107 protein-coding genes, 2 tRNA genes and 1 riboswitch (2 of these 110 cut by a window edge) are annotated in these 113,669 nt (G+C 63.3%); of the genes, 57 read left to right on the top strand and 52 right to left on the bottom strand.

Features of this window, described 5'->3' with window-relative positions; translation table 11 throughout:
• On the bottom strand, positions 1–1,245 hold the 5' portion of the coding sequence (locus tag I9018_RS02700) for a TolC family outer membrane protein (protein WP_068576483.1). 198 nt of this gene lie to the left of the window's left edge; the window shows 1,245 of its 1,443 coding nt (coding positions 1–1,245); it begins with the start codon at positions 1,243–1,245; its stop codon lies beyond the left edge, outside the window.
• A gap of 196 nt (positions 1,246–1,441) precedes the next feature.
• Positions 1,442–1,546: riboswitch (TPP riboswitch) on the top strand.
• A gap of 165 nt (positions 1,547–1,711) precedes the next feature.
• Between I9018_RS02700 and thiC the strand changes: the two genes are divergently transcribed.
• Together thiC and cytX are read left to right on the top strand one after the other, a co-directional pair.
• Complete coding sequence (gene thiC / locus I9018_RS02705; RefSeq protein ID WP_068576481.1) at positions 1,712–3,601, top strand: phosphomethylpyrimidine synthase ThiC; 1,890 nt, start codon at positions 1,712–1,714, stop codon at positions 3,599–3,601.
• A 124-nt stretch (positions 3,602–3,725) separates the two neighbouring features.
• Positions 3,726–5,012, top strand: coding sequence for a putative hydroxymethylpyrimidine transporter CytX (gene cytX / locus I9018_RS02710; protein WP_241108675.1), 1,287 nt, complete (start codon positions 3,726–3,728; stop codon positions 5,010–5,012).
• On the opposite strand, the gene I9018_RS02715 is transcribed toward cytX, so the two are convergent.
• Entirely contained in the window at positions 4,981–5,727 is a 747-nt protein-coding gene (locus I9018_RS02715) for a DUF3298 domain-containing protein (protein WP_124345606.1), read from the bottom strand. The genes cytX and I9018_RS02715 overlap by 32 nt on opposite strands.
• A 226-nt stretch (positions 5,728–5,953) precedes the next feature.
• Here I9018_RS02715 and I9018_RS02720 point away from each other — a divergent pair, with 226 nt between their 5' ends.
• The 9 genes from I9018_RS02720 to I9018_RS02760 all read left to right on the top strand — a co-directional run bounded on the left by I9018_RS02720 (position 5,954) and on the right by I9018_RS02760 (position 15,215).
• Positions 5,954–6,571: an NUDIX domain-containing protein gene (locus I9018_RS02720; RefSeq protein ID WP_068576477.1), complete on the top strand. Its 618-nt coding sequence runs from the start codon at positions 5,954–5,956 to the stop codon at positions 6,569–6,571.
• Positions 6,562–7,014, top strand: coding sequence for a DUF1249 domain-containing protein (locus tag I9018_RS02725; RefSeq protein ID WP_068576476.1), 453 nt, complete (start codon positions 6,562–6,564; stop codon positions 7,012–7,014). Before I9018_RS02720 ends, I9018_RS02725 begins: the two co-directional genes overlap by 10 nt.
• A gap of 118 nt (positions 7,015–7,132) precedes the next feature.
• Positions 7,133–7,948 (top strand): 3',5'-cyclic-AMP phosphodiesterase, encoded by an 816-nt coding sequence (gene cpdA, locus I9018_RS02730; protein WP_241108676.1) that lies wholly within the window; start codon positions 7,133–7,135, stop codon positions 7,946–7,948.
• A gap of 65 nt (positions 7,949–8,013) precedes the next feature.
• A complete protein-coding gene (locus I9018_RS02735) occupies positions 8,014–8,622 on the top strand; it encodes a YqiA/YcfP family alpha/beta fold hydrolase (protein ID WP_068576474.1) in 609 nt (202 codons plus the stop codon).
• A gap of 43 nt (positions 8,623–8,665) precedes the next feature.
• Positions 8,666–10,570, top strand: a complete 1,905-nt coding sequence (parE, locus tag I9018_RS02740; RefSeq protein ID WP_068576472.1) for a DNA topoisomerase IV subunit B — start codon at positions 8,666–8,668, stop codon at positions 10,568–10,570.
• Complete coding sequence (locus I9018_RS02745) at positions 10,570–11,553, top strand: esterase-like activity of phytase family protein (protein ID WP_124345609.1); 984 nt, start codon at positions 10,570–10,572, stop codon at positions 11,551–11,553. The genes parE and I9018_RS02745 overlap by 1 nt, the downstream gene beginning before the upstream one ends.
• A complete protein-coding gene (locus tag I9018_RS02750; protein ID WP_022641349.1) occupies positions 11,550–12,071 on the top strand; it encodes a TIGR02281 family clan AA aspartic protease in 522 nt (173 codons plus the stop codon). The genes I9018_RS02745 and I9018_RS02750 overlap by 4 nt, the downstream gene beginning before the upstream one ends.
• Positions 12,072–12,078: 7 nt before the next feature.
• Positions 12,079–14,337, top strand: coding sequence for a DNA topoisomerase IV subunit A (gene parC, locus I9018_RS02755; protein ID WP_068576468.1), 2,259 nt, complete (start codon positions 12,079–12,081; stop codon positions 14,335–14,337).
• Positions 14,338–14,504: 167 nt separating this feature from the next.
• Positions 14,505–15,215, top strand: coding sequence for an ABC-type transport auxiliary lipoprotein family protein (locus I9018_RS02760; protein WP_068576466.1), 711 nt, complete (start codon positions 14,505–14,507; stop codon positions 15,213–15,215).
• Positions 15,216–15,498: 283 nt separating this feature from the next.
• On the opposite strand, the gene I9018_RS02765 is transcribed toward I9018_RS02760, so the two are convergent.
• A complete protein-coding gene (locus I9018_RS02765; protein WP_241108677.1) occupies positions 15,499–17,028 on the bottom strand; it encodes an AhpA/YtjB family protein in 1,530 nt (509 codons plus the stop codon).
• Between the two features lie 134 nt (positions 17,029–17,162).
• Here I9018_RS02765 and serB point away from each other — a divergent pair, with 134 nt between their 5' ends.
• Positions 17,163–18,377, top strand: a complete 1,215-nt coding sequence (gene serB, locus I9018_RS02770; RefSeq protein ID WP_241108678.1) for a phosphoserine phosphatase SerB — start codon at positions 17,163–17,165, stop codon at positions 18,375–18,377.
• A 74-nt stretch (positions 18,378–18,451) separates the two neighbouring features.
• Here the strand turns inward: serB and asd are convergent, their stop codons facing one another.
• Genes asd through I9018_RS02785 form a run of 3 tightly spaced genes read right to left on the bottom strand, consistent with a single transcriptional unit; the run spans position 18,452 to position 21,728 of the window.
• The gene (gene asd / locus I9018_RS02775; protein ID WP_241108679.1) at positions 18,452–19,312 is read right to left on the bottom strand and encodes an archaetidylserine decarboxylase; all 861 of its coding nucleotides are present in this window, start codon (positions 19,310–19,312) and stop codon (positions 18,452–18,454) included.
• An 18-nt stretch (positions 19,313–19,330) separates the two neighbouring features.
• Positions 19,331–20,146 carry a rhodanese-like domain-containing protein gene (locus I9018_RS02780; protein WP_241108680.1) on the bottom strand — a complete coding sequence of 272 codons (816 nt, stop codon included), beginning with the start codon at positions 20,144–20,146 and terminating at the stop codon, positions 19,331–19,333.
• 43 nt (positions 20,147–20,189) lie between these two features.
• Complete coding sequence (locus I9018_RS02785; protein WP_124345611.1) at positions 20,190–21,728, bottom strand: HDOD domain-containing protein; 1,539 nt, start codon at positions 21,726–21,728, stop codon at positions 20,190–20,192.
• Between the two features lie 166 nt (positions 21,729–21,894).
• Here I9018_RS02785 and motA point away from each other — a divergent pair, with 166 nt between their 5' ends.
• Complete coding sequence (gene motA, locus I9018_RS02790; protein WP_068576455.1) at positions 21,895–22,746, top strand: flagellar motor stator protein MotA; 852 nt, start codon at positions 21,895–21,897, stop codon at positions 22,744–22,746.
• A gap of 3 nt (positions 22,747–22,749) precedes the next feature.
• On the top strand, positions 22,750–23,856 hold the full coding sequence (gene motB / locus I9018_RS02795) for a flagellar motor protein MotB (RefSeq protein WP_241108681.1): 1,107 nt from the start codon (positions 22,750–22,752) through the stop codon (positions 23,854–23,856).
• Between the two features lie 52 nt (positions 23,857–23,908).
• On the opposite strand, the gene rsgA is transcribed toward motB, so the two are convergent.
• On the bottom strand, positions 23,909–24,940 hold the full coding sequence (rsgA, locus tag I9018_RS02800) for a small ribosomal subunit biogenesis GTPase RsgA (RefSeq protein ID WP_068576452.1): 1,032 nt from the start codon (positions 24,938–24,940) through the stop codon (positions 23,909–23,911).
• Positions 24,941–25,048: 108 nt separating this feature from the next.
• Between rsgA and orn the strand changes: the two genes are divergently transcribed.
• Both orn and I9018_RS02810 read left to right on the top strand, forming a co-directional pair.
• Positions 25,049–25,591 carry an oligoribonuclease gene (gene orn, locus I9018_RS02805; RefSeq protein WP_068576449.1) on the top strand — a complete coding sequence of 181 codons (543 nt, stop codon included), beginning with the start codon at positions 25,049–25,051 and terminating at the stop codon, positions 25,589–25,591.
• A gap of 102 nt (positions 25,592–25,693) precedes the next feature.
• Positions 25,694–26,308, top strand: a complete 615-nt coding sequence (locus I9018_RS02810) for a trimeric intracellular cation channel family protein (protein ID WP_169893104.1) — start codon at positions 25,694–25,696, stop codon at positions 26,306–26,308.
• Here the strand turns inward: I9018_RS02810 and queG are convergent.
• Positions 26,290–27,369 (bottom strand): tRNA epoxyqueuosine(34) reductase QueG, encoded by a 1,080-nt coding sequence (queG, locus tag I9018_RS02815; protein WP_068576446.1) that lies wholly within the window; start codon positions 27,367–27,369, stop codon positions 26,290–26,292. The two genes, I9018_RS02810 and queG, sit on opposite strands and share 19 nt — an antisense overlap.
• A gap of 64 nt (positions 27,370–27,433) precedes the next feature.
• On the opposite strand from queG, the gene I9018_RS02820 reads away from it, so the two are divergent.
• The 12 genes from I9018_RS02820 (at position 27,434) to I9018_RS02875 (ending at position 41,778) form a co-directional block, all read left to right on the top strand.
• The gene (locus tag I9018_RS02820) at positions 27,434–28,294 is read left to right on the top strand and encodes an NAD(P)H-hydrate dehydratase (protein WP_241108682.1); all 861 of its coding nucleotides are present in this window, start codon (positions 27,434–27,436) and stop codon (positions 28,292–28,294) included.
• Positions 28,282–28,752 (top strand): tRNA (adenosine(37)-N6)-threonylcarbamoyltransferase complex ATPase subunit type 1 TsaE, encoded by a 471-nt coding sequence (gene tsaE / locus I9018_RS02825; RefSeq protein WP_241108683.1) that lies wholly within the window; start codon positions 28,282–28,284, stop codon positions 28,750–28,752. The genes I9018_RS02820 and tsaE overlap by 13 nt, the downstream gene beginning before the upstream one ends.
• Before the next feature lie 3 nt (positions 28,753–28,755).
• Complete coding sequence (locus I9018_RS02830) at positions 28,756–30,183, top strand: N-acetylmuramoyl-L-alanine amidase (protein ID WP_206600595.1); 1,428 nt, start codon at positions 28,756–28,758, stop codon at positions 30,181–30,183.
• Positions 30,180–32,093, top strand: coding sequence for a DNA mismatch repair endonuclease MutL (mutL, locus tag I9018_RS02835; protein WP_068576438.1), 1,914 nt, complete (start codon positions 30,180–30,182; stop codon positions 32,091–32,093). The genes I9018_RS02830 and mutL overlap by 4 nt, the downstream gene beginning before the upstream one ends.
• On the top strand, positions 32,093–33,064 hold the full coding sequence (gene miaA, locus I9018_RS02840; RefSeq protein ID WP_068576436.1) for a tRNA (adenosine(37)-N6)-dimethylallyltransferase MiaA: 972 nt from the start codon (positions 32,093–32,095) through the stop codon (positions 33,062–33,064). The genes mutL and miaA overlap by 1 nt, the downstream gene beginning before the upstream one ends.
• 94 nt (positions 33,065–33,158) lie before the next feature.
• The gene (gene hfq, locus I9018_RS02845; protein ID WP_007921378.1) at positions 33,159–33,419 is read left to right on the top strand and encodes an RNA chaperone Hfq; all 261 of its coding nucleotides are present in this window, start codon (positions 33,159–33,161) and stop codon (positions 33,417–33,419) included.
• 12 nt (positions 33,420–33,431) lie between these two features.
• Complete coding sequence (gene hflX, locus I9018_RS02850) at positions 33,432–34,733, top strand: ribosome rescue GTPase HflX (protein WP_068576435.1); 1,302 nt, start codon at positions 33,432–33,434, stop codon at positions 34,731–34,733.
• Positions 34,734–34,829: 96 nt separating this feature from the next.
• Positions 34,830–36,008: an FtsH protease activity modulator HflK gene (gene hflK, locus I9018_RS02855; RefSeq protein WP_068576434.1), complete on the top strand. Its 1,179-nt coding sequence runs from the start codon at positions 34,830–34,832 to the stop codon at positions 36,006–36,008.
• The gene (gene hflC / locus I9018_RS02860; RefSeq protein ID WP_068576430.1) at positions 36,008–36,877 is read left to right on the top strand and encodes a protease modulator HflC; all 870 of its coding nucleotides are present in this window, start codon (positions 36,008–36,010) and stop codon (positions 36,875–36,877) included. The genes hflK and hflC overlap by 1 nt, the downstream gene beginning before the upstream one ends.
• Before the next feature lie 292 nt (positions 36,878–37,169).
• Complete coding sequence (locus I9018_RS02865; protein ID WP_068576428.1) at positions 37,170–38,357, top strand: ATP phosphoribosyltransferase regulatory subunit; 1,188 nt, start codon at positions 37,170–37,172, stop codon at positions 38,355–38,357.
• 54 nt (positions 38,358–38,411) lie between these two features.
• Entirely contained in the window at positions 38,412–39,704 is a 1,293-nt protein-coding gene (locus I9018_RS02870; RefSeq protein ID WP_068576425.1) for an adenylosuccinate synthase, read from the top strand.
• A 139-nt stretch (positions 39,705–39,843) separates the two neighbouring features.
• Complete coding sequence (locus I9018_RS02875) at positions 39,844–41,778, top strand: methyl-accepting chemotaxis protein (protein ID WP_241108684.1); 1,935 nt, start codon at positions 39,844–39,846, stop codon at positions 41,776–41,778.
• 50 nt (positions 41,779–41,828) lie between these two features.
• On the opposite strand, the gene I9018_RS02880 is transcribed toward I9018_RS02875, so the two are convergent.
• The 4 genes from I9018_RS02880 to I9018_RS02895 all read right to left on the bottom strand — a co-directional run bounded on the left by I9018_RS02880 (position 41,829) and on the right by I9018_RS02895 (position 44,950).
• Entirely contained in the window at positions 41,829–43,388 is a 1,560-nt protein-coding gene (locus I9018_RS02880; protein ID WP_241108685.1) for an iron ABC transporter permease, read from the bottom strand.
• Positions 43,388–44,413 (bottom strand): extracellular solute-binding protein, encoded by a 1,026-nt coding sequence (locus I9018_RS02885; protein WP_241108686.1) that lies wholly within the window; start codon positions 44,411–44,413, stop codon positions 43,388–43,390. The genes I9018_RS02880 and I9018_RS02885 overlap by 1 nt, the downstream gene beginning before the upstream one ends.
• Positions 44,414–44,594: 181 nt before the next feature.
• Positions 44,595–44,681, bottom strand: a tRNA-Leu gene (locus I9018_RS02890).
• A gap of 182 nt (positions 44,682–44,863) precedes the next feature.
• Positions 44,864–44,950 (bottom strand) — tRNA-Leu (locus I9018_RS02895).
• A gap of 224 nt (positions 44,951–45,174) precedes the next feature.
• On the opposite strand from I9018_RS02895, the gene rnr reads away from it, so the two are divergent.
• From rnr to I9018_RS02945, 10 genes are all read left to right on the top strand, one after another.
• The gene (gene rnr / locus I9018_RS02900; protein WP_068576979.1) at positions 45,175–47,775 is read left to right on the top strand and encodes a ribonuclease R; all 2,601 of its coding nucleotides are present in this window, start codon (positions 45,175–45,177) and stop codon (positions 47,773–47,775) included.
• Positions 47,772–48,527, top strand: a complete 756-nt coding sequence (rlmB, locus tag I9018_RS02905; protein ID WP_241108687.1) for a 23S rRNA (guanosine(2251)-2'-O)-methyltransferase RlmB — start codon at positions 47,772–47,774, stop codon at positions 48,525–48,527. Before rnr ends, rlmB begins: the two co-directional genes overlap by 4 nt.
• Before the next feature lie 241 nt (positions 48,528–48,768).
• A complete protein-coding gene (rpsF, locus tag I9018_RS02910) occupies positions 48,769–49,194 on the top strand; it encodes a 30S ribosomal protein S6 (RefSeq protein ID WP_022641809.1) in 426 nt (141 codons plus the stop codon).
• Positions 49,195–49,222: 28 nt separating this feature from the next.
• Positions 49,223–49,453, top strand: a complete 231-nt coding sequence (gene rpsR / locus I9018_RS02915) for a 30S ribosomal protein S18 (protein WP_002551829.1) — start codon at positions 49,223–49,225, stop codon at positions 49,451–49,453.
• 36 nt (positions 49,454–49,489) lie between these two features.
• The gene (locus I9018_RS02920) at positions 49,490–50,389 is read left to right on the top strand and encodes a hypothetical protein (protein WP_241108688.1); all 900 of its coding nucleotides are present in this window, start codon (positions 49,490–49,492) and stop codon (positions 50,387–50,389) included.
• A gap of 21 nt (positions 50,390–50,410) precedes the next feature.
• A complete protein-coding gene (gene rplI, locus I9018_RS02925; protein ID WP_007921484.1) occupies positions 50,411–50,857 on the top strand; it encodes a 50S ribosomal protein L9 in 447 nt (148 codons plus the stop codon).
• 123 nt (positions 50,858–50,980) lie between these two features.
• Entirely contained in the window at positions 50,981–52,378 is a 1,398-nt protein-coding gene (gene dnaB / locus I9018_RS02930; protein ID WP_068577111.1) for a replicative DNA helicase, read from the top strand.
• A gap of 181 nt (positions 52,379–52,559) precedes the next feature.
• Positions 52,560–54,857, top strand: a complete 2,298-nt coding sequence (locus tag I9018_RS02935; protein ID WP_241108689.1) for a YgiQ family radical SAM protein — start codon at positions 52,560–52,562, stop codon at positions 54,855–54,857.
• A 177-nt stretch (positions 54,858–55,034) separates the two neighbouring features.
• On the top strand, positions 55,035–55,967 hold the full coding sequence (locus I9018_RS02940) for an NAD synthetase (protein ID WP_241108690.1): 933 nt from the start codon (positions 55,035–55,037) through the stop codon (positions 55,965–55,967).
• Positions 55,964–56,425: a hypothetical protein gene (locus tag I9018_RS02945; protein ID WP_241108691.1), complete on the top strand. Its 462-nt coding sequence runs from the start codon at positions 55,964–55,966 to the stop codon at positions 56,423–56,425. Before I9018_RS02940 ends, I9018_RS02945 begins: the two co-directional genes overlap by 4 nt.
• 30 nt (positions 56,426–56,455) lie before the next feature.
• On the opposite strand, the gene I9018_RS02950 is transcribed toward I9018_RS02945, so the two are convergent.
• Positions 56,456–57,043: a TIGR00730 family Rossman fold protein gene (locus tag I9018_RS02950; protein ID WP_124345622.1), complete on the bottom strand. Its 588-nt coding sequence runs from the start codon at positions 57,041–57,043 to the stop codon at positions 56,456–56,458.
• A gap of 350 nt (positions 57,044–57,393) precedes the next feature.
• Here I9018_RS02950 and azu point away from each other — a divergent pair, with 350 nt between their 5' ends.
• Positions 57,394–57,840: an azurin gene (azu, locus tag I9018_RS02955; protein WP_068576988.1), complete on the top strand. Its 447-nt coding sequence runs from the start codon at positions 57,394–57,396 to the stop codon at positions 57,838–57,840.
• A 53-nt stretch (positions 57,841–57,893) separates the two neighbouring features.
• Here the strand turns inward: azu and nadE are convergent, their stop codons facing one another.
• From nadE to I9018_RS02970, 3 genes are all read right to left on the bottom strand, one after another.
• Positions 57,894–58,721: an ammonia-dependent NAD(+) synthetase gene (nadE, locus tag I9018_RS02960; protein WP_241108692.1), complete on the bottom strand. Its 828-nt coding sequence runs from the start codon at positions 58,719–58,721 to the stop codon at positions 57,894–57,896.
• A gap of 3 nt (positions 58,722–58,724) precedes the next feature.
• Positions 58,725–59,939, bottom strand: a complete 1,215-nt coding sequence (gene pncB / locus I9018_RS02965; RefSeq protein ID WP_241108693.1) for a nicotinate phosphoribosyltransferase — start codon at positions 59,937–59,939, stop codon at positions 58,725–58,727.
• A gap of 128 nt (positions 59,940–60,067) precedes the next feature.
• The gene (locus tag I9018_RS02970; RefSeq protein WP_068576994.1) at positions 60,068–60,961 is read right to left on the bottom strand and encodes a LysR family transcriptional regulator; all 894 of its coding nucleotides are present in this window, start codon (positions 60,959–60,961) and stop codon (positions 60,068–60,070) included.
• 170 nt (positions 60,962–61,131) lie between these two features.
• Between I9018_RS02970 and I9018_RS02975 the strand changes: the two genes are divergently transcribed.
• The 9 genes from I9018_RS02975 (at position 61,132) to I9018_RS03015 (ending at position 72,201) form a co-directional block, all read left to right on the top strand.
• Entirely contained in the window at positions 61,132–62,622 is a 1,491-nt protein-coding gene (locus tag I9018_RS02975) for an aldehyde dehydrogenase family protein (protein WP_277398091.1), read from the top strand.
• A 74-nt stretch (positions 62,623–62,696) separates the two neighbouring features.
• Positions 62,697–63,980, top strand: coding sequence for an FAD-binding oxidoreductase (locus I9018_RS02980; RefSeq protein ID WP_241108695.1), 1,284 nt, complete (start codon positions 62,697–62,699; stop codon positions 63,978–63,980).
• A gap of 363 nt (positions 63,981–64,343) precedes the next feature.
• Positions 64,344–65,480, top strand: a complete 1,137-nt coding sequence (locus I9018_RS02985; RefSeq protein ID WP_068577000.1) for an ABC transporter substrate-binding protein — start codon at positions 64,344–64,346, stop codon at positions 65,478–65,480.
• Positions 65,481–65,641: 161 nt separating this feature from the next.
• Positions 65,642–66,556, top strand: coding sequence for a branched-chain amino acid ABC transporter permease (locus I9018_RS02990; RefSeq protein ID WP_058433480.1), 915 nt, complete (start codon positions 65,642–65,644; stop codon positions 66,554–66,556).
• A 2-nt stretch (positions 66,557–66,558) separates the two neighbouring features.
• Positions 66,559–67,854: a high-affinity branched-chain amino acid ABC transporter permease LivM gene (livM, locus tag I9018_RS02995; protein WP_241108696.1), complete on the top strand. Its 1,296-nt coding sequence runs from the start codon at positions 66,559–66,561 to the stop codon at positions 67,852–67,854.
• Positions 67,851–68,723, top strand: coding sequence for an ATP-binding cassette domain-containing protein (locus I9018_RS03000; protein ID WP_068577006.1), 873 nt, complete (start codon positions 67,851–67,853; stop codon positions 68,721–68,723). Before livM ends, I9018_RS03000 begins: the two co-directional genes overlap by 4 nt.
• A complete protein-coding gene (locus I9018_RS03005; RefSeq protein WP_068577007.1) occupies positions 68,720–69,436 on the top strand; it encodes an ABC transporter ATP-binding protein in 717 nt (238 codons plus the stop codon). The genes I9018_RS03000 and I9018_RS03005 overlap by 4 nt, the downstream gene beginning before the upstream one ends.
• A gap of 816 nt (positions 69,437–70,252) precedes the next feature.
• Positions 70,253–71,020 carry an SDR family oxidoreductase gene (locus I9018_RS03010; RefSeq protein ID WP_124345627.1) on the top strand — a complete coding sequence of 256 codons (768 nt, stop codon included), beginning with the start codon at positions 70,253–70,255 and terminating at the stop codon, positions 71,018–71,020.
• 275 nt (positions 71,021–71,295) lie between these two features.
• Positions 71,296–72,201 carry a cation diffusion facilitator family transporter gene (locus I9018_RS03015; RefSeq protein ID WP_068577011.1) on the top strand — a complete coding sequence of 302 codons (906 nt, stop codon included), beginning with the start codon at positions 71,296–71,298 and terminating at the stop codon, positions 72,199–72,201.
• Positions 72,202–72,226: 25 nt separating this feature from the next.
• Here the strand turns inward: I9018_RS03015 and I9018_RS03020 are convergent, their stop codons facing one another.
• The 7 genes from I9018_RS03020 to I9018_RS03050 form a co-directional block, all read right to left on the bottom strand.
• Positions 72,227–73,366, bottom strand: coding sequence for an AGE family epimerase/isomerase (locus I9018_RS03020; RefSeq protein ID WP_241108697.1), 1,140 nt, complete (start codon positions 73,364–73,366; stop codon positions 72,227–72,229).
• A gap of 113 nt (positions 73,367–73,479) precedes the next feature.
• Positions 73,480–74,052, bottom strand: coding sequence for a HupE/UreJ family protein (locus I9018_RS03025; protein WP_241108698.1), 573 nt, complete (start codon positions 74,050–74,052; stop codon positions 73,480–73,482).
• Positions 74,053–74,088: 36 nt separating this feature from the next.
• Positions 74,089–74,703, bottom strand: a complete 615-nt coding sequence (gene ureG, locus I9018_RS03030) for an urease accessory protein UreG (protein ID WP_068577017.1) — start codon at positions 74,701–74,703, stop codon at positions 74,089–74,091.
• A 23-nt stretch (positions 74,704–74,726) separates the two neighbouring features.
• Positions 74,727–75,401 (bottom strand): urease accessory protein UreF, encoded by a 675-nt coding sequence (locus tag I9018_RS03035; protein ID WP_241108699.1) that lies wholly within the window; start codon positions 75,399–75,401, stop codon positions 74,727–74,729.
• Positions 75,398–75,898 (bottom strand): urease accessory protein UreE, encoded by a 501-nt coding sequence (ureE, locus tag I9018_RS03040; RefSeq protein ID WP_241108700.1) that lies wholly within the window; start codon positions 75,896–75,898, stop codon positions 75,398–75,400. Before ureE ends, I9018_RS03035 begins: the two co-directional genes overlap by 4 nt.
• Positions 75,899–76,168: 270 nt before the next feature.
• Positions 76,169–76,813, bottom strand: coding sequence for a TetR family transcriptional regulator (locus I9018_RS03045; protein WP_176719723.1), 645 nt, complete (start codon positions 76,811–76,813; stop codon positions 76,169–76,171).
• Positions 76,814–76,964: 151 nt separating this feature from the next.
• Entirely contained in the window at positions 76,965–77,516 is a 552-nt protein-coding gene (locus I9018_RS03050) for a hypothetical protein (RefSeq protein WP_241108701.1), read from the bottom strand.
• Between the two features lie 384 nt (positions 77,517–77,900).
• Between I9018_RS03050 and I9018_RS03055 the strand changes: the two genes are divergently transcribed.
• Positions 77,901–79,976, top strand: a complete 2,076-nt coding sequence (locus tag I9018_RS03055; protein ID WP_241108702.1) for an AsmA family protein — start codon at positions 77,901–77,903, stop codon at positions 79,974–79,976.
• A gap of 54 nt (positions 79,977–80,030) precedes the next feature.
• Here I9018_RS03055 and I9018_RS03060 read toward each other — a convergent pair whose 3' ends face one another.
• Positions 80,031–80,561: a ferritin-like domain-containing protein gene (locus I9018_RS03060; RefSeq protein WP_068577030.1), complete on the bottom strand. Its 531-nt coding sequence runs from the start codon at positions 80,559–80,561 to the stop codon at positions 80,031–80,033.
• Between the two features lie 123 nt (positions 80,562–80,684).
• Positions 80,685–81,596 (bottom strand): LysR substrate-binding domain-containing protein, encoded by a 912-nt coding sequence (locus I9018_RS03065; RefSeq protein WP_068577032.1) that lies wholly within the window; start codon positions 81,594–81,596, stop codon positions 80,685–80,687.
• Positions 81,597–81,733: 137 nt separating this feature from the next.
• On the opposite strand from I9018_RS03065, the gene I9018_RS03070 reads away from it, so the two are divergent.
• From I9018_RS03070 to I9018_RS03080, 3 genes are all read left to right on the top strand, one after another.
• On the top strand, positions 81,734–82,372 hold the full coding sequence (locus I9018_RS03070; protein WP_068577034.1) for an NAD(P)H-dependent oxidoreductase: 639 nt from the start codon (positions 81,734–81,736) through the stop codon (positions 82,370–82,372).
• 9 nt (positions 82,373–82,381) lie between these two features.
• A complete protein-coding gene (locus I9018_RS03075) occupies positions 82,382–82,687 on the top strand; it encodes a multidrug efflux SMR transporter (protein ID WP_068577036.1) in 306 nt (101 codons plus the stop codon).
• Positions 82,688–82,796: 109 nt separating this feature from the next.
• Positions 82,797–83,687, top strand: a complete 891-nt coding sequence (locus I9018_RS03080) for a triacylglycerol lipase (RefSeq protein ID WP_241108703.1) — start codon at positions 82,797–82,799, stop codon at positions 83,685–83,687.
• Between the two features lie 17 nt (positions 83,688–83,704).
• Here the strand turns inward: I9018_RS03080 and I9018_RS03085 are convergent, their stop codons facing one another.
• Positions 83,705–84,592 carry a DMT family transporter gene (locus I9018_RS03085; RefSeq protein WP_241108704.1) on the bottom strand — a complete coding sequence of 296 codons (888 nt, stop codon included), beginning with the start codon at positions 84,590–84,592 and terminating at the stop codon, positions 83,705–83,707.
• Positions 84,593–84,688: 96 nt separating this feature from the next.
• Here I9018_RS03085 and I9018_RS03090 point away from each other — a divergent pair, with 96 nt between their 5' ends.
• The 3 genes from I9018_RS03090 to I9018_RS03100 all read left to right on the top strand — a co-directional run bounded on the left by I9018_RS03090 (position 84,689) and on the right by I9018_RS03100 (position 87,197).
• Complete coding sequence (locus I9018_RS03090; RefSeq protein ID WP_068577042.1) at positions 84,689–85,477, top strand: helix-turn-helix transcriptional regulator; 789 nt, start codon at positions 84,689–84,691, stop codon at positions 85,475–85,477.
• 71 nt (positions 85,478–85,548) lie between these two features.
• Entirely contained in the window at positions 85,549–85,848 is a 300-nt protein-coding gene (locus tag I9018_RS03095; protein WP_068577044.1) for a PsiF family protein, read from the top strand.
• Between the two features lie 338 nt (positions 85,849–86,186).
• Positions 86,187–87,197: a hypothetical protein gene (locus I9018_RS03100; RefSeq protein WP_241108705.1), complete on the top strand. Its 1,011-nt coding sequence runs from the start codon at positions 86,187–86,189 to the stop codon at positions 87,195–87,197.
• 95 nt (positions 87,198–87,292) lie between these two features.
• Here the strand turns inward: I9018_RS03100 and I9018_RS03105 are convergent, their stop codons facing one another.
• Positions 87,293–88,558, bottom strand: a complete 1,266-nt coding sequence (locus I9018_RS03105) for an Hsp70 family protein (protein WP_241108706.1) — start codon at positions 88,556–88,558, stop codon at positions 87,293–87,295.
• 299 nt (positions 88,559–88,857) lie between these two features.
• Between I9018_RS03105 and I9018_RS03110 the strand changes: the two genes are divergently transcribed.
• Both I9018_RS03110 and I9018_RS03115 read left to right on the top strand, forming a co-directional pair.
• Complete coding sequence (locus I9018_RS03110) at positions 88,858–89,796, top strand: DnaJ C-terminal domain-containing protein (protein ID WP_068577051.1); 939 nt, start codon at positions 88,858–88,860, stop codon at positions 89,794–89,796.
• Between the two features lie 23 nt (positions 89,797–89,819).
• On the top strand, positions 89,820–90,122 hold the full coding sequence (locus I9018_RS03115; RefSeq protein ID WP_068577054.1) for a chaperone modulator CbpM: 303 nt from the start codon (positions 89,820–89,822) through the stop codon (positions 90,120–90,122).
• Positions 90,123–90,280: 158 nt separating this feature from the next.
• Here I9018_RS03115 and ureC read toward each other — a convergent pair whose 3' ends face one another.
• The 25 genes from ureC to I9018_RS03240 all read right to left on the bottom strand — a co-directional run.
• The gene (gene ureC, locus I9018_RS03120) at positions 90,281–91,981 is read right to left on the bottom strand and encodes an urease subunit alpha (RefSeq protein WP_068577057.1); all 1,701 of its coding nucleotides are present in this window, start codon (positions 91,979–91,981) and stop codon (positions 90,281–90,283) included.
• 121 nt (positions 91,982–92,102) lie between these two features.
• Positions 92,103–92,408: an urease subunit beta gene (locus I9018_RS03125; protein WP_068577059.1), complete on the bottom strand. Its 306-nt coding sequence runs from the start codon at positions 92,406–92,408 to the stop codon at positions 92,103–92,105.
• Positions 92,405–92,938, bottom strand: a complete 534-nt coding sequence (locus I9018_RS03130) for a GNAT family N-acetyltransferase (protein WP_241108707.1) — start codon at positions 92,936–92,938, stop codon at positions 92,405–92,407. Before I9018_RS03130 ends, I9018_RS03125 begins: the two co-directional genes overlap by 4 nt.
• Before the next feature lie 7 nt (positions 92,939–92,945).
• A complete protein-coding gene (locus I9018_RS03135) occupies positions 92,946–93,479 on the bottom strand; it encodes a GNAT family N-acetyltransferase (protein WP_241108708.1) in 534 nt (177 codons plus the stop codon).
• 9 nt (positions 93,480–93,488) lie between these two features.
• A complete protein-coding gene (gene ureA / locus I9018_RS03140; RefSeq protein ID WP_185697557.1) occupies positions 93,489–93,791 on the bottom strand; it encodes an urease subunit gamma in 303 nt (100 codons plus the stop codon).
• Positions 93,792–93,834: 43 nt separating this feature from the next.
• Positions 93,835–94,674 (bottom strand): urease accessory protein UreD, encoded by an 840-nt coding sequence (locus I9018_RS03145; RefSeq protein ID WP_241108709.1) that lies wholly within the window; start codon positions 94,672–94,674, stop codon positions 93,835–93,837.
• 30 nt (positions 94,675–94,704) lie between these two features.
• Entirely contained in the window at positions 94,705–95,403 is a 699-nt protein-coding gene (gene urtE / locus I9018_RS03150; protein WP_068577069.1) for an urea ABC transporter ATP-binding subunit UrtE, read from the bottom strand.
• A 164-nt stretch (positions 95,404–95,567) separates the two neighbouring features.
• Positions 95,568–96,428: an urea ABC transporter ATP-binding protein UrtD gene (gene urtD, locus I9018_RS03155; protein WP_124345635.1), complete on the bottom strand. Its 861-nt coding sequence runs from the start codon at positions 96,426–96,428 to the stop codon at positions 95,568–95,570.
• On the bottom strand, positions 96,425–97,504 hold the full coding sequence (gene urtC, locus I9018_RS03160) for an urea ABC transporter permease subunit UrtC (protein WP_068577073.1): 1,080 nt from the start codon (positions 97,502–97,504) through the stop codon (positions 96,425–96,427). Before urtC ends, urtD begins: the two co-directional genes overlap by 4 nt.
• A gap of 129 nt (positions 97,505–97,633) precedes the next feature.
• Complete coding sequence (gene urtB / locus I9018_RS03165; RefSeq protein ID WP_241108710.1) at positions 97,634–99,136, bottom strand: urea ABC transporter permease subunit UrtB; 1,503 nt, start codon at positions 99,134–99,136, stop codon at positions 97,634–97,636.
• 139 nt (positions 99,137–99,275) lie between these two features.
• Positions 99,276–100,541, bottom strand: coding sequence for an urea ABC transporter substrate-binding protein (gene urtA, locus I9018_RS03170; protein ID WP_068577079.1), 1,266 nt, complete (start codon positions 100,539–100,541; stop codon positions 99,276–99,278).
• A 222-nt stretch (positions 100,542–100,763) separates the two neighbouring features.
• A complete protein-coding gene (locus I9018_RS03175; RefSeq protein WP_085595420.1) occupies positions 100,764–101,063 on the bottom strand; it encodes a hypothetical protein in 300 nt (99 codons plus the stop codon).
• A gap of 109 nt (positions 101,064–101,172) precedes the next feature.
• Positions 101,173–102,183, bottom strand: a complete 1,011-nt coding sequence (locus I9018_RS03180) for an iron ABC transporter permease (RefSeq protein WP_085595418.1) — start codon at positions 102,181–102,183, stop codon at positions 101,173–101,175.
• Complete coding sequence (locus tag I9018_RS03185; RefSeq protein ID WP_241108711.1) at positions 102,180–103,139, bottom strand: ABC transporter substrate-binding protein; 960 nt, start codon at positions 103,137–103,139, stop codon at positions 102,180–102,182. The genes I9018_RS03180 and I9018_RS03185 overlap by 4 nt, the downstream gene beginning before the upstream one ends.
• Entirely contained in the window at positions 103,136–103,924 is a 789-nt protein-coding gene (locus I9018_RS03190) for an ABC transporter ATP-binding protein (protein WP_068577086.1), read from the bottom strand. Before I9018_RS03190 ends, I9018_RS03185 begins: the two co-directional genes overlap by 4 nt.
• A 37-nt stretch (positions 103,925–103,961) precedes the next feature.
• Positions 103,962–106,091: a TonB-dependent receptor gene (locus tag I9018_RS03195; protein ID WP_241108712.1), complete on the bottom strand. Its 2,130-nt coding sequence runs from the start codon at positions 106,089–106,091 to the stop codon at positions 103,962–103,964.
• 152 nt (positions 106,092–106,243) lie between these two features.
• Positions 106,244–107,626 carry a PepSY domain-containing protein gene (locus tag I9018_RS03200; protein ID WP_241108713.1) on the bottom strand — a complete coding sequence of 461 codons (1,383 nt, stop codon included), beginning with the start codon at positions 107,624–107,626 and terminating at the stop codon, positions 106,244–106,246.
• A gap of 171 nt (positions 107,627–107,797) precedes the next feature.
• Positions 107,798–109,936 (bottom strand): TonB-dependent copper receptor, encoded by a 2,139-nt coding sequence (locus I9018_RS03205; RefSeq protein WP_241108714.1) that lies wholly within the window; start codon positions 109,934–109,936, stop codon positions 107,798–107,800.
• A gap of 88 nt (positions 109,937–110,024) precedes the next feature.
• The gene (locus I9018_RS03210; protein ID WP_228022251.1) at positions 110,025–110,471 is read right to left on the bottom strand and encodes a DUF2946 domain-containing protein; all 447 of its coding nucleotides are present in this window, start codon (positions 110,469–110,471) and stop codon (positions 110,025–110,027) included.
• A gap of 22 nt (positions 110,472–110,493) precedes the next feature.
• The gene (locus I9018_RS03215; protein WP_176719722.1) at positions 110,494–110,973 is read right to left on the bottom strand and encodes a copper chaperone PCu(A)C; all 480 of its coding nucleotides are present in this window, start codon (positions 110,971–110,973) and stop codon (positions 110,494–110,496) included.
• A gap of 64 nt (positions 110,974–111,037) precedes the next feature.
• Positions 111,038–111,436, bottom strand: coding sequence for a DUF2946 domain-containing protein (locus tag I9018_RS03220; protein ID WP_241108715.1), 399 nt, complete (start codon positions 111,434–111,436; stop codon positions 111,038–111,040).
• Positions 111,437–111,535: 99 nt separating this feature from the next.
• The gene (locus tag I9018_RS03225; protein ID WP_124345642.1) at positions 111,536–111,826 is read right to left on the bottom strand and encodes an addiction module antidote protein; all 291 of its coding nucleotides are present in this window, start codon (positions 111,824–111,826) and stop codon (positions 111,536–111,538) included.
• Between the two features lie 3 nt (positions 111,827–111,829).
• Entirely contained in the window at positions 111,830–112,132 is a 303-nt protein-coding gene (locus tag I9018_RS03230; protein ID WP_241108716.1) for a type II toxin-antitoxin system RelE/ParE family toxin, read from the bottom strand.
• 177 nt (positions 112,133–112,309) lie between these two features.
• Positions 112,310–113,038 (bottom strand): cobalt-precorrin-6A reductase, encoded by a 729-nt coding sequence (locus I9018_RS03235; protein ID WP_241108717.1) that lies wholly within the window; start codon positions 113,036–113,038, stop codon positions 112,310–112,312.
• On the bottom strand, positions 113,035–113,669 hold the 3' portion of the coding sequence (locus I9018_RS03240; RefSeq protein WP_241108718.1) for a cobalt-precorrin-5B (C(1))-methyltransferase. It continues 463 nt past the right edge of the window; only the last 635 of its 1,098 coding nucleotides appear in the window; its start codon lies beyond the right edge, outside the window; the stop codon is at positions 113,035–113,037. Before I9018_RS03240 ends, I9018_RS03235 begins: the two co-directional genes overlap by 4 nt.

The raw sequence follows: 113,669 nt of genomic DNA on the forward strand, positions 1-113,669 counted from the left end.
GTTGTAGAGCTGGCGCTGGGCATCGAGCACGTCGACGATATTGCGCGTGCCTACCTGATAGCCGATTTCCGTGGCTTCCACGGCGCTCTGGTTGGAGATGATCGACTGGCGTCGGGCCTGGACCTGTTCGACGTCGGTATTCACCGCGCGATGCAGGTTGCGGGTGTTCTCCACCACCTGGCGGCGCAGGGACTCGCGCTGCTGCTCGGACTGGCTCAGGCGCGAGTAGGATTCGCGAACCTGGGAGCTGGTCAGGCCACCGCTGTAGATCGGGATGTTCAGTTGCAGGCCGATGGAGCGCTGCTCGACATCGCCGTGGTAGGGCGGGGCGATAGGGTTGGGGTTGGGGTTGCTGAAGCCCAGGGCATCGTTGTCGCCCTTCTTGTACTGCACCACCGCGTCCAGGGTCGGGGCGTGGCCGGCCTTGCGCTGCTTGAGGGTCTCCTCGGCGGCGCTGACTGCGTAGTTGCTGGCCAAAAGGTTGAGGTTCTGCTTGGCGGCGGTGTCGACCCAGGCCTTGGCGTCGTTGGGGACCGGCGCCAGCACCGGCAGAGTGTGGACGATACCCTGGATCGAATTGTATTCACGGTTGGTCAGGGTGATCAGGGCCTCGAAGGCATCGTCCACCTGGCGTTGGGCAACGATGCGGTTGGCCCGGGCGGTGTCGTAGCTGGCCTGGGATTGCAGCACGTCGGTCTTGTCCGACAGGCCGACGTCGAAGCGCTCGTTGGACTGGTCGAGCTGGCGCTTGAACGCGGCTTCCTCGGCCTTGGTCGAGGCCAGGTTGTCCTGGGCCCGCAGTACGGCAAAATAGTTTTCCGCGCTTTGCAGGATCAGGTTCTGCTCAGTGGCCGAGAGTTGCAGTGCGGCTTGCTCGTTGACTTCCTTGGCGGCCTGCAACTGGAACCAGCGGTCGGCGCGAAACAGCGGTTGGGCCAGGGTCGCCCGGTAGACGTTACCGCTGCGGTTGGCGGTCATTGCCGGTTCGTCGAGCTTGGTGCGGGTGTTGTTCAAGTCCGCACCGGCCGACAGGTTCGGCAGCAAGCCGGCGCGGGCCTGTGGCACGACTTCTTTCTGGGCACCGTACTGGGCGCGCGCAGCGGCCAGGTCGGCATTATTGTCCACGGCTTCCTGGTAGACGCTGACCAGGTCGGTCTTGGTGGTGGTCAAAGGCGCTTCAGCTGCCCATGCCATTCCATTGGACGCACAAGACACGGCAATAGCCAGTGAGAGTTTGCGCAGCATTCGGCGATCCCTAGAGTTGATATTATGGAGATAATCCAGGCGCCAAGGCTAAGGTGCGCCCCCCAGAGCGTCAAGGCTCGACGCTGGACATGCAGTGTAGAGGCGCCGCCTTGGTGCAACAATCCGCCGATTACGCCATTCATCATGCTTATCGCACGGGTGTTGGCGTTCTGCCCCGGCTTTGTCTAGACTGGCCCGGTTCTTGTCGGGGTGCCTTGCTATGAGGCTGAGATCGGATAATCCGGATCCCGTTGAACCTGATCAGGTTAAGGCCTGCGTAGGGAACAAGATTTCTCGTCACCCGGCGAGTCCTCTTGTGCTTCGTCCGGGATGTTGTTCGACAATCGAACATTCCTCTTGAGTACCAAGCACTGCACTCACTAGTCGCCTAGACAGGGTGCGTCCGTCCGCTACAGGTTCGCTCCGACAAAATTCCACTGCCTGGATGCTGTCTGGAGAGCCCGTGATGACGACAAAACTAAAAAACGCTAGCAACCTCAGTGAGTCGGCCCAAGTCGACCAACAGTCGGTGCAGCCCTTTACCCGCTCGCAAAAAATCTATGTCCAGGGCTCGCGCCCGGATATTCGGGTGCCCATGCGGGAGATCACCCTGGATGTGACTCCCACCGACTTCGGTGGCGAGATCAACGCGCCGGTGACCGTCTACGACACCTCTGGCCCCTACACCGACCCCAATGTGCTGATCGATGTGCGCAAGGGCCTGGGCGACGTGCGTTCGGCCTGGATCGACGACCGTGCCGACACCGAGCGCCTGGCCGGCCTGTCTTCCGATTTCGGCCAGCAGCGCCTGGCCGATGCCGAGCTGACCAAGCTGCGTTTCGCCCACGTGCGCAACCCGCGCCGGGCCAAGGCCGGGGCCAACGTCAGCCAGATGCACTACGCGCGCCAGGGCATCATCACCGCCGAGATGGAATACGTCGCCATCCGCGAAAACATGAAGCTGCAGGAGGCCCGCGCCGCTGGCCTGCTCAAGCAGCAGCACGCTGGCCACAGCTTCGGCGCCAGCATCCCCAAGGAAATCACCCCTGAGTTCGTGCGCGAGGAAATCGCTCGCGGCCGCGCGATCATCCCGGCCAACATCAACCACGTGGAGCTGGAGCCGATGATCATCGGCCGCAACTTCCTGGTGAAGATCAACGGCAACATCGGCAACAGTGCCCTGGGTTCGTCCATCGAAGAAGAAGTGGCCAAGCTGACCTGGGGCATCCGCTGGGGTTCGGACACGGTCATGGACCTGTCCACCGGCAAGCACATCCATGAAACCCGCGAGTGGATCATCCGCAACTCGCCGGTACCGATCGGCACCGTACCGATCTACCAGGCCCTGGAGAAGGTCAACGGCGTGGCCGAGGACCTGACCTGGGAGCTGTTTCGCGACACCCTGATCGAACAGGCCGAGCAGGGTGTGGACTACTTCACCATCCACGCCGGCGTGCTGCTGCGTTATGTGCCGCTGACCGCCAAGCGGGTCACCGGCATCGTCAGCCGTGGCGGCTCGATCATGGCCAAGTGGTGCCTGGCCCACCACAAGGAGAACTTCCTCTATACCCACTTCGAGGAAATCTGCGAAATCATGAAGGCCTACGACGTCAGCTTCTCCCTGGGAGATGGCCTGCGTCCGGGTTCGATCGCCGATGCCAACGACGAAGCGCAGTTCGGTGAACTGGAAACCCTCGGCGAGCTGACCAAGATCGCCTGGAAACACGACGTACAGTGCATGATCGAAGGTCCTGGCCATGTGCCGATGCAACTGATCAAGGAGAACATGGACAAGCAGCTGGAATGCTGCGACGAGGCGCCGTTCTACACCCTCGGCCCGCTGACTACCGACATCGCCCCAGGCTACGACCACATCACGTCCGGTATCGGTGCCGCGATGATCGGTTGGTTCGGTTGCGCCATGCTCTGCTATGTCACGCCCAAGGAGCACCTGGGCTTGCCGAACAAGGATGACGTCAAGACGGGGATCATCACCTACAAGATCGCCGCCCATGCCGCCGACCTTGCCAAGGGCCACCCGGGCGCGCAGATCCGCGACAACGCGCTGTCCAAGGCGCGCTTCGAGTTCCGCTGGGAAGACCAGTTCAACCTCGGCCTGGACCCGGACACCGCGCGGGCGTTCCATGACGAGACCCTGCCTAAGGACTCGGCCAAGGTCGCGCATTTCTGCTCCATGTGCGGGCCGAAGTTCTGCTCGATGAAGATCACCCAGGAAGTGCGCGAATACGCCGCCAACCAGCGCATCGAGGCGGTGGATGTCGAGGTGGCCAAGGGCATGGCCGAACAGGCCGAGCGCTTCAAGCAGGAAGGCAGCCAGCTGTACAAGAAAGTCTGAGAGGCAGCGGTACGCGGCTAGCGGCAAGTAGCCGGCGAGGGCCCACGGCTCTTGCTTGCCGCTTGCCGCTTGCCGCTTGCCGCTGCTCCTTGCCTTTGTCCCTTTTCCTTTCGAGATCACCGCCTTGAGCAGTCCAGTCAGTACCTACTCTCCCGACCACACGGTAACTGCCGACCAGCGCGTATTGGGCGCCCGGGATCTGTTTTCCCTGTGGTTCTCCCTCGGTATCGGCCTGATGGTGCTGCAAACCGGCGCGCTGCTGGCGCCAGGGTTGGGGCTGGCGCACGGGTTGCTGGCGATCCTGCTCGGCACGGCGGTGGGCGTGCTGCTGTTGGCGGCCGTGGGGGTGATCGGTAGTGATACCGGCCTGTCTGCCATGGCGGCCCTCAGGCTCAGCCTGGGCCGGCATGGCGCCCGGTTACCGGCGTTACTCAATTTGTTGCAACTGGTGGGCTGGGGTTCGTTCGAGATCATCGTCATGCGCGATGCCGCCAGCCTCCTGGGAGCCCGGGCCTTCGGCGAAGGCAGCGCCTGGACCAGTCCAGTGCTCTGGACCCTGTTGTTCGGGGCGCTGGCTACCTTGTTGGCGGTCAGCGGCCCCTTGACCTTCGTTCGCCGGATCCTGCGCAAGTGGGGGATCTGGCTGCTGCTGGCCGCCTGTGTGTGGCTGACCTGGAACCTGTTCGTCCGGGCCGACCTGGCGGCGCTTTGGGCTCGGGCCGGAGATGGCACGATGCCGTTTGCCGTGGGTTTCGACATCGCCATTGCCATGCCGTTGTCCTGGTTGCCGTTGATTGCCGACTACTCGCGATTCGGCAAGAGCGCCAGGCGCGTATTCGCCGGTACTACCCTGGGGTTCTTCATCGGCAATTTCTGGCTGATGGGCCTGGGGGTCGCCTATGCCCTGGCATTCGCTCCCAGTGGCGAGGCCAATGCCTTGCTGCTGGCGCTGGCGGGGGCCGGCCTGGGGATTCCGTTATTGCTGATCTTGCTGGACGAGTCGGAGAACGCCTTTGCCGATATTCATTCGGCGGCCGTTTCCAGCGGTATCTTGTTGCGCCTGAAGGTCGAGCACCTGGCCCTGGCCATCGGCGTGCTGTGCACCCTGATCGCGTGCCTGGCGCCCTTGGCCCAATACCAGAACTTCCTGCTGCTGATCGGTTCGGTATTCGCGCCGCTGTTTGGCGTGGTGCTGGTGGATCACTTCATCGTGCGTCGACGCAGGGCTCCGGAGTCGCTGGTGGCCTTGCGCGGCCCGGCGCTGCTGGCCTGGCTGAGCGCAGTGGTTGCCTATCACCTGCTGGCCAACCTGGCCCCGGAGCTGGGGGCGACCCTGCCGTCGTTGCTGCTGGCAGGGCTAATGCACGGGTTGCTGAGCCTCAGTTACCGTCGGGAAGCAGCTCGGGCTTGAAGATGCCTCGCAGGCGCTCGTAGGGAATCTGCAGTTCGACGTGGCCCAGGGGCGCGGGCGCGATGGCTGCGACGTCGTACTTGAGCGTCACCGAACGGCTGGTCAGGGCCACGTTCGGGGTTTTCTGGAATGGCCAGGCCTTCACGAACTCGGCCTCGCGATCCAGGTGGGTGCTGATCAGCCAGTTGTTGTGAGCCACCCGGGCGGCTTTCCAGAACATGTCTTCCTGGCCTGGCAGCAGGATGTCGCCCAGGCCCAGGGCCTTGTGCTGCTGGCGTGAGTAGTTGATGAAGCCGCGCCCTGGCGTGCCGTTGGTCGTGCCATTGTCCAGGTAGCTGGCCAGTTCGATGATCACCAGGCCGTCATGCTGTTCGCGTACCTTGGATTGCAGGTAGATGCCATGGTGGTCGGCGGCGCTGCGCAGGAACTGCTCGCGATAGGCGCCGAGGCTGGCCGGCAGCGGTGCGTCGGGGCTGGTGCGGGCCATTTGCAGCAGGCGTTTCTCGATGATGGCGTCCAGCTGCGGCTCGGCAGGAAAGTGCACGGTATCGAGGTTGACCAGCGGGCAGTCAGCGCCGCTGCAGCCGGGCTTGAGCTGTTCGGACTTGTCTCGGGTAACTTCCAGCGGGGTCTTGTAGCTTGGTTGGAACAGGCTCTGACAGGCGCCCAGGGTCAGGGCGATGCAGGCCACGGAGGCAATTTTTACAAGCGACATGGGCGTCCTTCATAAACCAGGAGGGGAGGCAAAAGTTACCGGCTTCGACTGTCGGCGGGGCAGTCGGTTCGCCACTAAGCTCAATAGAGGCAATTAGAGTAGGTTTCGCCCCTCGCCGTCTATCCCGCTGAGGCTAAAGGGGCTGCATCGGCAGGCGCGAGCGCGTTAGGATTGCGCGAAGTCGAGGAGGATCCTCGGAGTGAACAGGCTGTACACGAGGATTGTTATGACTGACTTTGCCAACTCCACGCCCAGTGCCGTCCAGATCATCGGGCGTGAAAACTGCCATCAGGGCTTCTATCGGCTCGACCGCTTGCAACTGCGCCATGAGCTGTTCGCCGGTGGCATGGGGCAGGAAATCAACCGTGAGGTCTTCATCCGTCACGATGCGGTCTGCGTACTGCCGTACGACCCGCAACGCGATGAAGTGGTGTTGATCGAACAGTTCCGCGTCGGTGCCATGGGCAAGGCTGCCTCGCCCTGGCTGGTGGAACTGGTGGCGGGATTGATCGACAAGGACGAGCAACCCGAGGCAGTTGCCCGTCGCGAGGCCCAGGAGGAAGCCGGCCTGGACATCTCGGCATTGTGGCCCATGACCCAGTATTTTCCGTCTCCGGGCGGCAGTACCGAGTTCGTCCATTTGTTCCTGGGGCGTTGCGACAGCAGCGCCGCCGGCGGGCTGTACGGCCTGGAGGAAGAGGCCGAGGACATCCGGGTTGTGGTCATGGCCTACGAGGATGCGCAGCAGGCCGTGCGTGACGGGCGGATCTGCAACGCGGCCAGCATCATTGCGCTGCAGTGGCTGGCGCTCAATCGTGTGGAAGTGAGGGGGTTATGGTCGTAAACAAGGCGCGTGATCGCTACCGGGTGGACCTCGCGGGGCTGCAAGCTTCCTGCGAGGCCAACTACGCCCGGCTGATGCGCTTGTTGCCCGACATGCGCAACCAGCCCGAAGCCCGGCGTATCGCGGTGACCCAGGGCGACCAGATGCTTGGTGTATTGGCTCTGGAAGTGGTGTTGGCCTGTCCCTATACCACCACTTTGCAGGTTCGCCAGGAGCACAGCCTGCCCTGGTTGCCGGTGCCGCAGCTGGAAGTGCAGGTCTATCACGACGCCCGCATGGCCGAGGTGGTCAGTGCCGAGCATGCCCGGCGTTTTCGCAGCATTTATCCCTACCCCAATGCCTTCATGCACCAGCCGGATGAAAAGGCCCAGCTGAACGTGTTCCTGGGGGAGTGGCTCAGTCACTGCCTGGCCTGCGGCCATGAGTTCGAAGTCGTGCGCTAGCTCGCCCCGGTACAGGATCAAGATGTGAACTGGGTCCGCTTCGGCAGTTTCCCCCTGGCGACTTCCCCAGCATAATTGCCCCATTCATCCTGCCTTGATCCTGCCCTGGGAGAACGCCTTGCCAAGCGTATCCGCTTCGCCCGCCGACGACTCGGTATTGCTGGTGCAACTGTCGGACAGCCATCTGTTTGCCGAGACGGACGGCGTGCTGTTGGGCATGAACACCGCAGACAGCCTGCAGCGGGTCATCGATCTGGTGCTGGCACAACAGCCGCAGATCGATTTGCTGCTGGCCACTGGCGATCTGTCCCAGGATGGCAGCCTGGAGTCGTACCAGCGCTTTCGCCAGTTGAGCGCGCAGCTCCCGGCGCCGGCTCGCTGGTTGCCCGGCAACCACGATGAACCACACGTCATGCAGTTGGCGACCGGCGATAGCGTGCTGCTGCAGCAGGTGGTGGATATCGGCAACTGGCGCATTACCCTGCTCGATTCCTCCGTGCCCGGTTCGGTGCCGGGGTTTTTGCAGGACGACCAGTTGCAATTGCTGGAGCGTTCATTGCGCGAGGCGCCGCAGCGCCACCACCTGGTGTGCCTGCATCACCATCCGGTATCCATCGATTGTGCCTGGATGGAGCCCATCGGGCTGCGCAACGCCCAGGCCCTGTTCGAGGTCATCGAAGGCCATCCGCAGGTCCGAGCCCTGTTGTGGGGGCATGTGCACCAGGAGATCGACCGGATGCGCGGCGATGTGAGGCTGTTGGCCTCGCCATCCACCTGTATCCAGTTCGAACCCCATAGCGACGATTTCAAGGTCGACGAACGGGCTCCGGGCTACCGCTGGTTGCGGTTGCTGGCCGACGGGCGGCTGGAAACCGGCGTGCAGCGGGTCGAGGGCTACGATTTCACCATCGACTATGGCAGCAACGGTTACTGAAGCGACTTCGTTACCTGGCGCCATCCCTGTAGACTGCGGCTTTTGTCCAGGTACAGGGAGTCCGCATGTCCGGTTCGATCCTTTATATCCACGGTTTCAACAGTGCCCCTGCCTCCACCAAGGCCAGCCAGTTGCGCAGTGTGATGGAGCAACTTGGCCTGGCCGGACAATTGCGTGTACCGGCCCTGCATCATCATCCTCGCCAGGCCATCGGCCAGCTGGAGCAGGCGATCACCGAACTCGGTCGGCCATTGCTGGTCGGCAGCTCGCTCGGCGGCTACTATGCGACACACCTTGCCGAGCGCTATGGTCTGAACGCCTTGCTGATCAACCCAGCGGTCAATCCGCACCGCCTGTTCGACGGTTACCTGGGACCGCAGAAGAACCTGTATACCGATGAAGCCTGGGAGCTGACCCTCGATCACGTGGCGGCCCTGGAAGCATTGGAGGTCGCGCCGCCCAAGGACCCCGAGCGTTATCAGGTATGGCTGCAGACCGGGGATGAGACGCTGGACTATCGTCATGCCCAGGCGTATTACCGCGCTTGCGCCTTGCGTATCCAGGCGGGCGGCGATCATAGTTTCCAAGGTTTTACCGGCCAATTGCCGGCGATATTGAGTTTTGCCGGCATTACTGCCGATCTGTACCAGGCGATCGACTTCACCGCACTGTGAAGCTGAGCCCCATATTTCATTGAACGACTAACGACGAGAACCCATGGCCACTCCCAGCGCTAGCTCCTATAACGCAGACGCCATCGAAGTCCTCTCGGGACTCGACCCGGTGCGCAAACGCCCGGGCATGTACACCGACACCACGCGGCCCAACCACCTGGCCCAGGAAGTCATCGACAACAGTGTCGATGAAGCCTTGGCCGGCCACGCCAAGTCGATACAGGTCATCCTGCACGCCGACCACTCCCTGGAGGTGTCCGACGACGGTCGCGGCATGCCGGTGGACATCCACCCGGAAGAGGGCGTGTCCGGCATCGAGCTGATCCTCACCAAACTCCATGCCGGCGGCAAGTTTTCCAACAAGAACTACCAGTTCTCCGGCGGTTTGCACGGGGTGGGTATTTCCGTGGTCAACGCCCTGTCCAGCCAGGTACGGGTGCGGGTCAAGCGCGATGGCAGCGAGTACCAGATGACTTTCGCCGACGGCTACAAGGCTTCCGAGCTGGAAGTGGTTGGCAGTGTCGGCAAGCGCAACACCGGTACCTCCGTGTTTTTTGCACCGGACCCTAAGTATTTCGACTCGCCGAAGTTCTCTGTCAGCCGCCTCAAGCACGTGCTCAAGGCCAAGGCTGTACTGTGCCCGGGGCTGCTGGTCAGCTTCGAGGACAAGGGCACCGGCGAGAAGGTCGAGTGGCATTACGAAGACGGCCTGCGCTCCTACCTGGTGGATGCCGTCAGTGAGTTCGAGCGCCTGCCGGCCGAGCCGTTCTGCGGCAGCCTGGCGGGCAATAAGGAGGCCGTGGACTGGGCCCTGCTGTGGCTGCCCGAGGGTGGCGACAGTGTCCAGGAAAGCTACGTCAACCTGATTCCCACCGCCCAGGGCGGCACCCACGTCAACGGCTTGCGCCAGGGCTTGCTGGATGCCATGCGCGAGTTCTGCGAGTTCCGCAACCTGTTGCCCCGCGGCCTCAAGCTGGCGCCAGAAGACGTCTGGGAGCGGATCGCCTTCGTCCTGTCGATGAAGATGCAGGACGCGCAGTTCTCCGGCCAGACCAAGGAACGCCTGTCGTCCCGCGAGGCCGCGGCGTTCGTTTCCGGGGTGGTCAAGGACGCCTTCAGCCTGTGGCTCAACGCCAACCCCGAACTGGGCATGCAATTGGCCGAACTGGCCATCAGCAACGCCGGTCGGCGCCTGAAGGCCAGCAAGAAGGTCGAGCGCAAGCGCATCACCCAGGGCCCGGCATTGCCGGGCAAGCTGGCCGATTGTGCCGGGCAGGACCCGATGCGCTCCGAACTGTTCCTGGTGGAAGGTGACTCCGCCGGTGGTTCGGCCAAGCAGGCACGAGACAAGGAGTTCCAGGCGATCCTGCCGCTGCGCGGGAAGATCCTCAACACCTGGGAAGTGGACGGCAGCGAGGTCCTGGCCAGCCAGGAAGTGCACAACATCGCCGTGGCCATTGGTGTCGATCCGGGCGCCGAGGACATGAGCCAGCTGCGCTACGGCAAGATCTGCATCCTCGCCGATGCCGACTCCGACGGCCTGCACATCGCCACCTTGCTCTGCGCCCTGTTCGTCCAGCATTTCCGTCCGCTGGTGGATGCCGGCCACGTCTATGTGGCCATGCCGCCGCTGTACCGCATCGACCTGGGCAAGGAGATCTACTACGCCCTGGACGACGCCGAGCGTGACGGCATCCTCGATCGCCTGGTGGCCGAGAAGAAACGCGGCAAGCCGCAAGTCACCCGATTCAAGGGCCTGGGTGAAATGAACCCGCCGCAACTGCGCGAGACCACCATGGACCCCAACACCCGGCGCCTGGTGCAGTTGACCCTGGACGACGCCGAGGCCACTGCGGAAATCATGGACATGCTGCTGGCCAAGAAACGCGCCAGTGACCGCAAGTCCTGGCTGGAGTCCAAGGGCAACCTGGCCGAGGTGCTGGCCTGATGCACAGAGGTTTTGCCCTGGCCCTGGCGCTATCGGCAACCTCGGTGATGGCCGCGCCGGTCCCCGAGCTGAGCTTGCTGTCCGAGCATCCCGTGGAGGGCATGCGCGGCGGCAACCTGTCTGGACTCGCCCTGTGCGGCCAGGAGCTGTGGACCGTTTCGGACCGCGACGACGACCAGATCTATCGGCTCGATACCCGCGACACCGTCTGGCAGGCCGAGACGGTCAAGCTGGAGGTGCCGCCGGTGCCCGATACCGGGCTGCCCTGGGGGCTGAAGTCGCGCACCTGGGCAGCATCGTTCATTCGTGGTGGTGACCTGGATTTCGAAGGCATTTCCTGCGATGGCGCGGGTAATAAGTATGTGGTCAGCGAGGCCCATGCCTCGGTGCTGCAGGTGCCGGTCCAGGGCGCGCCCAACTGGTTGAAGATCTCTGCGTTGATGGTTCGCGAGGCCCGGGCCAGTGGCATGCTGCTGCACTTCAACGCCTTGTTCGAAGGCCTGGCGGTGAGCCCCGCGGGGGATCGTATCTGGCTGGCGGCCGAGCGTGAGCGGCGTGGCCTGTTGCTGATCAAGCGCGGCCAGACTACCTGGGATTGCGATGGCGGTTGCGTGCTGCTCAGTGAAGCCGGCTCGCAAATGCAGCCTGAGCAGGTGCCCCATGCCAAGGCGGTGACCCGTGACTTCGCCGACCTCTCGCTGTTCGATGGCAAGCTGTTCACCCTGGAGCGCAACGCCTACCAGATCTGCCGTCGGGATGCGCAGAGCGCCAAGGTCGAGCAGTGCTGGTCCTTTGCTGCCGAGGCTCTGGTGGAGTCGCGACGTTATCCTCAGCCCTACGGCCTGGCCGAGGCCCTGGTGGTGGATGCCGAGGGGGCCTGGATCGGCCTGGACAACAACAATGGCGCCCGTGCCGATGGCGAGTCCCGCCCGATCGTCTGGCGCTTTGCCGCGCCGCAAGGCGGCTGGAGTGCCAAGCCGTGAGCCAGCAACCGGGGCGCAGTGCCGGCCGGGTGTTGCTGATCCTGGCCTGGGCGGCGGGGCTGTTCCTGGCCACGCGGTTCTTCGCCGATTGGGAAGCGCGCCAGGAGAACCCCAACACTGTCGTCAGTTCGCAACAACATGAGGGTTACATCGAAGTGAAGCTGGTCGGCAACGGCCAGGGGCATTTCGTTGCCAGCGGCCATATCGACGGCCAGCCGGTGCAATTCATGCTCGATACCGGTGCCACTGAAGTCTCGATCCCTTCCGGGCTGGCCGAGCGCCTGGGCCTGGAACGAGGACTGCCGGTGACCCTGAGCACTGCCAACGGTCGCAGCGAGGGTTACCGGACCCGTATCGAGCGCCTGCAGCTGGGGGATATCACCCTGCACGATGTCCGGGCCCTGGTGGCTCCAGGGCTCGACGGGGACCAGGTCCTGCTGGGCATGAGCGCTTTGAAGAAACTTGAATTTACTCAGCGCGGCGGCACCATGCTGCTGCGCCAGACCACGAACCAATGAGGCCCGCATGAGCGACTCCCTTGATCTCAGCCTGGATGGCGTAGAACGCCGGTCACTGGCTGACTTCACCGAAAATGCCTACCTCAACTACTCCATGTACGTGATCATGGACCGTGCGCTGCCGCATATCGGCGACGGCCTGAAACCGGTACAGCGGCGTATCGTCTACGCCATGAGTGAGCTGGGGCTGGATGCCGATTCCAAGCACAAGAAGTCCGCCCGTACCGTGGGTGACGTGCTCGGCAAGTTCCACCCGCACGGCGACTCCGCCTGCTATGAGGCCATGGTGCTGATGGCCCAGCCGTTCAGCTACCGCTACACGCTGGTGGACGGCCAGGGCAACTGGGGTGCGCCGGACGATCCCAAGTCCTTCGCGGCCATGCGCTACACCGAGGCGCGCCTGTCGCGCTACTCCGAGGTCCTGCTCAGCGAGCTGGGCCAGGGTACCGCGGACTGGGGGCCGAACTTCGACGGCACGCTCCAGGAGCCGCTGGTACTGCCGGCGCGCCTGCCGAACATCCTGCTCAATGGCACCACCGGTATCGCCGTGGGCATGGCCACCGACGTGCCGCCGCATAACCTGCGGGAAGTGGCGTCGGCCTGCGTACGCCTGCTGGACGAACCCAAGGCCACGGTGGAGCAGCTGTGCGAGCACATCCAGGGGCCGGACTATCCCACCGAGGCGGAGATCATCACCCCGCGTGCCGACCTGCTGAAGATCTACGAGACGGGTCGTGGCTCGGTGCGCATGCGCGCCGTGTACCGCGTCGAGGACGGCGACATCGTGGTGTCGGCGCTGCCGCACCAGGTCTCCGGGGCCAAGGTGCTGGAGCAGATCGCCGCGCAGATGCAGGCCAAGAAACTGCCGATGGTGGCTGACCTGCGGGACGAGTCGGACCACGAGAACCCGTGCCGCATCGTGATCATTCCGCGCTCCAACCGGGTCGATCCGGACGAGCTGATGCAGCACCTGTTCGCCACCACCGAGCTGGAATCCACCTACCGGGTCAACGTCAACATCATCGGCCTGGATGGCAAGCCGCAGTTGAAGAACCTGCGCGCTCTGCTGGTGGAATGGCTGGAGTTCCGGGTCGCCACGGTACGTCGTCGCCTGCAGTTCCGCCTGGACAAGGTCGAGCGCCGCCTGCACCTGTTGGACGGCTTGCTGATCGCCTACCTCAACCTGGACGAAGTGATCCATATCATTCGGACCGAGGACCAGCCGCGGGCCAAGCTGATCGAGCGCTTCGCCCTCAGCGAGATCCAGGCCGACTACATCCTCGATACCCGCCTGCGGCAGCTGGCGCGCCTGGAGGAGATGAAGCTGCGTTCCGAGCAGGACGAGTTGCTCAAGGAGCAAGCCAAGCTGCTGGCACTGCTCAACAGCGAAGCCAAGCTGAAGAAGCTGGTACGCACCGAGTTGCTGCAGGATGCCGAGACCTATGGCGACGACCGTCGCTCACCGATCGTTGCCCGGGCCGAAGCCAAGGCCTTGTCGGAAAACGAGCTGATGCCGACCGAGCCGGTGACTATCGTTCTGTCGGAAAAAGGCTGGGTACGCTGTGCCAAGGGGCATGATATTGACGCCACCGGCCTGTCCTACAAGGCCGGCGATGGCTACAAGACCGCTGCTGCCGGGCGCTCCAACCAGTTCGCGGTGTTCATCGATTCCACCGGGCGCAGTTATTCGGTGGCGGCCCATACCCTGCCTTCGGCCCGTGGCCAGGGCGAGCCACTGACCGGCCGGTTGACGCCGCCGCCGGGCGCGACTTTCGAGTGCGTGCTGCTGCCGGACGATGAGGCGCTGTATGTGATCGCTTCCGATGCCGGTTATGGCTTCGTGGTCAAGGGCGAGGACCTCCAGGCCAAGAACAAGGCGGGCAAGGCGCTGCTGAGCCTGCCGAACAATGCCAAGGTCCTGGCGCCGCGGCCGGTGGCCGATCGCGAGCAGAACTGGCTGGCCTCGGTGACCACCGAAGGTCGCCTGCTGGTGTTCAAGATCAGCGACCTGCCGCAACTGGGCAAGGGCAAGGGCAACAAGATCATCGGTATTCCCGGTGAGCGAGTCGCCAGTCGCGAGGAGTATGTGACCGACATCGCGGTGCTGCCGGAAGGCGCGACCCTGGTGCTGCAAGCGGGCAAGCGCACGCTGTCGCTCAAGGCCGACGATCTTGAGCACTACAAGGGTGAGCGCGGGCGTCGTGGCAACAAGTTGCCACGGGGTTTCCAGCGAGTGGACGCGTTGTTGGTAGAGCCTCTCAGTTGAGAGGCACGATCAGCCATTTAACTGGCTGATCGTTGTTGGAACACTGGAGTCATGGCGCATATTCACGGATGATATGCGCATTCAAACGCCGGCCTGGTCCGGCGTTATTCTGTTTTTTTGAGTATTTTCACTGTGGTTGGTCTGGTGGCCGCCACCTGGATGGGATGATGACTGTTCTGCGCCTTCCTTTTATTTTCCTGCTCGCGGGCGTTCTCGGCCTGGCGGGTTGCAGCGTTCACCAGCCGGTGTCGCTGTATCAGCTGGACAGCGGAAGTCCAGCCCAGCCGGCCAGCACCGGCATGTCGGTATTGCTGGGGCCGGTCCTGATTGCCGATTACCTGCAGCGTGAAACCCTGCTGCAGCGCCAGGATGATGGCAGCCTGCAGGCCGCCACCGACGGCCGTTGGGCCGGCAGCCTCTCTTCGGATATCGACCAGTTGCTGCTGCGCCAGGTCGCCGGCCACCTGGACAGCCAGCGAGTGGTGTTGGCCCCGGCCACCAACGGCTTCACTCCGGATGTGCAGGTACTGCTGTCGATCACCCGCCTGGATTCCGGCAAGACCCAGCCGGCGGTGCTGGATGCCCAGTGGCGCCTGATCGATCGCCGTGGCCAGGTGCGTGACAACCGCATCGTCCACCTGCAGGAGCAGCATGCAGGCACCACGGCATCCCAGGTCCAGGCCCAGGGCGTACTGTTGCAGCGCCTGGCCGAGCAGTTGTCCGGCGCCCTCAAGCCGTTGGCCAACCAGCCGGCCGTGGCGGAAGTGCCGCGCAAGGCGCCCGCTGCACCGGCTCCCAAGCCTGCCGAGCAGGAAAAGCGGCCGAAGATCCCGATGGCAACGCCTATCCGTACGGATATGGAAGTGTTCCGCTTCTGAGCCAAACCGCTGCAAGACAAGGCCCGCCTCATGGTGGGCCTTGTCGTTTCTGGGGGCTGGCACAAGAAAGCCCGCGCAGGGCTAATGCCGATCAGTTAAGGAAGCTGTAGGGGCGAGGCTTGCCCGCGATGGACTGCAGAGCGCTGCGTGTATCCAGTCAGCACGAGCAAACGTTAACGCCCATCGCGAGCAACCGAGCGTCGACCGGTTGCTCCTGCAGGGACCGCCTCGCTTGACTGATCGGCATCACGCACAGGGCGGGCTTTGTTGAATGGAGCAGGCCTTACAGCTTGGCGCGGGTCTCGTGCATCCGGGCCAGTTGTCGCTCCAGCATCGAAGGGTAAGGCTCCATCAGGCGTTCGACGCAGCAGGCGCCTTCAGGGCTGGCTATCGGGCGGATACGTGCGCGCTGGCGCAGTAGGGCATCATCGTTGACCTTGCGCTCCACCAGCAGCAGGTTGCGGCTGTGCTGGGACAGGGCCAGGGCATCCTGGGCTGGCTCGGTCAGCAGCAAGTCGATCTGGCTCAGGCCGAACAGGCCCTCGCCCAGGGTCAGCCCCAGTTGCAGTTGCAGGGTGATGCCGCTGTCTGCCACTTCGATCTGCAGGGCATGGCCCAGGGCGCGTAGCAGCTCGCCGCAGCAGATGGCGTTGGTCAGGTAGTCGTCGCCGCTGTCTTCGCTGTGGAACAACATCAGCGTGCTGCCGTCGTTCAGGGTATGCAGTTCGCTCTGGTACAGCGATGCCGCCTGGTCCAGGCAGTCGCGATAGCGTTCGAGCAGTTCCGTCAGGCGGGCACGAGGCAGGCGTCGCAACTGTTCCTGGGCCCCGAGCTGCACGGCAAGCACCGCGCTGTGCTGGGGCTCGGCCGGAACCTGGGGTTGCGGTTTCACTGCGGGTGCGGGGGCCGAGGATTGATCGCGCAGGTCGGCGAACGGGTCCTCTTCTTCATCCAGCTCGTCTTCCTCGACATTGACCACATGCCGTGGCGCAGGCTTCAGGCCGGCTACGGGCGCGCTTTCATCGAAGCTCGGATCCCGCAGGTTACGTACTTCGAATGCGGGCAACTCGTCTTCTTCATCCTGCTGGGCAGGCTGGGTTTGAGGCTCGGGCTCGGGGATTTCCGGAGCCAGGCGTGCGTGCAGCTGGCGCGCCAGGTCGCCGATCTCATCCTGGCGCTGGATGGCCGGAGTGTGCTCGTCCAGGTCGCGCAGCCACACCCGCAGTTGCAGCAGCGGGGTGGAGATATGGCGGCCAAGGCGCAGGCTCAAGGCGAGGGCCAGGGCCAGCAGGATGGCACTGAGAATGCCCATGCTTTGCAGGCTGATGGTCATCGGCTGCTGGAACTGGGCCATGTCCAGGCTGAGCCGCAGGTTGCCGGCAGTCACATCCTGGAAGGTGATCTTGGTCTGGTACACGCCTTCGGTTTCGCCCAGCAGGTTGCTCTTCGGGCGTTGTCCGGCTTCGGCGAGGATGCGGTTGTCGACGCTATAGATCGCCGCGTGGGCCACCAGCGGGTTCTTGGTCAGGTTATTGAGCAAGACGTTGAGGCTGAGGATGTCGTTGGACACCAGCAGTTCAGTGGCTGAAGTGGCGGTCTGCGTGGTCAGGCTCTGGCCCAGGGCGTCGGCCTGTTCGTGCATGGCTTGCTTGAACTGCAAGCCCATCACGCCGGCATAGATCACCAGGGCCAGGGCGACCAGGATCACGTTATGGCTGGCGATGCGCAATGCAATCGGCACACGGCGGTGGCGCAGTGCACGGAAGATCAGCAGGAAGAAGTTGTCGTTTTTAACTGGCGTGGGCCGGTTCACTGAGCTCGGCTCTTTTGTCCGTGAAGTTGACGCGCAGTATAGCGACAGGCCCTAGGCCGGCAAAGCGCTGGCTGTGCCCGATGGTCAGCGAAAGTGGGTAGAATGCGCTTTTTTTTCCACCTCGGGGGTGCGCCTTGCGCGAAATTGTCCTGATAAACATCACCGGCGAAGATCGTCCCGGTCTGACTGCGGCCATTACCGGCGTTCTGGCCCAGGGTGGTGTGAACATCCTCGACATTGGCCAGGCCGTGATCCACGACACCTTGTCGTTTGGCATCCTGGTCGAGATCCCGGACAACGAGCGCAGCTCCTCGGTGCTCAAGGACATCCTGTTCACCGCCTACAAGCTCGACCAGCAGGTGCGCTTCACCCCGGTATCCGAGGCGGATTACCAGCAGTGGGTGGCGGGGCAGGGTAAAAAGCGCCATATCGTCACCCTGCTGACTCGCAAGGTGACCGCCGAGCAACTGCAGCGGGTGAGTTCGATCACTGCCCAGTACGGCTTGAACATCGACCATATCGATCGCCTGTCGGGGCGCATGCCGCTGGACATGCCGGCCGATCAGGGCAAGGGCTGCATCGAGTTTTCGGTGCGTGGCGAGGCGGCCGACCCCCAGGCGCTGCGAGCCGAGTTCCTCAGCGTGGCCCAGGAACTGAACGTCGACATCGCCTTCCAGGAGGACTCGCTGTTCCGTCGTAACCGGCGCCTGGCGGTATTCGACATGGACTCGACCCTGATCGAGGCCGAGGTCATCGACGAGCTGGCCAAGGCAGCCGGTGTCGGTGACCGGGTGGCAGAGATCACCGAGCGGGCGATGGCCGGTGAACTGGACTTTCGCGCCAGCTTCAAGGAGCGCCTGGCCTTGCTCAAGGGGCTGGACATCAATGTCCTGGACTCCATCGGCGCATCCCTGCGCTTGACCGAGGGCGCCGAAACGCTGTTCGCCGAGCTCAAGCGACTGGGCTACAAGACGGCCATTCTCTCTGGTGGTTTCACCTATTTCGCCAAGCAGTTGCAGGCCAAGCTGGGCATCGACTACGTGTTCGCCAACGAACTGGAAGTGGTCGATGGCAAGGTGACCGGCGTGGCCGTAGAGCCAATCGTCGACGCGCAACGCAAGGCGGACCTGCTGCGTGAGCTCGCGCACAAGGAAGGCCTGCGCCTGGAGCAGACCATCGCCGTTGGCGACGGCGCCAACGACCTGCCGATGCTAGGCATTGCCGGGCTGGGTGTAGCGTTCCGTGCCAAGCCGCTGGTCAAGCAGTCGGCCAAGCAGGCGATCTCGACCCTGGGCCTGGATGGCGTGCTGTATCTGCTGGGCTTGCGTGATCGCGACGGGCAGGCCTGACCGCGCACGAGTCTTCACCCATGAAAAACGCCGCTGATCAGCGGCGTTTTTTTGTTTGCGGTGTTATTCAGGCATCAGGCCTTGGGCGCACCCAGGCCCTGGCCCATGCGGACCGGCGAACCGGCAGCCAGCCCTTCGGCCCACTGCACCTGGTCTGGGCCGAACAGCACGATGGCGGTGGAGCCCAGCTTGAAGCGGCCCATCTCGGCGCCTTTCTCCAGGTGGATCGGGGCGCGGGCGGCCTCGTCGTAGCGCACGGTCTTGAGCTCGCGCTTGGGTGGGGTCACCAGGCCGGCCCAGACGGTTTCGATCGAGGCCACGATCATCGCGCCTACCAGCACCAGGGCCATGGGGCCACGCTCGGTATCGAAGATGCACACCACGCGCTCGTTGCGGGCGAACAGCTCGGGGACGTTTTCCGCGGTGGTCTGGTTGACCGAGAAGATCCGTCCTGGGACGTAGACCATCTCGCGCAGGGTGCCGGCCAGTGGCATGTGCACCCGGTGGTAGTCCTTGGGGGACAGGTAGATGGTGGCGAAGTCGCCGCCCATGAACGGCGCGGCCAGGGCCGGATCGCCGCCCAGCAGCTCCAGCACGCTGTAGCTGTGGCCCTTGGCCTGGAACACCCGGCCATGCTCGATCGGACCGAGCTGGCTGACGGCGCCGTCGGCGGGGCTGAGCACTGCACCTGGGGTTGGGTCCAGCGGTCGGGCGCCATCCTTCAGGGCGCGGGTGAAGAAGGCATTGAAATGCTCGTAGGCGGTCACGTCCTCCACTTGGGCTTCGGACATGTCCACCTGGTACTGCTTGGCGAACCAGCTGGTGAAGGCATTCTTGAACCAGCGCACGCGGCACTCGGCGACGCAGCCGGCCAGGCGCGAGAGCAGGTGGTGAGGCAACAGGTACTGGCTGATGATGAACAAACGCTTTTTCATTGGGTGTCCTTAAAAACCTTAAATCTCTACGGGCGTATCGGGATGATTGCCCCATTCGCCCCACGAACCGGCGTAGCCCTTGACCCGTGGATACCCCAGCGCCTTGGCCACCAGGTAGGTGAGGCCGGAGCGGTGATGGGTCTGGCAGTGGGTGATGACTTCTTTGTCTTTGCTGATGCCCAGGTCCTCGAGGATCTGTGGCATGTCGCGGCGGATGCGCAGGTGGCGGGCCTGGTCCATGCCGGCGGTCCACTCGAAATTCACTGCGCCGGGAATATGCCCGCCCTTGGCGGCCAGGACTTTCTCGCCCGAGTACTCCAGTGGGCCGCGAGCGTCCCAGATCGCCAGGTCGGCGGCGCCTATGCGGCTTTGCAGGTATTCGCGGGTGGCGGTGGGTTCGTCATGCAGGGTCAGGGGGACCGCAGCACCATTGGAAGCCGGGACTTCGACGGATACCGGCAGGTTTTCCGCCAGCCAGGCCGGCAGGCCGCCATCCAGATAGTGATAGCGCTGGTGCCCGATCACATCCAGCAGCCAGATGAAGCGTCCGGCCCAGCCGCCACCTTCGTCGTCATACACCACGTAGACCGCCTCGGGGTTGTGCCCGAGTTCACCGAACAGCGTCTCCAGGGCCGCCTTGGGTGGCAGCAGTCCTGGGGCCGGCGCCTGGCCGAGCTGGGTGCGCTTGGGGTCGACGAAGCGCGCTCCGGGAATATGCCCGGTGCTGTAGCGGGCAGCGCTGGTCAGGTCGACCAGGATCAGGTGGCGGGCGTCGAGGCGGGCGAGCAGTTCGCTAGGCTCGATGACCAGCGGCAAGCCGGAAAAATCAGACATGTCAGGTCCCCAGGGCACAAAGGATGGAATTGTAGCGCAAGCGTCACTGGCTGCGGTTGGTAAAGCTGTGCAAGGCTTTTTCGATGCACTGGGCGGTCTTGCCGAAGGCCTGGACACTGGTTTGCGAGAACGGCACGCCGCCCTGGTCGGCGATCGCCAGCAGTTGTACTCGGTCATTGCAGGACAGTGAGCGGATCAGCAAGTGCTCGCCACGAAACAACTGGCGCAGGGCGCCGGGCAAGTGCGCGGCGAACTGTCGGCAGTTGTCCGGCGTCAGGCGGATCTGTGCGGACTTCTCCAGCAGGCGTTGCAGCAGGGGGCTCTGCTTGGCCAGGAAGCTCAGGCCTGCGGCTTCCTTGGGCAGGCCGTACAGCTGTTGTACCCGTAACTGGCTGTGGCTGCGGTCCACCATCAGCAACATGATCCGCTGCATGCCGCAGGCTGCCAGGGCATCCCGGGCAAAACCGGTCAGATGCACGGCGTTGGTGAAGGGGCTTGGCTCCAGCAACAGCTCGCCACAGAGTTTGCGCCACTGGGTCAACTCCAGGGCGGTGGGCGGCGGTGCCGGCAGTTCGCCGTTGTGCAGGCGCCGTACATTCCAGGGCCAGATCAGGGCCTGGGCCGGATGCCAGAGATCGGGCTGGCTGTCGTTGCGGGCACTGTTGGCGGCTTGTTGGTGCAACTGCTGCTGGACCTCGGCGACCGGGATCTGCAGATACAGGGCGGTGAGGTTCTGCCAGCGTTGGCCGTGGGGATTGTTCCAGGAGTACTGCGCTGCCAGGGCCATGCCGTTGGCCAACAATACGCAATTGGCCGGCTGGTTCAGCCAGCGGCGCAGTTCCGGATCGGCATCCAGGCGTTGCTGTTGGCGCAATGGGTTGTCGCCATCGCGCGCGATCAGCATGACCTTGGCCAGCAGGTGTTGTTCCTGGGTCAGTAGCCGATAGCCCTGTTGCACCCAGATCGGCAGATGCCATGCCTGTACCAGGGCCTGGCACAGCTCCATGAGGCGTACGCCGAACAATTGCATCTCGACCTTGCGCGCAGGCTCATGCTTATAGATGACCCGCAGCTCCCATTCGTCCATGAGCTTGGGGTAGGTCATGGCCATGGCCCATAGCGGCGAGAGAAACAGCAGGCTGCCCCAGTGGATGTCCTGCCACAGGCGGGCCAGGCGCCCGGCAAAAAAACCGTTGGCTTGCTGGGTGGCGTGCTGGCTGATCAGTTGCAGCTGTCGCAGGGCCTGGGGGATCTGTTCTTCGGGCAGGGTCGGCAGTTGTTCCAGCAATTCCTGGGTGCGCTTGAGCCCCAGGCGATTGACCGCGATCTCGAGGCTCTCCGCCGGCTCGCTCATGCTGCCTTGGGAATGCCGGTTGGCTTCGCGGATCACGCACAGTGCCAAGGCCGGGCTATTCTGCATCAGGTCGGCGATTTCTCGCAGCGAACTGCGGTTGTTGGCAATGGCTTTGCAGACCCGGTCATGGCTGGTTTGTGGCACTGGCAAGCGCACGGCATTGAGCAGTCTTACCCAGGCGTCGAGAGAGGTGGGCGGGGTCTGTGGGACGCTGGTTTCATTGGACATGGTCGGGCGCAATCATTGTCTGCTGGGAACACGCCCGGAGTGGGCCAAACTGGCTTTTCGCCTTAACTGGCTATAGTCTGGCGCAGTTTTGCCGATAAGTAGAAGAAGAGTTTTAAGAACTTCCGAATATGACCTTGAACCCGACCCAATAAGTACTCTCCTATCTATGGCTAAAATCATCGGCATCATCGTCGTATTCGCTAGCGTGCTCGGCGGATACGTGCTCTCCCACGGTAAAATTGCAGCGCTGATCCAGCCTTTCGAGGTGCTGATCATCGGCGGTGCAGCCTTCGGTGCATTCTTGCAGGCCAACCCGGGCTACATGACGATGCACGTCATCAAGAAGTCCCTGGGGATGTTCAGCTCCCGCTTCACCCACACCTTCTACCTGGAAGTGCTGGGCCTGATCTACGAGATCCTCAACAAGAGTCGTCGCGAAGGCATGATGGCCATCGAGGGCGATATCGAGGACGCGGCCGCCAGCCCGATCTTCGCCAAGTACCCGGCGGTGCTCAAAGACGAGCGCATGACCGCCTACATCTGTGACTACTTGCGCATCATGTCCTCCGGCAACATGGCTCCCCATGAGCTGGAAGGCCTGTTCGACATGGAATTGTTCAGCCTCAAGGAAGAACTCGAGCATCCATCCCATGCGGTCACCGGTATTGCCGACGGCATGCCCGGTTTCGGTATCGTCGCGGCGGTACTGGGTATCGTGGTGACCATGGCGTCCCTGGGGGACGGCGACCAGAAGTCCATTGGCCTGCACGTAGGTGCGGCGCTGGTAGGTACCTTCTTCGGTATTCTCGCGGCCTATGGCTTCTTCGGCCCGCTGGCCCACTCCCTGGCCCACGATGCCAAGGAAGAACTGAACGTCTACGAGGCCATCAAGGCTTCCCTGGTGGCTTCCGCTTCCGGCATGCCACCTTCGCTGGCGGTAGAGTTCGGGCGCAAGGTCCTGTACCCGGCGCATCGTCCTAGCTTCGCCGAGCTGGAACAAGCGGTTCGCGGTCGCTAAGTCATGGAGAACAATCAGCCGATTATCATCAAGCGCGTCAAGCGCTTCGCTGGCGGGCATCACGGGGGGGCGTGGAAAATCGCCTTCGCCGACTTCGCCACGGCGATGATGGCGTTCTTCCTAGTGCTGTGGCTGTTGTCCACGGCCACCCCGGAACAGAAGATCGCCATCGCCGGTTACTTCAAGGACCCGATCGGCTTTTCCGAAAGCGGCACGCCCTACATCATCGACCTGGGCGGCTCGCCGGAACTGGCGCCGGAAAACACCCTTAACCCCGAGATCAAGTCCCAGCCACAACCGGACAAGGTCACAGTGGATTCCGAACAGGTGGAAGGCATGGCCGAGCAGGTCGAGCGCGAACGCCTCGAACTGCTGTTGCAGGAACTGCAGAACAAGGTCGAGGAGAATCCCCAGCTACAGAAGTTCAAGGACCAGATCCTCTTCGAGATCACGCCTGATGGCTTGCGCATCCAGATCATGGACGCCGAGAACCGGCCGATGTTCGACTCCGGCAGTGCACGTCTGAAACCGTACTTCGAAGACATCCTGCTGGCCATGGCCGATACGATCAAGGCGGTGCCGAACAAGATCAGTATCAGTGGCCACACCGATGCCACGCCTTATGCCGGTACCGGTGAATTCGGCAACTGGGAGCTGTCGGCCAACCGTGCCAATGCGGCCCGTCGGGCATTGGTGGCCGGTGGTTACCCCGATCCGCAAGTGGCGCGAGTGGTGGGCTTCGCCTCATCGGCGCTGTTCGATCGCAAGGACCCGTTCAACCCGGTCAACCGGCGTATCGATATCGTGGTGCTGACCAAGAAAGCCCAGCGTGCCATCGAGGGCGAGCAGGTCGATCCCAAGGCGCCAACGCCCACCCAGGGTAGTGGGGCTCCTGGCGAGGTTCCGGGAGCTGCGGCCGACCCGAATGCCCTGCCACCTGGCAGCGAGCCATTGCCGGCCCATGAGGTGCGCCAGCGCCTGAACATCTTCGAAGATGGTGTATTGAAGATGGATGAGCAGGGCGCGGCGGGCCACACACCTGCACCTGCGGCGGTGCCCAGTCCGGCCGCGCCGCCGGCTACTCCGGCGACACCAGGAACTGCAAGGTGAAAAACCACAAGGCCGCGATGATCGCGGCCTTGTGGTTTCTGCGTGGTATCGCTCAGTAGCTGTCGTCGGGCAGGCTGGCGAGGATCGAGCGGTAGCTGTTCATCCGTTGTTGCTGGATGCGCCCTTCTTCCAGGGCCTTGAGCAGGGCGCAGCCTGGCTCGCGGTCGTGCTTGCAGTCCCGGAAGCGGCAGGTGCCCAGCAGGTCGTTGAACTCGATGAAGCCGGCTTCGACATCGGCGCGGCTGACATGGCCCAGGCCGAACTCGCGAATACCCGGGGAGTCGATCAGCTCGCCACCGCCGGGGAAGTGGAACAGCCGCGCAGTGGTGGTGGTATGGGTGCCTTGCCCGGAGAACTCCGACAGCGGGCCGACCCGAGTGAAGACATCCGGTAGCAGGCTGTTCACCAGGGACGACTTGCCGACCCCGGATTGACCGACGAAGACGCTGATGCGGCCGTTCAGCAGTGCCTGCAATTGCTCCATCCCGTCGCCGTGGTGGGCCGAGACCTCCAGTAGCGGATAGCCCAGTTGGCGATAGACGGCCAGCAGGGCATTGAGCGCCGGAGCGTTCTGCTCATCGATCAGGTCGGCCTTGTTCAGCAGCAACAGAGGGCGAATCCCCGCGTGCTCGGCCGCCACCAGGTAGCGGTCGATCAGGTTGGCGTGGGGCTCCGGCATGGGGGCGAAGACGATCACGATCATGTCGACGTTGGCGGCCACAGGCTTCAACTGGCCGCGGCTGTCCGGACGGCATAGCTCGGTGCTGCGGGGCAGTTGCGCGACAATCACCCCAATGCCCTGGTTGCCGGCGCGCCAGACGACCTGGTCACCGGTCACCAGGGCCGGCAGGTTGGCCCGCAGGTAACAGCGAAACACCTGTCCGGCGAGTTCGCCGTCGCGGGCCTCGACTTCGACCTGGACGCCGAAGTGGGCTATCACCAGGCCGGTCTGCTCCGGTCCCAGGTCGCCGCCCTCCAGTGCCTCTACAGCAGAGGACTCGCGTTTGGCTGCGCGGGCTGCGCGCTCACCTTGAATCTTTTCGATGCGCCAGTTTTGGCGGCGATTGAGCTGGCGTTTGGCCATTGATGTTCCGTGTCGATAATTACGGCGGTTGGGTAAAACGGCGGCGAGTTTAGCACGCCGGGCCAGCCCTCTAGGCTAAACTGCGCAACTACGCCGAGGAGCCCACACATGCAAAACCCGCAGAACCTGATTTGGATCGATCTGGAAATGACCGGCCTGAACCCCGACACCGACGTCATCATCGAGATGGCGACCATTGTCACGGACAGCAATCTCAATACCTTGGCTGAAGGACCGGTCATCGCTATCCACCAGAGCGACGAGATTCTCGCCGGCATGGATGAATGGAACACGCGCCAGCATGGAGGTTCCGGCCTGACCCAGCGTGTGCGCGAAAGCCGCATCAGCATGGCTGAGGCCGAGGCCCAGACCATCGCTTTCCTGGAGCAGTGGGTGCCCAAGGGCAAGTCGCCGATCTGTGGCAACAGCATTTGCCAGGACCGGCGCTTCCTCTATCGCCACATGAAGGCCCTGGAAAGCTACTTCCATTATCGCAATCTCGATGTCTCCACCCTCAAGGAGCTGGCCGCCCGTTGGGCCCCAGAGGTGCGCGACAGCTTCAAGAAAGGCAGTACCCACCTGGCCCTGGACGACATTCGCGAGTCCATTGCCGAGCTGCAGCACTACCGCAAGCACTTCATCAAGCTCTGAATAGGCCGGCCGGCGGGTGTGCCGAGGAGTCATGCCCGTTGCCGCCCTCTTTTGGCGTTCGCTTCAACTGAGTAGACTGCGCGCCTTCTTGCAAGGACCGTCATCATGCTGTTGATGCTCTACCTGATCGCCATTACCGCCGAAGCCATGACCGGAGCCCTTTCTGCCGGTCGTCGAGGCATGGACTGGTTCGGTGTCGTACTGATCGCCTGCGTCACGGCCCTGGGCGGTGGCTCGGTGCGTGATGTACTGCTCGGGCATTACCCGCTGACCTGGGTCAAGCACCCCGAGTACCTGGTGCTGACGTCAGTGGCAGCCTTGGTGACGATCTTCATCGCGCCGTTGATGCGCCACCTGCGCTCCTTGTTCCTGGTGCTGGATGCCGTTGGCCTGGTGGCCTTTACCCTGATTGGCTGCATGACCGCCCTGGAGATGGGGCACGGCATGCTGGTGGCTTCGGTCAGCGGGGTGATCACCGGGGTGTTCGGCGGGATTCTCAGGGATATCTTCTGCAACGACATTCCCCTGATCTTCAGGCGCGAGCTGTACGCCAGCGTGTCCTTCGCCGCGGCCTGGTGCTACATGTTGTGCATCTACCTGCAGTTACCCAGCGAGCAGTCGATCCTGGTCACCTTGTTCGGCGGCTTCCTGTTGCGCTTGCTGGCGATCCGTTTCCATTGGGAAATGCCCAAGTTCGTCTATAACGACGAGCATTGACGGCTGGCGTGCTGGGCCAGGGCCCACTGCACGTGTTCACGCACCAGTTCCGAGGGATAGTCCTGGCGGGCCTTGAGGGCTTCCAGCACCGGGATCGTGGAGGGGGCGTTGCCCAGGCCTACCGCCAGGTTGCGCAGCCAGCGCTCATAGCCGGCGCGACGTAGTGGCGAGCCCTCGGTACTGCTCAGGAATTGATCTTCGTCCCACAGGAACAGCTCCGCCAGCTCGGCATTGTCCAGATTGTGCCGAGGCTTGAAGTCGCCCTCCCCAGAGGTACGGGCGAAACGATTCCAGGGGCAGACGATCTGGCAGTCGTCGCAGCCGAATACCCGATTGCCGATCAGCGGGCGCAGGTCTTCGGGGATGGCGTTCTTCAGCTCGATGGTCAGGTAGGAGATGCAGCGTCGGGCATCGAGCTGGTAGGGGCCGACGAAGGCGTTGGTCGGGCAGATGTCCAGGCACGCAGTGCAGCGCCCGCAATGTTCGCTGGCGTGGGGGGCATCCACCGGCAGGGGCAGGTCGACGAACAGCTCGCTGAGGAAGAAGTAGCTGCCGGCCTTGCGGTTGAGGACCAGGGTGTTCTTGCCGATCCAGCCCAGGCCCGCTTGTTCGGCGATGGCTTTTTCCAGCACGGGTGCGCTATCGACGAAGGCGCGGAAGCCGAAGGGACCGATGGCTTGCTGGATGCGCTCGGCCAATTGCTGTACGCGCTTGCGGATCAGCTTGTGATAGTCGCGGCCCAGGGCATAGCGCGAGACGTAGGCCTTGGAGGGTTGGGCCAGGCGCTGGGCCATCTGGGTATCGCCGGGCAGGTAGTCCATGCGCAGCGACACCACGCGCAGGGTACCGGGCACCAGTTCCTCGGGGTGGGAGCGTTTGCTGCCGTGGGCTCCCATGTATTCCATCTCGCCGTGGTAGCCGGCCGCGAGCCAGCGCTCCAGGTGCTGTTCGTGTTCGGCCAGGTCCAGGCCACTGATGCCGACCTGTTGAAAGCCCAGTTCGCGGCCCCAGTCCTTGATGGATTGGGCGAGGGCGGGAAGATCCTGGGTAATAGCGGACATGAGGCAAGAGAAACCGGGTGCTGAGGTGCGTATAATTCTGCCAGACATCGGAGCTGGAAGACGCATGCGGCAGACAAAACACCCCTTATCAGAGATTCAGTTGCTGACTGCTGGCCAGTTGCCGCGCTTGAGTGGCCGTTCTCGAGATGCTCATAAAGGCCAGTTCGGCCATGTGCTGTTGATCGGTGGTGACCTGGGTTTTGCCGGGGCGGCCTTGCTGGGAGCCGAGAGTGCGCTGCGCAGCGGTGCGGGCTTGGTGTCACTGGCTACTCGTGGCGAACATGTAGCGGCGGCTGGAGCTCGGCTGCCCGAGGTCATGGCCCTGGGCGTTCATTCAGCCAACCAGCTGATGGGGTTGTTGGAGCGTTCTTCGGTGGTAGTGATCGGTCCCGGCCTGGGGCAAGGGGCCTGGGGGCGCAGCTTGCTGTCGGCGGCGGCCAATGCCGTGTTGCCCCAGGTATGGGACGCCGATGCCTTGAATCTGCTGGCCTTGGGGGATGTGGGCATGCCGGCCGGAAGTGTCATGACGCCACATCCTGGAGAGGCTGCCCGCTTGTTGGGTATTTCCACGGCTGAGGTTCAGGCGGACCGACCTGCAGCAGCCCGTGCCTTGAGCCTCCGATATGCAACGGTGGTCGTGCTCAAGGGTGCTGGCAGCTTGATAGCCAGTCCTGATGGGCGCCTGGCCCGCTGCGATGCCGGGCATCCGGCGATGGCTACGGCCGGCCTGGGCGATGTCCTCGCAGGTTTGCTTGGCGGGCTGCTGGCACAGGGCTTGGCGGTGTTCGATGCTGCCTGCCTGGCGGTCTGGCTGCATGCCAGCGCCGGCGAGCGGCAAGGTAAATTGGGCCGTGGACTGGCGGCCAGTGATCTGATTCCAGTCATTCGTCAGTTGTTGGAGGAGCAATCACCGTGTCTGAGTTAACCCTTTACCTGGCCGACGAGCAGGCCATGGTGGAATTTGGTGCACGCATTGCTCAGGTCTCCCGTGGGGTAGGGGTGATCTTTCTCGAGGGCGACCTGGGGGCGGGCAAGACTACCCTGTCTCGGGGGATCATCCGTGGCCTGGGGCATTCGGGGGCGGTGAAGAGTCCGACCTTTACCCTGGTGGAGCCCTACGAAATTGGTACGGTGCGAGCCTTCCACTTCGACCTGTACCGGTTGGTGGACCCCGAGGAGTTGGAATTCCTGGGGATTCGTGATTATTTCGAGGGTGATGCCCTGTGCTTGCTGGAATGGCCTGCACGCGGTGCAGGCTTTTTGCCAAAGCCTGACCTGACCATTACCATTACCCCGCATAACAATGGGCGTTGCGTACATCTATTGTCCCAAGGCTCGCGAGGCGAGTCCTGGTGTGCCGCTTTGGCGTTGGAATTCAAATAATTGATGGGGTTAGGTATGCGCATTCGCGCGTTGGTTGCTGTCGTAGGACTGTTGCTTACGGCATTGGCCGTCGAGGCTGTGGCCGCTACGCAGGTTCGCAGCGTCCGCCTATGGCGGGCACCGGATAACACGCGACTGGTATTCGACCTGTCCGGTCCGGTTCAGCACAGCGTCTTTACCCTCACGGCCCCCGATCGCCTGGTGATCGATATCAACGGCGCAACCCTGGGTGGTTCGCTGAATGTCGCCACGGCCAACACCCCGATCACCGCGATGCGCTCGGCACAACGTACGCCGACCGATTTGCGGGTGGTGATCGACCTGAAGAAGGCCGTCACGCCCAAGAGCTTCACCCTGGCGCCCAATGCCCAGTACGGTAACCGCCTGGTGGTCGATCTGTTCGACAACCCGGCCGATGCCGCGCCACCGGCTGCTCCACCGCCAACCGTGGCGACCGTGCCTGCGGTACCTGTCACTCCAGCGGAACCTGCCATCAAGCTGCCCCCGGCACCGGCCGGTAAGCGCGACATCATCGTGGTGATCGATGCCGGTCATGGCGGCGAGGACCCTGGCGCCTCCGGCTCCCGTGGCCAGCACGAGAAAGACGTGGTGCTGTCCATCGCTCGCGAGCTGCAACGCCAGATCAACGGTCTCAAGGGCTTTCGTGCCGAGTTGACCCGCACTGGCGATTACTTCATCCCGCTGCGCGGTCGTACCGAAATCGCCCGCAAGAAGGGCGCCGACCTGTTCGTTTCGATCCACGCCGACGCGGCGCCGTCGACGGCAGCCTTTGGCGCATCGGTGTTCGCCCTGTCCGAGCGTGGCGCGACTTCGGAAACCGCCCGCTGGTTGGCGGACAGCGAAAACCGCTCCGACTTGATCGGTGGTGCCGGCAACGTCAGCCTCGATGACAAGGACCGGATGTTGGCCGGGGTGCTGCTGGACCTTTCGATGACTGCATCCCTTACATCCAGCTTGAATGTGGGGCAGAAGGTCTTGAACAACATTGGCCGGGTGACGCCATTGCACAAGCAGCGCGTGGAACAGGCCGGGTTCATGGTGCTCAAGTCCCCGGATATTCCATCGATCCTGGTGGAGACCGGCTTCATCTCCAACTCCAACGAGGCCTCGAAGCTGGCCACCTCCAGCCACCAGCAGGCCCTGGCGCGCTCCATCAGCAGTGGCGTGCGGCAGTTCTTCCAACAGAACCCGCCACCGGGCACCTATATCGCCTGGCTGCGCGACTCCGGGAAAATCGCCCAGGGCCCGCGTGAGCACCGGGTCAATCCTGGAGAAACCCTGGCCATGATCGCCGTGCGCTACCAGGTTTCGGCAGCGGCGTTGCGCAGCGCCAACAACCTCAAGAGCGATGAGTTGAAAGTGGGGCAGGTTCTGAGCGTCCCCGGTACCGAGCTGGCGGCCAAGGAATGAGTGAGTCGATCGTCGGCGGTTCGCGCATCGAGCTGCTCAGTCCGCGCCTGGCCAACCAGATCGCTGCCGGTGAGGTGGTCGAGCGACCGGCCTCGGTGGCCAAGGAATTGCTGGAGAACAGCCTGGACTCTGGTGCCCGGCGCATCGAGGTCGAGGTCGAGCAGGGTGGCGTGAAGCTGCTGCGTGTACGCGACAACGGCAGCGGGATTGCCCCGGACGACCTGCCGTTGGCCCTGGCGCGCCATGCCACCAGCAAGATCCGCGAGTTGGAAGATCTCGAGGGCGTGCTTAGCCTGGGGTTTCGCGGTGAGGCCCTGGCTTCGATCAGCTCGGTCGCCCGCCTGACCCTGACTTCGCGCACCGTCGATGCCACTGAGGCTTGGCAGGTAGAGACCGAGGGGCGCGACATGACCCCGCGTGTACAGCCGGCCGCGCATCCGGTCGGCACCTCGGTCGAAGTGCGCGACCTGTTTTTCAATACCCCGGCCCGTCGAAAGTTCCTCAAGGCCGAGAAGACCGAGTTCGATCACCTGCAGGAAGTCATCCGGCGCCTGGCCTTGGCGCGTTTCGACGTGGCTTTCCACCTGCGCCACAACGGCAAGACTATTTTCAGCCTGCACGAAGCCGCCGACGAGATGGCTCGGGCGCGGCGTGTTGGCGCAATCTGTGGCCCTGGCTTTCTCGAGCAGGCGCTGCCGATCGAGGTCGAGCGCAACGGTTTGCGCCTGTGGGGCTGGGTTGGCTTGCCGACCTTCTCGCGCAGCCAGGCGGACTTGCAGTACTTCTTCGTCAATGGCCGCGCTGTGCGCGACAAACTAGTCGCCCATGCCGTGCGCCAGGCCTACCGCGATGTACTGTTCAATGGCCGGCATCCGACCTTCGTGCTGTTCCTTGAGCTCGATCCCACGGGGGTCGACGTCAATGTGCACCCGACCAAGCACGAAGTGCGCTTTCGCGAAGGGCGGATGGTCCACGACTTCCTTTATGGCACTTTGCACCGTGCCCTGGCGGATGTGCGCCCCGAGGACCAGTTGGCGGCACCGGCTGCGGTTTCCGAGATGGTGCGCCCCAGTGGCCTGCAGGCCGGTGAGTTCGGTCCGCAAGGCGAGATGCGCCTGGCTTCGCCGGTGCTGGAGCAACCCCAGGGAGAGCAGCGCCCGTCGTTTTCTTCGTCAGGTTCGGGCGCAGGGTATCAGTATCAATACACGCCGAGGCCGTCGCAGCCGGTGAATACCGGCGAGACCCAGGCGGTCTACCGGGAGTTCTATGCGCCGCTGGAAAATGCCCAGGCTGCGCCTGGCGCGCTGCCGGAAAGCCAGGGCGATATCCCGCCTCTGGGCTATGCGCTGGCGCAGCTCAAGGGAATCTACATCCTGGCGGAGAACGCCGTCGGTTTGGTGCTGGTAGACATGCATGCGGCCCACGAGCGAATCATGTACGAGCGCCTCAAGGTGGCCATGGCCAGCGAGGGACTCAGCGGCCAGCCATTGTTGGTGCCCGAGTCGCTTGCGTTGAGCCAGCGCGAGGCCGATTGCGCCGAAGAGCATGCCCAATGGTTCCAGCGCCTGGGATTCGAACTGCAGCGCCTGGGGCCCGAGACCCTGGCGATCCGGCAGATCCCGGCCCTGCTCAAGCAGGCCGAGGCCAATCGACTGGTACAGGATGTGCTGGCGGACCTGATGGAGTACGGCACTAGCGATCGGATCCAGGCCCACCTCAACGAGCTGCTGGGAACCATGGCTTGCCACGGCGCCGTACGCGCCAATCGGCGCCTGGCGATCCCGGAGATGAACGCACTGCTGCGCGACATGGAAAACACCGAGCGCAGTGGGCAGTGCAACCACGGCCGGCCGACCTGGACCCAAATGGGCCTGGATGACTTGGACAAACTCTTTCTGCGCGGCCGTTGATGACTCAGTTTCCTCCTGCGATTTTCCTGATGGGCCCGACCGCAGCGGGCAAGACCGACCTGGCCATCGAGCTGACCAAGGTGCTTCCTTGCGAGTTGATCAGTGTCGATTCGGCGCTGGTCTATAGAGGCATGGATATTGGTACCGCCAAGCCGTCCAAGGAGTTACTGGCGCAATTTCCCCACCGTTTGATCGATATCCTCGACCCGGCCGACAGCTATTCTGCGGCGGATTTTCGTACCGATGCCCTGGCGGCCATGGCCGATATCACGGCACGGGGCAAGATTCCGCTGCTGGTGGGTGGCACCATGCTCTATTACAAAGCGCTGCTCGAGGGCTTGGCGGACATGCCGCCGGCGGACCCCCAGGTGCGTGCCGAGTTGGAGGATGAGGCGCAGCGCCTGGGTTGGCAGGCATTGCACGATCAGTTGGCGGCTGTGGATCCTGAATCCGCTGCCCGAATCCATCCCAACGACCCCCAGCGCCTGACTCGGGCTCTGGAAGTCTATCGGGTCAGTGGCCTGACAATGACGGCCCATCGTCAGCGTCAATTGGCGCAAAGTACTGATGCAGGCGCATCGGGACGCAGTCAATTGCCCTATACTGTCGCCAATCTGGCCATCGCTCCGGCGAATCGCCAGGTACTGCACCAACGTATTGCACAAAGATTCACACAAATGTTGGAACAGGGGTTCATCGATGAGGTCGTAGCTCTGCGTTCGAGAAGTGACCTGCATGCCGGGTTGCCGTCTATACGTGCAGTGGGCTACCGCCAAGTCTGGGATTACCTGGATGGCAAGTTGACGTTCGCCGAAATGCAGGAACGGGGCATCATTGCCACGCGCCAATTGGCTAAACGCCAGTTTACCTGGTTACGCAGCTGGTCCGACCTGCAATGGTTGGACAGCTTGGATTGCGACAATCTGCCACGCGCCTTGAAATACTTAGGGACGATCTCCATATTGGGCTGAGTCCTTGCAATTGCCGTCTATCCTTGGGGGTGTGGCGGCTTTGGCCATCTGTTTTCCGAATTTTTTATTATTGATCCTTAAAGGAGTGCGGCACATGTCAAAAGGGCATTCGCTACAAGACCCTTACTTGAATACATTGCGTAAAGAGAAAGTTGGGGTTTCCATCTATCTGGTCAACGGCATCAAGCTGCAAGGCACGATCGAGTCCTTCGACCAATTCGTCATCCTGCTGAAAAACACCGTCAGCCAGATGGTGTACAAGCACGCTATCTCGACAGTGGTTCCAGTTCGCCCGATTCGCCTGCCTAGCGCATCCGAGTCCGAACAGGGTGACGCTGAACCAGGTAACGCCTGATAGGAGTCTCCTTTGTTCTTTGAGCGCCACGGTGGTGGTGAGCGAGCCATTCTCGTTCACTTGGAAGGTCAGGACCCTGAGGCGCGCGAAGATCCGCAGGAGTTTCAGGAGCTGGCAGTATCGGCCGGCGCCGAGACCGTCGCGTTTATCAACGTGCCGCGTCATCGGCCAACCGCCAAATACCTGGTTGGCAGTGGCAAGGTCGAGGAGTTGCGCGACCTGGTCAAAGCCGAACAGGTAGACCTGGTGATTTTCAATCACGTCCTCACGCCCAGTCAGGAACGTAACCTCGAACGTGCATTCGAGTGTCGCGTGATTGATCGCACGGGTCTGATCCTCGATATCTTCGCCCAACGCGCGCGGACTCATGAAGGCAAGCTCCAGGTCGAACTGGCCCAGCTTGAGCACATGAGCACTCGACTGGTGCGCGGCTGGACCCACCTTGAGCGGCAGAAGGGCGGTATCGGTCTGCGTGGCCCGGGGGAAACCCAGCTGGAAACCGACCGGCGCTTGTTGCGGGTACGCCTGCGACAGATCAAGGCTCGCCTGGAAAAGGTTCGCAGCCAGCGAGAGCAGGCTCGTCGTGGCCGCAAGCGTGCCGATATCCCGTCAGTGTCGCTGGTGGGCTATACCAACGCCGGCAAATCCACTTTGTTCAATGCCGTCACCGTGTCCGATGTCTACGCGGCCGACCAGTTGTTCGCTACCCTCGACCCCACCTTGCGCCGGCTGGAGCTGGACGACCTGGGGCCGATCGTGCTGGCCGACACCGTGGGTTTCATTCGCCACTTGCCGCACAAATTGGTGGAGGCATTTCGGGCTACGCTCGAAGAGTCGAGCAATTCCGACCTGCTGCTGCATGTGATCGATGCCCATGAGCCCGAGCGCATGGCCCAGATCGAGCAGGTCATGGTCGTGCTGGGGGAGATCGGGGCTCAGGACTTGCCGATCCTGGAGGTCTATAACAAACTCGATTTGCTCGAGGGCGTTGAGCCACAGATACAGCGTGATCCCGATGGCAAGCCGCAGCGCGTCTGGTTATCGGCCCGTGATGGCCAGGGACTGGACTTGCTCAAGCAGGCCATTGCGGAGCTGCTGGGTGAAGATTTGTTCGTTGGCACCTTGCGCTTGCCCCAGCGTTTTGCTCGACTGCGAGCACAGTTTTTCCAGTTGAATGCTGTGCAGAAAGAAGATCATGACGATGAAGGTGTCAGTTTGCTGGCCGTTCGCCTGCCTCGGGCCGAGTTGAACCGGCTGGTCAGTCGCGAAGGCTGGCAGCCGTCGGACTTCATCGAGCAACACACTTTGCAATAAAAGCCTGGGCAGGCGGTTGTGCCGCTGTAGCAGGCATTCTGTAGCATTGGCCGGCGCGCCGTGGGCGCGTCTTTGCTTTATCAGATGGAGAGCGCTATGGCTTGGAATGAGCCGGGTGGCAACTCGAATAATCAGGACCCTTGGGGCGGTAAACGCCGCAATAACGGCGATCGCAAGGGCCCGCCAGATCTCGACGAGGCCTTCCGTAAGCTGCAGGAAAGCCTGAATGGGTTGTTCGGTGGTGGTAAGAAACGTGGTGATGACGGCGCCAGCTCCGGCAAGGGCGGCGGTTTTGGCTTGCTGGGCATTGGCCTGGTCGTGCTGGCGGCTGCTTGGCTGTACAGCGCGGTCTATGTCGTCGATGAGCAGGAGCAGGCCGTGGTGCTGCGCTTCGGCAAATACTATGAGACTGTCGGTCCGGGCCTGAACATCTACTTCCCGCCGATCGACCGCAAGTACATGGAAAACGTCACGCGTGAGCGTGCCTATACCAAGCAGGGCCAGATGCTGACCGAGGACGAGAATATCGTCGAGGTGCCGCTGACCGTGCAGTACAAGATCAGCAACTTGCAGGACTTCGTGCTGAACGTCGATCAGCCGGAGATCAGCCTGCAGCACGCGACCGATAGCGCGCTGCGCCATGTGGTGGGTTCCACCGCCATGGACCAGGTGCTGACCGAAGGTCGTGAGCAGATGGCCAGCGAGATCAAGGAGCGCTTGCAGCGTTTCCTCGATAACTATCGCACCGGTATCACCGTGACCCAGGTCAACGTACAAAGCGCAGCGGCACCGCGTGAAGTGCAGGAAGCCTTCGACGATGTGATCCGTGCTCGTGAAGATGAGCAGCGCTCGCGCAACCAGGCTGAAACCTATGCCAATGGTGTGGTACCCGAGGCTCGTGGTCAGGCCCAGCGCATCATCGAGGATGCCAACGGTTATCGCGACGAAGTGGTTTCCCGCGCCAAGGGTGAGGCGGACCGCTTTACCAAGCTGGTCGGCGAATACCGCAAGGCACCTGAGGTAACTCGCCAGCGCCTGTACCTGGACACCATGCAGGAAGTCTTCAGCAATACCAGCAAGGTCCTGGTGACCGGAAGCAAGGGTGGGCAGAACAACCTGCTGTACCTGCCGCTGGACAAGATGATCGACAGTGGTCGTAGCGGCGGTGCTCCGGTAACGGGCTCGGCTTCTACCTCCAGCAATGAAGCGAATGCGCGCGCGGCGGTTGAGCATATGCAGCAACAGCAGCAGACGCGTTCTAGGGAGAGTCGCTGATGAGCAATAAATCGCTGATCGCCCTGATCGTGGGTGTTGTCGTGGCGGTGGTTGCCTGGAACAGCTTCTACATCGTGGCTCAGACCGAGCGTGCGGTGTTGCTGCAGTTCGGTCGTGTAGTCCAGGCCGATGTCCAGCCCGGCTTGCATGTGAAAGTGCCCTACGTGAACCAGGTGCGTAAGTTCGATGCGCGCCTGATGACCCTGGATGCACCGACGCAGCGCTTCCTGACCCTGGAAAAGAAAGCCGTGATGGTGGACGCCTATGCCAAGTGGCGGGTGAAGGATGCCGAGCGTTTCTACACCGCGACTTCCGGCCTCAAGCAGATTGCCGACGAGCGTCTATCGCGGCGTCTGGAGTCGGGCCTGCGCGACCAGTTCGGCAAGCGCACCCTGCATGAAGTGGTATCCGGTGAGCGTGATGCGCTGATGGCCGATATCACGGCTTCGCTGAACAAGATGGCGGAGAAGGAACTGGGTATCGAGGTGGTGGATGTCCGGGTCAAGGCCATCGACCTGCCCAAGGAAGTGAACCGCAGCGTGTTCGAACGCATGAGCACCGAGCGTGAGCGTGAGGCCCGCGAGCATCGCGCCAAGGGTAACGAGCTGGCCGAAGGTATCCGTGCCGACGCCGATCGTCAGCGTCGGGTGCTGTTGGCCGAAGCCTATCGTGAGTCCGAAGAGGTTCGCGGTGATGGCGACGCCCAGGCGGCAGCGATCTATGCCAAGGCCTACGGCCAGGACCAGGAGTTCTACGCGTTCTATCGTAGCCTGCGTGCCTACCGTGAAAGCTTCGCGAACAAATCCGACGTCATGGTCCTGGACCCAAGCAGCGATTTTTTCCACTACCTGGAAAAAACCAAGCCTTGATCCTGGCCTGATCCTGGGGTGCCCCGCCGGGCGGCTAAAATGCCTGGCGGGGTGATCCTTTGGGAAAACGGGTGTATGATGCGGCAGCCGGGAAATTCCCGGCTTTTTTGCGTCTGCATCTTTGATTAGCCGTGGCTCGTTCAAGAGTCCGGTGAGATTTTTCGAGGAAAAGGGTCTGTACAGCCGATTTCTGGCTGCCTGTCCGGCTGAGCTCGCGTCGGATGCGACTGTTTTCTGCTTCACTCTAAGGCTGGCCCCAGGCTTGCCGCCCGGACCATAGGGGAATGGCGTAATGGCAACGGTAGACCGCTGGCTGCTGCCAGATGGCATCGAAGAAGTACTGCCGCCGGAAGCGGCGCGCATCGAAGTGGCGCGTCGTCAGGTGTTGGATCTGTTTCAGAGCTGGGGTTACGAGTTCGTCGTCACTCCCCATATCGAATACCTGGAATCCCTGCTGACGGGTGCCGGCCAGGACCTGGACCTGCGCACCTTCAAGGTCATCGATCCGCAATCGGGTCGGCAGATGGGGTTCCGTGCCGACATCACGCCGCAAGTAGCACGTATCGATGCCCACACCCTGCGCCGTGAAGGGCCGAGTCGCCTGTGCTACGCCGGCAGCGTGCTGCATGCCCAGCCGCGGGCCTTGTCGACCTCCCGCAGCCCAATCCAGCTGGGTGCCGAGTTGTATGGCGATGCCAGCCCGAGCAGCGACGTCGAAGTGATCAGCCTGATGTTGGCGATGTTGCAACTGGCTGATGTGCCGGATGTGCACATGGATCTGGGGCATGTGGGTATCTACCGCGGCCTGGCCCAGGCTGCCGGTTTGTCCGGTGCCGTGGAGCAACAATTGTTCGACGCCCTGCAGCGCAAGGCGATCGATGAAGTCATCAGCCTGACCGAAGGCTTGCCTGCCGACCTGGCAGAAATGTTGCGCTCCCTGGTGGACCTGTGCGGCAGCCGCGAAGTACTGAGCGATGCTCGTCGTCGCCTGGCGGGTGCCCCGACCCCGGTGCTGGTGGCGCTGGATGAATTGCTGACGATTGCCGAGCGCTTGTCGGTGCGATTCCCGGACCTGCCGCTGTACTTCGACCTCGGCGAGCTGCGTGGCTACCACTACCACACTGGAGTGGTGTTTGCGGTGTTCGTTCCGGGTGTGGGTCAATCCATTGCCCAGGGCGGTCGCTATGATGACATCGGTGCGGACTTCGGGCGTGCCCGGCCGGCCACTGGTTTCTCTACCGACCTCAAGACCTTGGTGACCCTGGGGCGTGCCGAGATCGAATTGCCGTCAGGTGGCATCTGGATGCCCGATCGCACCGACGCCGCACTCTGGCAGACCGTCTGCCAGTTGCGCAGCGAAGGCCAGCGCGTGGTCCAGGCCTTGCCTGGGCAGCCCCTGGCCGCTGCTCGTGAAGCGGACTGCGACCGGCAATTGGTTCAGCACGATGGTATTTGGCAAGTATTGCCACTGGTTTCCTGAGTTTTCCTGCCGGCGCTCGCCGGCACCAAGTTTGCGCGAATGAGGACAATTGTTATGGGTAAGAATGTCGTAGTCCTGGGCACCCAGTGGGGTGATGAGGGCAAAGGCAAGATCGTTGATCTGCTGACCGAACATGCCGCCGCCGTAGTGCGCTACCAAGGTGGCCACAACGCTGGCCATACCCTGGTGATCGACGGCGAGAAGACCGTTCTGCACCTGATCCCGTCCGGCGTGCTGCGCGAAGGCGTGCAGTGCCTGATCGGCAACGGCGTAGTGGTGGCTCCGGATGCCTTGATGCGTGAAATCGTCAAGCTGGAAGAAAAAGGCGTACCGGTGCGCGAGCGCCTGCGTATCAGCCCGTCCTGCCCACTGATCCTGTCCTACCACGTGGCCCTGGACCAGGCCCGTGAGAAGGCCCGTGGCGAAGCCAAGATCGGCACCACTGGTCGTGGCATTGGCCCGGCCTACGAAGACAAGGTGGCCCGTCGCGGCCTGCGTGTCGGCGACCTGTTCCACCGCGAGCGTTTCGCCGCGAAGCTGGGCGAGTTGCTGGACTACCACAACTTCGTCCTGGTCAATTACTACAAAGAGCCGGCCATCGACTTCCAGAAGACCCTGGACGAGTGCATGGAGTACGCCGAGCAACTCAAGCCGATGATGCTCGACGTCACCGCCGAACTGCACCAACTGCGTCGCGCCGGCAAGGACATCATGTTCGAAGGCGCCCAAGGCTCGCTGTTGGACATCGACCACGGTACCTATCCGTACGTCACCAGCTCCAACACCACCGCTGGCGGCATTGCTACCGGCTCCGGCGTGGGCCCGATGTACATCGACTACATCCTGGGTATCACCAAGGCCTACACCACTCGCGTTGGTTCGGGCCCGTTCCCGACCGAGCTGTTCGACGACGTCGGCGCCTTCCTGGCCAAGCGTGGCCATGAGTTCGGTGCTACCACCGGCCGTGCCCGTCGTTGCGGTTGGTTCGATGCCGTGATCCTGCGGCGCGCCATCGACGTCAACAGCATCTCGGGCCTGTGCCTGACCAAGCTGGACGTGCTGGATGGCCTGGAAACCATCAATATCTGCGTTGGCTACAAGAACCAGGATGGTGCAGTCATCGACGCGCCGACCGACGCCGACAGCTACATCGGCCTGGAGCCGGTATACGAGCAGATGCCAGGCTGGAGCGAATCGACCCTGGGCGCGAAGACCCTGGCAGAGCTGCCGGCAGCTGCCCTGGCCTACATCAAGCGCATCGAAGAGCTGGTCGGCGCGCCGATCGACATTATTTCGACTGGCCCGGATCGCAACGAGACCATCGTCCTGCGTCATCCGTTCGCCTGATAAGCTGTTGATGTAGCAAACAAAGGGCCCCTCATGGGGCCCTTTGTCGTTTCTGCCTGCCGCTCGGCACGACCCTTGCTGGGAAATCCACTTCTAGAGTGCCATCAGAATAATGGCGTCAAAAGTAGAGGGATTTCCTGTGTCGGCCGTTCTCTCACTGTTACAAAGCCGTTTACTACGGCCTGTATTCGTTACTCTCGGTATCGCCCTTTTGGTGCAAGTGCTGGTCGCTGTCGCCCTGACCCGGAGCACGGTGACAGCCCTGGAAGCAAACCTGGCCTCGCGCCTGGGCGGTGACAGCCAGAAGCTCGCGGGTGAGCTGGAACAGGCGGGCAAGGAGGTCACCTCCAGCCTGGAGAGCCTGTCGGCCAGCACTCGCCAACGACTCACGGCTGGCTTGTCGTCGCGCCTCAAGGAGGAGCAGGTACAGCTGCGTGATGCGCTGGAGAAAGACCTGAAGGATTCCGCCAACGATATGGCCCAGTTGCTGGCCTCGGTGGCGCCGCGAGCCATGTGGGACAACGATGTACCAACCTTGTCCGAATTCGCACGGCGGGCCCAGCGCAACCCTAGCGTGCTCTTCGTGGTGTATGACGATGCCACGGGCGCGCACCTGACTCGCTACCTGAACCGTGAAAACCCCATCAACCGCGCCCTGTTGGAGAAGGGCAAGGGCGATCGGGCCCTGGACAAGGTCCTGGACGCGGCGAAGAACGATCCCTCGGTCTACTACATCGAGGCTTCGATCAATCCCAACGGGGTGGAAATCGGCAAGGTGCTGATGGGGGTGTCCACGGCCTCCGTTGAGGCCGACATCGCGGCGCTGGATCAGCGCTTCACGGCCTTGATCGCCAGCAGCGACCAATTGGTGGGCGACAGTCTCAAGGGGGCCTCCGCCGACAGTTCGGCGGCGATGCGTTCGCGGCTGCAGTCGGCCCAGGGCACGGCGGTCGAGATGCAGGCCAACACTGCCAGTACCGTGCAAGAGGCGGCGGCCACCCTGCGTTGGCAGATTGGCGTAGGCCTGGCCTTGGTCGGCCTGGCGCTACTGCTGTTGCTGGCAGTGGTGCTGGGGCGGCGGGTGGTCAACAAGTTGCACCTGCTGATTGCCGCGCTCAATGACCTGGCGGCCGGGGAGGGTGACCTGACCAAGCGTGTGCCGCTCAATAGCAACGATGAGATCGGCGACATGGCTTCGGCGGTGAATCGCTTCGTCGACAAGTTGCAGCCGATCGTCCGCGAGGCAGGCGATGTGGCGCAGCGCACCGGGGTCGAGATTGGCGCGATGAGCTTGCGTAATGCCGGCGCCGATGCGGCGGCCGAGGCCCAGCGCGACGAGGTGGCGGAGAGCCTGCGGGCCCTGTCGCACATGGCCGACGAGGCCCAGGCGGAAAGCCAGGCCATGCAGGCCGCGTTGCAACAGGTGGTGGAGATCCGCCAGGCCACCGACGAGACCACCCGGACTTCCGAGCAGGTCGGCAGCTTGATCGAGGCCCTGGCTGGACAGGTGGATACCGGGGCCAAGGTGATCGAGCGGCTGGCCCAGCAGAGCGAGCAGATCGAGGTGGTGCTGACGGTGATCCATGGCATTGCCGAGCAGACCAACTTGCTGGCACTGAATGCGGCGATCGAGGCGGCCCGGGCCGGCGAGACCGGGCGCGGTTTTGCGGTAGTGGCAGACGAAGTGCGGGCCTTGGCCAGCAAGACCCAGAGTTCCACTGGCGATATCCAGGCCCATATCGGCGCTTTGCAGCAAGGTGCACGCGAAGCGGTGGCGGCTATCGGCCAGGCCGGGCGCCAGGCCAGTGAAGGTTTGTTGGTGTTGCGCGATAGCGCCCGTCTGCAGCAGTCGGTGCAGTCATCGGTGGAACAGGTGCACGCTGCCATTGGCTTGGCTACCCAGGCTGCGGCGCAACAAGCCCAGGGCGCGCAGGCGGTGCGTGGGCGGGTGGAGACCATTCATGCCCAGGCCGAGCGTGCGGCCCAGGCGGTGGTGGAAACCACCGCCAGCGGCAAGGTGCTGGACAGCCTGGCGGCGCAGCTCAAGGCCAGCCTGGGCCAGTTTCGCGCCTGAGGTCGGTACTGGCTGATGGCTCTGGCGAGCCATTGGCCGGCAGGGTGTTCTCAGCGGCTCAGATACATCCGCGTCGTCAGCAGGTACACCGGCAGGCCCGAGACCAGGATCAGCAGCACCGCATAGGGCGCCGCTGCCGCGAACTCCAGGTTCGAGGTATGGGCCCAGACTGCGGTGGCCAGGGTGTTCAATCCTGTGGGGCTGAGCAGCAGGGTCGCAGTGAGTTCCTTCATCGCATCCAGGAATACCAGGGCGAAAGCCGCGCCCAGTGCCGGGAAGATGATCGGCAGGGTGACCCGGCAAAAGGCCCCGAACGATGAGGCTCCCAGGGTTCGTGCCGCCTCTTCCAGCTGTGGTGCTGCCTTGTTCAAGGCCGTGCGGATCGGTGCCTGGGCCAGTGGCAGGAACAGCAAGGCGTAGGCGATCAGCAGCAGGGTCGAGGTCTGGTACAGCGCCGGCACATAGTGCAAGGCGAAGTACACCAGGGTCAGGGCGATCACCAGGCCTGGCAAAGCGTGCAGCAAGTAGGGCAGGCGTTCGGCCCAGATCGCCAGGCGGCCCTTGTAGCGCACCACCAGCAGGCCCACCGGCACCGCGAGCACCAGGCACAGCGCAGCTCCGCCCAAGGACAGTGCCAGGGACGAGAGCAAGGCTTCACCGATCGCGGCAATAGGGAAGGCGGCCGATGAGCCCACTGCCAGCCAGTAGCCCAGCATCCCCAGGGGGACACCGCTGCCGATCACTGCCAGCAGCAAGCAATACACTTGCCCGATGGCGGACCAGCTGCCCAGTCCGACCTGTTCGGCCCGGCGCGCCACGCCCTGGCCGATGCGCACGTGCCGGCCTTTGCCGCGGGCCCGCAACTCCAGCCATAGCAGGGTCAGGCACAACAGCAGCAGGACAGCCGAGAGCATCGCCGCGTTGGCGTTGCTGAACTCCAGTTCGAATTGTTGGTAGATCGCCGTGGTGAAGGTTTGCAGGCCCATGATCGACAAGGCGCCGAATTCCACCAGCATGTGCAGGGCGATCAGCAACGATCCCGCCACTAGCGAAGGCCACAGCAGGGGCAGGGTGACCTTGAGAAACACTCCCCAGCGGCCTTGCCCCAGGGTGCGTGCCGATTCTTCCAGGGAAGGATCGAGATTGCGCAGGGTGGCGGCCACTGGCAGGAACACCAGCGGGTACTTGGAGAGGGTCATCACCAGGATCGCGCCGCCCAGTCCCTCGAAGCTGGCGCTCAGGGATACCCAGGTGAAACTGCTGACGAAAGCCGGCACGGCGAATGGCAGGCACAGCACCACGCCCCAGATCCTCCGGCCCGGTAGGTCGCTGCGTTCCAGCAGCCAGGCCAGGGACAGGCCGATGATGGCGCAGGCGCCGGTCGTCCCGAGCATCAGTAGCAGGGTGTTGCGCAGCAGCCGGAACACGTAGGGGCGCCACAGCAGATGCCAGGCCTCAACCCAGCCAGCTTGCCAGGCCTTGAGTGCGACATAGGCCAGGGGCAAGAGGCTCAGGCAGACCAGTAGCAGGACCGGCAGTAGCAGCCAGGCGGGAGGGGGCTTGCGCCCCGGTGCGCGATGGGCGCGTGCAGCGCAAAGCGAAGGCCCCATCAGTTCAGGCCGACATCACGTTCCAGCTCCAGGGCCTGTTCGGCATTGCCCAGGTCGGCGGGTGTCACCTGCGGAGGGTTCAGCTCGCTGAAAGGCTTGAGCCCGCGGTCGGACTCCATGCCCTTGTGCAGCGGGTATTCCGCGGTGGTCTGGGTGATCACGCGCTGACCTTCTTCGCTGGCCATGTAGGCGAGGAACTGCTGGGCTTCCTTGGGGTGCTTGCTGGACTTGAGTACCGCAGCGCTGGAGACGGTGATCAGGCCACCGGCATCGCCATTGGTGAAGTAGTGCAGCTTGGACTCCAGCTGGCCTCTCTCCCGTTGCAGGGCGAACCAGTAGTAGTTGTTCGCCAGGACCGCGGCAATTTCACCGTTTTCCACGGCCTTGAGCGCCACCATGTTGTTGCTGTAGATCTTGCCGAAGGCACGCAGCCCGGTCAGCCACTCTTCCGCTGCGTCCATGCCGTGCAGCTTGATGATCGCCACGGCCTGTTCCTGGAAGGCGCCACTGGTGGGGACGAAGCCGATCTTGCCTTGCCACTGGGGTTGGGAGAATTCCAGTACCGATGTGGGCAGGTCCTTTTCAGCGATCAGCTTGGGATTGAAGGCCACCACGCGCACGCGGGCGGTGATGCCGATCCAGGTACCGTTGCTGGCCACGTACTCCTTGGGCAGTACGGCCAGGGTGGCGCTGTCGGTCTGGGCTAGCAGGCCTTGTTCCCCCAGTTTGTTCAGGGGTGGGGATTCTTCGGAATAGATCACGTCGGCGGGGGAGCGATCGCCTTCTTCCACTACCTGGCTGGCCAGCTGATTGCTGCTGCCCTTGCGGACATTGACGTGAATCCCGGTCTTGGTTTCGAAGGCCTTGGCGATCGCCTCGCCGACTTCTTTGTGCTGGCCGTTGTACAGGGTCAGCGATACGGGCTCGTCGGCCCGGGTGAGTGGAGATGCCAGGGTCAGTCCCAGCAAAGTGATGGTCAAGCCACGCAGAAGGGATGTTGAAAGGCGGGTGTTTCTAAACATCATTCGCAGGTTTCCTCACTGTTGTGCCGCAAAAACTTGTAACAATCATAAACGATATCGTTTCTCATGTGCGCTTTGCGAGGGAGGAGGCTTTGTGCGGAGGGAATTACATGGGCTAGAAACGCAAAAACCCGCTTTCGCGGGTTTTTGTGAAGCTTCAGAGCATTGTGCTGAAGTTTTGAATTGGTGCCCAGAAGAAGACTCGAACTTCCACGGCCTTGCGGCCACCAGCACCTGAAGCTGGCGTGTCTACCAATTTCACCATCTGGGCAGTATCGACATCGTTGCCGTGTCGATGGGGCGCACTATACGGGCAGTGTTTTGATCTGTAAACCCCTGTTTTGCTTTTATTAAATCAAGCACTTAGGAAAATCAGGAGCTTAGAACGCAAAAACCCGCTTTCGCGGGTTTTTGTTGGAGCCTTGAAATTGATCTAATCTCAAGCTCTTGAATTGGTGCCCAGAAGAAGACTCGAACTTCCACGGCCTTGCGGCCACCAGCACCTGAAGCTGGCGTGTCTACCAATTTCACCATCTGGGCGTATCGTTGACGTCTCCGTCGTCGATGGCGCGCACTATACGGATGCTGTTTTGAGCTGTAAACCCCTGGATTCGAAAAAGTTTGAAAAAAGTCCTTGGGGATAAACAGGAGTCTGTTTCTGAGCCAGGGAGGAGGGATTTCGGGCGTTGTCTGAGCCTGAAATTTCCCGTTTCAATACGTGTATGCCAAACTAACCGAGATATAGACAAGGTGAAATTTATCTAATGGCCGATTGGCAGTCCCTCGATCCCGAGGCCGCTCGTGAAGCGGAAAAATACGAAAACCCTATTCCTAGCCGCGAACTCATCCTCCAGCATCTTGCTGACCGAGGCTCGCCTGCTAGTCGCGAGCAACTGGTAGACGAGTTCGGCCTGACCACCGAAGACCAACTCGAAGCCTTGCGTCGCCGCCTGCGCGCCATGGAGCGCGATGCTCAATTGATTTACACCCGCCGGGGCACCTACGCGCCCGTGGACAAGCTCGACCTGATTCTCGGCCGTATCAGCGGTCACCGCGACGGTTTCGGTTTCCTGGTGCCGGACGACGGCAGTGAAGACCTGTTCATGAGTCCGGCCCAGATGCGCCTGGTGTTCGATGGCGACCGGGCATTGGCCCGTGTTTCTGGCCTAGATCGCCGCGGCCGTCGTGAAGGCGTGATCGTCGAAGTGGTATCGCGTGCCCATGAAAGTATCGTCGGTCGCTACTTCGAAGAGGGCGGTATCGGCTTTGTCGTCGCGGATAACCCGAAGATCCAGCAGGAAGTGCTGGTGACGCCAGGTCGCAATGCCAATGCCAAGATCGGTCAGTTCGTCGAGGTGAAGATCACTCACTGGCCGACCCCGCGCTTCCAGCCACAGGGCGATGTGATCGAAGTCGTAGGTAACTATATGGCGCCGGGCATGGAGATCGACGTTGCCCTGCGCACCTACGATATTCCACATGTATGGCCCGAGGCCGTCCTCAAGGAGGCCGGCAAGCTCAAGCCTGAAGTGGAAGAGAAGGACAAGGAAAAGCGTATCGACCTGCGCGACCTGCCCTTTGTCACCATCGATGGCGAGGACGCCCGCGACTTCGACGATGCCGTCTATTGCGAAGCCAAGCCCGGCAAGCTGCGCCTGTTCGGTGGCGGCTGGAAGCTGTATGTGGCTATCGCCGACGTTTCCAGCTACGTGAAGATCGGTTCGGCCCTGGATGCTGAAGCCCAGGTGCGTGGCAACTCGGTGTACTTCCCCGAGCGCGTGGTCCCGATGCTGCCGGAAGAGCTGTCCAACGGCCTCTGCTCGCTCAATCCCAAGGTGGATCGCCTGGCCATGGTCTGCGAGATGACCATTTCCAAGTCCGGTGAGATGACCGATTACCAGTTCTATGAAGCGGTAATCCACTCCAAGGCGCGCCTGACCTACAACAAGGTCAGTACCATGCTCGAGCATTCCAAGACCTCCGAAGCCAAGCAGCTGCGCGGTGAATATGCCGATGTGGTACCGCACCTGAAGCAGCTTTACGCGCTGTACAAGGTCCTGCTGGGCGCGCGCCATACCCGTGGTGCCATCGACTTTGAAACCCAGGAAACCCGGATCATCTTCGGTTCTGAGCGCAAGATCGCCGAAATTCGCCCAACTGCGCGCAACGATGCCCACAAGCTGATCGAGGAATGCATGCTGGCGGCCAACGTGGCCACCGCCGAGTTCCTGCAGAAGCATGAGATTCCGGCGCTTTATCGGGTGCATGATGGTCCGCCGCCGGAGCGCCTGGAGAAGTTGCGCGCTTTCCTCGGCGAGCTGGGGCTGTCCTTGCATAAGGGCAAGGAGGGGCCGACGCCCAAGGACTACCAGGCGTTGCTGGAGAACATCAAGGACCGTCCGGATTACCACCTGATCCAGACCGTCATGCTGCGTTCCTTGAGCCAGGCGGTATACAGCGCGGACAACCAGGGGCACTTCGGCCTGAATTACGAGGCCTACACCCACTTCACCTCGCCGATCCGTCGTTATCCCGACTTGCTGACCCACCGGGCCATTCGCAGTGTCATCCACTCCCGGCAAGATACGCCTCATGTGCGTCGTGCCGGGGCGTCGAGTATTCCCAAGGCGCGGATCTATCCGTACGACGAAGTCACTCTGGAGCAGCTCGGTGAGCAATGCTCGATGAGCGAGCGTCGTGCCGATGAAGCCACCCGCGATGTCGTGAACTGGCTCAAGTGCGAGTTCATGAAGGATCGCGTGGGCGAGTCCTTCCCGGGAGTGATCACGGCAGTGACCGGTTTCGGGCTGTTCGTCGAGCTGACCGATATCTATGTCGAAGGCCTGGTGCACGTGACGGCCTTGCCTGGCGACTACTACCACTTTGACCCTGTGCACCATCGCCTGGCGGGCGAGCGCACGGGGCGCAGCTTCCGCTTGGGCGATACCGTGGAAGTGCGCGTCATGCGAGTCGATCTTGACGAGCGCAAGATCGATTTCGAGATGGCGGAAAAAACCATCAATGCCCCGATCGGCCGCAAGAAGCGCGGCGCGCCCGATGTGCCGGCGAGCAAGCCTGCCGAGGCTGCGCCCTCCAGCAAGCCGGCGCGACGTGGCGCTGCCAAGGAAAAGGCGGGCGATGCCTACCGTCCAAGCGATGCTGCGGCGAAAAACGCCGAAGTGCGCAAGAGCCGGGAAATGAAACGGGCGTTGTTGGCTGAGGCCAAGAGTGGAGGCAAGGCCCCTGCTGGCAAGTCCAGCAAGCCGACCGCCGATAAACCCGCGAAACCGAGCAAGCATCGCAAGGGGCCGCCCAAGGCCGGTGCAAAGAGCAGTGGTGCACGTAAACCTAAGGCCAAGTCATGAGTCAGTTGGAAAAAATCTACGGCGTACACGCTGTGGAAGCATTGCTGCGCCATCATCCCAAGCGGGTCAAGCAGATCTGGCTGGCTGAAGGGCGCAGTGATCCGCGGGTCCAGGTGCTGCTGGACCTGGCTGGGCAGAACCGGGTTGCCGTAGGGCAGGCCGAGCGCCGTGAAATGGACGCCTGGGTCGAGGGTGTGCACCAGGGCGTGGTGGCGGAAGTCAGCCCGAGCCAGGTGTGGGGCGAAGCCATGCTGGACGAACTGCTGGACCGTACCGAAGGGGCGCCACTGTTGCTGGTGCTCGATGGCGTGACCGATCCGCATAACCTCGGAGCCTGCCTGCGTACCGCCGATGCAGCGGGCGCCCTGGCCGTACTGGTGCCCAAGGACAAGTCGGCAACCCTGACCCCGGCTGTGCGCAAGGTGGCCTGCGGGGCTGCCGAAGTGATCCCGTTGGTGGCTGTGACCAATCTGGCCCGCACTCTGGAGAAACTCCAGCAGCGTGGCCTCTGGATCGTCGGTACCGCCGGTGAGGCCGAGCAGGAGCTGTACGCTCAGGATCTGACCGGGCCGACGATCATCGTCATGGGGGCCGAGGGTAAAGGCATGCGCCGCCTGACCCGTGAGCATTGCGACTTCCTGGTGCGCTTGCCGATGGCCGGTAGCGTCAGCAGCCTTAACGTCTCCGTGGCTACCGGGGTCTGCCTGTTCGAGGCTGCGCGCCAGCGCAACGCCAAGGCCGCACGCGAGTAGCAAGCAATCGGCAAGTCATGGGCGGCAAGTGCTCCTGCTTGTCGCTTGAGGCTAATGGCTTGCAGTTGTTGTTCAAATATTCACCAATTGCCTTGCACCGCTGTTCCCCCTTCTCTACAATTGCGCCCCTTGCCGTGACGGCAGGCGCATATGTGCCTACTACCAGGCAAGACACACAAGTGTCATTCACTCCTTGTCTGACCGCTTATAGGCGGCAGGCTACAACCCGTAAGGAGCATTCATGCGTCATTACGAAATCATCTTTTTGGTCCACCCGGATCAAAGCGAGCAAGTCGGCGGCATGGTTGAGCGTTACACCAAGCTGATCGAAGAAGACGGCGGCAAAATCCACCGTCTGGAAGACTGGGGCCGTCGTCAACTGGCCTACGCAATCAACAATGTTCACAAGGCTCACTACGTGATGCTGAACGTTGAGTGCACCGGTAAAGCCCTGGCTGAGCTGGAAGACAACTTCCGTTACAACGATGCAGTGATCCGTAACCTGGTCATCCGTCGCGAAGAGGCCATCACTGGCCAATCCGAGATGCTCAAGGCTGAAGAAAACCGCAGTGAGCGCCGTGAGCGTCGCGACCGTCCTGAGCATGCTGACAGCGCCGATGGCGACGACAGCAATGACAGCGACAACAGCGATAACGCTGACGAGTAATCCACGGACCTTTTGAGGAGCCAATTACATGGCACGTTTCTTCCGTCGTCGTAAATTCTGCCGCTTCACCGCTGAAGACGTGAAAGAGATCGATTACAAAGATCTCAACACTCTGAAAGCCTACGTATCCGAGACCGGCAAAATCGTTCCAAGCCGCATCACCGGTACCAAAGCTCGTTATCAGCGTCAGCTGGCTACCGCTATCAAGCGCGCCCGCTTCCTGGCCCTGCTGGCCTACACCGACAGCCACGGCCGCTGAGACCGGGTAGTCGACAAGTAGTAAGGGATTGAATGCATGCGCGCCTTAGCTGAGTTCATCATGCGCGGTCGTGTGCAGGCCACTCTGGTAGTGGCTGGCTGTTCGGCATTGCCGTTGTTGTATTGGTTGGGTGCTGCCGCCGCAAGCCTTGTGCTGCTGCGGCGCGGGCTGCAGGGCGCCATGGGTGTCCTGGCTCTGGGAGTGCTGCCGGCATTGCTCTGGTGGCTGACGTTCGATGACCCGCGGGCATTTCTTGTGCTGCTGGGGTCTTCGAGTCTTGCGTTGGTTTTGCGCGCAAGCGAATCCTGGACCCGCGTGCTGCTGGTCAGCATAGCGATGGGGTTGGTGTTTGCTGGTGTCTTGGGTGCGGCGTTCCGCCCCCAGATCGGAGCGCTGTCACAGGAACTGATCAAGATCCTGCCGATGGCCTTGGGTGAGGTGTACCAGCAGTTGTCGGTTGAAGAGCGAGCTCGCCTCGCTACGCTGATCGCACCGATCCTGACCGGCCTGATTGCGGCCTTGTTGCAAGCCATCAGCGTGCTGAGCCTGATTCTTGGGCGTTATTGGCAAGCTGTGTTGTACAACCCGGGTGGTTTTGGGCGCGAGTTCCGCGCCATCAGAATCCCCGTTGCACCAGCGATGCTCCTGCTGGCGTGCATGCTTGTTGGGCCGAACTTCGGACCTCAACTGGCCATGTTGACGCCGATGTGCAGTGTGCCGCTGGCTTTCGCCGGGCTGGCCCTGATTCACGGGCTGGTGGCGCAAGGGCGACTGGCCAGGTTCTGGCTGGTGGGGGTGTACATCACGATGCTGCCATTCATGCAGCTGGTCTATCCGTTACTCGTGGTCCTGGCCATTGTCGACAGCCTGATTGATTTTCGCGGACGTTTGGCCTCGAAAGATGCCGGTAACGGCTCCGCGAACGGTGAAGGTTAAAAGTTAAGAGGTTATTACCAAATGGAACTGATCCTGCTGGAAAAAATCGCCAACCTGGGCAACCTGGGCGATAAGGTAAACGTTAAGGCTGGTTACGGCCGTAACTACCTGCTGCCTTTCGGCAAAGCCACCGCTGCTACCGCTGCCAACCTGGCTGCGTTCGAAGCGCGTCGTGCCGAGCTGGAAAAACTGGCTGCAGAGAAGAAGGCTTCTGCCGAAACTCGCGCTGCGCAACTGGCTGAGCTGGAAGTGACCATCACTGCCACCGCTGGTGACGAAGGCAAGCTGTTCGGTTCGATCGGCACCCACGACATCGCTGACGCACTGACCGCCTCCGGCGTTGAAGTTGCGAAAAGCGAAGTTCGTCTGCCGAACGGCACCATCCGTAACGTAGGTGAGTTCGACGTAGCCGTGCACCTGCACGCTGAAGTCGAAGCAACCGTACGCGTTGTCGTGGTGGCTGCTTAAGCAGTACCAAATCGTCTGGCACCTTGTGTGGCTGACGGTTAACATCGGGCACGATCCTGTTCACAGGTCGTGCCCTTTGTCTTTCTGCCGAACCTGATTTTCACCCCCGAATTCCAAGTGGCCATGAACGATATCTCCGCTCCCGAGCAATACGATCTGCAAACCGCCGCCCTGAAGGTGCCGCCGCATTCCATCGAGGCCGAACAGGCCGTGCTCGGTGGTCTGATGCTGGACAACAACGCCTGGGAGCGAGTGCTGGATCAAGTCTCCGACGGCGATTTCTATCGGCATGACCACCGCTTGATCTTTCGCGCCATCGCCAAGCTGGCCGACCAGAACATGCCCATCGACGTGGTCACCCTGTCCGAACAACTGGACAAGGAGGGCCAGACCTCACAGGTGGGCGGGCTGGGCTACCTGGGCGAGTTGGCGAAGAACACCCCTTCGGTCGCCAACATCAAGGCCTATGCGCAGATCGTTCGCCAGCGGGCGACCCTGCGCCAGCTGATCGGTATCAGCAATGATATTGCCGACAGCGCCTTCAACCCCGAAGGCCGCACCGCCGAGGAGATCCTCGATGAGGCCGAGCGGCAGATCTTCCAGATCGCCGAAGCGCGTCCCAAGACTGGTGGCCCGGTCGGTGTCAACGAGCTGTTGACCAAGGCCATCGATCGAATCGACACCCTGTTCAATACTTCCGATGCGATTACCGGCCTCTCCACCGGCTATACCGACCTTGACGAGAAGACCAGTGGCCTGCAGCCGGCCGACCTGATCATCGTCGCCGGCCGTCCCTCGATGGGTAAGACCACCTTCGCCATGAACCTGGTGGAGAACGCAGTACTGCGTAGCGACAAGGCGGTCCTGGTGTACTCCCTGGAGATGCCAGGCGAATCGCTGATCATGCGTATGCTGTCCTCGCTTGGGCGGATCGACCAGACCAAGGTCCGTTCCGGCCAGTTGGACGATGACGACTGGCCGCGCCTGACCTCCGCGGTCAACCTGCTCAACGACCGCAAGCTGTTCATCGACGATACGGCGGGTATCAGCCCTTCGGAGATGCGGGCCCGGACCCGACGCCTGGTGCGTGAGCATGGCGATATCGGCCTGATCATGATCGACTACCTGCAGTTGATGCAGATCCCGGGCTCCAGTGGCGACAACCGGACCAACGAGATTTCCGAGATCTCGCGTTCCTTGAAGGCCCTGGCCAAGGAGTTCAACTGTCCGGTGGTGGCATTGTCCCAGCTCAACCGTTCCCTGGAGCAACGTCCCAACAAGCGCCCGGTGAACTCCGACTTGCGTGAATCCGGAGCGATCGAGCAGGACGCCGACGTGATCATGTTCGTGTACCGGGACGAGGTGTATCACCCGGAGACCGAGCACAAGGGTATTGCCGAGATCATCATCGGCAAGCAGCGGAACGGCCCCATCGGCTTCATCCGCCTGGCCTTCATCGGCAAATACACGCGCTTCGAAAACCTGGCTCCGGGCAGCTACAACTTCGACGACGACGAGTAGCCGCATCTCGCCCGGCACTGGCTGAATGCGGCGGGGACAATAGTCTTCTCGCCGCTGATTGCCTCGACCATGAATTCCGACTGGCGCAGTCGGAATTGGTCATTTTTTGTGCTATATTCCGCGCCCGCGAATTCCCCTGTCATTCAGCGCGTCCTTATCTGCGCCAACACCGGTCATCGACATGCAAGCAGCCAAGCCGTTATTCGACTATCCAAAGTACTGGGCCGAATGTTTCGGGCCAGCACCGTTCCTGCCCATGAGCAGGGAGGAGATGGATCAGCTCGGCTGGGACTCCTGCGACATCATCATCGTCACCGGCGATGCCTACGTCGATCACCCGTCCTTCGGCATGGCGATCATCGGCCGGCTGCTGGAGGCCCAGGGCTTTCGCGTAGGGATCATCGCCCAGCCCAACTGGCAGTCCAAGGACGACTTCATGAAGCTCGGCGAGCCGAACCTGTTCTTCGGTGTCGCGGCAGGCAACATGGACTCGATGATCAACCGCTACACCGCCGACAAGAAGGTTCGCTCCGACGATGCCTATACCCCAGGTGGCCTGGCGGGCAAGCGGCCGGACCGCGCCAGCCTGGTGTACAGCCAGCGCTGCAAGGAAGCCTACAAGCACGTGCCGATCATCCTCGGCGGCATCGAGGCTTCCCTGCGTCGAATCGCCCACTACGACTACTGGCAAGACCGGGTGCGCAACTCGATCCTGATCGATGCCTGCGCCGACATCCTGCTCTACGGCAACGCCGAGCGGGCCATCGTCGAAGTGGCCCAGCGCCTGTCCTATGGCCAGAAAATCGAAGACATCACCGATGTGCGCGGCACCGCGTTCATTCGCCGTGATACGCCCCAGGGCTGGTACGAAGTCGATTCCACTCGCATCGACCGTCCGGGCAAGATCGACAAGATCATCAACCCCTACGTCAACACCCAGGACACCGCCGCCTGCGCCATCGAGCAAGAGAAGGGGCCGGTTGAAGATCCCCAGGAAGCCAAGGTCGTGCAGATCCTGGCCAGCCCGAAGATGACCCGGGACAAGACCGTGATCCGCCTGCCGTCCATGGAAAAGGTGCGTAACGACCCGGTGCTCTACGCCCACGCCAACCGCGTGCTGCACCTGGAGACCAACCCGGGCAACGCCCGTGCGCTGGTGCAGAAGCATGGCGAGGTCGATGTCTGGTTCAACCCGCCGCCAATCCCGATGACCACTGAGGAAATGGACTACGTGTTCGGCATGCCTTATCAGCGCATCCCGCACCCGGAGTACGGCAAGGAGAAAATCCCGGCCTACGACATGATCCGCTTCTCGGTGAACATCATGCGCGGCTGCTTCGGTGGCTGTACCTTCTGCTCCATCACCGAGCACGAAGGGCGGATCATCCAGAACCGCTCCGAAGAGTCGATCATTCGTGAGATCGAAGAAATTCGTGACAAGGTTCCGGGTTTTACCGGAGTGATCTCCGACCTTGGTGGTCCTACCGCCAACATGTACCGCATCGCCTGCAAGAGCCCGGAAATCGAATCCGCGTGCCGCAAGCCATCCTGCGTGTTCCCAGGTATCTGCCCGAACCTGAACACCGACCATTCGTCGCTGATCCAGCTGTACCGCAGTGCCCGCGCCTTGCCTGGCGTGAAGAAGATCCTCATCGCTTCCGGCCTGCGTTACGACCTGGCGGTGGAATCGCCGGAATACGTCAAGGAGCTGGTGACCCACCACGTCGGTGGCTACCTGAAGATCGCCCCGGAACACACCGAGGAAGGTCCGCTGAACCAGATGATGAAACCTGGGATCGGCACCTATGACCGCTTCAAGCGGATGTTCGAGAAGTACTCCAAGGAGGCGGGCAAGGAGCAGTACCTGATCCCGTACTTCATCGCCGCCCACCCGGGCACTACCGATGAAGACATGATGAACCTGGCCCTATGGCTCAAGGGCAACGGTTTCCGCGCCGACCAGGTGCAGGCGTTCTATCCGTCGCCGATGGCCAGCGCCACCGCCATGTACCACTCGGGCAAGAACCCGCTGCGCAAGGTCACCTACAAGAGCGACTCGGTAACCATCGTCAAGAGCGAGGAGCAGCGCCGTCTGCACAAGGCGTTCCTGCGCTATCACGATCCCAAGGGCTGGCCGATGCTGCGCGAGGCCTTGCTGCGCATGGGCCGTGGCGACTTGATCGGTTCGGGCAAGCAGCAACTGATCCCGGCGCACCAGCCGTCTACCGACAGCTACCAGAGTGCCCGACGCAAGAACTCGACACCGGCCGGCAGCCACAAAGTAGCCAAGGAAACCCGGATCCTGACCCAGCACACCGGCTTGCCGCCGCGTGCCAGCGATGGCGGCAACGCCTGGGACAAGCGCGAACAGGCCAAGGCCGCAGCCTTCGCCCGCAACAAGCAAGCTGCCAAGGAGCGTGCCGACGCAGCCAAGGGCAAGGGCAAGAAGCCGACCCGCAAGCCGGTAGTGCCGCGCTGATACAACAAGACGCCAGCTATGAAGCTGGCGTCTTGCTTTTGCCCCCAGGGATTTTTAACGGGCACAGGGCAACAAAAGCCTGGCGCTTTGTTAAGGTTGGCGACCTTCATTCAGTGCATGCCGAGGTGGCCTCAAGCCATCAGGCAACCATCCACCGCCAGACCAAGGACGAATCACGTGGCCAGCGTTATCGACGGAGTCACCAGGGACCTCAACATCACCCAGATGCTCGCCCGCCAGCGGATCGAAAGCCAACTCAACCTGCCACGGCTGTTCGCCGCCATCGATACCGATCCATCGATCGCCGGGGCGGGGGTGGTGTACATCAATGCCGACTTCAACGTGATCACCCTGCGTGAGTTCAGGCCGATTTGCAGCATCACGCCCAAGCGTGTGGTCCTGCGGGAAGCCAAGAGGTACATCGCGCCCCAGCAGTTCGTCGACCAGGTGAAGAACAACCCCCGCGAGTCGCGCCTGGCGACCGAGTCCTTCAATACCTCGCTGTCCTGTGCCGCCGCGGTAATCGGCTGGCTGGTGGTATTCAGCGGCACCGTTGCCGTGCCCTTCACCGCCGGCGCCAGCGCCTGGATGGTGGCGCTCGGGGTGTCGGCGGCGGTAGCCGGGACCGCCCAGTGCGTGATCGGCGGGGCGCGGGTGATCAACGAGATCCAGGACCCGGCGGCCAACGACCGGATGGACGATGCCGAGTGGTACACCATCGTCTCGCCGATTCTCGATGGCATTTCCCTGGTGGGCGTCGGGGGTTCCGCGCTGACCACGGTCAAGCTGCTCAAGGCCAGCAAGGCGGCCAATACCGGCAAGAGCTGGACCCAGTTGCTCAAGGGGCTCAACCGCCAGGAGCGGGCCAGGCTGACCAAGGAGCTCTTGACCCTGCGCGATCCAAGCCTGACCCCCAAGCTGCTGAAGCTCAAGCAGCGTACCGAAGGATTGACCAAGCGCTATTCGACGACGCAGATCAGGCACGCGACCCTGACGCAGATGCAAGATGCCCTGGGGGCGGTCCTGAGCACCACCGGCAGCATCCGCTCCGGCAACCTGGGCACGGCGAAAACCCTGGCCGTAGGGCTCTATGAGGAGTTCGACGAATGATCGGCGGGGGCAGCATGCGCGAGTTCCTGGCGCGGTATTTCCCGACCTTCATGCTCACGGTGCTGCTGGGCTGCTTCAGCGCATCGTTGCTGTTGTCGCTGGCGCAAGTCACCTACTGGCGCGGCATGGCACCAGAGCAGAGCAACGACTACATGGGCCTGGGCCTGCTGGTGCTGATTGTGTTGCTGGTGGTTGGCAACCTGCTGGTGGTGCGCGGCATCGCCTGGGGTGTGTGGCTGGTGGCTGGTTACTTCGCCCTGTGCCTGGTCCTGGTGGCGCCGATGTTCCAATACCATCCGCACCAGGGCATCTATCTGGCGGGGCTGCTATTGCCCTTGCTGGGGCTATTGCTACTCAACAGCCGGCGCCATCGGCAGATGCGTGAAAAGCTGCTGGAGATCCGCCACCAGCGTCAACGGCTCAAGGTGTCGTTGAAGCCCCAGCGCAAGCGCCCCTGATAATCACGGTGGGGCGCCTGGGGAAGTGGTTCAGCTCGGCTTTGAGTCGACCCACTTGGCAGAAACCGAAGGTTGCCAGGCGCTCAGGGCATCCAGCAGGCCGGCCGGCGACTGGTTGATCTGCAGCATCTGGCGGTGCGCAGTACTGACGAAACCCTCGCCGACGATATGGTCGAGGAAGCCGCCGAGCTTTTCATAGAAGCCATTCACTTCCAGCAGCCCCAGGGGCTTGCGGTGGTACCCCAGCTGGCCCCAGGTCCAGACTTCGAACAGTTCTTCCAGGGTGCCAAGGCCCCCGGGCAGGGCGATGAAGGCATCGCTGAGTTCGGCCATGCGCGCCTTGCGGGCATGCATGCCATCCACCACTTCCAGGCGGGTCAAGCCGTTGTGGCCGATCTCGATGTCTTTCAGGCTTTGCGGAATGATGCCCACGACTTCTCCGCCAGCGGCCATGGCCGCATCGGCGACGATGCCCATCAGGCCCACCGCGCCACCGCCGTAGACCAGGGTCAGGTTGCGCTCGGCAATGGCCCGGCCCATGGCCTGGGCAGCTTCGCGATAGGCAGGATTGGCGCCAGCGCTGGCGCCGCAGAATACACAGACTGAAGTTAACGGCATGTCTTGCTCCCAGCTCAAAGATCGCCTCAGGGTAAAGGCTCCATGAGCTGCGTCCAAGCATTAAGCGTCGTGTTGTGGCGTCTCGTAAGTACCGCTGGCACCGCAAGCGTAGGCGGCGAGCAAGCTGCGAAACAGGCTGTTGAACGACATGATCCAGGCTCCGGTGAGGTGATGGCGGTGATTCTAGGGACGGCTCCCGGGGCTGGCTGCTTGATTGTTTCGATCGGCCTGATAGCAGAGAGTTGTATACAGTTTCTTGATGCAAATCATAGGCAGTAGCGAGAAATTCAGGCAGTCTTGGCTCCCATGGATTCAGATGGATTTTGTTAACCCTGCCTTGGAGATTCACCATGTTTGCCAAACTCGTTGCAGCATCCCTGTTGACACTGGCCAGCAGCCAACTGATGGCCGCCGAGTGCAAGATCGACGTCGACTCTACCGACCAGATGTCCTTCAGCACCAAGGAAATCACCATCGACAAGAGCTGCAAGACCTTTACCGTGAACCTGGGCCACTCCGGCAGCCTGCCGAAGAACGTCATGGGTCATAACTGGGTACTGAGCAAGACCGCAGACATGGCTGGCATCGCTGCCGACGGCATGGCCGCTGGCATCGACAAGAACTACCTGAAGGAAGGCGACACCCGCGTCATCGCCCACACCAAGATCATCGGTGCCGGTGAAAAGGATTCGGTGACCTTCGACGTGTCCAAGCTGACCGCTGGCGAGAGCTACCAGTTCTTCTGCTCGTTCCCTGGCCACAACTCGATGATGAAAGGCGCCGTGATCGTGAAGTAATCAGGCCGGCTGCAAAAAAAGCGCCCCGAGGGGCGCTTTTTTGTGCCTGTCGTTCAGGGCGCGAAGGGCATGACCCGCTTGTGGTGGGTCTTGCGATAGGTGTCGCAGATGATCTTGAAGGCTTCCTCGCGTACCGACTGGCCGTGCAGGAAGGCATCGATCTCGGCATAGGTGACGCCGTGGGAGGCTTCGTCCGGCTTGCCCGGCGACAGGTCCTCGAGATCGGCGGTGGGGATCTTCTCCACCAGCGACTCGGGGGCCCCGAAATGCCGGGCAATGGCCCGTACCTGGTTTTTCACCAGGCCGCTCAGGGGCGCCAGGTCGCAGGCGCCGTCGCCGAACTTGGTGAAGAAGCCCATCACGGCCTCGGCGGCATGGTCGGTACCGATCACCAGGCCCTGGGTGGCGCCGGCGATGGTGTACTGGGCGACCATGCGCATCCGCGCCTTGGTGTTGCCCAGTACGAAGTCCCGGGACACCGCGTGCTGGCCTTCGAAGGCTGCCACTTCATGGGCCAGGGCCTTGACCGCCGGGCCGATGTTCACGGTGTGGCGCTCGTCGGGGTTGATGAAGTCCACCGAGGCCTGGGCGTCGTGCTCGTCGAACTGCGTCTCGTAGGGCAGGCGCACGGCGATGAAACGGTAATGCGGGTCACCGCTGCGCTCACGCAGCTCACGCATGGCTCGCTGGGCCAGCAGGCCGGCGGTCAGGGAGTCGACACCGCCGCTGATGCCCAGTACCAGGGACTTGAGGCCGGAATTGACCAGGCAGTCCTGAATGAAGCGCACGCGCCGGGCGACTTCCGCTTCCAGGGCGGCGTGGTCGGGAAAAGGTGCTTGGACCTTGAGCTGCTGCGCAATCTCAAGCTGTACGGCTTGCATGATTCACTCCTTGCCAGGTTGGGCAGGTACTTGGAAAACGTGGCGCAAATAGGCGACGAAGTTCGGGTCCTTGCAATGGGTCTTGCCCGCTTCGTCGGAGATCTTGGCGACGGGCTGGCCATTGCAGGCGGCCATTTTAAGCACGATGCTCATCGGCTCGACACCGGGGATGTCACAGGTCAGGTTGGTGCCGATGCCGAAGCTGACATTGATCCGCCCGCGCAGCGCCCGGAAGATCTCCAGGGAGCGGGGCAGGGTCAGGCTGTCGGAGAACACCAGGGTCTTGCTCATCGGGTCGATGCCCAGCTTGTGGTAGTGGGCGATGGCCTTTTCCGCCCAGAGGATCGGGTCCCCCGAGTCATGGCGCAGGCCGTCGAACAGCTTGGCGAAGAACAGGTCGAAATCCCCCAGGAAAGCATCGGTGGTGATGCAGTCGGTCAGGGCGATGCCCAGCAGGCCCCGGTATTCGCGGACCCAGCAGTCGAGGGCGGCGATCTGGCTGTCGATCAGCCGTGGTCCCAACTGCTGGTGGGCCATGATCCACTCGTGGGCCATGGTGCCCAGGGGCTTCATGTTCAGCTCCCGGGACAGGTGCACGTTGCTGGTGCCGACGAAACGCCCGGGGAAATCGTGCTTGAGCACATTCACCACTTCTTCCTGGACTCGGTAGGAGAAGCGCCGGCGAGTGCCGAAATCCGCCACTTGCAGCTCGGACAACTCTTCGCTGCTGGCGTTGGCAGTCAGCCAGTCGAACTTGCGGTACAGCTGCTCGCGGGCCTGCACCAGTTGGACTTCCCGGTAGCGGTAGCGATTGCGCACCTCGCTGATGATGGCCAGCATCGGCACTTCGAACAGGATCACGTGCAGCCAGGGGCCGCGCAGGCGGATGAACAGCTCGTCGTTCTCGACACCGGTGTGCACATAGCGCAGGTTGAAGCGGAACAGCCCGAGAAAACGCAGGAAATCCGGCTTGAGGAAGCTGATGCGCTCGAGAAAACCCAACTGGTCGGCACTCAGGCTCAACTCGGCCAGGTGTTCGAACTGGTAGCGGATCTCCGCCAGGTAGGGCCGCAGGTCCTCGCTGTTACGGCAACGAAACTCCCATTCCACCTCGACGTTGGGGTAGTTGTGCAGCACCGCCTGCATCATGGTCAGTTTGTAGAAGTCGGTGTCGAGCAGGTTCTGCACGATGCGATCGGCAAACACACTCTCGCTCATAATGGGAATCTCCATGCTGGCCGCGACTGACAGGTGCGGCGCTCAGCTCTTTCAGTGAAGGCGCTAGTGGCGCATAGACGTCCTGGGCTTTGCCAGTGTTTTTTCGCGCCTGGGTTCATATCGGACGACTACTGATCGATCCGCTCCAGCATCCAGCGCACGAAGTCGCGGACCTTGGGGACTTCCGCCGAATGCTCGGGGTAGGCCAGGTAGTAGGCATCCTGGCTGGGCATGGCGTATTCCCAGGCGATCACCAGCTTGCCCTCGGCCAGCTCTTCCTCCACTAGGAACCGTGGCAGCAGGGCCACGCCACAGCCGACCTGGGCGGCACGAATGCACATGTAGAAGGTTTCGAAGCGCGGGCCGTGATAGCTGTGCTCGGTCTGGTAGCCCTGTTGCTCGAACCACTCGTGCCAGCCCTGGGGCCGCGAGGCGTTCTGCAGTAGCACCAGGTCGGCCAGCTGCCGGGGATCGGTGAGCGGTTCGGCCGGCAGGCTGTCGGGGGCGCATACCGCCACCAGCTCCTCGCTGAACAGCTTCAGGCTCTCGGTACCGGGGCGCGCGCCCTGGCCGAAGTAGAACGCCAGGTCGCTGTGGCCCTGGAGCAATTCGTCGGGCTCCTGTTCGTTGCACAGGTCCAGGTGGATATGCGGATGGCGCAGGCGCCAGCCCTTGAGCCTTGGCACCAGCCAGCGCGCGCCGAAGGTGTAGGGCGTGGAGACCCGCAGCACTTCGGTCTCGCCGCCGTAGGAGCGCAGGTAGTGAGTGGACATTTCCACCTGGGTGAGGATCTTGCGCACTTCCACCAGGTACAGGTCGCCGGCTGGGGTCAGTTGCAGGCGCCGGCGTACGCGGCGGAACAGCAAGTGCTGGAGCAGTTCCTCCAACTGCGCCACCTGCTTGCTCACCGCGCTCTGGGTCAGGTTCAGCTCCTCGGCCGCGCGGGTGAAGCTCAGGTGCCGGGTCACGGCCTCGAAGCACTGCAGGGCCGTGATCGACGGCAGGTAGCGTTTGTTCAGCATGGCTTGTCCTTGTTCTTATCGGTGCTGGATGCCGGCCCAGCATGAATAAACGGAATGATATCTCGCTTAAAGGTCGTTTGTTGGCAAGTCTGCGGCCAGCTACAACTACAGGTCTCGACGACCGCCACGGCGGTCCTGGTCTTTCGCTTGCCATTTGTAAGGAGTCACCCATGGTTGCCGCATTGCTTGATCGTCTGGGCGTGAACCCGGCCCTCTACCAGTCGGGCGCATACCCTGTGCATTCGCCCATCGACGGCAGCCGGATCGCCGCGGTGAACTGGCAGGGTGCCGCCGAAGTGGAGCAGCAGGTCAGTCGCGCCGAGCATGCATTCGCCCTTTGGCGCAATGTCCCGGCCCCTCGTCGTGGCGAGCTGGTACGGCAATTCGGCGAGGTGCTGCGCGAGCACAAGGCCGACCTTGGCGAGCTGGTGTCCTGGGAGGCCGGCAAGATCACCCAGGAAGGCCTGGGGGAAGTGCAGGAGATGATCGACATCTGCGACTTCGCCGTCGGCCTGTCGCGCCAGCTCTATGGCCTGACCATCGCCTCCGAGCGCCCTGGTCACCACATGCGCGAAACCTGGCATCCACTGGGGGTGGTGGGGGTGATCAGCGCCTTCAACTTCCCGGTGGCGGTCTGGTCCTGGAACACCGCCCTGGCCCTGGTCTGTGGTAACCCGGTGATCTGGAAACCCTCGGAAAAGACTCCGCTGACTGCCCTGGCCTGCCATGCCTTGCTGGAGCGGGTGCTGAAGAACTTCCAGGACGCCCCTGAGTACCTGAGCCAGGTGATCATCGGTGGCCGCGATGCGGGCGCCGCATTGGTGGACGATCCCCGTGTGGCCCTGGTCAGCGCCACCGGCAGCACCCGCATGGGCCGTGAAGTGGCGCCCAAGGTCGCCGCGCGCTTCGCCCGCAGCATTCTTGAATTGGGGGGCAACAACGCCATGATCCTCGGGCCCAGCGCCGACCTGGACATGGCCGTGCGCGCGATCCTGTTCAGCGCCGTCGGCACCGCCGGCCAGCGTTGCACCACCCTGCGCCGGCTGATCGCCCATGAATCGGTGAAGGAAGAGATCGTCGCTCGCCTCAAGGCCGCCTATGCCAAGGTGCGCATTGGCCATCCGCTGCAAGGCAACCTGATCGGCCCGCTGATCGACAAGCACAGCTTCGAAGCCATGCAGGACGCTCTGGAGCAGGCCCTGAGCGAGGGCGGCCGGGTGTTCGGTGGCCAGCGTCAGTTGCAGGACCAGTACCCCAACGCCTACTACGTGTCGCCGGCGATCGTGGAAATGCCCGAGCAGAGCGACGTGGTGTGCAGCGAGACCTTCGCCCCGATCCTTTATGTGATCGGCTACCAGGACTTCGATGAGGCCCTGCGCCTGAACAACGCCGTGCCCCAGGGGCTGTCCTCGTGCATCTTCACCACCGATGTGCGTGAGGCCGAGCGGTTCATGTCGGCGGTGGGCAGCGACTGCGGCATCGCCAACGTCAACATCGGCCCCAGCGGTGCGGAAATCGGTGGCGCCTTCGGTGGCGAGAAGGAAACCGGCGGCGGGCGCGAGTCCGGCTCCGACGCCTGGCGTGGCTACATGCGTCGCCAGACCAACACCGTCAACTACTCCCGCGAGTTGCCGCTGGCCCAGGGCATTACCTTCGACTGAGCCCCACGCGGCACGCCTGCCGGCCAGGCGTGCCAGGGGCGGTTGGTCCATGTGGGTTGATTTCGGAGTTGGCGATGGCACTACAAGAACAATGTCTATGGGAACGATTGACTCCGCAAAGGCCTGACCACGCACCGCTGCGGGGCGAGCAGACGGCGGATGTCTGCATCATCGGCGCCGGCTTCACCGGCTTGTCGGCGGCGGTGCATCTGCTGGAGCAGGGCAAGCGGGTGTGCGTGGTGGAGGCCCAGCGTGCCGGGCAGGGGGGCTCGGGGCGTAACGTCGGCCTGGTGAATGCCGGCATGTGGATTCCACCGGACGAGATCGAGGCCGGCTTCGGCGAACAAGTCGGCAGCCAGCTCAATCGCATGCTCGGTGCGGCGCCATCGCTGGTGTTCAGCCTGGTGGACAAGTACCGCATCGATTGCCAGTTGCGCCGTGAGGGCACCCTGCACATGGCTCACAATGCCCGGGGCGAGGCCGACCTGCGCAGCCGCGAGCAGCAATGGAAGCGTCGGGGCGCTCCGGTGGAGTTGCTCACCGGGGCGGCCTGTGAAACCGCCACCGGGACCCGGAAGATCGCCGCGGCCCTGCTCGATCGCCGGGCCGGGACCATCAACCCGATGGCCTATGTCAGCGGCCTGGCCAAGGCCGCGGCCGACCTGGGCGGCCGGTTGTTCGACCACTCCCCGGTAACCCGCCTGGAACGCCAGGGCCAGCGCTGGTCGGTGCAGACCGACCAGGGTTCGGTGCTGGCCGAGCAAGTGGTGATCGCTTCCAACGCCTACACCGAGGGCGACTGGACCGAACTGCGGCGCAATTTTTTCCCTGGCTACTACTACCAGGTGGCCTCGGTGCCACTGACCGAGGCGGCTGCCCAGCAGATCCTGCCCGGTGGCCAGGGTTCCTGGGATACCCGCCAGGTGCTGAGCAGTATCCGCCGGGACGCCGAGGGCCGGCTGCTGCTGGGCAGCCTGGGCAACGGCAACCAGAAACCCTTGTGGTTCCTCAAGGCCTGGGCCGATCGGGTGCAGCAGCATTACTTCCCCTACCTCAAGCCCGTGGAGTGGGAGTGCACCTGGACCGGCTGCATCGCCTTCACCCCCGACCACCTGATGCGCCTGTTCGAGCCGGCCCCGGGGTTGGTGGCCGTCACCGGTTACAACGGCCGTGGGGTGACCACCGGCACCGTAGTGGGCAAGGCCTTCGCTGACTACCTGTGTAACGGCGACCCACAGGCCCTGCCGATTCCCTTCGCGCCCATGCAACCCTTGGCAGGGGCGTCCTTGCGCAGTTGTCTGTACGAGGCCGGATTCTCCCTCTACCACGCCGGCCAATGCCTGCGCATCGTTATCTGAATGAGGAAATAGACAGCCGTTAACGACGCTTTTCGATGCAGCGACTAGCCTGTAGTGGTGCGGCTCGTAGCAGTTGCGCACCACGGGTGTGCAGTTCGGTGACGCGGGCTGTTACAAGAGGGTTGCACGTTGAATTGTGTCGCGGTTGCAATGATGGCACTCATGGGTTGTACCCATTGAAATACAAGGTTTCACCTTCCGCGGTTTAGACGGTTGCACGCCCAATGAAAATGGGCTCGAAACAGTCGAAATAACAATAAGACAGCGACTTTTTGAAGAATAAAAAACCACTGGCACGGCGCTTGCTCTGAGCATTGATGTGAAGTCGCAGTGCCAACTAAAAAAACCTTGGAGCATCACCTCATGTCCCAGACGTTTTACAAGAAAGGCTTTCTGGCCCTCGCAGTGGCAACTGCGCTGGGTGTTTCTGCGTTTGCTCAAGCCGACCTGAAGATCGGCGTAGCGGGTCCCATGACAGGCGCCAATGCGGCTTTCGGCGAGCAGTACATGAAGGGTGCACAGGCAGCGGCTGACGAAATCAACGCCAAGGGCGGGGTCAACGGCGAGAAGATCGTCCTGGTCAAGGGCGACGACGCCTGCGAGCCGAAACAGGCGGTCGCCGTGGCCAACCGACTGGTGGACCAGGACAAGGTGGCTGGCGTGGTCGGGCACTTCTGCTCCTCCTCGACCATCCCGGCTTCCGAGGTGTACAGCGATGCCGGGGTGATTGCCATCACTCCCGGCTCCACCAACCCCCAGGTCACCGAGCGCGGCCTGTCGGCGATGTTCCGCATGTGCGGGCGTGACGACCAGCAAGGCGTGGTCGCCGGCGACTACATCATCGATGTGCTCAAGGGCAAGAAGGTCGCGGTACTGCACGACAAGGACACCTACGGCCAGGGCCTGGCCGATGCGACCAAGGCGCAGCTGACCAAGCGCGGCGTGACCCCGGTGCTGTATGAGGGCCTGACCCGGGGCGAGAAGGACTTCAGTGCCGTGGTCACCAAGATCCGCGCCGCCGGTGCCGATGTGGTGTATTTCGGCGGCCTGCATCCCGAGGCCGGCCCGCTGGTGCGCCAACTGCGCGAGCAGGGCCTGAAGGATGTGAAGTTCATGTCCGACGACGGCATCGTCACCGACGAGCTGGTGACCACCGCCGGTGGCCCGCAGTACGTCGATGGCGTGTACATGACCTTCGGCGCCGACCCACGCCTGCTGCCTGACAGCAAGGCCGTGGTGGACGCCTTCCGCAAGGCCGGTACCGAGCCCGAGGGCTACACCCTGTACGCCTACGCCTCGATCCAGGCCCTGGCCGCCGGCTTCAATGGCGCCAAGTCCAACAAGGGCGAGGACGCTGCCAAGTGGCTCAAGGCCAACCCGGTGAAAACCGTGATGGGCGAGAAGGCCTGGGACGCCAAGGGCGACCTGAAGATCTCCGACTACGTGGTCTATCAGTGGGACAAGGACGGCAAATACCACCAGCTGGAAAAACAGAAGTGACATGAGTCCGCGCGGACCGATACCGGCCCCTGGTATCGGTCCGTACTCGTGCAGTACTTGCCTTTTCTCGTAGAGCTGCACAACGGACGTGTTGCGCGGACCGGTGATCCCTGTCCGGCGTTGACGCCCTGTGCCGTCTCTCAAGTCCGTGAGATTGCGTTATGGATGGTATTTTCCTGCAGCAACTGATCAATGGACTGACCCTCGGGTCCGTCTACGGTCTGATCGCCATCGGCTACACAATGGTCTATGGCATCATCGGCATGATCAACTTCGCCCACGGCGAGGTGTACATGATTTCCGCCTACCTCGCGGCAATCAGCCTGGCCCTGCTGGCCTATTTCGGCATCGAATCCTTCCCGCTACTCATCCTCGGCACCCTGATCTTCACCGTCGTGGTGACGGGGATCTACGGCTGGGTCATCGAGCGTGTCGCCTACAAACCCCTGCGCAACTCCACCCGCCTGGCACCGCTGATCAGTGCCATCGGCATCTCGCTGATCCTGCAGAACTACGCGCAAATCAGCCAGGGCGCCAAGCAACAGGGCGTGCCTACCCTGCTGGCCGGGGCCTGGAAGGTCGACATCGGCAGCGGCTTCGTGCAGCTGACCTACACCAAGATCTTCATCCTGGTGGCGGCATTCGCCGGCATGGCGCTGCTGACCTACATCATCAAGTACACCAAGCTCGGACGCATGTGCCGGGCCACCCAGCAAGACCGCAAGATGGCCTCGATCCTGGGGATCAACACCGACCGGGTGATTTCCTACGTATTCGTCATCGGCGCCGCCATGGCGGCCCTGGCCGGGGTGCTGATCACCATGAACTACGGCACCTTCGACTTCTATGCCGGCTTCGTCATCGGGATCAAGGCGTTCACGGCAGCGGTACTCGGCGGCATCGGCTCGCTGCCTGGGGCGATGCTCGGCGGGATCATCCTCGGCATCTCCGAGTCGCTGTTCTCCGGCTTGATCAACTCCGACTACAAAGACGTGTTCAGCTTCTCGCTGCTGGTGCTGATCCTGATCTTCCGTCCCCAAGGCCTGCTGGGTCGCCCACTCGTGGCGAAGGTGTAAGTATGTCTGCTGCCAATAAACCGATCGACATCAAGAAGAGCGTCATCGACGCCGTGCTCGCCGGGCTGATCTCGCTGATCGTGTTCGGCCCCATCGTGGGCGTGGTGCTCGATGGCTATAGTTTCAACCTGGAGCCGACCCGGGTCGCCTGGCTGGTGGCCATCGTCATGGCCGGTCGCCTGGCCCTGAGCCTGTTCCTGCAGACCCCGAGGGGCTTGAAGATCCTCCAGGGTTTCGAAAGCACCGGCTCAGGCGTGCATGTGCTGGCGCCGGACTACAAGTCGCGGCTGCGCTGGATCATCCCGGCACTGATCGTGATCGCCATCGTCTTTCCGTTCTTCGCCAACAAGTACCTGCTGACCGTGGTCATCCTCGGGCTGATCTACGTGCTGCTGGGCCTGGGGCTGAACATCGTGGTGGGCCTGGCCGGGTTGCTGGACCTGGGTTATGTGGCGTTCTATGCCATTGGCGCCTATGGCCTGGCCCTGGGCTACCAGTACCTGGGCCTGGGCTTCTGGACCGTGCTGCCCCTGGCGGCGATCGCCGCGGCGCTGGCGGGATGCATATTGGGCTTCCCGGTGTTGCGCATGCACGGCGACTACCTGGCCATCGTGACCCTCGGGTTCGGCGAGATCATTCGCCTGGTGCTCAATAACTGGCTGTCCTTCACCGGCGGCCCCAACGGCATGCCGGTGCCCTCGCCGACATTCATGGGCCTGGAGTTCGGGCGCAAGGCCAAGGACGGCGGGGTGCCGTTCCATGAGTTCTTTGGCCTGGAATACAACCCCAACCTGAAGTTCCTGTTCATCTACATCGTGCTGTTCCTGGTGGTGCTGCTGGTGCTCTACATCAAGCACCGGCTGACCCGCATGCCGGTAGGCCGAGCCTGGGAGGCCCTGCGCGAAGACGAGATCGCCTGCCGCGCCATGGGGCTGAACCATGTACTGGTGAAACTCTCGGCCTTTACCCTCGGTGCCTCCACCGCGGGCCTGGCCGGGGTGTTCTTCGCCAGCTACCAGGGCTTCGTCAACCCGTCGTCCTTCACCTTCTTCGAGTCGGCACTGATCCTCGCCATTGTGGTACTGGGGGGCATGGGCTCCACCGTAGGCGTGGTGATCGCCGCGTTCGTACTGACCGTGGCGCCTGAACTGCTGCGCAGTTTCTCCGAGTACCGGGTGCTGCTGTTCGGCATCCTCATGGTGTTGATGATGATCTGGCGGCCGCGCGGCTTGATCCGCATCAGCCGTACCGGGGTGACTCCGCGCAAAGGTGTTTTGACCCCAAGGAGCGCGCCATGAGCGAATACATTCTTTCGGTCGAGAATCTGATGATGCACTTCGGTGGCATCAAGGCCCTCAGCGACGTCAGCCTCAAGGTCAAGCGCAATTCGATCTTCGCCCTGATCGGCCCCAACGGTGCGGGCAAGACCACGGTGTTCAACTGCCTGACCGGTTTCTACAAGGCTTCCGGCGGGCGTATCGAGCTCAATACCCGGGGCCAGCAGACCAACGTCATCAAGCTGTTGGGCGAGTCGTTCCGAGCCAGTGACTTCGTGTCGCCGAAAAGCTTTTCCAGCCGCCTCTACTACAAGATGTTCGGCGGTACCCACCTGGTGAACCGGGCCGGCCTGGCGCGGACTTTCCAGAACATTCGCCTGTTCAAGGAAATGTCGGTGGTGGAGAACCTGCTGGTGGCCCAGCACATGTGGGTCAACCGCAACCTGTTGGCGGGCATCCTCAATACCCGGGGCTACCGCAAGGCGGAAAGCGATGCCCTGGACCAGGCCTTCTACTGGCTGGAAGTGGTGGACCTGGTGGACTGCGCCAACCGCCTGGCTGGCGAGCTCTCCTATGGCCAGCAGCGCCGATTGGAGATCGCCCGGGCCATGTGTACCCGGCCGCAGATCATCTGCCTCGACGAGCCGGCTGCCGGCCTCAACCCACAGGAGACCGAAGCCTTGAGTGCGATGATCCGGCTGCTGCGCGATGAGCACGACCTGACCGTGGTGCTGATCGAGCACGACATGGGCATGGTCATGAGCATTTCCGACCACATCGTGGTGCTGGATCACGGCAACGTGATCGCCGAAGGCGGGCCGGAGGCGATCCGCAACGATCCGAAGGTCATCGCTGCCTACCTGGGTGCCGACGAAGAGGAGCTGGCATGACTCAACCTATCCTCGAACTCAAGGACCTGGACGTGTACTACGGGCCGATCCAGGCGCTGAAGAAAGTCTCGCTGCATATCGACGAAGGAGAAACCGTGAGCCTGATCGGCTCCAACGGCGCCGGCAAATCGACCCTCTTGATGTCGATCTTCGGCCAGCCTCGGGCCGAATCCGGGCAGATTCTGTACCGCGGCGTGGATATCACCCACAAGTCGTCCCACTACATCGCCTCCAACGGTATTGCCCAGTCTCCGGAAGGGCGCCGGGTGTTCCCCGACATGACCGTGGAGGAAAACCTGCTGATGGGCACCATCCCCATCGGCGACAAGTACGCGAACGAGGACATGCAGCGCATGTTCGAGTTGTTCCCCAGGCTCAAGGAACGGCGCAACCAGCGGGCCATGACCATGTCCGGCGGTGAGCAGCAGATGCTGGCCATCGCCCGGGCCTTGATGAGCCGGCCCAAGTTGCTGTTGCTGGATGAACCGAGCCTGGGCCTGGCGCCGATCGTGGTGAAGCAGATCTTCGCCACCCTGCGTGAGCTGGCGGCCAGCGGCATGACCATCTTCCTGGTGGAGCAGAATGCCAACCATGCCCTCAAGCTGTCCGACCGAGCTTACGTGATGGTCAACGGCGAGATCCGCCTGAGTGGCAGCGGCAAGGAACTGCTGGTCAACGAGGAGGTGCGCAACGCCTACCTGGGCGGTCACTGATCCCATTGTGGATAAAAAGGCCCCGCCGATTCGCACCGGCGGGGCCTTTTTTATCCACACCCGCAACTTCAGGTTCATTTTGGGGCCTGGCCGCGCAATGGCTGCCGATTTGCGTCCGACAATTGTGGAAAACCTCTTGAACAAGTTGCCAAAACGCCGCATGAAGAGGCTGCAAACAGTTGTTTTTTCACTGTTTTGACTTGTCCCCGTTTGTTGTGGAGCGGGCTGTGGGTAACGTGGGAGTAGCTGGCTGAAAGCCTTGAAACACGTGGCTTTCAAGGTGTTGGGTGTTTTTTGATCAGCTATTTTTGGCGATCTTGAGAACGACTTTGTCAACCTTTTTATTGTCGCAGCGAGGTGTCTAGGGTGCCTTGTATAAGCCTGTGGATAAGTCTGTGATTAAACTCTGGAAAGAACTCCCGGGACAGCGTCGTTGCTGGCCTCTGGCCTTCTGGAGTTTGACCGCTCGGTCATCTTTTCCGGTCGCGGCTGCATGGAGTGTTTGCCCAGGTCAAGCGAAAAACTTTGCATTTGTCGGCGCAGGCCTTGTGGATCGCGGCTTTGGGTATTTGGCAGTTGCCCCCAAAGACTGTGGACCGGCCTGTGGATAAGGTGCGTGCACTTGGCTGCAGGCCACGTGGGTAGCGGTTTTGCGGCTATTGGGCGTTTTTTGTACAGGTCCTGCGGCTCTTTTGGGTGTCGCTCGCACGGATAGTCGGCAGATGAACGGTCCGGTTGCTGCCCGGGGCCGGCCCGGGCATGCTGCGAAACGTTTTTTTATTGAAATGGCGGCCCGCCCCCAGCAAGGAGAACACCATGACTTCCACTCTGTTCATCACAGGCGCGACTTCCGGTTTTGGCGAGGCCTGTGCCCGGCGCTTTGCCGAGGCCGGCTGGTCGCTGGTGCTGACCGGTCGTCGCCAGGATCGCCTCGATGCCCTATGCGCGGAGCTCTCCAAGCAGACCGAGGTCCATGGCCTGGTGCTCGACGTACGGGATCGCAAGGCCATGGAGGATGCCATCGCCAACCTGCCGCCATCCTTTGCCAAGCTGCGCGGGTTGATCAATAACGCTGGCCTGGCCCTGGGGGCGGACCCTGCGCCCAAGTGTGAGCTGGACGACTGGGACACCATGGTCGACACCAACATCAAGGGCCTGATGTACAGCACTCGCCTGCTGCTGCCACGGCTGATCGCCCATGGTCGCGGTGCCGGAATCGTCAACCTGGGCTCCGTCGCCGGTAACTATCCCTACCCCGGCAGCCACGTGTATGGCGGCACCAAGGCCTTCGTCAAGCAGTTCTCCCTGAGCCTGCGCTGCGACCTGCAGGGCACCGGCGTACGGGTGACCAATATCGAGCCTGGCCTGTGCGAAAGCGAGTTCTCGCTGGTGCGCTTTGGCGGTGACCAGGCCCGTTATGACGCCACCTACGCTGGCGCCGAGCCAATCCAGCCCGAGGACATCGCCGAGACCATCTTCTGGGTCATGAACACTCCGGCCCACGTCAACATCAACAGCCTGGAACTGATGCCGGTCAGCCAGTCCTGGGCCGGTTTCGCCATCGACCGCAACGCCAAGGCCTGACCTGTCACGGCGCAGTTTCGCGGGCAGTGCACTGCACTCCTGTAGCCGCTGCTGAGCTGGCGAAGCTGCGCCAAGGTCCGCAGGGCCTTCCATGACGCTCATGATCATGCCCCCTGCGATCGGACCAACCGCTTCGCAGGGGGGCGGTCGCACTCGGAAATACATAGGCTGATTCGTTTCAGCTTGCCGAAGCCGAAGCACGCTAGAATTCCTCCCCTAAATTTGTATTGCCGCAGCAATAGAGGCGGTGTTTGCCAAGTTCCGTGGGAGGAATCGTGAGTAACCGAGGTGAGCAGGCTCTGCTCAAGCAATCGACCGTACTGATGTTCGCCGTGGCGATCGCCGGTATCGTCACGGGTTTTGTTTCTGGTGCCCAATCCATCCTGTTCGATGGTTTCTTTTCCCTGATCGCGACCTTCATCAAGGTGCTGATGTTGATCACCGCCAGGCTGATTACCAAGCCGGGCAACGAGCGTTTCCAGTTCGGTTTCTGGCACCTGGAGCCCATGGTGCTGTTGATCGAGGGCAGCTTCCTGCTACTGATCGCCATCTACGCTTTTCTCAACGGCGTGTTCGGCATTATCAACGGCGGCCGTGAGATCGAGCTGGGCCTGGTGATCGTCTATGCCGCGGTGTTCACCGTGGTGGAGTTCGCCTACTTCTTCTACGTGCGCCATCGCAACCGCAAGCTCAAGTCGTCGCTGATCCAGTTCGACAACATCAGCTGGCTGGTGGACGCCATGCTCTCGGTGGGGCTGCTGGTGAGCTTCGTCAGTGCCTTGCTGCTCAAGCACTATGGCCATGGCCAATGGGCGGTGTATGTCGACCCGATGATCCTGATCGTGCTGGCCCTGAGCATGCTGGCGCCGGCCCTGAAGATCCTGCGCCCGGCCCTGCGCGAGGTGCTGGGTATCGCGCCCGACCAGCTGGACGAGACGGTACGCACAGTGATGGAGCAGGCCAAGGCCACCCATGGTTTCGAGGACTACGTCAGCTATGTGCAGAAGCACGGACGGGCGCGCTTCATCGAAATCCACGTGGTATTGCCAGCCGATTACCCGCTACGCGATGTGGCGACCCTGGACCGCATGCGCGAGGACATCTCCAGCCAACTGGGAGGGGCCGATAGCGCGCGCTGGCTGACCATCAGCTTCACCGGGGATCGCAAGTGGATTGCCTGAGTGGTCCCCATGCCAGGCAGGGGCTTCAGCCGAAGTAGCCGGCCAGCCCCTGATAACAGGTGGCCAGGTGATAAGGCGTGGTCGAGGGCATGTCCCGGCGGCTCACCGCGCCACCTGCATCCAGGCACTCATGCCAGCCACCGGCATGCAGGAACTTGCCTTGCAGCGCCTGCAGCTGGCGCTCCAGGGCGGCTTGGCCATCGGGGCGCAAGGTCAGGGCTCGCAGGTACTCGGCCTGGGCCCAGATACGCTGGGTGGCATCCTTGGGGGCGGCCTGGGGCGGTAGTTCGAGCATGGCGCACACGGCGCCGCTCTGCGGATCGACCCCCATCTGCTCGGTAAAGGCGAACGCTCGTTCCAGGGAGGTTTGCAGCGCCGTTTCACGCAGCAGCGGTGACGAGGCGAGCAGGAAGTACCACTCGAACTGATGCCCCGGCTCGAACCAGTTATCCACAGTGCCCAGCGGCTTTTCCATCATCACGCCATGCTGCGGATCGATGAAGCACCGTTGCATGCCCTGGCACAGCTCGAGCAAGGCTTCCTGCACTGCCTGGTCATCCCGGGCGGCGAGGGTGGCGAGGAAGGCCTCGGCCAGGTGCATCAATGGATTCTGCAGTGGGCCCGAGCCCAGGGAAGACCAGTCCTCGTCGAGACTGGCCTCGTAGAGGCCATCGTCCCGGGCAAAACGCCGGGCCACCACTGCCAGGGCGGCGTCGAGCGCCGATTCCACCAGGGGTTCGCGGACCTTGGCCCAATAGTGGGCACAGGCGAACACGATGAACGCGTGGGTATAGAGATCCTTGCGACGATCCAGTGGTGCCCCTTGCGGGTCGATGCTGTAGAACCAGCCGCCGTGCTCGGCATCATGGAAATGCCGCTGCAAGGAACGGAACAGCGCCGCGGCGCGCTCCTGGGCGAAGGGGGCGGCGGCATCGCCGATCAGTTGGGAAAATACGTACAACTGCCGGGCGCAGGCCATGGCCCGATAGCGTTGGGGCGGCAAGGGACGATGTTCGGCATCCAGCGCTTCGAAAGGCAACGCCAGCTGCGGATTCCAGCCCGGGCCCTGCCACAGGGGCACGATCACCTGCTGGAAGTGCTGCTGCACGGATTGGAACAGCGCATTGGCGTCGGGCGAGGAGGCGGGGTGGGATACATCGGGCATTGGCTGGCGTCGTCACGGCAGGTTTGAATGCGCGACATGTTAGCAGAGAAGGCCACCCCGATTGCCTCCTGCGTCGCAGCCGCTCGCTCCGGCTGGCGCAGGAGGAGGGCCGGTCAGCCTGCCAGCAGCCATACACCGGCTGCGGCAGAGAGCGCGCCGGCGATGCGTACCAATGGCGCGGCAGCCAGGGGCAATGCCCGAACCACGGCATAGCCCACTGCGTGCAAGGCTGCGGTGGCGGCAACGAACCCGGCAGCATAGGCCCAGGGGCTGGACATCTCCGGCAGCTCCAGGCCATGGGCTACGCCGTGGAACAAGGCGAACAGCGCGGTGGCGGCCACCGCCAGCGCCAGCGGCGGGCGTACGGCGAGGGCTACCGCCAGGCCCAGGGCCAGCACCGAAGCCGCGATTCCACTCTCCAGGGCGGGCAGGTCCAGGCCGGCGAAGCCCAGCAGGCCTCCGATCAGCATGGTGGCGACGAAGGTGCAGGGCAGTGCCCAGCGTGCCGCTCCCTGCTGCTGGGCGGCCCACAGGCCGACGGCGAGCATCGCCAGCAAGTGGTCGAGGCCGCCGATGGGATGGCCAATGCCGGCCATCAGGCCGTTGTCGCCGTGCCCGGGGTGGGCCAGGGCCAGGGTGGGAGCCAACAACAGGGCCAGGGCCGCGAGAATGCGTTGGAGGGTCATGGGGCGCTTTCCTTTTCGAGTATCGAGTGGGTGGAGTCAGGCGGCGGTCAGCAGGCCCTGGCGTTCGATGAAGGCGATGATGTCCGCCAGGCCCTGGCCGGTCTTCTGGTTGCTGAAGACGAATGGCTTGCCGCCACGCATGCGCTGGGTATCGCTGTTCATCATGTCCAGGGATGCGCCGACCAGCGGCGCCAGGTCGATCTTGTTGATCACCAGCAGGTCGGACTTGCAGATTCCCGGGCCGCCCTTGCGCGGTAGCTTGTCGCCGGCCGAAACATCGATGACGTAAATGGTCAGGTCCGAGAGTTCCGGGCTGAAGGTGGCCGAGAGGTTATCGCCGCCGGACTCCACCAGGATCAGGTCCAGCCCCGGGAAGCGGCGGTTCAGCTGATCCACGGCCTCCAGGTTGATCGATGCGTCCTCGCGAATGGCGGTGTGCGGGCAGCCGCCGGTTTCCACGCCGATGATGCGCTCCGGGGCCAGGGCCTGGTTGCGCACCAGGAAATCGGCGTCTTCGCGGGTATAGATATCGTTAGTCACCACCGCCAGGTTGTAGCGCTCACGCAGGGCCAGGCACAGGGCCAGGGTCAGGGCCGTCTTGCCGGAGCCCACCGGGCCGCCGATTCCAACGCGCAAAGGTTGTGTGTTCATGTGATTCTCCAAGATGACAGGCCCTAGGAACGAAACAGGCGGCTGTACTGGCGCTCATGGGCCATGCTCGCCAGGGACAGGCCGAAGGCGGCGCTGCCGTAGTGATCGGGGTCGAGGCTGGCGGCCTGCCGCTGGGCCTGCTGCAGCAGTGGTAGCAATTCACTGGTCAGGCGCTGGGCGGCTTGCTGGCCCAGGGGCAGGGTCTTCATCAGCACCGCCAGCTGGTTTTCCAGCCAGCTCCATAGCCAGGCAGCCAGGGCATCGTCAGGCGCGATGTGCCAGGCACGGGCGGCCAGGGCCCAGCCCAGGGCCAGGTGTGGCTCGTCCAGCTGCGCCAGCAGGCGCCGGGCGTCGGCATCCAGTTCCGGCAGGCCTTCGAGCAGTTGCTTGAGGGAGTAGCCCATCTGCCGGCTTTCCAGATACAGCTCGCGGGTTTCGCGGCTGGCGCGATGCTCCTCGCAGAGTTGCAGCAGGCGCTCCCAATCCTGCGCATCGGCGGCCCGACAGTGGGCCAGCAGCAAAGGCGCTTCGAAGCGTGCCAGGTTGAGCAGTAGCTGATCGCCGATCCAGCGTCGGGCGCTGTCCGGATCGCGGACCTGTCGCTGTTCCACGGCCATCTCCAGCCCCTGGGAATAGCTGTAGCCACCGATGGGCAGTTGAGGGCTGGCCAGGCGCAGCAGGGCCCATGCCGGATTCACGGACGGATGCCGAACTGATGCAGGCGCGGCGGGTAGTTGAAGTCTGCATCGCCGTGATGCGAGTGGTGGTGCCCGCCGCCATAGGCGCCATGCTCTGGCTGGAAGGGCGCTTCGAGGGGAGTGGCGTTGGCGCCCAGCTGTTCGAGCATGGCCTTGAGCACGTAGTCATCCAGCAGCCGCAACCAGCCATCGCCCACTTGCAGGGCGACATGGCGATTCCCCAGGTGGTAGGCCGCGCGCGTCAGCTCGAAGGCATTGCGGCAGGTGACGTGGAGCAGGGTTTCGGCAAGGGCGCAGACCTTGACGATGCGTCCGTCCTCGGCGACCAGGAACTCGCCATCATGCAAGGGTGGTTGGCCACGCTCCAGGAACAGGCCGACATCTTCACCCGTGGCACTGAAGCAGCGCAGGCGACTTTTGCTACGCGCCTCGTAGGTCAGGTGCAGTTCGGCGGACCAGGTGGCCTGGGGGGCGGTTCGGCGGTGGATCACCAGCATCGGAAGGCTTCCAGCTATGAGCGATGCACAAGCCAGAGCAAGGGCCTTGCCAATCGCTCGGAGAAAAGGAAAACCCCTGGAATTGCGCCTGAAAAAGGGGCAAAACCTTGTTTTATCTTGTTACAAATTGATGCGTCGAGCTGATTTATAGCACTGACTTGGTGCGCTGCAAATGTTTTTGCGGCAATCCGGTGCCGATCTTGCGGGCAGGCGAAAAGGCCCGTTCCAGAGCGGGGAGCATTCGTTTGGCGACGTTGCCGGGGTGGGGCGTTACTCGGTGCTGCCCAAGCCGTTCCAGTGCTTGAGCCCGATGAAGATGAAGCGCAGTTGCTGGGTCATCTTCGCTTGGGGCGTGAGGTGTTCAGGCAAGGCCTGGGGCGGCGGATCGATGATGTCCGGCAGCGTGGCGAACACGCTCTTGACCACCAGGTCGGCCATGACGCTGAGGTCGGCGGCATCGAGGTGTTGCAGCTTGGGCATCAGGCCCAGGTCGGCGGACAGGTCCGAGCTGATGTTTTCCCGCAGGCTGGCGATGGCTTGGCGTACCGGCAGCGAGCCGCCGTATTGCTCGCGGGCGAGAAACAGGAATTGCACGCGCTTGGCTTCCACTACATCGAGAAAGATCCGTACCGAGGCGTCGATGATGCCGCCCATGACGAATTCGTTATGGCGGACCAGGCGGATGGTTTCACGGAAGGTCTGGCCCACTTCGCTGACCAGTTCCAGGCCCAGTTGGTCCATGTCGCTGAAGTGTCGGTAGAACCCGGTGGGGACGATGCCGGCGGCTTTCGCCACTTCCCGCAGGCTCAGGCTGCCGAAACCTCGGCCACCCTCCATCAAATGCCTGGCGGCATCCATCAGGGCATTGCGGGTCTGTTGCTTCTGTTCGGCACGGGGCAGCATCGGCGAGGAAATTCTTTGCTCGGGGAGAGCGGGGCACTCTAGCAAATCAACTTTGCCGGAGTCGAACTGGCGTCGAGCCAGGGCAGGCAAGGGCTGGAGTCAGCCTCTTGAAAAGTCAAAAGCCCGATCCAGGGACCGGGCTTTTTTCTGGGCCACCATGGCCTCAGCTCGCAGCTTGATGACGTTCGGCCAGGCGATCGGCACCGCCTTCGGCAACGGTCTGGCCTTGTGGGGTACGGCTGTAGCCATCTTCGACCAGGCCTTTATCTTCCAGGCGATCACGGCCGCCTTCGGCAACGGTCTGGCCCTGTGGGGTGCGGCTGTAGCCATCTTCGACCAGGCCTTTTTCTTCCAGGCGATCACGGCCGCCTTCGGCAATGGTCTGACCTTGTGGGGTACGGCTGTAGCCATCTTCGACCAGGCCTTTCTCTCCCAGGCGATCACGGCCGCCTTCAGCTACGTTTTGACCTTGAGGGGTGCGGTCGTAGCCATCTTCGGCAACGTTCTGGCCCTGTGGAGTGCGATCATAGCCATCGGCTGCAACTTTGTCGTTGCGTTCGATCAGGCGATCCGAGCCACCTTCGGCCAGGGTCTGGGTGAACACGCTGCTGTGGCTGGCCTGGATTTGCGGAGTCGCTTGTTCAGCGGCAGGCAGGGCAAAGGCGTTGGCGGCCAGGATCGATAAGGTCAAGCTTAAAAGGATGTGGCGTTTCATGATCGGTTGCTCCGTGGGAGGGCGAAAAATTGGGTACGGAGCTAATGTTACCGCCACAAAATCGATATAAAAGTTCATAAACACAATGATGATAATCAACAGAATTGATTGTTTGCCCCTGAGGCTCTAGCCCGGGCTTCTTCGCTGGCGGGGCCTTGCACTGGAGTGGGTAGTTTCGACTCACTGGTGCGCCAGGGAGGGGCAAAAGTCGGTAACACATGGTTGTCCGAATGGTCAGCAATCGATGCTTTTTCTCCTGTTCGGGCGTTTCGATTAAACCTGGGCAGGGTTTGTCAGTCGTAGTTTCACGGCCACCGGTTTTCCAGTGGCGTTTCACCTATGCGTCGTGGTCGGGCGCTCAGTTGTCATCAGGAGCCTCGTGCAATGACGCGCACTCGTAAAATTCTCTTTTGGATCGTCACCGGCCTGATCCTGCTACTGGCAGGACTGGTGCTGGTCATCGCGTTCTTCGACTGGAACCGGGTCAAGCCCATCATCAATGACAAGGTGTCCCAGGAGCTGCACCGACCGTTCGCGATCAATGGCGATTTGTCGGTGGCCTGGCAGCGCGAACCCGACGAGGGCGGCTGGCGGGCGTGGATACCCTGGCCCCATGTCGTGGCCCAGGACTTGTCCCTGGGCAACCCGGACTGGTCCAAGGCCCCGCAGATGGTCAGCCTCAAGCGGGTTGAGCTGCGAATCTCGCCCCTGGCACTGCTGGTGCAGCAGGTGAGCATCCCGCGTATCGATCTCACCGAGCCGGAAGTCGCCCTGCAGCGGCTGGCGGATGGACGCGCCAACTGGACCTTCAAGTTCGATCCGCAGGAGCCCGATGCCGAGCCCTCCAAGTGGAGCGTGGATATCGGCGCCATTGGTTTCGACAAGGGCCATGTGACCCTGGATGACCAGAACCTCAAGACCCGCCTGGACCTGCAAGTGGAACTGCTCGGCCAGCCCATTGCGTTCAGCGATATCGTCGGCGAGAGCGAAGCCAAGCGAGTGACCGAGCAAGGAGGGGAACCCCAGGCCTATGCCTTTGCCCTCAAGGTCAAGGGCCAGTACCACGGGCAGAAGCTCGCTGGCAGCGGCAAGATCGGTGGCCTGCTGGCGCTCAAGGATGCCAGCAAGCCCTTCCCGCTCCAGGCCCAGGCGCAGATCGGTGATTCACGCATCGAGCTGCGCGGCAGCCTGACCGATCCCTTGAATCTCGGCGCCCTGGACCTGCGCCTGAAGCTGGCTGGCTCCAGCCTGGGCAACCTTTATCCGTTGACTGGGGTGACCTTGCCCGATTCGCCGCCGTACTCCACCGATGGGCGCCTGACCGCCAAACTGCACGACCCGGCAGGTGCGGCCTTCAGCTACAAGGATTTCAACGGCAAGATCGGTGAGAGCGACATCCACGGCAGCCTGGCCTACGTGGCCAGCCAGCCGCGGCCCAAGCTCAGTGGTGCACTGGTTTCCAATCAACTGTTGTTCAGTGACCTGGCTCCGCTGATCGGTGCCGACTCCAATGCCAAGCAGAAGGCACGGGGAGGCGAAAGCAAGCAGCCGACGGACAGGGTGTTGCCGGTCGAGGAGTTCCGTACCGAGCGCTGGCGCGATATGGACGCCGATGTGGAATTCACCGGCAAGCGTATCGTCCACAGCGCCGAACTGCCCTTCACCGACCTCTACACGCACCTGGTGCTCAATGACGGCCAGCTCAGCCTCGAACCCCTGCGCTTCGGTGTCGCCGGTGGCAAGCTCGATGCCCAGATACGACTCAACGGCCATGCCACCCCGCTGGAGGGGCGGGCTCGGTTGACGGCTCGCAACTTCAAGCTCAAGCAGTTGTTCCCCACCTTCGAACCCATGAAGACCAGCTTCGGCGAACTCAACGGCGACGCCGATATCGCCGGGCGCGGCAACTCGGTGGCGGCCCTGCTGGGCAGTGCCAATGGCGACCTGAAGATGCTGATCAACGATGGCGCCATCAGCCGCAGCCTGATGGAGATCGCCGGGCTCAACGTCGGCAACTATGTGGTTGGCAAGCTGTTTGGCGACAAGGAAGTGAAGATCAATTGTGCCGCTGCCGACTTTGGCATCAAGACCGGCCTGGGCACCTCGCGGCTGTTCGTCTTCGATACCGAGAACGCCATCATCTACATCGATGGCACCGCCAACATGGCCACCGAGCAACTGGACCTGACCATTACCCCCGAATCCAAGGGGCTGCGCCTGTTCTCCCTGCGTTCGCCGCTCTATGTCCAGGGTAAGTTCATCAAGCCCAGCGCCGGGGTCAAGGCCGTGCCATTGGTATTGCGTGGTGCGGGGATGGTGGCGCTGGGGGTGATCGCGGGCCCGGCGGCGGGGCTGCTGGCCCTGGTGGCGCCAAGCAACGACGAGCCCAACCAGTGCGCGCCGCTGTTGCAACAAATGCGTTCGGGCAAGGCCCCGGCCACGGTCAAACCGAGCAAGTAGGCCGGGGATGGGCCTCCCGCCCCTGCTGCTGGCGCTGGCAGGGGCGGGGAGGGCCTACAGGTCCTGGAGGATATCCGCCATGTCGTCGGCGTGCTCTTCTTCCTGGGCCAGGATCTCCTCGAACAAGCGGCGGGTGGTGGGGTCCTTGTCCCCGATGTACTGGATGATCTCGCGGTAGCTGTCGATGGCGATCCGCTCGGCCACCAGGTCCTCGTAGACCATTTCCTTGAGGGTGTTGCCCGCCACGTACTGGGCGTGGGAGTGGCGGGACAGCAGGTCGGGATCGAACTCCGGCGCGCCACCGAGCTGGACGATGCGCTCGGCCAGCTTGTCGGCGTGCTCGGCTTCCTGGGTCGCATGTTCGAGGAATTCACTGGCCGCCACGCTGGCCTTGAGGCCGTTGGCCATGAAGTGATGGCGCTTGTAGCGCAAGACGCAGACCAGCTCGGTGGCCAGCGACTCATTGAGCAGGCGCAGTATCTCTTCGCGATCGGCGTTGTAGCCCTCGGTCACGGCGCCGTTTTCCACATGGCTGCGCGCCCGTTTGCGCAAGGTATTCACATCGGACAAATGCATCTCGCTCATCTCGATCTCCTGGAGGCTGATCCGTTTTGCGCCAGGCTCTGGCGGCCTGGTCGCTACCTAGGGTGTGAGTGGCGGGCGCGGTAAAAAGTTTTATCGGATCTGCCGGCGGGCAAGGGGATGGGCTCAACTGCGTGCCAGCGGCGGGTGTCCGGCATGCAGCGCTTGGTGCTGCAACCAGTGGAGGAACGCTCGTACCGGCGGGTGGCGTTCGCGTCCGGGGACGCACAGGGCGCTGTAGCCGGCGCCACCGACCTGGATTTCTGGCCGGTAGGCCTGCAACAGGCCACTGGCGACGCTTTGCGATACCAGGATGTTGCTCGCCAGTACCAGGCCCTGGCCAGCGATGGCGGCCTGCAGGGCGTACTGCTCCTCGTCATAGGAGCGCACCAGCGACTGTTCGTCGAACCAGTTTTCCCCGGCCTGGGCACACCAGGCCTGCCAGCCATCGGCATACAGCGTGGAGTTGCGCCAGTGCACGCTGATCAGGGTCGGCCGCTCGTGCCGGGCCAGGGCGACCTGCTGTGGCGCGCCATAGACCGCGAAGCGTTCGTCGAACAGGCACAGGCCATGAAGGTTCAGGTAGCCGTCCAGGCTGTAGCGGATCGCCACGTCGATGCTGGCGTCCTGCTGCAGGTCCACCACTTCGCACTGGGTATCCAGGCGCAGGTTGATACCGGGGTGCTGGGCGTAGAAATGCCCCAGGCGCGGGACCAGCCACAGGGCGGCAAATGCCGCGGTGGTGGATACCGTCAACTGTGCGTTGTCGGGCTTGGGGCGCAGCGTGTCGACACTTTGCGCCACGTCCAGCAGGGCGCTGTGCAGGCTATGGAACAGGCGCTCGCCGGCCGCCGTCAGGCGTACCTGGCGTGGCAGGCGCTCGAACAGTGGTACGCCCAGCCAGTGTTCCAGGCTGCGGATCTGATGGGACACCGCCGTGGGCGTCACCGACAGGTCATCGGCGGCCTCCTTGAAGCTCGACAAGCGCGCGGCGGACTCGAAGGTACGCAGCGAGGTCAGGGGCAGATGGGCAAACATGGGACGCTCCATGGATGATATGAATTCATCTGTATCAACTTAAATTCGTTTGTTGAGACTGTGTGCTGGCCCTAGCTTTAGCGCGAAACAGAGGCGGTATCAAGGCCGCCTAGGTTATTCGCCAGGAGAGAGGTCAGATGAGTAAAGTTCTTGCAATTCATGGCAGTCCGCGGGGGGAGCGTTCCCATAGCCGGCGCTTGGCCGACACCTTCCTGGAGGCCTGGCAGCGCGCCAACCCCCAAGGCCAATTGACCCGTCGCGAAGTCGGGCGCGGGTCGTTGCCCCATGTCAGCGAGGCATTCATTGCGGCGGCGTTTTATCCACAGCCCGAGGCCCGCCCGCTGTCGATGCAGGCCGACCTGGCCTTGAGCGACGAACTGGTGGACGAGTTGCTCGGCCACCAGCGGCTGGTGATCTCGGCTCCGATGCATAACTTCAGCGTTCCCAGCGGCATCAAGGCCTGGGTCGACCACATCGTGCGCCTGGGGCTGACCTTCAACACCCAGCTGGACAACGGCGTGGCCCATTATCAGCCGCTGGTACACGGCAAGAAGGTGCTGGTGATCACCAGCCGTGGCGGTGGTGGCTTTGGGCCGGGAGGCGAGCACGAAGCGATGAACCACGCCGACCGCTGGCTGCGCACGGCCCTGGGCTTCATTGGCATCGAGGATGTCACGGTGATCGCCGCCGAAGGCGAGGAGTCGCTGCCCGAGCGTTTCCAGCAATCCTGCGCCGAGGCCCAGCAGCAGTTGCTGGCCCTGGCCCGGCACTTCTGAGGAGAGACCATGGCCTGGGTATTCCTGTTATTGGCCGCGGCCTTCGAAGTCACCTTCGCCATGGGCATGAAGTACGCCGAGGGTTTTACCCGGCCCTGGCCTTCGGTGGTGACGGTGGTGGCGGCCATCGCCGGCATCTACTTCCTGACCCTGGCCATGCGCGAGCTGCCGGTCAGCGTGGCTTATCCGATCTGGACCGCCATCGGCTCCCTGGGCACGGTGCTGTTGGGGTGCTTGCTGCTGGGAGAGAGCCTGTCGGCGGTCAAGCTGGTGTCGGTGGCTTTGATTGTGGCCGGGGTGATCGGGCTCAAGTAGGCCAGTCCTTGTCATATCGCCGTCGCCGGACTGTCACAAGGACTGACGGCGGCCTTGGTTATGGTCTAGTTTTCAGCCTGGCCCATCGCCCTGCACAAGGATGTTCCGCATGTCCCAAGAGCTTGCCACGCGTTATCCCCTGGTCCTGGTGCCCGGCATGCTCGGATTTGTCCGCTTGCTGCTGTACCCCTACTGGTACGGGATCATTCCGGCGTTGCGCAGTGGTGGCGCCCAGGTCTTTGCGGTGCAGGTTTCGCCGCTCAATTCCAGTGAAGTGCGCGGTGAACAATTGTTGTTGCAGATCCAGCAGATCATGGCGCGGACCGGTGCTTCACGGGTCAACCTGATCGGCCATAGCCAGGGGGCGCTCACCGCTCGCTACGCAGCGGCCAGGCAGCCGCAGTGGGTGGCCTCGGTGACTTCGGTGGCCGGCCCCAATCATGGCTCCGAACTGGCGGATTACCTGCAGCGGCACTCGCCTGCCCATAGCCTGCGCGGGCGCATGCTGAGCAGGTTGTTGCGAGGGCTATCGGCGCTGATGACGCTGCTTGAGACCGGCTATCGCGGACCGAAGCTGCCCGCAGACATCCATGCCTCGCACCAGTCGCTGACAAGCGAGGGCGTGGCGCTGTTCAACCGCCAGTATCCCCAGGGCCTGCCGCCGGCCTGGGGCGGCCAGGGGGCCGCGGAAGTGGATGGTGTGCGCTACTACTCCTGGTCCGGCACCCTGCAACCGGGGAGGACCAATCGCGGTTGGAACCTGCTCGACGGCTCCAGCCGCAGTTGTCGCCTGTTCGCTCGGACCTTCGTACGTGAGGCCGGGCAGTGCGATGGCATGGTCGGGCGCTACAGCTCGCACCTGGGCCTGGTGATCGGCGACGACTACCCGTTGGATCACTTCGACATCGTCAACCAATCCCTGGGGCTGGTGGGCAAAGGTGCCGAACCGATCCGCCTGTTCGTCGAGCACGCCCGGCGCCTCAAGGCTGCCGGGCTCTGAGTGGTCGCGCAGGTGCTTTAGGCCTCGCACGCTCGCCGCCCCAGTACCTGGGTCCAGCGCTCCGACAGCAGCACCCCGCCCAGGGTCAGGCCCCCTCCCACCAGGTGGAACCAGGCCAACTGCTCGTGCAGTACCACGGCGGCGATCAATGCGGTGATCAAGGGCAGCAGGTTGAAGAACAGCGTGGTCCGGCTCGGTCCCAGGCGCACCACCGCCTGCATCCAGGCCAGTGGCGCGAGCACCGAGGCCAGCAGGCAGGCATAGAGCACCAGCGGAATGTTCTGCGCAGTCAGGCCTGCCTTCGGCGATGCCAGGAACAGCGGCAGCAGTACCAGCACGGCCACCAGTACCTGCAGGTACAACAGCAGCAGGGGCGGCAGGCGCAACTGCCATTTCTTCAGCAGGGTGCTGTAGACCGCATAGGCCAGGGTAGCGACCAGCATCATCGCGTCCCCCAGGTTGAGCCCGTGTTGCAACAGCGTGGCCAGGCTGCCGGACGACACCACCACCAGCACGCCGGCGAAGGACAGTACCGCTCCCACCAGGGCTCCGGCAGTCAGGCGCTGGCCCAGGGCAGCAATGGCCATGGCCAGGGACATCAGCGGCATCAGCGAAAGGATGATGCCCATGTTGGTGGCCGAGGTCAGCGCTGCGGCGAAGTAGGCCAGGCTCTGGTACACCGCCATGCCCAGCACCCCGAGAACGAAGATTCGTCCCAGATTGGGACGGATCACCGACCAGTGGCGGCGCAGCGGCCCGAGCATGAAGGGGGTGAACAGCAGGCCCGCCAGCAGCCAGCGGTAGAAACCGATCTCCGCTGGAAAGATCGCGCCTACGGCGAGTTTGTTGATGACGGTATTGCCGGCCCAGATGAAGACGGCCAGTAATGGATAAGCGTATTGCATGGGAACAGCCAGGAAGTTGGTGAGGGCTGATTATCCTCTTGTCCGGATCAAGGCCTATACTGCGAACCGGACAACCCGCCCCTGCATCCGGACAGCATGAGTAAAAAACACATCGACCTGCTGGATTTCCACGGCCTGCCCGCGCCGGTGTATTTCCGCTATGCCGACTTCGCCGCCCACAGCCACGCCCTGGAGCACCGTCATCCCTGGGGTTGCCTGGAATACTCGGCCCACGGTGTGATGCACATGGAGATCGCCGGCCGGCGCTTCATGTCGCCGCCGCAGTACGCCGTCTGGGTGCCGCCGCACACCGCCCACAGTTTCTACACCAGCCAGCCGATCAACTACCGGGCGGTACTGCTGGCGCCGGAGCTGTGCCGCGATCTGCCACAACAGGGCTGTACCCTGAGCATCAGCGAGATTCTCAAGGCGATCCTCAAGGACTTCGCCGCGCGGGATGTACAGATCCCCGAGGGCGAAGCCGACCAGCGCCTGGCCCAGGTGCTGCTGGACCAGTTGCGCCAGGCCCCGGTGCATACCTGCTACCTGCCCTACGCCAGCAGCCCCGACCTGCTGCGGGTGCTCCAGGCGCTGCAGGCCGAGCCCGGCAACGACCAACCCCTGGCCCACTGGGCGCAACAGGCCCATGTCAGCGAGCGAACCCTGGCCCGGCAGTTCGTCCGCGAGTTGGGCATGAGTTTTGGGCAATGGCGCCAGCGCCAGCGCTTCCTCGCCTCGATCCAGGCCCTGGAGAGTACGCGCAGTGTCCAGGAGATTGCCTTCGACATGGGCTACAGCACGGCCTCGGCGTTCATCGCCATGTTCCAGCGCCAGGCCGGTTGCACTCCCGAGCAGTACCGTCGGGCCGGCCTGCAGAACAGGTGAAGGTGTAACAGGCTTTGTCTACACTGCGCTGGAGGCCGTGCCCTTCGGTGCGGTGACAAGGAGAAAACTCCATGAAGATGCTGCGTATTCCTTTGCTGATGGTCGGCCTGCTGCTCTGCTCCCAGGGTTTTGCCGCCACCGCCCAGCAGAACAAGATGACCACCTGCAATGCCGAGGCCACGACCAAGAGCCTCAAGGGCGACGAGCGCAAGGCCTTCATGAGCACCTGCCTCAAGGCTGCCCCGGCCGCTGCCGCGACGCCTTCCACGCCTCAGGAAAGAATGAAGACCTGCAACGCCGACGCCACGGCCAAGACGCTCAAGGGTGATGCGCGCAAGGCGTTCATGAGCGATTGCCTGAAGAAAAAGTAAGCACGGATCGATAGGGGCAGGGTGCCGAGCAATGGCTTCGCCCCTGGCCCCTGTTCGACAGGGCGGTCGTCCGTTGCCTGTCGTTCACGGGCATGAACGCATGCCGACCTGGACAGGCCCGTATGCGCGCTGCGCGGCCCTCCCGTGAAGGCTGGCAGGACCCTCGTCCATGGCGCTGCCCAGGTACCCACCGCCCCTGGCCAAGCCGACTGAACCTTCGCCTGCCACACCACTCTAGTACCCATGCAAGCCCTTGCCCCTGGGGTGCTTGCCACTATTCCTGAGGGGGGAAGGCTGGCAGACTGCCGATCTTTTCCCGCTGTTTGTCTTGAGGCTATATGCCAGCGTTTTCACAGCGTCACCTGTTGTTCATCAGTTGGATCATCATCTTTGGCGGCCTGTTGCTGGCCCTGCCGTTGCGGCTGTTGCCCAGCCTGCTGGCGGGCCTGCTGGTGTTTGAACTGGTGAACATGCTGACCCCGCAACTGCAGCGGCTGATCGAGGGCCGGCGCGCACGCTGGCTGGCGGTGGCCCTGCTCGGCACCCTGGTGGTCAGCCTGCTGACCCTGCTGTTCGCCGGGGCCATCAGTTTCCTGTTGCATGAAGCGGAGAACCCCGGGGCGTCGCTGGGCAAGTTCATGCTGGTGGTGGACAAGGCCCGGGGCCAACTGCCGCCATTCCTCGACTCCTACCTGCCGGCCAGCGCTGCCGAGTTCCAGGCGGCCATCGGCGCCTGGGCCAGCAAGCACCTGAGCGAGTTGCAACTGGTGGGCAAGGACGCCGCGCACATGTTCGTGACGCTGCTGATCGGCATGGTGCTGGGGGCGATCATCGCCTTGCAGCGCATCCCCGACCTGACCAAGCGCAAGCCCCTGGCGGCGGCCCTGTTCGACCGCCTGCACCTGTTGGTCCAGGCGTTTCGCAACATCGTCTTCGCGCAGATCAAGATTTCCCTGCTCAACACCTTCTTCACCGGGATCTTCCTGGCCCTGGTGCTGCCGATGTTCGGGGTCAAGCTGCCGCTGACCAAGACCCTGATCGTGCTGACCTTCCTGCTGGGGCTGCTGCCGGTGATCGGCAACCTGATCTCCAACACCCTGATCACCATCGTCGGGCTGTCGCTGTCGATCTGGGTGGCGGTGGCGGCCCTGGGCTACCTGATCGTGATCCACAAGCTGGAATACTTCCTCAACGCACGGATCGTCGGTGGGCAGATCAGCGCCAAGTCCTGGGAGCTGCTGCTGGCGATGCTGGTGTTCGAAGCGGCGTTCGGCCTGCCGGGGGTGGTGGCGGGGCCGATCTACTACGCCTACCTGAAAAGCGAATTGAAACAGGCGGGCCTGGTTTAAGAGCAGCGGCAAGCTTGCAGCTTCAAGCCGCAAGCTAAAGCCGACTGCGCTCTTGCTCTTACTTGTGGCTTGCCGCTTGAAGCTTGCCGCTGCTTTTACCCGTAGCGCTTCTTGGCCTCGATCGCCAGGCCGCTGCCGATGCTGCCGAAGATGTTGCCTTCCACATGCCGGGCATTGGGCAGCATGGCCGCCACGCTCTGGCGCAGGGCTGGAATGCCGCTGGAACCACCGGTGAAGAACACCGTGTCGACCTGGCCCACGCTGACATTGGCATCGCCGAGCAGCTGGGTGACGCTGGTGCGGATGCGCTCCAGCAGGTTGTCGATGGACGATTCGAACAGGGCCCGGGTCAGGTCGACGCTCAGGTCGCGCTCGATGCGGTCCAGGGGCACCAGGCGGTGGTCGGCGTGGGTCAGCTGGATCTTGGTTTCTTCCACTTCCATGGCCAGCCAGTGGCCGGCGCGCTGCTCGATCAGCTTGAACAGCCGGTCGATGCCGCCAGTGTCCTCGATGTCATAGCGCATGCTGCCCAAGGCCAGCTGCGACTTCTGCGAATACACCGAGTTGATGGTGTGCCAGGTCGCCAGGTTCATGTGGTGGCTGGTGGGCATGTAGGCGCCGCTTTTCATGCGGCTGCCATAACCGAACAACGGCATCACCCCGGCCAGGGACAGTTGCTTGTCGAAGTCGGTACCGCCCACATGCACGCCGCCGGTGGCGAGGATGTCGTCGTGGCGGTTGTCGACGCCACGGCGCTCGGGGGACAGGCGCACCAGGGAGAAGTCAGAGGTACCACCGCCGATGTCGACGATCAGTACCAGCTCCTCGCGCTCGATGCTGGACTCGTAGTCGAAGGCCGCGGCGATGGGTTCGTACTGGAAGGACACGTCCTTGAAGCCGATCTTGCGTGCCACTTCCACCAGGGTGTCTTCGGCTTCCTGGTCGGCGGCGGCATCGTCATCGACGAAGAACACCGGGCGGCCCAGCACCACTTCGGTGAATTCCCGACCGGCGGTGGCTTCGGCGCGGCTCTTGAGCTGGCCGATGAACAGTCCCAGGAGATCCTTGAACGGCATGGCCGTGCCCAGCACGCTGGTGTCGTGCTTGATCAGCTTGGAGCCCAGCAGGCTTTTCAGCGAGCGCATCAGGCGGCCTTCGTAGCCTTCCAGGTACTCGTGCAGCGCCAGGCGGCCATAGACCGGACGACGTTCCTCGATGTTGAAGAACACCACCGACGGCAGGGTGATCTTGTCGTCCTCCAGGGCGATCAGCGTCTCCTGCCCGGGGCGCAGCCAGCCGACGGTGGAGTTGGAGGTGCCGAAGTCGATGCCGCAGCCGCGGGCCGGGGAGGCGTTGTTCATGTCTTTCCAGTTCCGGTCAAAAAAACGGCCGCGCAGCGTACGCCAGTCGCCCGCCGTTGCAAAGGCCGGATATCTGCTAATTCGCCCCCGGGGCTGCCTTGAAAGACTATCCTTGACCCCCAAACTTGCTGTCATGAGCCTGGTAGCCACAAGGAGTCGCAAGATCCGCCGGCGGCTGCCGATAAACTTCTGATGCGCCGTTCAGTCAGAGAATCGAGACGGGTCGATTCTCATGCTGCCAGACCGGGCCAGCTGTGCTGCACGCCGCGCGACTTCGATAACGGATGGTGATTCCCTCGATGGACTTCAAAGACTATTACAAGATTCTCGGCGTGGAGCCGACAGCGGACGACAAGGCGATCAAGGCCGCCTATCGCAAGCTGGCGCGCAAATACCACCCCGACGTCAGTAAGGAAAAGGATGCCGAGGCCAAGTTCAAGGACGCCTCGGAAGCCTACGAAGCGCTCAAGAGCGCCGACAAGCGCGCCGAGTACGACGACCTGCGCAAGTATGGCCAGCATGGCCAGCCGTTCCAGGGGCCGCCGGGCTGGCAGAGCCGTGGTGGTTTCGGTGGCGGTGGCGGTGGGGATTTCTCGGACTTCTTCAGTTCGATCTTTGGTAACCGGGGGCCAGGATTCGGCGGCCCGGAACAGCGTCGCAGCAGCGGCCGTCGCGGACAGGATGTGGAAATGGAACTGCCGATCTTTCTCGAAGAAACCCTCTCGACCGAGTCCAAGAAGATCAGTTTCCAGGTGCCACAGTACAACGCGTCCGGCCAGCATGTGAGCAACACCAGCAAGAGCCTGAACGTGAAGATTCCGGCCGGGGTCACCGATGGCGAGCGTATCCGCCTCAAGGGCCAGGGGGCTCCAGGGGTTGGTGGCGGTGCCAATGGCGACTTGTACCTGACCATTCGTTTCGCCCCCCATCCGAAATTCGATGTCGAGGGCGAGAACCTGATCATTACCCTGCCGCTGGCACCCTGGGAGCTGGCGCTGGGGACCGAGGTGGCGGTGCCGACCCTGACCGGCAAGATCAATCTCAAGGTGCCTGCCGGCAGCCAGAACGGCCAGCGCATGCGCGCCAAGGGCCATGGCCTGCTGAACAAGGCCGGCCAGCGCGGCTACCTGTTCGTGCAGCTCAAGGCGGTGATGCCCAAGCACACCAGCGACGAGGCCAAGGCCTTGTGGCAGGAGTTGGCGAAGAAGGCGGCGTTCGACCCACGGGAACATTTCTGATTCGACACTAGGAGGCGCTGACCATGAGCACCCTGATCGTTCAGCTGGACATGGAAGAATTCTGTGAAGTGGCCGACCTGTCGGCGGCCTACGTGATCGAAATCGTCGAACACGGCATCCTCGAACCTCAGGGGCGGGCGCCCAGGGAGTGGCGATTCAACGATCAGGAATTGTCATTGGCCAAGCGCGCGGCGAAGTTGCACCGCGAGCTGGACCTGGAGTGGGAAGGCGTCGCCCTGGCGCTGGACCTGCTCGACGAAGTGCAGCAACTGCGCTCCGAAAACCAGATGCTCAGGCAACGCCTGGGCCGCCTGCTGGTGGATTGACCCCCCGGCCGTATCTGCCGAATGTTGTCGCCGCTGCCGGGCGCCAGCGAAGCGGCGACCCAGGACGCAGTCCTCGTCGATTCGGCGCAAGTGCGGGCGCTGCGTACAGTTCCGATCCTCGTAAATCCTCCTTATGCGGGCGCTGCGCCCGACAGCGGCTAGAACAGGAAGTAGCGCTGGGCCATGGGCAGTACATCCGCCGGTTCGCACCACAGCAGCACGCCATCGGCCTTGACCTGGTACGTCTGTGGATCGACCTCGATGTTCGGCAGGTAGTCGTTGTGGATCAGGTCGCCCTTGCGCACGCTGCGACAGCCCTTGGCCACCGCGATGCGCTTCTTCAACCCCAACTGCTCCGGCACCCCGGCGTCCAGCGCCGCCTGGCTGATGAAGGTCAGGCTGGTGGCATGGCGGCTGCCGGCGAAGCTGGCGAACATCGGCCGGTAGTGCACCGGCTGGGGAGTCGGGATCGAAGCGTTGGCATCGCCCATCAGGCTGGCGGCGATGGCTCCGCCCTTGAGGATCAGGCTCGGCTTGACCCCGAAGAACGCCGGGCGCCAGAGCACCAGGTCGGCCCACTTGCCCACTTCGATGGAACCCACCTCATGGCTGATGCCGTGGGTGATGGCCGGGTTGATGGTGTACTTGGCGATGTAGCGCTTGACCCGGAAGTTGCTGTTGCCCGGTCCGTCCCCCGGCAATGGCCCGCGTTGGCGCAGCATCTTGTCGGCGGTCTGCCAGGTGCGGGTCAGCACTTCGCCGACCCGGCCCATGGCCTGGCTGTCGGAGCTGATCATCGAGAACGCCCCCAGGTCGTGGAGGATGTCTTCGGCGGCGATGGTCTCTCGGCGGATACGGCTTTCGGCAAAGGCCACGTCCTCGGCGATGCTCGGGTCCAGGTGATGGCAGACCATGAGCATGTCCAGGTGTTCGTCGATGGTGTTGCGAGTGAAGGGCCGGGTCGGGTTGGTGGAGCTGGGCAGCACGTTGGAAAAACCGCAGGCCTTGATGATGTCCGGCGCATGGCCGCCACCGGCACCTTCGGTGTGGTAGGTATGGATGGTGCGACCCTTGAACGCACCGAGGGTGGTCTCGACGAAGCCCGACTCGTTCAGGGTGTCGGTGTGGATCGCCACCTGCACATCGTATTCGTCGGCCACGCTCAGGCAGTTGTCGATGCTGGCCGGGGTGCTGCCCCAGTCTTCGTGCAGCTTGAGGCCGATGGCCCCGGCTCGTACCTGTTCCACCAGTGGTCCCGGCAGGCTGGCGTTGCCCTTGCCGGTGAAGCCGATGTTCATGGGGAAAGCGTCGGCAGCCTGGAGCATGCGCGCCATGTGCCAGGGGCCCGGGGTGCAGGTGGTGGCGTTGGTCCCGGTGGCGGGCCCGGTGCCGCCGCCGATCATGGTGGTGACGCCGCTCATCAGCGCTTCTTCGATCTGTTGCGGGCAGATGAAGTGGATATGGGTATCGATGCCGCCAGCGGTGAGCAGCATGCCTTCGCCGGCGATCACCTCGGTGCTGGCGCCAATGGCGATGGTCACGTCGGGCTGGATATCCGGGTTGCCGGCCTTGCCGATGGCCGCGATACGCCCATCCTTCAAGCCGACGTCGGCCTTGACGATGCCCCAGTGGTCGATGATCAGGGCGTTGGTGATCAGGGTGTCCACCACCTCGGCCGCCAGCAACTGGCCCTGGCCCATGCCGTCGCGGATCACCTTGCCGCCGCCGAACTTCACCTCTTCACCGTAGGTGGTGAAGTCCTTCTCTACCTCGATCCACAGCTCGGTATCGGCCAGTCGGACCTTGTCGCCCACCGTGGGGCCGAACATGTCGGCATAAGCCTCGCGGGAAATGCGCATTCCTCGTTCCTCGGAACAGAGCTGCAAGCCATAAGCTGCAAGCTACAAGTAAAAGAAAGCCGCCCAGAGCCACCGCACTGCTCTTTCTTGCAGCTTGTGGCTCGCAGCTTGAGGCTGATCTTTAAAGATCGCCCATGATTCGTCCCGCGAACCCGTAAATTCGCCGCAACCCAGCCAGATCGACAAGCTCGACTTCCCGGGTCTGCCCCGGTTCGAAGCGCACCGCGGTGCCGGCCGCGATGTTCAGGCGCATGCCGCGGCTGGCGGCACGGTCGAAGACCAGGGCGTCGTTGGTTTCGAAAAAGTGATAGTGGGAACCGACCTGGATCGGCCGGTCGCCGCTGTTGGCCACGCTCAGGGTCAGGGTACGGCGTCCGGCATTGAGTTCGATGTCGCCGGGCTGGATCTGGTACTGGCCGGGGATCATTGGGGTTGCTCCAGGGTCTTGAAGTAGATGGCAGTGGGGCTGTAGCGGCCGTCCGGGCCCTGGCAGTAGTTGGGCAATTCACCGACCCGGGTGTAGCCCAGGGCCTGGTAGAACTCTTCGGCGGGCGAGCCCGCCTCGGTATCCAGGTACAGCAGGCCACGCTTGAGATGGTGCGCGGCCTGCTCCAGGACGTTCATCAATTGCTGGCCCAGGCCCCGGCGCCGGGCACTGTGCAGCACCTGGAGCTTCTGCACCTCGGCGCGGTTACGCCCGTTGGCCTTCATGCACAGCGCCAGTTGCACGCTGGCCAGGACCTTTTCCTCATCGACCACCACCCACAGCAACAGGCTGCCGTCCTCGACGCCGGCCTGCACGCTGGCGATATAGGCCTGGGCCTGGCTGTCGTCCAGGTCGGCCATGAAGCCAATGGAGGCGCCGTGGTGCACCGAATCGAACAATAGGTCGATCAAGCCCTGGCGGTAGTGGGCAAAGCTCTCTACATGGACCCGTCGCAATTGGCCGGCGTTCATCGAAGTATCACTCCTTGTAAGGGGCGGGTGGTTGTGCCCCGGGGTTGAGCATCAGTTGCATGAAGGTCAGGTCCAGCCAGCGCCCGAACTTGGTGCCCACCTGGGGCATCTGTCCGGTGGTGATGAAGCCCAGGCGTTCATGCAGGCGGATCGAGGCGCCATTGCCGCTTTCGATGGCGGCCACCACCACGTGCTTGTGGCAGGCGCGGGCGCGTTCGAGCAGCACCTCCATCAACTTTGGGCCCAGGCCGTTGCCGCGCTGGTCGCTGCGCACGTAGACCGAATGCTCGACGCTGTGGCGAAACCCATCGAAGGGCCGCCAGTCACCGAACGAAGCGTAGCCCAGTACCTGCCCTGCGCTGTCGACCACCACCAGCACCGGATAACCCTGGGCCTGGCGGGCGCTGAACCAGGCCTGGCGGTTATCCAGGTCCACCGGGGTCTCGTTCCAGATCGCGGTGGTATTGAGCACGGCGTCGTTGTAGATATCGCGGATCGCCGGCAAGTCGGCGCGCACCGCGTCACGGATCTGATACGTCATGGGCGCTCCTCAGGCGATGGGCTGGTGGACGGTGACCAGCTTGGTCCCATCGACGAAGGTGGCTTCTACCTGGACCTCCGGAATCATTTCCGCAATACCCTCCATCACCTGCTCGCGGCTGAGCAGGGTGGTGCCGTAGTGCATCAGCTCGGCCACGCTCTGGCCATCACGGGCGCCTTCGAGCAGGGCCGCGCAGATGTAGGCCATGGCCTCCGGGTAGTTGAGCTTGAGGCCACGGGCCAGGCGTCGTTCGGCTACCAGGCCGGCGGTGAAGATCAGCAGCTTGTCTTTTTCGCGTGGAGTCAGGTCCATCGTGGTCGGTCCGTGGTCGGGCAGTTGAAGGAAAACGGGCGGTTCATGTGTTCCAGATCCTTGGTGGTACGGCAGCGCGTCCCAGCAGTGCCGGGCGCAACAAGCGCCACAGGTCCATCAGCCAGGCCCGGGCCTGCAAGGCTTCGCTGGCCAGGCAGCGCGCCAGCAACAGGCCCGGCAACTGGCTCAGGTCGCCGCGCACCGGGTGCTCCAGCGCGCGGCAGCGTTCCAGTAGTTGGGCATCGATCTCGCCGGTGACCAGCAAGGTGGCGAACACTGGCTGGCCGTCGAGGCCGACCGGGGAGTCGAGCAAGCCGTCGCCACCGCTGATGCGCTGGCGCTCATGCCACAGCGGCCGGCCATCGCGACGAATATCCAGGTGGGCCTGGAAGTACCCTTGGGCGAAGCGCTCGCCACTGGCCGGGCGTCCGAGGGCGACGATGTCCCAGTAGCACAGCCGGGCATCGCCATGCAGTTCGATGCGGGTCGTCAGTTCGGCCTGGGCGGCGCTGAAGACTATGGTTTCCTGGGGCAGCCATTCCAGGGTCGCGCCTTTTGCCACTGCAAGTTCCAGGACCTGGCTGGCAGGGCTGTTGGCACGGTACCACTTGGCCGCCCCGGGGCTGGTCAACTGGGCCCAGGCGCCGCTATCCACCCGGGCGCGGATGGCCAGGCGGTCGCCGCCGGCAATGCCGCCCGGGGGGTGGACGATGATGTGCTGGCAAACCTGCGGGCCTTCGGCATACAGGTGCTTCTGCACCCGCAGCGGGCCCTGGTGGCGGCGCAGCACCGGGCGCGTGGCGTTACCGGTACAGGCATAGGCCAGCTCCAGCTCGGCGTGCCAGCTGGGGGTGAACAGGGCGTTGGCGGCAGGTGAGTTCATGGGCAATCGATATTGTTAGGAGGCTACAGATTAGATCGTAACCAGGCCGCGTACACCGTCGGCCTGCATATTTTCACCCCGGCCCTGCTGGATGATTTCCCCGCGGGACATCACCAGGTAGTGGTCCGCCAGTTCGGCGGCAAAATCATAGAACTGCTCCACCAGCAGGATCGCCATGTCGCCCCGGGCCGCCAGTTGGCGGATCACCGCGCCGATCTCCTTGATCACCGAGGGCTGGATGCCTTCGGTGGGTTCATCGAGGATCAGCAAGCGCGGGCGACTGGCCAGCGCCCGGCCGATGGCCAGTTGTTGCTGCTGGCCGCCGGAAAGATCGCCGCCCCGGCGTTGCTTCATCTGCTGCAGCACCGGGAACAGTTCGTAGATAAAGGCCGGCACCTCCCGGGCTTCGTGCGCCGCGAAGCGTGAAAGCCCCATCAGCAGGTTCTCCTCCACACTCAGGCGGGCGAAGATCTCCCGGCCCTGGGGCACGTAGGCGATACCGGCATGGACCCGCTGGTGCGGCTTGTCGCCGGTGATCGCCCGGCCTTCCCAGGTAACCGCACCGTCCCTGGCCGGCAGCAGGCCCATCAGGCATTTGAGCAAGGTGGTCTTGCCCACCCCGTTGCGGCCGAGCAGGCAAGTGACTTCGCCGACCCTGGCCTCGAACGAAAGGCCCCGCAGGATATGGCTACCGCCGTAGTACTGGTGAAGCTTGTCGACTTGCAGCATGGAAGCCCTCCGGGCAGTAGCAAAACGGCAGATGCAAGCGGTTAGCTGCAAGCTGCAAGTAAGAGCGGGACGGTGTGCGCTTTGGCTTTGGCTTTGGCTTTGGCTTTGGCTTCTTGCTTGAAGCTTCTTGCTTGAAGCTTGAAGCTTGAAGCTTGCTTGTGCGCCTATCTCCCGAGGTAGACCTCGATCACCCGCTCGTTTTCCTGCACCTGTGCCAGGGAGCCTTCGGCCAGCACGCTGCCTTGGTGTAGCACGGTGACGTGGTCGGCGATCGCGCCGACGAAGCCCATGTCGTGCTCCACCACCATCAGCGAGTGCTGGCCGGCCAGGCCCTTGAACAGCTCGGCGGTGAACTCGGTCTCGGCGTCGGTCATGCCTGCCACCGGTTCGTCGAGCAACAGCAGTTGCGGCTCCTGCACCAGCAACATGCCGATCTCCAGGAACTGCTTCTGGCCGTGGGACAGCAACCCGGCCGGGCGTCGGGCCGAGCTGGCCAGGCGAATGGTGTCCAGCACCTGGGCGATGCGATCTTGCTGCTCGCTGCCCAGGCGCGCGCCGAGGCAGGCCCATACCGACTTGTCGGTGCGGTAGGCCAGTTCCAGGTTTTCGAACACGCTCAGGGCCTCGAACACCGTGGGCTTCTGGAATTTGCGGCCGATCCCGGCCTGGGCGATCTGCACCTCGCTCAAGCGGGTCAGGTCCAGGGTCTCGCCGAACCAGGCCTTGCCCCGGGTGGGGCGGGTCTTGCCGGTGATCACGTCCATCAGGGTGGTCTTGCCGGCGCCATTGGGGCCGATGATGCAGCGCAGTTCGCCGACGCCGATGTATAGGTTCAGGTCGTTGAGGGCCTTGAAGCCATCGAAGCTGACGCTGATGTCCTCCAGGGTCAGGATGGTGCCATGGCGGGTATCCAGGTCCTTGCCCGTGGCCTGGCCGAGGCCGATGGCATCGCGGCTGCTGCCGGCATCCTTGTTGCTGTCGAGAATGGGTTCGAGCATGCAGTCCACCGTTGCTGTGATTCTCATGATTCGCTGCTTTTCTTCAGCAGGCCGATCACACCTTTGGGCAGGTACAGGGTCACCACGATGAACAGCACGCCCAGGAAGAACAGCCAGTATTCCGGGAAGGCCACGGTGAACCAGCTCTTCATGCCATTGACCAGGCCGGCGCCGAGCAGCGGGCCGATCAGCGTGCCGCGTCCGCCCAGGGCGACCCAGACGGCGGCCTCGATGGAGTTGGTCGGGGACATCTCGCTGGGGTTGATGATGCCCACTTGGGGCACGTACAGGGCCCCGGCCAGGCCGCACAGCACCGCACTCAGGACCCAGACGAAAAGCTTGAACCCGCGAGGATCGTAGCCGCAGAACATCAGGCGGTTCTCGGCATCGCGCAGCGCCGTCAGCACCCGGCCGAACTTGCTTCGCGACAGGCGCCAGCCCAGGTACAGGCTGCCCACCAGCAACGCCAGCGTGGCCAGGAACAGCGCCGCCCGGGTGCCGGGCTCGGTGATGCCGAAGCCCAGGATGCTGCGGAAATTGGTGAAGCCGTTGTTGCCGCCCAAACCGGTCTCGTTGCGAAAGAACAGCAGCATCGCGGCGAAGGTCAGGGCCTGGGTCATGATCGAGAAATACACGCCCTTGATTCGCGAGCGGAAGGCGAAGAAACCGAACACCAGGGCCAAGAGCCCCGGTGCCAGCACCACCAGGCACAAGGCCCAGAGGAAGTGCTCGGTGCCGGTCCAGTACCAGGGCAACTCGCTCCACGACAAGAAGGTCATGAACGCTGGCAGGCCATCGCCCGCGGCCTGGCGCATCAGGTACATGCCCATGGCGTAGCCACCCAGGGCGAAGAACAGGCCATGCCCCAGGGACAGTAGCCCGGCATAACCCCAGACCAGGTCCAGGGCCAGGGCGACCACGGCGTAGCAGAGGATCTTGCCCACCAGGGTCAGGGTATAGGCCGACACATGCAGTGGATTGTCCGCCGGCAACAGCGCCAGCAGTGGCAGGGCCAGCAGCACCAGGAGCAGCAGGGCGCCGACACCGATGCTGACCCTGGGCCCGGCTTTCTGGCTGGCGGTAATGAGCAGTGGCTGGTTCATCGCGGCGTGCTCGCGACGGTGGTACGGACGGTTTCGCTAGGGCTGTTGGCAAGCATAGTGGTGTTCCTTCTCGGGGCCGCCGCCAGCGAGGCGACGGCGCGTTCGTCAATGGGCGTGAGCATTTGCTGTCTAGTCGATCACCCGTCCTTTCAACGCGAAGAGCCCCTGTGGACGTTTCTGGATGAACAGGATGATCAACCCCAGGATCAGGATTTTTCCCAGCACGGCGCCGATCGCCGGTTCGAGGATCTTGTTGGCGATCCCCAGGCCGAAGGCCGCCAGGATGCTGCCGGCCAGTTGCCCGACGCCGCCTGCCACCACCACCAGGAACGAGTCGATGATGTAGCCCTGGCCCAGCTCCGGGCCGACGTTGCCGATCTGGCTCAGGGCCACGCCACCCAGGCCGGCGATGCCCGAGCCCAGGCCGAAGGCGAGCATGTCCACCCGGCCGGTGGGCACCCCGCAGCAGGCGGCCATGTTGCGGTTCTGGGTCACCGCGCGCACGTTCAGCCCCAGCCGGGTCCGGTTCAGCAGCAGCCAGGTCAGCAGCACCACGGCCAGGGCGAAACCGATGATTGCCAGGCGGTTGTAGGGCAGCACCAGGTTGGGCAGTACCTGGATACCGCCGGAGAGCCAGGCCGGGTTCGCGACTTCGACGTTCTGCGCGCCGAACAGCAGGCGCACCAACTGGATCAGGATCAGGCTGATGCCCCAGGTCGCCAGCAGGGTCTCCAGCGGGCGGCCATAGAGATGGCGGATCACCGTGCGCTCCAGGGCCATGCCGATGCCGGCGGTGACCAGGAACGCTACCGGCAGGGCCAGCAATGGGTAGTACTCCATGGCCTGGGGCAGGTAGCGCTGCAACAGCGATTGCACCACGTAGGTGGCGTAGGCGCCGAGCATCAGCATCTCGCCGTGGGCCATGTTGATCACCCCCAGGAGACCGAAGGTGATCGCCAGGCCCAGGGCCGCCAGCAGCAGGATCGAACCCAGGGACAGGCCGCTGAAGGCCTGGCCGAGCACCTCGCCCACCAGCAGCTTGCGCTTGACCTGGGCCAGGCTGGTTTGCGCGGCGGTGCGCACGCCGGCGTCGCTCTCCGCCCCCGCTTCCAGCAGGCCTTCGAGACGGGTACGGGCCAGTGGCTCGCCGGTCTCGCCCAGCAGGCGCACCGCGGCCAGGCGTACGGCCGGGTCGCTGTCCACCAGTTGCAGGTTGGCCAGGGCCAGGCTCAGGGCGTCGTGCACGTCGGGGTCCCGCTCGGCGGCCAGCCGTGTGTCGAGGAACTGCAACTGCGCCGGTTTAGCGCTTTTCTGCAATTGCCGGGCGCCGGCCAGGCGGGTGCCGGGGTCAGCGGCCAGCAGCTGGTGGCTGGCCAGGGCGGTGTCGATCAAACCGCGCAAGCGGTTGTTCAAGCGCAGGGGCTTGGCCTGGCCATCCAGCGTCAGTTGGCCTTGCTGCAGGCTGCCGAGCAGGGCAAGGCGCGCCGGATCGGGCTGGGCGGCCCAGGCTTCCAGCCGTTGCGCTTGTTGGTTGGAGTTGGCCGCGACAAAGTCTTCGGCGTCACCGGCATGGGCGGCGATCGGCAACAGCAGGAGGCAGGCCATAAGCAGGCGATAAAGCGACATGGTCACGTCCTTGGATACAACAGGGAACCTTGTAGGGGCAGGGGCGCCTGGTCCTTGCCCGCGATAGCGGTGGGTCTGGTACACCGCTATCGCGGGCAGGTCGGATCGCCGCCCGCTCGCTCCTACAGGGGAATGGATACGCTGCTCAGTTGCTCTTCACCGCGTAGTCCGGCTTCTTGTCGTTGCCCGGGATGTAGGGGCTCCAGGGCTGGGCGCGGACCGGGCCCTCGGTCTGCCAGACCACGTTGAACTGACCGTCGGGCTGGATCTCGCCGATCATCACCGGCTTGTGCAGGTGGTGGTTGCTCGGGTCCATGGTCAGGGTGTAGCCCGAAGGCGCGGCGAAGGTCTGACCGGCCAGGGCCTCGCGGACCTTGTCGACATCGGTGGACTTGGCCTTCTCCACGGCCTGGGCCCACATGTGGATGCCCACGTAGGTGGCTTCCATCGGGTCGTTGGTCACCGCCTTGTCGGCCCCCGGCAGGTTCTTGGCCTTGGCGTAGGCCTTCCAGGCGGCGACGAATTTCTGGTTCACCGGGTTATCCACCGACTCGAAGTAGTTCCAGGCGGCGAGGTTGCCCACCAGTGGCTTGGTGTCGATGCCGCGCAGTTCTTCCTCGCCCACCGAGAAGGCCACCACCGGCACCTCGGTGGCCTTCAGGCCCTGGTTGGCCAACTCCTTGTAGAAGGGCACGTTGGAGTCGCCGTTGACCGTGGAGATCACCGCAGTCTTGCCGCCGGCGGCGAACTTCTTGATGTTGGCGACGATGGTCTGGTAGTCGCTGTGGCCGAACGGGGTGTAGACCTCCTCGATGTCCTTGTCGGCCACGCCCTTGGCGTGCAGGAACGAACGCAGGATCTTGTTGGTGGTGCGTGGGTAGACGTAGTCGGTGCCCAGCAGGAAGAAGCGCTTGGCGCTGCCGCCGTCTTCGCTCATCAGGTATTCCACCGCCGGGATTGCCTGCTGGTTGGGGGCGGCACCGGTGTAGAAGACATTGGGCGACATTTCCTCGCCCTCGTATTGCACCGGGTAGAACAAGAGGCCGTTGAGCTCCTCGAACACCGGCAGCACCGATTTGCGCGAGACCGAGGTCCAGCAGCCGAACACCACCGCCACCTTGTCCTGGCTCAGCAACTGCCGGCCCTTCTCGGCGAACAGCGGCCAGTTGGAGGCGGGGTCCACCACCACCGCTTCCAGTTGCTTGCCGTTGACTCCGCCCTTGGCGTTGATCTCGTCGATGGTCATCAGGGCCATGTCCTTGAGCGAGGTCTCGGAGATCGCCATGGTGCCCGACAGCGAATGCAGGATGCCCACCTTGATGGTCTCGGCGGCCTGGGCGGTCCAGGTCAGGCCCAGGGTGGCAAGAGCGGTCGAGAGGGTGAAAGCCTTGAGCAAGCTACGACGCTTCATTGTGCGATCTCCGTGAACTCTTGGATTTTTAAGAGGTAGATGCGAACGAGTGAAGGGTGTTTTGCAAGGGGTGTGCCGGGTTGGCCAAGGCATGGAAACGTTGCTTTAACAGCAAGAGCAGGGGCGGTGATGCCCCAAGACGAGGCTTGGGCAAGGGCTGGTGCGCGCGGGTGCTTCATTGTGGTGCTGCCGCTGGGCGGCAGCGGCGAGCGACGCAGAGTCTTAATTTACGCCGGGGAAGGAGTCGACATATTTGATGGTGAAATCAGGAAAGGAGTCGACGATCTGGATCTTGTAATCGGGAAAACTGTCGACGACTTTCCACTTGCCCGGCGCGTCGGCAAAGGCATTGACCTGCTTCACGTTCAGGTCGGGAAAGGAGTTCACCACCTTGACCTTGTAGTCGGGGAAGCTGTTGACGAACTGGATGTTGCCGTAGATTTTCGAGACATCGACGGAGGTGCCGGCCACGGCGCCAAGGGAGGTGCCGAGCAGCAAGGCCAGGAGCGCAGTTTTAAGCATGAGACTCATCCTGAGAGACCGAAGGGCGAGATCTTAATGCATCGCTGCCAGTGATGCGGCTGGTTTGTGCAGGCACCGGCAAGCCGGTTCCTGCCTCCAGATATTGGGCTCAGCGTCGGCGCATCAGGCCGATGAAGAACAAGCCGCCGATGGCCGCGGTGGCTACGCCGATGGGCAGGTCCTCGGGGGCGATCAGGGTTCGCGCGGCAACGTCCACCCACACCAGGAACAGGCTGCCCAGCAGCACGCAGGCCGGCAGCAGCCGGCGGTGTTCGGCACCCACCAGGCGCCGGGCGATGTGCGGCACCATCAGCCCGACGAAGCCGATGGAACCGCTGATGGACACCAGCACCCCGGTCATCAGCGAGGCGATCAGGAATACCTTCAGGCGCACGTTGCGTGCGTTCAGGCCCAGGGTCACGGCGGTCTGCTCGCCGGCCATCAGGGCGTTCAATGGCCGGGCCATGCCCAGCAGCAACAGCAACCCGAGGAGCACGCTGATCGCGGGAATCGCCAGCAGCTCCCAGCGTGCCAGGCCCAGGCCGCCGAGCATCCAGAACATCACCGCCGAACTGGCCCGGTGGTCGCCCATGAACAGCAGCAGGTTGGCCACCGCCATCATCACGAACGATACCGCCACCCCGCACAGCAGCAGGCGGTCGCTGTCCAGGCGACCGCTGCGGGCGGCGATGCCCAGCACCAGGATCATGCTCGCCACGGCGCCGATGAAGGCGGCCAGGGGCAGGGTCAGCAGGCCGATGACCTGCCCCACGTGCAGGACCACGATCACCGCGCCGAGGGTGGCGCCGGAGGTGACGCCCAGCAGGTGCGGGTCGGCCAGCGGGTTGCGGGTCACCGCTTGCAGCACCGCGCCGATCAGCGCCAGCCCGGCGCCTACCAGCGCGCCCAGGAGCATGCGCGGCACGCGGATCAGCCAGACGATATGTTCCTGGCCGGGGCTCCAGTCCACCTCGCCCAGGCCCAGGGTCTTGTGCAGCAGGATCCGGCCCACCACGTCCACCGGCACCCGCGCCGGGCCGAATCCCAGGGACAGCACGCAAGAGACCAGGAGCAGGCCGGCGAGGGTCAAAAGCAGCCAGCTGTAGCGACGTGTAGTCATTCGCCGTGGAAACCCTTGGCCAGGGTTTCCACCGCCAGCACGTTGTCGATGCCCGGGGTGGCCTGCACATAGGGGATGACGATGAAGCGCTGGTTCTTGATGGCGTCGACGCCTTGCAGCGCCGGGTTGTCCAGCAGGAACCGCTGCTTCTGCTCGGCGGTGACTTCGCTGTAGTCGACGATGACGATCACTTGCGGGTTGCGTTCCACCACGGTCTCCCAGTTGACCCGGGTCCAGCTGGCCTCGACATCGTCGAGGATGTTGCGCCCGCCGGCGGCGTCGATCAGCGCCTGGGGCATGCCCAGGCGGCCGGAGGTCATGGCCCGGTCTTCACCGCTGTCGTAGAGGAACACCCGGGGTTTGTCCGTGGGCAGGTCCTGTTGCACCTGGGCCACCTGCTCCTGCATCTGGGCGATCAGGGCATTGGCGCGATCCTGCACGTCGAAGATCCGGCCGAGGTTGCGCAGGTCGTTGTAGGTGTCGTCGAGGCTGGCGGCCGGACGCTTCATCACGAACGCGCAGGACTCGGTCAACTCATAGACATTGATGCCCAGGGGCGCCAGGGTCTGCGGGGTCAGGTCGCCGCCCACGCGCATGCCGTAGTCCCAGCCGGCGAACAGGAAGTCGACGTTGGCATTGAGCAGGGTTTCCACCGACGGGTACTTGGCCGCCAGTTCCGGCAGGCCCTCCAGCAGGACGCTCATCTGTGGGGTCACGGCCTTCCAGCCACTGACGCCGCTGTAGCCCACCATGCGCGACTTGAGGCCCAGGGCGAGCATCATCTGGGTCATGTTGATGTCGTGGCTCAGGGCGTGTTTGGGCGCTTGCTTGAAGGTCACTTCGCGGTTGCAGCTGGTGATGGTCAATGGGTAGCGGGTGGCCTCGGCGAAGGCCTGTGCGGCCCCCAGTGACAGGGCCAGGAGCAGGCTGGAGCGAAGCAGGGAGCGCAAGGTCATGGTTGGGTGATCCAGGTGATTCGTGGGTAGCCGGACAGGGGGTGGGCATCGATCAGCGCCTCGACGCCGAAGACGTTGCGCAGCAACTCGACGGTGAGCACTTCGCCGGGAGTGCCGCTGGCGACGATGCGTCCGTGGTCGAGGACGTACAACCGGTCGCAGAAGGCCGCGGCCAGGTTCAGGTCGTGGATGCTGGCCAGGGTGCCGATGCCCAGGCGCTTGACCCGTTGCAGCAGTTCCAGCTGGTAGCGCGGGTCAAGGTGGTTGGTCGGCTCGTCGAGGATCAGCAACTGCGGTTGTTGGGCCAGGGCCCGGGCCAGGATCACCCGTTGCTTTTCCCCGCCCGACAGGGTCGCGAAGGCATGCTCCTCGAAGCCCAGCAGGCCCACGGATTCCAGGGCCTCGCGGGCGATGGCGCGGTCGTGCCGGGTGTCGCCGTCGAACAGGCCCTTGTGCGGGGTGCGGCCCATGGCGACCACTTCCTGCACGGTGAGGCCGAAGGCATCGGGAAACTCCTGGAGCACCACGGCGATGCGTTGTGCGCACCAGCGTGGCGACTGCTTCCAGACATTCTGGTGGGCCAGTTGCACCTCGCCCTGCTGCGGCTTGCTGAAGCGATAGGCGCAGCGCAGCAGGCTGGTCTTGCCGCTGCCATTGGGCCCGATCAGGCCGACGAACTCCCCGGCCTGCACGTGCAGGTTGGCCTCACGCAGTTGGAACTGGTGGTGGCAGTGGCCCTGGCCCAGGGGGCTCCAGGCCAGGTCGAGGAGGTTCAGCGAGGTCATGCCTTGTCCGTGTGGTTGCCGGTGGTCCGGCAAGGGGTCAGAAGCGATAGTCGGCGGTGACGAAGAACGAGCGCGGCTCGCCGAGAATCCATTGCTGGCCGTCATTGTATTGGCTTTGGGCGTACTGGCGGTCGAACAGATTATTCAATTGCAGGCCCAGGGTGGTATTGCGCAAGGCTTGCCACGAGATGTTGGCGTCCACCACGGTGTAGCTGGGCAGCTGGTTACGGTTGGCCATGTCGGCGTAGCGCGCATCGACGTAGCGCACCCCGGCGCCGGCCCGCAGGTCGTCGTTGATGGCCTTGCTCAGCCACAGGTTGGCGGTGCGCCGTGGCACGTCCACCGGGCGCTTGCCATCGCGGGAGACTTGCACGCCGTCGACGTCCTGCTGGAAGTCGTCGTACTGGGCACGAACGATGGCGGCGTTGGCCTGCAGTTGCCAGGCATGGGGCAGTTGCAGGTCCAGGCTGGCCTCCAGGCCATTGGAGGATTGCTGGCCCACTTGCTGTTTCAGTTCCGGGTCGCCCGGCACATCGGTCAGTAGCTTCTTCTTGACGATGTGGTAGGCCGCCAGGGTCCATTCGCCGCGCTGGTCCCAGAACGCCTGCTTGAGACCGACCTCGGTCTGCTTGGCGGTGGACAGGTCGAATTGCTGCTGGCTCTTGCTCAGGGAAATCAGCCCGCCGACACCGTCGGTGCTGGTGGAGTACTGGCCATAGAGGGAGGTATCCGGGGTGACGGCGAACACCAGGCCGGCCTTCCAGTTGTTGCCGGTCAGGGTCTTGTCGCTCTGGCTGCCGTCCTTCAAGTCATCGCGATCGATATGCGCATAGTCACGGCGCACACCGGTCACCAGGGACCAGCGCTCGCTGAGTTGCAGGCGGTTTTCGGCGAAGACCGACATCTGCCTGGTGGTGGTCTTGAACTGATCGCGGTAGGGGCTGTTGCTGATGAACTCGCCCTTGGCTGGGTGGTACAGGTCGATGGGGTCACCATGGGGGGTGACGTCATTGAAGGGCGAGTTGCTCTTCATATGGAAGCGGATGCGGTTGTAGTCCATCCCGACCAGGGTTTGGCTGTCGAGGCCGAACAGCGAGTGCTTGAGGGTGAAGGTCTGGCGGTCGCCCACCTGTTCCTGCTGGTGGCCGATACCGAAGTAGCCGCTGCGGCTCAGTTGCCGGTCCGTCGTGTTCCAGTTGTAGTTCTCGGCGTTCTGCCAGCGGCGCTGGGCCTTGAGGTAGTACAGCTCGTTGCTGGCGCTGAGGTTATCGGAAATCTGCCACTCGCTGGTCAGGCGGGTCCACTGGTCGTTGTAGTGCTGCTTGTCGTTGCTGACGTTGTAGTTCTTGTCCCGCAGGCGTTTGTGCAAGCGCCCGTCGATCAGCGGCGTGCCGAAGTAGTTCATCGGGTTCTGGTCGCCGTAATCGTGGGCCAGGGTGAAGGCCAGGTCATCGCGGGCCTGCCAGCGCAGGGCCGCGCTGACGAAATCCCCCGAGGAATCGCCACGGTCGACCCAGCCGTTGCTGCGCTCGCGATTGAGGTTGAGCCGGTAGCTCAGGCTGTCACTGAGCGAACCGCCACTGTCCAGGGCCTGTTGCTGGCGATCGAAGGAACCGTAGCCCAGGCGCAGGTGGTTCTCGATCTCGCCACTGAAGGGCTTCTTGGGGATGGTGTTGATCACCGCGCCAGTGGCGCCTTCGCCGTACAGCACCGAGGCCGGGCCGCGCAGTACGTCGACCCGTTCCACGGCCCAGCTGTTCACCGGAAAGGTCACGGTGCCCATGCCGGTGTACATGCGGTTGCCATCGTAGAGTTGCATCACCGAACTCTGCCCGGTGAAGCCCCGGGCCGACAACGAGGTGCCGCCATCGCCCGGGGTGCCGGTGCGGCTGATGCCGGCGCTACGCGATACCGCGTCCTGGATGCTGCGATCGCCCCGGGCGCGGATGCGCTCGCCACTCAGGCTGTCGGTGCTGGCCGAGGTTTCCAGGGCGCTCAGGCCCAGGCGTGAGCCCGCGGTGGTCGGGGTCTTCAGGCTGACGCTGTCGTCGCTTTCGTTGGCTGCGGCAGAGATAGTGCCGGTGGGCAGGGTCAGGGCGGCATCGTCGGCCTGGGACAGGGACGGCAGGGCGAGCAGGCAGAGACTGGACAGCAGGTACTTGTTCATCGGGGCGGTGAATCGCTTCTTCGAGAGGGTGTCCGCAGCGGCGAGGCTGCGGACAGGATCTTACATGCAGTGTTATAAAGTAACATTATAAATCTGCACGACTGAAGCGGCGAAATTCTACAGGGCTCTCTGCAACGCGCATCTCGCAGGCTTCATGTTGAAGATGAAGCGGATTCAGGACCCCGGGCCAAGCGCGAGAGCACCAGGCGATCCAGCAGCCACACCACCACCAGCGAGGCGCCTACCAGGGGAAAGGTCACGGCCAACAGGGCGATGACCAGCATCGCGGTTTTCCAGCGTGGCAGATCGTGGCGCAGCGGCGGCACCCCGAGACGGCCGGCGGGGCGACGCTGCCACCACATGACGATGCCGCTCACCGCACCGAGCAGGATCATCAGGCACACCACCAGCACCACCAGTTGGTTGACGCGGCCGAACATCTTGCCCTCATGCAACATCACGCCCAGTTCGGTGGCCCGGGCCACATTGCTGTAGTGCTGCCAGCGCACATCGGCCAGGACCTTGCCGGTGTACTGGTCGACATGCAGGGTGGCATCGTTGCGCGGGTCGTCGGCGAACAGGGCGATGGTGAACACCCCGGTGGCGCTGCTGGGCAGGGTGATGCTGTAGCCGGGCTCGACCTGGCGCTGGCGAGCGATGTCCTGGACCTGTTGCAAGCTGATGGCCGGGGCTGCCGGGGCCGCTGCGGCCATGGCGTGGCCCCTGTGCTCGGCATGGTCGCCGGACATCGGCATCGGCGTGTTCTCCAGGGCCCAGGGCACGGTCTGGCGGGTGGCGCTGTTGAGCTCGCCGGCCTGCTGGTCGGAGGTCGGTACGTCGTTCCACATGGCCACCGGGAAGCGGTTCCACAGGTCGGCGTACTGCCTGCCCCAGAAGCCGGTCCAGCTCATGCCGCTGAGCAGCATCAACAGCAGGAAGGCCGCGCCCCAGAACCCCAGCACGCCATGCAGGTCGCGCCAGAACAGCCGGCCCCGGGCATTCAGGCGTGGCCATAGCACGCCAGCCGAAGACTTGCCCCGTGGCCACCACAGGTACAGGCCCGAGACCACCAGGACGATGCCCCAGCTGGCCGCCAGCTCCACCAGCCGGTCGCCGACGGTGCCGATCATCAGCTCGCCGTGAATGGCCCGGGCCACCGCCTGCAGGTTGCGCTTGGCATCCTGCTCGCCGAGCACGTCGCCATGGTAGGGATCGATGAAGACGTTGAGTTCCTGGCCTTTGTGCTGCACCACGAACTGGGCGCTGCGCCCGGCATCCACAGGTGGCAGGTACTGCTTGATATGGCCCTGGGGGTAGGCCGCCTGGACCCGTTGTAGCAGCTCGTCGGCCGCCAGGCTGTGCTGCCCGGCGGGGACCTTGAGCAAGCTGGGGTACATCAGTGGGTCGAGTTGCGGTTTGAACAGGTAGACGATGCCGGTCAGGGCCAGCATCACCATGAAAGGGGCGACGAACAGCCCGGCGTAGAAATGCCAGCGCCAGGCCAGGTTGTAGAAAGACACTTTGGGTCGGTTCATCGGGAAGCGCTCCGCAAGGCTGTGGATCTGTCGTTATGGGTGGCACCTGAAACCACTGCTGAAGGCCCGGCGGGCCTTGTCGCAGCCTCGCCAGCTCGGCAGCGGCTACAGGTGCCTGGTGTAGCCGCTGCCGCAGGCTGCGTACGGTCGCGCAGCGGCCGCAACGGTTCGTCAGAAGCTCAGGTCGACCTTGGTCCAGAAGGTGCGGCCGGGTTCCTTGATGGCTTGTGGATCACTGGCCGGGTAGCCGAAGCCGGCGTTACCCGCCAGGTTCAGGTGCTCGGCGTAGGCCTTGCCGAACAGGTTGTCGACCCCGGTGCTGAGCTTGAGGTTCTTGTTGATGCGGTAGGCGCCGTTGAGGGAGAACACGCCGAAGCCGCCGCTCTTGCCGAAGTCCTTGCCGACCACGTTGCCCTTGTTCAGGTCGACGCGGTTTTGCGCCGCCACCACTCGCCACAGGGCGCCGGCGCTCCAGTCGTCCTCGCTGTAGGTCAGGCCGAAGCGCGCATCCAGCGGTGGCATCTGTGGCAGGGCCTTGCCATCGCTGCTGTTCTTGCCCCAGGCATAGGCCAGGGTGGCATCGGCCTTCCAGTTGGAGGTCAGCTTGTAGGCCGCGCCCAGTTCGCCGCCCATGATCCGGGCGTCGATGTTCTCGGCCCGGGACGTGCTCATGCCCATCATTTTCGAGTTGTAGTCGAAGAGGATGTAGTCCCGTACCTGGCCGATGTAGCCCGAGGCCCAGGCCTCCAGGTCGGCGCCCTGGTATTGCAGGCCGAAGTCGAGCTGGGTGGTCTTTTCCGGCTTGATCGAATCGAAGGCGTTCAACGAGCCGGCAGGGCCCATCTTCGGCGAGAACAGCTCCCAGTAGTCGGGGAAGCGTTGGGCGTGGCCGAGACCGGCGTACAGAGTGGTCGGGCTGTCGGCCAGGTCATGCTCGTAACGCACGAAGCCGCTGGGCAGGGTGTCGGCCCGGGTGTCGCCGGCGGTGGGGTTGGGGCTGGTGCGGCTCATCATTCCCGACTTGATGCTCTGCCGGTAGTCCTTGGCCGAGGCCCGGTCGAGGCGGGCGCCGGTGATCAACCGGTCGCGCTCGGCGGCGTACCAGGTCAGCTCGCCGAAGGTGCCGTAGTTGTGGAAGTCGGCGTCCTTGGTCCAGGGCTGGCCCTTGTGCGCATCCACGCCCATGCCGCCGCGCTGGCGATGTTCGTTGGTCTGGGCATCGATGCCGCCGATCAACTGCACATCGGCCCAGCGCCAGGTAGCCTTGATCCGTGCCCCCAGGGTGCGGCGGTCGACGTTGCTGACCATGGGCATGCCCATCATGCCGCTGCCCGAAGGGGTGCGCAGGCTGTAGTTGTCCATCACGTGGTCGGCGTAGTTGTAGTAGACCTGGGCCTCGACCTTGTCCAGGACCTCGCCGATGTTGGATTTCTCGAACCGCAGGCCCAGGCTCTCGCGCTTGAACTGCGAGCCGTCCATGCCACGACCGGCGTAGCGGGCCTCGCCGTCGCCCTTGCCAGCAGTCAGCTCCAGCAGGGTGTCGGCGTCCGGGGTCCAGCCCAGGGCTATGTCGCCGTTCCACTTGTCGTAGCGCGAGGCCACGGTGTCGTTGTTGCCGTCCTTGTAGTCGTCGGAGTGGGCGGTGTTGCCGATCACCCGCACATAACCCAGGGGGCCGCCAGCGGCCGCGTCCAGGGTCTTGTCGAAGCGGCCGTTGGAGCCGGCCAGCAGGCTGGCGTTGACCCGGGTGCCGAGTTCGCCGAAGTGCTCGGGTTCACGGTCGAAGAGCACGGTGCCGGCGGAGGCACCGGGGCCCCAGAGTACGGTTTGCGGCCCCTTGATCACGGTCAACCGGTCGTAGGTTTCCGGGGAGATGTAGGAGGTCGGGGCGTCCATGCGGCCAGGGCAGGCGCCGAGCATCATGCTGCCGTTGGTGAGGATGTTCAGGCGCGAGCCGAACATGCCGCGCAGTACCGGGTCACCGTTGGTGCCGCCGTTGCGCACCAGGGCGAAGCCGGGAATGGTCTTGAGGTAGTCGCCGCCATCGCTGGCCGGCACCGGCTGGCGCGGGTCCTTGGGGTTGGTCACCACGGTCAGGGGCGAGCTGGGGGCGATGGCGGTGATCACCGTCGGGCTCAGCTCGGTACTGTGATGGGCGTGCTCGGCCGAAGCTTCGTCGGCCATGGCCAGGGGCGTCAGCAGGGCACCACACAGCACGGCCAGGGCACGGTTGAAGTGCTGGCGCGACGGGTTCAGGGCAAAGGGCTTGGTTGGTTGGGCAACGCCCAGGCGAGAGTCAGCAGAAAACATAATGGTTCCATCGATCGGTCTTGAATGACACGGCCGCGAGCGCACGCCTGTCGTGCTGACAGCCGGCCGTGTGGAGTGAGCAGGTGACTCAGGCGTCGATCGGCGGAGCGCGGGTCAGCGCGCCGGGGAACACGGTCTGCCGGGCGTGGCCCAGGCGCGTGGCGGGGATCAGGAAATGCTGGGCCAGCGGTGCATCGAGCTGGGCGAATGACAGCCCCGATGGCAGTGCCGGACAGTTGAACAGCAGGCTGCAATAACCGCATTTCTCCCAGAGCACATGCTGCTCGCCCTGGGCTTTGGCGGGGTGCGAAGCGTGTGGGTTATCGCCGTGGCAGCCGGACACGCCGCTGCCCATGTCCATGGATACGGACATGTTCATCGGCATCGCGTGATCCATCGGCATCGACTGGGAAATCAGCGGACCGATGAAGATCATCAGCATGGCGAACAGGCTGATCCAGCTGCCGCGCCGCACCCCTATGGAGGTACGGCGCGCTGCGGACCGCCTGCGGCCAGGCGCGAGCGGGGCGTTCACGGATGGGACCGGCGGTCAGTGCTTAGTGAGCGTGCTGATGCTCTTGCGCCGCGCCGGGTGCCTGCTTCTGCACGGCGACCTCGACGGTGACGTCGCCGGCCTTCTCGAAGTGCAGGGTCAGCGGGAAGCGCTTGCCATCGCTGAGCAGGCTGCGGTCCTTGAGCTCCATGAGCATCACGTGATAGCTCATGGGCGCGAATCGCACTTCGCCACCGGCGGGGACGGCCACCTTGGCCACCTGCTGCATCTTCATCATGTCGCCCTGCATCACATGCTCATGCAGTTCGGCGCGACCGGCGATCGGTGTCTCGACGCTGAGCAGGGTGTCGGCGTTCTTGCCCGGGTTGTGCAGCACGAAGTAGGCGGCGACGGTCGGCGCGTTCGGCGGCAGTTCCTGCGACCAGGGATGGTCGATCTGCAATTGGCCGGCCTTGTATTCATGGGCGCTGGCAAAGCTGGCAGGCAACAGCAGGGCGGCCAGCAGCAGGGTGTGCTTGACCAGGGAAGACTTGAGCATGGTGGTTCTCCAGAACGATTCAAAAACGCAGGTCACTTGCGAAAGGGAATCATGCCAGAGGCGGTGCACCGGGATTCAGGCTGGGCCATTGCTGGCGCGGGGTGAGTTGTTCGAGCGGCGGTTGCGGGGCGCCCGGTTGGGCGATGAAGCGGGTGAAGTACAGCTGCGGCGCATGGCCAGGCAGGGCCACCAGGGGCGCCGAGCCGGAGCAGCACCAGCAATGCTGCATGTTCGAGTGATCGTCGTTTTGCGGGGCTTTTTGTTCGAGCTGGCCCAGGGAGATGGCGACCATCTTGGTGCCGCTGGAGGAACAGAAACTGCCCCATAGCAGTTGTTCATCCAGCCCTTGGTCGCTGCTCTGCATGGCCCCGGAAAGCGGCATGGCAAGCATGTTGAACAGCACTGCGAAGCAGGCGATCCAGGCAAATGCGAGCCGTTGTCGGGACATGGTGACGATCCGTCGGTTGAGCGATCAGGCGGGTATTTAGCCTGATCGCTGTGGATAAGTAAAAAAACACCGTGTGCGGTGTGGTGTCGCAGTGCTGGCTCAGGCCGGGCTGACCTGGAGCTTGAGTCCCAGCGCCTTCATCACCTTGATGATAGTCGCGAACTCGGGATTGCCCTGGCTGCCCAGCGCCTTGTACAGGCTTTCGCGGCCCAGGCCGGTGTCCCGGGCTATCTGGGTCATGCCCCGGGCGCGGGCGATGTCGTTGAGGGCGGCGCGGATCAGCACGCCATCGCCGGCATCTTCCTCGAAGCAGGCATCGAGGTAGGCCACCATGTCTTGCGGGGTCTTGAGGTAGTCGGCCGCATCGAAGCGGGTCACTGGGGTGCGCATGTTTCAGTCCTCGTTCTTGAGGTCGTGAGCCAGTTGCCGGGCTCGTTGGATGTCGCGACTCTGGGTGCTCTTGTCGCCACCGATCAACAACAGGTAGATCCGTTCGCCTCGCCGTGAAAAGTACACCCGGTAGCCAGGCCCACGGTGGATACGCATCTCATGGACTCCACCTCCTATTGATACACAGTCGCCGAACCGCCCTAGTTGCGCTGCCCTGATCCGGGCCAGTACACGGGTCTTCCCCTGAGGGTCCTTGAGGCGAGTGAGCCAGTGGCTGAACTCCTGGTTTTGCTCGAAGACGAACATGGCGACTGTATTCCTTGGGATACGATCCTGGCAACTCATTTGCCAGATGAAAGGCAACGCTGCGACGACCGGGCGTGCAGCCGGTCGTTGCAGAGCTCCCAAGGAAGTTAAGGTAGGAGACTGGCGGGCACAGCCAGGGAGTTCCCAGGTTGAGGTGAGGCGCGGCGCTTTTTGCTGTCAGGCGCTGGACAGCCGCTCGAGGGCGGCCAGGAGCTGGGGCACTTCGGTAAAATGGCGATCGACTTCGGGCAGGTCGGGGCGCTTGAGTATCAACACCGGTACTCCCCGTTCGCGGGCCACTTCCAGCTTGGGTTCGGTGGCGCTGCTGCCGCTGTTCTTGCTGATCAGCACATCGATGCGCCGGCGCGCGAACAGTTCGCGCTCGTCGTCGATCTGGAACGGGCCGCGGGCGCCGATCACTTCGCAGCGCTCATTGCCCGGGCAGGCTTCCAGGGCGCGCAGGGTCCAGAACTGGCTGGCGGGAATCTCCTCCAGATGCTGCAAGGGTTCGCGCCCCAGGGTGAACAACGGTCGCTGGAAGGGTTCGAGGGCTTGGATCAGTTGTGGCCAGTCGGCCACCTCGCGCCAGTCGTCCCCGGGCTGCGCTTGCCAGGCCGGGCGACGCAGGGCCCAGCAGGGAATGCCGGCGAGCCGGGCGGCGGCCTGGGCATTGGCGCTGATCTGCGCGGCATAAGGATGGGTGGCATCCAGTAGCAGGCCGATGTTCTCGGCGCGAATGAACTGCGCCAGGCCCTTGGCTCCGCCATACCCACCGACCCGCACCTGGCAGGCCAGGTCCGTGGGCACCCGGCCGATGCCGGCCAGGCTGTAGACATGTTCAGGCCCCAGGGTGCGGGCGATGGCCAGGGCCTCGGTGACCCCACCCAGCAGCAGGATACGGCTCATGGCTGGGCTCCGGCATGGCCGACGATGCCGCCCTGGCGGTCGATGGCGAAGACTTCCACCTGGACCTGGGCCGGTACCACGCTGCGGGCGAAGTCCAGGGCATGGCGGCACACCGCATCGCCCAGGGCGACTCCGGCGGCGCTGGCCATGGCCAGTGCCTGCTGGCTGGTATTGGCCTGGCGGATGGCCTCTTGCAACGGTTGGTCGGCACCGATTTCGGCGGCCCATTGCGCCAGCTGCGGCAGGTCGATGCTGGAGTGGCGGCTGTGCAGGTCCATGTGCCCGGCGGCCAGCTTGCTGATCTTGCCGAAACCGCCGCACAGGCTGAGTTTATCCACAGGGGCCTTGCGCAGGTGCTTGAGGACCGCGCCGACGAAGTCGCCCATTTCGATCAGGGCGATTACCGGCAGGTCGTAGACCCGGCGCATGGTGTCTTCGCTGGCGTTGCCGGTGCAGGCGGCGACGTGCTGGTAGCCGTTGCTCCTGGCGACATCGATGCCCTGGTGGATCGAGGCGATGTAGGCGGCGCAGGAAAACGGCCGGACGATGCCACTGGTACCCAGGATCGACAGCCCGCCGAGAATCCCCAGGCGCGGGTTCATGGTCTTCTGCGCCAGTGCCTCGCCGCCCT

It is taken from the genome of Pseudomonas sp. MPFS (assembly GCF_022537035.1).
Taxonomy (GTDB): domain Bacteria; phylum Pseudomonadota; class Gammaproteobacteria; order Pseudomonadales; family Pseudomonadaceae; genus Aquipseudomonas; species Aquipseudomonas sessilinigenes.

Coding starts and splice junctions, on each gene's coding strand:
- I9018_RS03105 (WP_241108706.1), bottom strand. CDS start 88,558: ATGAACAACGCCTCCCCGGCCCGCGGCTGCGGCATCGACTTCGGCACC.
- rlmB (WP_241108687.1), top strand. CDS start 47,772: ATGAGTCAGTTGGAAAAAATCTACGGCGTACACGCTGTGGAAGCATTG.
- motA (WP_068576455.1), top strand. CDS start 21,895: ATGGCTAAAATCATCGGCATCATCGTCGTATTCGCTAGCGTGCTCGGC.
- I9018_RS03055 (WP_241108702.1), top strand. CDS start 77,901: ATGACGCGCACTCGTAAAATTCTCTTTTGGATCGTCACCGGCCTGATC.
- I9018_RS02975 (WP_277398091.1), top strand. CDS start 61,132: ATGGTTGCCGCATTGCTTGATCGTCTGGGCGTGAACCCGGCCCTCTAC.
- hfq (WP_007921378.1), top strand. CDS start 33,159: ATGTCAAAAGGGCATTCGCTACAAGACCCTTACTTGAATACATTGCGT.
- I9018_RS02780 (WP_241108680.1), bottom strand. CDS start 20,146: ATGTCTGATTTTTCCGGCTTGCCGCTGGTCATCGAGCCTAGCGAACTG.
- I9018_RS02725 (WP_068576476.1), top strand. CDS start 6,562: ATGGTCGTAAACAAGGCGCGTGATCGCTACCGGGTGGACCTCGCGGGG.
- hflK (WP_068576434.1), top strand. CDS start 34,830: ATGGCTTGGAATGAGCCGGGTGGCAACTCGAATAATCAGGACCCTTGG.
- urtC (WP_068577073.1), bottom strand. CDS start 97,504: ATGAACCAGCCACTGCTCATTACCGCCAGCCAGAAAGCCGGGCCCAGG.
- azu (WP_068576988.1), top strand. CDS start 57,394: ATGTTTGCCAAACTCGTTGCAGCATCCCTGTTGACACTGGCCAGCAGC.
- I9018_RS03200 (WP_241108713.1), bottom strand. CDS start 107,626: ATGAACCGACCCAAAGTGTCTTTCTACAACCTGGCCTGGCGCTGGCAT.
- ureE (WP_241108700.1), bottom strand. CDS start 75,898: ATGCTGGTGATCCACCGCCGAACCGCCCCCCAGGCCACCTGGTCCGCC.
- orn (WP_068576449.1), top strand. CDS start 25,049: ATGCAAAACCCGCAGAACCTGATTTGGATCGATCTGGAAATGACCGGC.
- motB (WP_241108681.1), top strand. CDS start 22,750: ATGGAGAACAATCAGCCGATTATCATCAAGCGCGTCAAGCGCTTCGCT.
- I9018_RS03125 (WP_068577059.1), bottom strand. CDS start 92,408: ATGATCCCCGGCCAGTACCAGATCCAGCCCGGCGACATCGAACTCAAT.
- urtD (WP_124345635.1), bottom strand. CDS start 96,428: ATGAGAATCACAGCAACGGTGGACTGCATGCTCGAACCCATTCTCGAC.
- I9018_RS03050 (WP_241108701.1), bottom strand. CDS start 77,516: ATGAAACGCCACATCCTTTTAAGCTTGACCTTATCGATCCTGGCCGCC.
- I9018_RS03060 (WP_068577030.1), bottom strand. CDS start 80,561: ATGAGCGAGATGCATTTGTCCGATGTGAATACCTTGCGCAAACGGGCG.
- parE (WP_068576472.1), top strand. CDS start 8,666: ATGGCCACTCCCAGCGCTAGCTCCTATAACGCAGACGCCATCGAAGTC.
- I9018_RS03010 (WP_124345627.1), top strand. CDS start 70,253: ATGACTTCCACTCTGTTCATCACAGGCGCGACTTCCGGTTTTGGCGAG.
- I9018_RS03175 (WP_085595420.1), bottom strand. CDS start 101,063: ATGCTTAAAACTGCGCTCCTGGCCTTGCTGCTCGGCACCTCCCTTGGC.
- I9018_RS02735 (WP_068576474.1), top strand. CDS start 8,014: ATGTCCGGTTCGATCCTTTATATCCACGGTTTCAACAGTGCCCCTGCC.
- parC (WP_068576468.1), top strand. CDS start 12,079: ATGAGCGACTCCCTTGATCTCAGCCTGGATGGCGTAGAACGCCGGTCA.
- urtA (WP_068577079.1), bottom strand. CDS start 100,541: ATGAAGCGTCGTAGCTTGCTCAAGGCTTTCACCCTCTCGACCGCTCTT.
- I9018_RS03230 (WP_241108716.1), bottom strand. CDS start 112,132: ATGTTCGTCTTCGAGCAAAACCAGGAGTTCAGCCACTGGCTCACTCGC.
- I9018_RS02785 (WP_124345611.1), bottom strand. CDS start 21,728: ATGTCCAATGAAACCAGCGTCCCACAGACCCCGCCCACCTCTCTCGAC.
- I9018_RS02950 (WP_124345622.1), bottom strand. CDS start 57,043: ATGCCGTTAACTTCAGTCTGTGTATTCTGCGGCGCCAGCGCTGGCGCC.
- I9018_RS02715 (WP_124345606.1), bottom strand. CDS start 5,727: ATGTCGCTTGTAAAAATTGCCTCCGTGGCCTGCATCGCCCTGACCCTG.
- nadE (WP_241108692.1), bottom strand. CDS start 58,721: ATGCAAGCCGTACAGCTTGAGATTGCGCAGCAGCTCAAGGTCCAAGCA.
- rnr (WP_068576979.1), top strand. CDS start 45,175: ATGGCCGATTGGCAGTCCCTCGATCCCGAGGCCGCTCGTGAAGCGGAA.
- I9018_RS02945 (WP_241108691.1), top strand. CDS start 55,964: ATGATCGGCGGGGGCAGCATGCGCGAGTTCCTGGCGCGGTATTTCCCG.
- thiC (WP_068576481.1), top strand. CDS start 1,712: ATGACGACAAAACTAAAAAACGCTAGCAACCTCAGTGAGTCGGCCCAA.
- I9018_RS03080 (WP_241108703.1), top strand. CDS start 82,797: ATGTCCCAAGAGCTTGCCACGCGTTATCCCCTGGTCCTGGTGCCCGGC.
- I9018_RS03020 (WP_241108697.1), bottom strand. CDS start 73,366: ATGCCCGATGTATCCCACCCCGCCTCCTCGCCCGACGCCAATGCGCTG.
- I9018_RS03190 (WP_068577086.1), bottom strand. CDS start 103,924: ATGACCTCGCTGAACCTCCTCGACCTGGCCTGGAGCCCCCTGGGCCAG.
- I9018_RS02935 (WP_241108689.1), top strand. CDS start 52,560: ATGCAAGCAGCCAAGCCGTTATTCGACTATCCAAAGTACTGGGCCGAA.
- I9018_RS03000 (WP_068577006.1), top strand. CDS start 67,851: ATGAGCGAATACATTCTTTCGGTCGAGAATCTGATGATGCACTTCGGT.
- queG (WP_068576446.1), bottom strand. CDS start 27,369: ATGTCCGCTATTACCCAGGATCTTCCCGCCCTCGCCCAATCCATCAAG.
- I9018_RS02830 (WP_206600595.1), top strand. CDS start 28,756: ATGGGGTTAGGTATGCGCATTCGCGCGTTGGTTGCTGTCGTAGGACTG.
- I9018_RS02880 (WP_241108685.1), bottom strand. CDS start 43,388: ATGGGGCCTTCGCTTTGCGCTGCACGCGCCCATCGCGCACCGGGGCGC.
- ureA (WP_185697557.1), bottom strand. CDS start 93,791: ATGGACCTGACTCCACGCGAAAAAGACAAGCTGCTGATCTTCACCGCC.
- I9018_RS02970 (WP_068576994.1), bottom strand. CDS start 60,961: ATGCTGAACAAACGCTACCTGCCGTCGATCACGGCCCTGCAGTGCTTC.
- I9018_RS03100 (WP_241108705.1), top strand. CDS start 86,187: ATGCCAGCGTTTTCACAGCGTCACCTGTTGTTCATCAGTTGGATCATC.
- I9018_RS03115 (WP_068577054.1), top strand. CDS start 89,820: ATGAGCACCCTGATCGTTCAGCTGGACATGGAAGAATTCTGTGAAGTG.
- pncB (WP_241108693.1), bottom strand. CDS start 59,939: ATGAGCGAGAGTGTGTTTGCCGATCGCATCGTGCAGAACCTGCTCGAC.
- I9018_RS02760 (WP_068576466.1), top strand. CDS start 14,505: ATGACTGTTCTGCGCCTTCCTTTTATTTTCCTGCTCGCGGGCGTTCTC.
- I9018_RS03110 (WP_068577051.1), top strand. CDS start 88,858: ATGGACTTCAAAGACTATTACAAGATTCTCGGCGTGGAGCCGACAGCG.
- I9018_RS02720 (WP_068576477.1), top strand. CDS start 5,954: ATGACTGACTTTGCCAACTCCACGCCCAGTGCCGTCCAGATCATCGGG.
- I9018_RS03235 (WP_241108717.1), bottom strand. CDS start 113,038: ATGAGCCGTATCCTGCTGCTGGGTGGGGTCACCGAGGCCCTGGCCATC.
- ureC (WP_068577057.1), bottom strand. CDS start 91,981: ATGCGCATTTCCCGCGAGGCTTATGCCGACATGTTCGGCCCCACGGTG.
- I9018_RS03225 (WP_124345642.1), bottom strand. CDS start 111,826: ATGCGCACCCCAGTGACCCGCTTCGATGCGGCCGACTACCTCAAGACC.
- I9018_RS03070 (WP_068577034.1), top strand. CDS start 81,734: ATGAGTAAAGTTCTTGCAATTCATGGCAGTCCGCGGGGGGAGCGTTCC.
- ureG (WP_068577017.1), bottom strand. CDS start 74,703: ATGAACACACAACCTTTGCGCGTTGGAATCGGCGGCCCGGTGGGCTCC.
- I9018_RS02870 (WP_068576425.1), top strand. CDS start 38,412: ATGGGTAAGAATGTCGTAGTCCTGGGCACCCAGTGGGGTGATGAGGGC.
- I9018_RS03005 (WP_068577007.1), top strand. CDS start 68,720: ATGACTCAACCTATCCTCGAACTCAAGGACCTGGACGTGTACTACGGG.
- I9018_RS03065 (WP_068577032.1), bottom strand. CDS start 81,596: ATGTTTGCCCATCTGCCCCTGACCTCGCTGCGTACCTTCGAGTCCGCC.
- rsgA (WP_068576452.1), bottom strand. CDS start 24,940: ATGGCCAAACGCCAGCTCAATCGCCGCCAAAACTGGCGCATCGAAAAG.
- I9018_RS03185 (WP_241108711.1), bottom strand. CDS start 103,139: ATGACCTTGCGCTCCCTGCTTCGCTCCAGCCTGCTCCTGGCCCTGTCA.
- asd (WP_241108679.1), bottom strand. CDS start 19,312: ATGAAAAAGCGTTTGTTCATCATCAGCCAGTACCTGTTGCCTCACCAC.
- rpsR (WP_002551829.1), top strand. CDS start 49,223: ATGGCACGTTTCTTCCGTCGTCGTAAATTCTGCCGCTTCACCGCTGAA.
- I9018_RS03095 (WP_068577044.1), top strand. CDS start 85,549: ATGAAGATGCTGCGTATTCCTTTGCTGATGGTCGGCCTGCTGCTCTGC.
- I9018_RS03145 (WP_241108709.1), bottom strand. CDS start 94,674: ATGAACTCACCTGCCGCCAACGCCCTGTTCACCCCCAGCTGGCACGCC.
- I9018_RS02990 (WP_058433480.1), top strand. CDS start 65,642: ATGGATGGTATTTTCCTGCAGCAACTGATCAATGGACTGACCCTCGGG.
- I9018_RS02745 (WP_124345609.1), top strand. CDS start 10,570: ATGCACAGAGGTTTTGCCCTGGCCCTGGCGCTATCGGCAACCTCGGTG.
- I9018_RS03090 (WP_068577042.1), top strand. CDS start 84,689: ATGAGTAAAAAACACATCGACCTGCTGGATTTCCACGGCCTGCCCGCG.
- I9018_RS03135 (WP_241108708.1), bottom strand. CDS start 93,479: ATGACGTATCAGATCCGTGACGCGGTGCGCGCCGACTTGCCGGCGATC.
- livM (WP_241108696.1), top strand. CDS start 66,559: ATGTCTGCTGCCAATAAACCGATCGACATCAAGAAGAGCGTCATCGAC.
- I9018_RS03205 (WP_241108714.1), bottom strand. CDS start 109,936: ATGTTTTCTGCTGACTCTCGCCTGGGCGTTGCCCAACCAACCAAGCCC.
- rplI (WP_007921484.1), top strand. CDS start 50,411: ATGGAACTGATCCTGCTGGAAAAAATCGCCAACCTGGGCAACCTGGGC.
- I9018_RS02920 (WP_241108688.1), top strand. CDS start 49,490: ATGCGCGCCTTAGCTGAGTTCATCATGCGCGGTCGTGTGCAGGCCACT.
- I9018_RS03130 (WP_241108707.1), bottom strand. CDS start 92,938: ATGAACGCCGGCCAATTGCGACGGGTCCATGTAGAGAGCTTTGCCCAC.
- I9018_RS02820 (WP_241108682.1), top strand. CDS start 27,434: ATGCGGCAGACAAAACACCCCTTATCAGAGATTCAGTTGCTGACTGCT.
- I9018_RS03195 (WP_241108712.1), bottom strand. CDS start 106,091: ATGAACAAGTACCTGCTGTCCAGTCTCTGCCTGCTCGCCCTGCCGTCC.
- miaA (WP_068576436.1), top strand. CDS start 32,093: ATGACTCAGTTTCCTCCTGCGATTTTCCTGATGGGCCCGACCGCAGCG.
- I9018_RS02885 (WP_241108686.1), bottom strand. CDS start 44,413: ATGATGTTTAGAAACACCCGCCTTTCAACATCCCTTCTGCGTGGCTTG.
- rpsF (WP_022641809.1), top strand. CDS start 48,769: ATGCGTCATTACGAAATCATCTTTTTGGTCCACCCGGATCAAAGCGAG.
- I9018_RS02985 (WP_068577000.1), top strand. CDS start 64,344: ATGTCCCAGACGTTTTACAAGAAAGGCTTTCTGGCCCTCGCAGTGGCA.
- dnaB (WP_068577111.1), top strand. CDS start 50,981: ATGAACGATATCTCCGCTCCCGAGCAATACGATCTGCAAACCGCCGCC.
- I9018_RS03075 (WP_068577036.1), top strand. CDS start 82,382: ATGGCCTGGGTATTCCTGTTATTGGCCGCGGCCTTCGAAGTCACCTTC.
- I9018_RS02980 (WP_241108695.1), top strand. CDS start 62,697: ATGGCACTACAAGAACAATGTCTATGGGAACGATTGACTCCGCAAAGG.
- I9018_RS03085 (WP_241108704.1), bottom strand. CDS start 84,592: ATGCAATACGCTTATCCATTACTGGCCGTCTTCATCTGGGCCGGCAAT.
- urtE (WP_068577069.1), bottom strand. CDS start 95,403: ATGCTGCAAGTCGACAAGCTTCACCAGTACTACGGCGGTAGCCATATC.
- I9018_RS02865 (WP_068576428.1), top strand. CDS start 37,170: ATGGCAACGGTAGACCGCTGGCTGCTGCCAGATGGCATCGAAGAAGTA.
- I9018_RS03220 (WP_241108715.1), bottom strand. CDS start 111,436: ATGTCCCGACAACGGCTCGCATTTGCCTGGATCGCCTGCTTCGCAGTG.
- I9018_RS03180 (WP_085595418.1), bottom strand. CDS start 102,183: ATGACTACACGTCGCTACAGCTGGCTGCTTTTGACCCTCGCCGGCCTG.
- hflC (WP_068576430.1), top strand. CDS start 36,008: ATGAGCAATAAATCGCTGATCGCCCTGATCGTGGGTGTTGTCGTGGCG.
- mutL (WP_068576438.1), top strand. CDS start 30,180: ATGAGTGAGTCGATCGTCGGCGGTTCGCGCATCGAGCTGCTCAGTCCG.
- I9018_RS03025 (WP_241108698.1), bottom strand. CDS start 74,052: ATGACCCTCCAACGCATTCTCGCGGCCCTGGCCCTGTTGTTGGCTCCC.